This window comes from Chitinophaga skermanii, from assembly GCF_003259335.1.
Taxonomy (GTDB): domain Bacteria; phylum Bacteroidota; class Bacteroidia; order Chitinophagales; family Chitinophagaceae; genus Chitinophaga; species Chitinophaga skermanii.
The window spans coordinates 585,885-701,227 of sequence record NZ_QLLL01000002.1; the positions used below are offsets into that span (position 1 = coordinate 585,885).

96 protein-coding genes and 3 pseudogenes (1 of these 99 only partly in view) are annotated in these 115,343 nt (G+C 41.8%); 22 read left to right on the top strand and 77 right to left on the bottom strand.

Annotated elements, in window-relative coordinates; genetic code table 11:
- The 4 genes from LX64_RS25970 to LX64_RS06535 all read right to left on the bottom strand — a co-directional run.
- The coding region (locus LX64_RS25970; protein ID WP_158538551.1) for a beta strand repeat-containing protein at positions 1-4,903 on the bottom strand (4,903 nt) is incomplete at its 3' end.
- 22 nt (positions 4,904-4,925) lie between these two features.
- Positions 4,926-9,332: a beta strand repeat-containing protein gene (locus LX64_RS06525; RefSeq protein WP_111596801.1), complete on the bottom strand. Its 4,407-nt coding sequence runs from the start codon at positions 9,330-9,332 to the stop codon at positions 4,926-4,928.
- A 309-nt stretch (positions 9,333-9,641) separates the two neighbouring features.
- Positions 9,642-9,872, bottom strand: a complete 231-nt coding sequence (locus LX64_RS06530; RefSeq protein WP_111596802.1) for a hypothetical protein — start codon at positions 9,870-9,872, stop codon at positions 9,642-9,644.
- Positions 9,873-10,399: 527 nt separating this feature from the next.
- On the bottom strand, positions 10,400-10,957 hold the full coding sequence (locus LX64_RS06535; RefSeq protein ID WP_111596803.1) for a hypothetical protein: 558 nt from the start codon (positions 10,955-10,957) through the stop codon (positions 10,400-10,402).
- Positions 10,958-11,329: 372 nt separating this feature from the next.
- Here LX64_RS06535 and LX64_RS06540 point away from each other — a divergent pair, with 372 nt between their 5' ends.
- Entirely contained in the window at positions 11,330-12,151 is an 822-nt protein-coding gene (locus LX64_RS06540) for an alpha/beta fold hydrolase (protein ID WP_111596804.1), read from the top strand.
- A gap of 131 nt (positions 12,152-12,282) precedes the next feature.
- Here the strand turns inward: LX64_RS06540 and LX64_RS06545 are convergent, their stop codons facing one another.
- From LX64_RS06545 to LX64_RS06555, 5 genes are all read right to left on the bottom strand, one after another.
- Positions 12,283-13,041, bottom strand: coding sequence for a DUF2314 domain-containing protein (locus LX64_RS06545; RefSeq protein WP_111596805.1), 759 nt, complete (start codon positions 13,039-13,041; stop codon positions 12,283-12,285).
- Positions 13,042-14,010: 969 nt separating this feature from the next.
- Entirely contained in the window at positions 14,011-14,196 is a 186-nt protein-coding gene (locus tag LX64_RS25810) for a hypothetical protein (RefSeq protein ID WP_148707220.1), read from the bottom strand.
- A gap of 423 nt (positions 14,197-14,619) precedes the next feature.
- A complete protein-coding gene (locus tag LX64_RS25975) occupies positions 14,620-14,769 on the bottom strand; it encodes a hypothetical protein (protein WP_158538552.1) in 150 nt (49 codons plus the stop codon).
- A 37-nt stretch (positions 14,770-14,806) separates the two neighbouring features.
- Positions 14,807-14,965: a hypothetical protein gene (locus LX64_RS25980; RefSeq protein ID WP_158538553.1), complete on the bottom strand. Its 159-nt coding sequence runs from the start codon at positions 14,963-14,965 to the stop codon at positions 14,807-14,809.
- Positions 14,966-15,060: 95 nt separating this feature from the next.
- The gene (locus LX64_RS06555) at positions 15,061-15,612 is read right to left on the bottom strand and encodes an NAD(P)H-dependent oxidoreductase (RefSeq protein ID WP_111597058.1); all 552 of its coding nucleotides are present in this window, start codon (positions 15,610-15,612) and stop codon (positions 15,061-15,063) included.
- 96 nt (positions 15,613-15,708) lie between these two features.
- On the opposite strand from LX64_RS06555, the gene LX64_RS06560 reads away from it, so the two are divergent.
- Together LX64_RS06560 and LX64_RS06565 are read left to right on the top strand one after the other, a co-directional pair.
- Entirely contained in the window at positions 15,709-16,068 is a 360-nt protein-coding gene (locus LX64_RS06560) for a winged helix-turn-helix transcriptional regulator (protein WP_111596807.1), read from the top strand.
- A gap of 9 nt (positions 16,069-16,077) precedes the next feature.
- A complete protein-coding gene (locus LX64_RS06565; RefSeq protein WP_111596808.1) occupies positions 16,078-16,665 on the top strand; it encodes a DUF4303 domain-containing protein in 588 nt (195 codons plus the stop codon).
- 60 nt (positions 16,666-16,725) lie between these two features.
- Here LX64_RS06565 and LX64_RS06570 read toward each other — a convergent pair whose 3' ends face one another.
- The 3 genes from LX64_RS06570 to LX64_RS06580 are packed head-to-tail and all read right to left on the bottom strand — an operon-like array spanning position 16,726 to position 24,082.
- A complete protein-coding gene (locus tag LX64_RS06570; RefSeq protein WP_111596809.1) occupies positions 16,726-18,060 on the bottom strand; it encodes a RagB/SusD family nutrient uptake outer membrane protein in 1,335 nt (444 codons plus the stop codon).
- An 11-nt stretch (positions 18,061-18,071) separates the two neighbouring features.
- Entirely contained in the window at positions 18,072-21,428 is a 3,357-nt protein-coding gene (locus tag LX64_RS06575) for a SusC/RagA family TonB-linked outer membrane protein (protein WP_111596810.1), read from the bottom strand.
- Between the two features lie 29 nt (positions 21,429-21,457).
- Positions 21,458-24,082, bottom strand: coding sequence for a zinc-dependent metalloprotease (locus LX64_RS06580; RefSeq protein WP_211324750.1), 2,625 nt, complete (start codon positions 24,080-24,082; stop codon positions 21,458-21,460).
- A 719-nt stretch (positions 24,083-24,801) separates the two neighbouring features.
- On the opposite strand from LX64_RS06580, the gene LX64_RS06585 reads away from it, so the two are divergent.
- The 10 genes from LX64_RS06585 to LX64_RS06630 all read left to right on the top strand — a co-directional run bounded on the left by LX64_RS06585 (position 24,802) and on the right by LX64_RS06630 (position 34,933).
- On the top strand, positions 24,802-25,506 hold the full coding sequence (locus LX64_RS06585; RefSeq protein ID WP_111596811.1) for a hypothetical protein: 705 nt from the start codon (positions 24,802-24,804) through the stop codon (positions 25,504-25,506).
- Between the two features lie 39 nt (positions 25,507-25,545).
- The gene (locus LX64_RS06590; protein ID WP_111597060.1) at positions 25,546-26,655 is read left to right on the top strand and encodes a hypothetical protein; all 1,110 of its coding nucleotides are present in this window, start codon (positions 25,546-25,548) and stop codon (positions 26,653-26,655) included.
- Positions 26,656-26,700: 45 nt separating this feature from the next.
- A complete protein-coding gene (locus LX64_RS06595) occupies positions 26,701-27,702 on the top strand; it encodes a hypothetical protein (protein ID WP_111596812.1) in 1,002 nt (333 codons plus the stop codon).
- Positions 27,703-28,331: 629 nt separating this feature from the next.
- Positions 28,332-28,709, top strand: coding sequence for a hypothetical protein (locus LX64_RS25985; RefSeq protein ID WP_158538554.1), 378 nt, complete (start codon positions 28,332-28,334; stop codon positions 28,707-28,709).
- Between the two features lie 103 nt (positions 28,710-28,812).
- Positions 28,813-29,529 carry a hypothetical protein gene (locus LX64_RS06605; protein ID WP_111596814.1) on the top strand — a complete coding sequence of 239 codons (717 nt, stop codon included), beginning with the start codon at positions 28,813-28,815 and terminating at the stop codon, positions 29,527-29,529.
- A 3-nt stretch (positions 29,530-29,532) separates the two neighbouring features.
- Positions 29,533-30,282 (top strand): hypothetical protein, encoded by a 750-nt coding sequence (locus LX64_RS06610; RefSeq protein WP_111596815.1) that lies wholly within the window; start codon positions 29,533-29,535, stop codon positions 30,280-30,282.
- 32 nt (positions 30,283-30,314) lie between these two features.
- Entirely contained in the window at positions 30,315-31,103 is a 789-nt protein-coding gene (locus LX64_RS06615; protein ID WP_245952570.1) for an SUMF1/EgtB/PvdO family nonheme iron enzyme, read from the top strand.
- 35 nt (positions 31,104-31,138) lie between these two features.
- A complete protein-coding gene (locus LX64_RS06620) occupies positions 31,139-31,762 on the top strand; it encodes a class I SAM-dependent methyltransferase (protein WP_111596817.1) in 624 nt (207 codons plus the stop codon).
- A gap of 467 nt (positions 31,763-32,229) precedes the next feature.
- Entirely contained in the window at positions 32,230-33,165 is a 936-nt protein-coding gene (locus LX64_RS06625) for a tail fiber domain-containing protein (RefSeq protein ID WP_111596818.1), read from the top strand.
- A 55-nt stretch (positions 33,166-33,220) separates the two neighbouring features.
- Complete coding sequence (locus LX64_RS06630; RefSeq protein WP_158538555.1) at positions 33,221-34,933, top strand: S8 family peptidase; 1,713 nt, start codon at positions 33,221-33,223, stop codon at positions 34,931-34,933.
- Positions 34,934-35,025: 92 nt separating this feature from the next.
- On the opposite strand, the gene LX64_RS06635 is transcribed toward LX64_RS06630, so the two are convergent.
- The 8 genes from LX64_RS06635 to LX64_RS06670 form a co-directional block, all read right to left on the bottom strand.
- A complete protein-coding gene (locus tag LX64_RS06635) occupies positions 35,026-35,862 on the bottom strand; it encodes a lipocalin family protein (RefSeq protein ID WP_111596820.1) in 837 nt (278 codons plus the stop codon).
- A gap of 144 nt (positions 35,863-36,006) precedes the next feature.
- Complete coding sequence (locus LX64_RS06640) at positions 36,007-38,307, bottom strand: S8 family serine peptidase (RefSeq protein WP_111596821.1); 2,301 nt, start codon at positions 38,305-38,307, stop codon at positions 36,007-36,009.
- A gap of 309 nt (positions 38,308-38,616) precedes the next feature.
- Positions 38,617-41,073, bottom strand: a complete 2,457-nt coding sequence (locus LX64_RS06645) for a zinc-dependent metalloprotease (RefSeq protein WP_111596822.1) — start codon at positions 41,071-41,073, stop codon at positions 38,617-38,619.
- A gap of 93 nt (positions 41,074-41,166) precedes the next feature.
- A complete protein-coding gene (locus tag LX64_RS06650; protein WP_111596823.1) occupies positions 41,167-42,600 on the bottom strand; it encodes a RagB/SusD family nutrient uptake outer membrane protein in 1,434 nt (477 codons plus the stop codon).
- A gap of 18 nt (positions 42,601-42,618) precedes the next feature.
- Positions 42,619-46,353: a SusC/RagA family TonB-linked outer membrane protein gene (locus LX64_RS06655; protein WP_111596824.1), complete on the bottom strand. Its 3,735-nt coding sequence runs from the start codon at positions 46,351-46,353 to the stop codon at positions 42,619-42,621.
- 138 nt (positions 46,354-46,491) lie between these two features.
- Positions 46,492-47,667, bottom strand: a complete 1,176-nt coding sequence (locus LX64_RS06660) for a FecR family protein (RefSeq protein WP_158538556.1) — start codon at positions 47,665-47,667, stop codon at positions 46,492-46,494.
- Between the two features lie 73 nt (positions 47,668-47,740).
- Positions 47,741-48,325 (bottom strand): RNA polymerase sigma factor, encoded by a 585-nt coding sequence (locus LX64_RS06665; protein ID WP_111596826.1) that lies wholly within the window; start codon positions 48,323-48,325, stop codon positions 47,741-47,743.
- 294 nt (positions 48,326-48,619) lie between these two features.
- On the bottom strand, positions 48,620-49,390 hold the full coding sequence (locus LX64_RS06670) for a nuclear transport factor 2 family protein (RefSeq protein WP_158538557.1): 771 nt from the start codon (positions 49,388-49,390) through the stop codon (positions 48,620-48,622).
- A 249-nt stretch (positions 49,391-49,639) separates the two neighbouring features.
- On the opposite strand from LX64_RS06670, the gene LX64_RS06675 reads away from it, so the two are divergent.
- Complete coding sequence (locus LX64_RS06675; protein WP_111596828.1) at positions 49,640-50,449, top strand: carbon-nitrogen hydrolase family protein; 810 nt, start codon at positions 49,640-49,642, stop codon at positions 50,447-50,449.
- Between the two features lie 630 nt (positions 50,450-51,079).
- On the opposite strand, the gene LX64_RS06680 is transcribed toward LX64_RS06675, so the two are convergent.
- Positions 51,080-51,895: a hypothetical protein gene (locus LX64_RS06680; protein ID WP_148707221.1), complete on the bottom strand. Its 816-nt coding sequence runs from the start codon at positions 51,893-51,895 to the stop codon at positions 51,080-51,082.
- Positions 51,896-51,993: 98 nt separating this feature from the next.
- Between LX64_RS06680 and LX64_RS06685 the strand changes: the two genes are divergently transcribed.
- The gene (locus LX64_RS06685; protein ID WP_111596830.1) at positions 51,994-52,404 is read left to right on the top strand and encodes an NUDIX hydrolase; all 411 of its coding nucleotides are present in this window, start codon (positions 51,994-51,996) and stop codon (positions 52,402-52,404) included.
- 249 nt (positions 52,405-52,653) lie between these two features.
- Positions 52,654-54,279: a glycosyl hydrolase family 18 protein gene (locus LX64_RS06690; RefSeq protein ID WP_111596831.1), complete on the top strand. Its 1,626-nt coding sequence runs from the start codon at positions 52,654-52,656 to the stop codon at positions 54,277-54,279.
- 177 nt (positions 54,280-54,456) lie between these two features.
- On the opposite strand, the gene LX64_RS06695 is transcribed toward LX64_RS06690, so the two are convergent.
- From LX64_RS06695 to LX64_RS06720, 6 genes are all read right to left on the bottom strand, one after another.
- Positions 54,457-55,617, bottom strand: coding sequence for an FAD-dependent oxidoreductase (locus LX64_RS06695; RefSeq protein ID WP_111596832.1), 1,161 nt, complete (start codon positions 55,615-55,617; stop codon positions 54,457-54,459).
- A gap of 6 nt (positions 55,618-55,623) precedes the next feature.
- Positions 55,624-56,232, bottom strand: coding sequence for a TetR/AcrR family transcriptional regulator (locus LX64_RS06700; RefSeq protein ID WP_111596833.1), 609 nt, complete (start codon positions 56,230-56,232; stop codon positions 55,624-55,626).
- A gap of 430 nt (positions 56,233-56,662) precedes the next feature.
- A complete protein-coding gene (locus LX64_RS06705) occupies positions 56,663-57,568 on the bottom strand; it encodes a FimB/Mfa2 family fimbrial subunit (RefSeq protein ID WP_111596834.1) in 906 nt (301 codons plus the stop codon).
- Positions 57,569-57,904: 336 nt separating this feature from the next.
- Positions 57,905-60,442, bottom strand: a complete 2,538-nt coding sequence (locus LX64_RS06710; RefSeq protein ID WP_111596835.1) for a polynucleotide kinase-phosphatase — start codon at positions 60,440-60,442, stop codon at positions 57,905-57,907.
- A gap of 3 nt (positions 60,443-60,445) precedes the next feature.
- On the bottom strand, positions 60,446-61,825 hold the full coding sequence (locus LX64_RS06715; protein WP_111596836.1) for a 3' terminal RNA ribose 2'-O-methyltransferase Hen1: 1,380 nt from the start codon (positions 61,823-61,825) through the stop codon (positions 60,446-60,448).
- A 298-nt stretch (positions 61,826-62,123) separates the two neighbouring features.
- A complete protein-coding gene (locus LX64_RS06720) occupies positions 62,124-63,446 on the bottom strand; it encodes a hypothetical protein (protein ID WP_111596837.1) in 1,323 nt (440 codons plus the stop codon).
- Between the two features lie 397 nt (positions 63,447-63,843).
- Between LX64_RS06720 and LX64_RS06725 the strand changes: the two genes are divergently transcribed.
- The gene (locus LX64_RS06725) at positions 63,844-64,386 is read left to right on the top strand and encodes a hypothetical protein (RefSeq protein ID WP_111596838.1); all 543 of its coding nucleotides are present in this window, start codon (positions 63,844-63,846) and stop codon (positions 64,384-64,386) included.
- A gap of 125 nt (positions 64,387-64,511) precedes the next feature.
- Positions 64,512-66,050 carry a M20/M25/M40 family metallo-hydrolase gene (locus LX64_RS06730; RefSeq protein ID WP_111596839.1) on the top strand — a complete coding sequence of 513 codons (1,539 nt, stop codon included), beginning with the start codon at positions 64,512-64,514 and terminating at the stop codon, positions 66,048-66,050.
- An 82-nt stretch (positions 66,051-66,132) separates the two neighbouring features.
- Here LX64_RS06730 and LX64_RS06735 read toward each other — a convergent pair whose 3' ends face one another.
- The 4 genes from LX64_RS06735 to LX64_RS06750 all read right to left on the bottom strand — a co-directional run bounded on the left by LX64_RS06735 (position 66,133) and on the right by LX64_RS06750 (position 69,541).
- A complete protein-coding gene (locus tag LX64_RS06735; RefSeq protein ID WP_111596840.1) occupies positions 66,133-67,359 on the bottom strand; it encodes a multiheme c-type cytochrome in 1,227 nt (408 codons plus the stop codon).
- 47 nt (positions 67,360-67,406) lie between these two features.
- Positions 67,407-68,390 (bottom strand): alpha/beta fold hydrolase, encoded by a 984-nt coding sequence (locus LX64_RS06740; RefSeq protein ID WP_111596841.1) that lies wholly within the window; start codon positions 68,388-68,390, stop codon positions 67,407-67,409.
- 127 nt (positions 68,391-68,517) lie between these two features.
- Entirely contained in the window at positions 68,518-68,982 is a 465-nt protein-coding gene (locus LX64_RS06745; protein ID WP_111596842.1) for a hypothetical protein, read from the bottom strand.
- Between the two features lie 4 nt (positions 68,983-68,986).
- Entirely contained in the window at positions 68,987-69,541 is a 555-nt protein-coding gene (locus LX64_RS06750; RefSeq protein ID WP_111596843.1) for a hypothetical protein, read from the bottom strand.
- A gap of 52 nt (positions 69,542-69,593) precedes the next feature.
- Here LX64_RS06750 and LX64_RS06755 point away from each other — a divergent pair, with 52 nt between their 5' ends.
- Entirely contained in the window at positions 69,594-69,812 is a 219-nt protein-coding gene (locus tag LX64_RS06755) for a DUF4287 domain-containing protein (RefSeq protein WP_111596844.1), read from the top strand.
- A 172-nt stretch (positions 69,813-69,984) separates the two neighbouring features.
- On the opposite strand, the gene LX64_RS06760 is transcribed toward LX64_RS06755, so the two are convergent.
- The 12 genes from LX64_RS06760 to LX64_RS06815 all read right to left on the bottom strand — a co-directional run bounded on the left by LX64_RS06760 (position 69,985) and on the right by LX64_RS06815 (position 88,580).
- Positions 69,985-70,446: a class I SAM-dependent methyltransferase gene (locus LX64_RS06760; RefSeq protein WP_111596845.1), complete on the bottom strand. Its 462-nt coding sequence runs from the start codon at positions 70,444-70,446 to the stop codon at positions 69,985-69,987.
- A 6-nt stretch (positions 70,447-70,452) separates the two neighbouring features.
- On the bottom strand, positions 70,453-70,968 hold the full coding sequence (locus LX64_RS06765; RefSeq protein WP_111596846.1) for a hypothetical protein: 516 nt from the start codon (positions 70,966-70,968) through the stop codon (positions 70,453-70,455).
- A 371-nt stretch (positions 70,969-71,339) separates the two neighbouring features.
- Positions 71,340-73,526 carry an IPT/TIG domain-containing protein gene (locus LX64_RS06770; protein ID WP_111596847.1) on the bottom strand — a complete coding sequence of 729 codons (2,187 nt, stop codon included), beginning with the start codon at positions 73,524-73,526 and terminating at the stop codon, positions 71,340-71,342.
- A gap of 10 nt (positions 73,527-73,536) precedes the next feature.
- The gene (locus tag LX64_RS06775; RefSeq protein WP_211324751.1) at positions 73,537-76,818 is read right to left on the bottom strand and encodes a TonB-dependent receptor; all 3,282 of its coding nucleotides are present in this window, start codon (positions 76,816-76,818) and stop codon (positions 73,537-73,539) included.
- 25 nt (positions 76,819-76,843) lie between these two features.
- Entirely contained in the window at positions 76,844-77,830 is a 987-nt protein-coding gene (locus LX64_RS06780) for a fasciclin domain-containing protein (protein WP_111596848.1), read from the bottom strand.
- 27 nt (positions 77,831-77,857) lie between these two features.
- On the bottom strand, positions 77,858-79,102 hold the full coding sequence (locus LX64_RS06785) for a fasciclin domain-containing protein (RefSeq protein ID WP_111596849.1): 1,245 nt from the start codon (positions 79,100-79,102) through the stop codon (positions 77,858-77,860).
- A 5-nt stretch (positions 79,103-79,107) separates the two neighbouring features.
- Entirely contained in the window at positions 79,108-80,193 is a 1,086-nt protein-coding gene (locus LX64_RS06790; RefSeq protein ID WP_111596850.1) for a fasciclin domain-containing protein, read from the bottom strand.
- 20 nt (positions 80,194-80,213) lie between these two features.
- Complete coding sequence (locus LX64_RS06795) at positions 80,214-81,389, bottom strand: hypothetical protein (RefSeq protein WP_211324752.1); 1,176 nt, start codon at positions 81,387-81,389, stop codon at positions 80,214-80,216.
- A gap of 8 nt (positions 81,390-81,397) precedes the next feature.
- Positions 81,398-83,107: a DUF4397 domain-containing protein gene (locus LX64_RS06800; protein ID WP_111596852.1), complete on the bottom strand. Its 1,710-nt coding sequence runs from the start codon at positions 83,105-83,107 to the stop codon at positions 81,398-81,400.
- A 24-nt stretch (positions 83,108-83,131) separates the two neighbouring features.
- On the bottom strand, positions 83,132-86,707 hold the full coding sequence (locus LX64_RS06805; RefSeq protein ID WP_211324753.1) for a TonB-dependent receptor: 3,576 nt from the start codon (positions 86,705-86,707) through the stop codon (positions 83,132-83,134).
- 180 nt (positions 86,708-86,887) lie between these two features.
- The gene (locus LX64_RS06810) at positions 86,888-87,901 is read right to left on the bottom strand and encodes a FecR family protein (RefSeq protein ID WP_111596853.1); all 1,014 of its coding nucleotides are present in this window, start codon (positions 87,899-87,901) and stop codon (positions 86,888-86,890) included.
- Positions 87,902-87,986: 85 nt separating this feature from the next.
- Positions 87,987-88,580: an RNA polymerase sigma-70 factor gene (locus LX64_RS06815; protein WP_111596854.1), complete on the bottom strand. Its 594-nt coding sequence runs from the start codon at positions 88,578-88,580 to the stop codon at positions 87,987-87,989.
- Between the two features lie 614 nt (positions 88,581-89,194).
- Between LX64_RS06815 and LX64_RS06820 the strand changes: the two genes are divergently transcribed.
- Positions 89,195-89,521, top strand: a complete 327-nt coding sequence (locus tag LX64_RS06820; RefSeq protein ID WP_111596855.1) for a hypothetical protein — start codon at positions 89,195-89,197, stop codon at positions 89,519-89,521.
- A gap of 109 nt (positions 89,522-89,630) precedes the next feature.
- Here LX64_RS06820 and LX64_RS06825 read toward each other — a convergent pair whose 3' ends face one another.
- The 12 genes and pseudogenes from LX64_RS06825 to pdxR all read right to left on the bottom strand — a co-directional run bounded on the left by LX64_RS06825 (position 89,631) and on the right by pdxR (position 103,326).
- On the bottom strand, positions 89,631-90,275 hold the full coding sequence (locus LX64_RS06825) for a hypothetical protein (RefSeq protein WP_111596856.1): 645 nt from the start codon (positions 90,273-90,275) through the stop codon (positions 89,631-89,633).
- A 127-nt stretch (positions 90,276-90,402) separates the two neighbouring features.
- Positions 90,403-91,185, bottom strand: coding sequence for a sterol desaturase family protein (locus LX64_RS06830; RefSeq protein WP_111596857.1), 783 nt, complete (start codon positions 91,183-91,185; stop codon positions 90,403-90,405).
- 54 nt (positions 91,186-91,239) lie between these two features.
- The gene (locus LX64_RS26445; RefSeq protein ID WP_394337179.1) at positions 91,240-92,853 is read right to left on the bottom strand and encodes a zinc-dependent metalloprotease; all 1,614 of its coding nucleotides are present in this window, start codon (positions 92,851-92,853) and stop codon (positions 91,240-91,242) included.
- Positions 92,827-93,453: pseudogene (locus tag LX64_RS26450) on the bottom strand (DUF5117 domain-containing protein); the annotation flags it as partial. The gene LX64_RS26445 and the pseudogene LX64_RS26450, both read right to left, overlap by 27 nt.
- Positions 93,442-93,738 (bottom strand): annotated as a pseudogene (locus LX64_RS26455) (DUF5118 domain-containing protein); the annotation flags it as partial. The pseudogenes LX64_RS26450 and LX64_RS26455, both read right to left, overlap by 12 nt.
- Positions 93,739-93,750: 12 nt before the next feature.
- Entirely contained in the window at positions 93,751-94,284 is a 534-nt protein-coding gene (locus LX64_RS06840; protein WP_111596859.1) for a hypothetical protein, read from the bottom strand.
- Between the two features lie 98 nt (positions 94,285-94,382).
- On the bottom strand, positions 94,383-95,852 hold the full coding sequence (locus LX64_RS06845; protein ID WP_111596860.1) for a RagB/SusD family nutrient uptake outer membrane protein: 1,470 nt from the start codon (positions 95,850-95,852) through the stop codon (positions 94,383-94,385).
- An 11-nt stretch (positions 95,853-95,863) separates the two neighbouring features.
- Positions 95,864-99,337 (bottom strand): SusC/RagA family TonB-linked outer membrane protein, encoded by a 3,474-nt coding sequence (locus tag LX64_RS06850; RefSeq protein WP_158538558.1) that lies wholly within the window; start codon positions 99,335-99,337, stop codon positions 95,864-95,866.
- Positions 99,338-99,469: 132 nt separating this feature from the next.
- Complete coding sequence (locus tag LX64_RS06855; RefSeq protein ID WP_111596862.1) at positions 99,470-100,600, bottom strand: FecR family protein; 1,131 nt, start codon at positions 100,598-100,600, stop codon at positions 99,470-99,472.
- Positions 100,601-100,725: 125 nt separating this feature from the next.
- Positions 100,726-101,337 carry an RNA polymerase sigma factor gene (locus tag LX64_RS06860; protein ID WP_111596863.1) on the bottom strand — a complete coding sequence of 204 codons (612 nt, stop codon included), beginning with the start codon at positions 101,335-101,337 and terminating at the stop codon, positions 100,726-100,728.
- A 123-nt stretch (positions 101,338-101,460) separates the two neighbouring features.
- Positions 101,461-101,796: a hypothetical protein gene (locus tag LX64_RS06865; RefSeq protein WP_211324754.1), complete on the bottom strand. Its 336-nt coding sequence runs from the start codon at positions 101,794-101,796 to the stop codon at positions 101,461-101,463.
- A 48-nt stretch (positions 101,797-101,844) separates the two neighbouring features.
- Positions 101,845-103,326 carry a MocR-like pyridoxine biosynthesis transcription factor PdxR gene (pdxR, locus tag LX64_RS06870; RefSeq protein ID WP_158538559.1) on the bottom strand — a complete coding sequence of 494 codons (1,482 nt, stop codon included), beginning with the start codon at positions 103,324-103,326 and terminating at the stop codon, positions 101,845-101,847.
- Positions 103,327-103,432: 106 nt separating this feature from the next.
- Between pdxR and LX64_RS06875 the strand changes: the two genes are divergently transcribed.
- Positions 103,433-104,344: an EamA family transporter gene (locus tag LX64_RS06875; protein ID WP_111596865.1), complete on the top strand. Its 912-nt coding sequence runs from the start codon at positions 103,433-103,435 to the stop codon at positions 104,342-104,344.
- Between the two features lie 61 nt (positions 104,345-104,405).
- On the opposite strand, the gene LX64_RS06880 is transcribed toward LX64_RS06875, so the two are convergent.
- The 13 genes from LX64_RS06880 to LX64_RS06930 all read right to left on the bottom strand — a co-directional run bounded on the left by LX64_RS06880 (position 104,406) and on the right by LX64_RS06930 (position 107,573).
- Positions 104,406-104,603 (bottom strand): class I lanthipeptide, encoded by a 198-nt coding sequence (locus tag LX64_RS06880; protein ID WP_111596866.1) that lies wholly within the window; start codon positions 104,601-104,603, stop codon positions 104,406-104,408.
- Between the two features lie 141 nt (positions 104,604-104,744).
- Positions 104,745-104,912: a class I lanthipeptide gene (locus LX64_RS25990; protein WP_158538560.1), complete on the bottom strand. Its 168-nt coding sequence runs from the start codon at positions 104,910-104,912 to the stop codon at positions 104,745-104,747.
- Between the two features lie 38 nt (positions 104,913-104,950).
- A complete protein-coding gene (locus tag LX64_RS06885) occupies positions 104,951-105,148 on the bottom strand; it encodes a class I lanthipeptide (protein WP_111596867.1) in 198 nt (65 codons plus the stop codon).
- A 19-nt stretch (positions 105,149-105,167) separates the two neighbouring features.
- Positions 105,168-105,374 (bottom strand): class I lanthipeptide, encoded by a 207-nt coding sequence (locus LX64_RS06890; protein WP_111596868.1) that lies wholly within the window; start codon positions 105,372-105,374, stop codon positions 105,168-105,170.
- Positions 105,375-105,379: 5 nt separating this feature from the next.
- Entirely contained in the window at positions 105,380-105,580 is a 201-nt protein-coding gene (locus LX64_RS25815) for a class I lanthipeptide (protein WP_148707222.1), read from the bottom strand.
- A gap of 11 nt (positions 105,581-105,591) precedes the next feature.
- Positions 105,592-105,798 carry a class I lanthipeptide gene (locus LX64_RS26460; RefSeq protein WP_111596869.1) on the bottom strand — a complete coding sequence of 69 codons (207 nt, stop codon included), beginning with the start codon at positions 105,796-105,798 and terminating at the stop codon, positions 105,592-105,594.
- A gap of 26 nt (positions 105,799-105,824) precedes the next feature.
- Entirely contained in the window at positions 105,825-106,007 is a 183-nt protein-coding gene (locus tag LX64_RS06900; RefSeq protein WP_111596870.1) for a class I lanthipeptide, read from the bottom strand.
- Positions 106,008-106,043: 36 nt separating this feature from the next.
- Positions 106,044-106,229 (bottom strand): class I lanthipeptide, encoded by a 186-nt coding sequence (locus LX64_RS06905; protein ID WP_111596871.1) that lies wholly within the window; start codon positions 106,227-106,229, stop codon positions 106,044-106,046.
- Between the two features lie 31 nt (positions 106,230-106,260).
- Complete coding sequence (locus LX64_RS06910; RefSeq protein ID WP_111596872.1) at positions 106,261-106,449, bottom strand: class I lanthipeptide; 189 nt, start codon at positions 106,447-106,449, stop codon at positions 106,261-106,263.
- A 31-nt stretch (positions 106,450-106,480) separates the two neighbouring features.
- A complete protein-coding gene (locus tag LX64_RS06915) occupies positions 106,481-106,669 on the bottom strand; it encodes a class I lanthipeptide (RefSeq protein WP_111596873.1) in 189 nt (62 codons plus the stop codon).
- Between the two features lie 39 nt (positions 106,670-106,708).
- Positions 106,709-106,897, bottom strand: coding sequence for a class I lanthipeptide (locus LX64_RS06920; RefSeq protein ID WP_111596874.1), 189 nt, complete (start codon positions 106,895-106,897; stop codon positions 106,709-106,711).
- A 25-nt stretch (positions 106,898-106,922) separates the two neighbouring features.
- Entirely contained in the window at positions 106,923-107,123 is a 201-nt protein-coding gene (locus LX64_RS06925) for a class I lanthipeptide (RefSeq protein WP_111596875.1), read from the bottom strand.
- Between the two features lie 255 nt (positions 107,124-107,378).
- Positions 107,379-107,573, bottom strand: a complete 195-nt coding sequence (locus LX64_RS06930) for a class I lanthipeptide (RefSeq protein WP_111596876.1) — start codon at positions 107,571-107,573, stop codon at positions 107,379-107,381.
- A 505-nt stretch (positions 107,574-108,078) separates the two neighbouring features.
- Between LX64_RS06930 and LX64_RS06935 the strand changes: the two are divergent.
- Positions 108,079-108,381: pseudogene (locus LX64_RS06935) on the top strand (helix-turn-helix domain-containing protein); the annotation flags it as partial.
- A gap of 56 nt (positions 108,382-108,437) precedes the next feature.
- On the opposite strand, the gene LX64_RS06940 reads toward LX64_RS06935, so the two are convergent.
- From LX64_RS06940 to LX64_RS06980, 9 genes are all read right to left on the bottom strand, one after another.
- On the bottom strand, positions 108,438-108,707 hold the full coding sequence (locus tag LX64_RS06940; protein ID WP_111596878.1) for a hypothetical protein: 270 nt from the start codon (positions 108,705-108,707) through the stop codon (positions 108,438-108,440).
- Positions 108,708-108,723: 16 nt separating this feature from the next.
- The gene (locus LX64_RS06945) at positions 108,724-109,113 is read right to left on the bottom strand and encodes a hypothetical protein (protein ID WP_111596879.1); all 390 of its coding nucleotides are present in this window, start codon (positions 109,111-109,113) and stop codon (positions 108,724-108,726) included.
- Entirely contained in the window at positions 109,089-109,826 is a 738-nt protein-coding gene (locus LX64_RS06950) for an RHS repeat domain-containing protein (protein WP_148707223.1), read from the bottom strand. The genes LX64_RS06945 and LX64_RS06950 overlap by 25 nt, the downstream gene beginning before the upstream one ends.
- Before the next feature lie 552 nt (positions 109,827-110,378).
- Positions 110,379-110,573: a class I lanthipeptide gene (locus tag LX64_RS06955; protein ID WP_148707224.1), complete on the bottom strand. Its 195-nt coding sequence runs from the start codon at positions 110,571-110,573 to the stop codon at positions 110,379-110,381.
- 622 nt (positions 110,574-111,195) lie between these two features.
- The gene (locus LX64_RS26465) at positions 111,196-111,372 is read right to left on the bottom strand and encodes a YrhB domain-containing protein (RefSeq protein WP_211324755.1); all 177 of its coding nucleotides are present in this window, start codon (positions 111,370-111,372) and stop codon (positions 111,196-111,198) included.
- 801 nt (positions 111,373-112,173) lie between these two features.
- On the bottom strand, positions 112,174-112,476 hold the full coding sequence (locus tag LX64_RS06970) for a hypothetical protein (protein WP_148707225.1): 303 nt from the start codon (positions 112,474-112,476) through the stop codon (positions 112,174-112,176).
- 5 nt (positions 112,477-112,481) lie between these two features.
- Positions 112,482-113,945, bottom strand: coding sequence for an RHS repeat domain-containing protein (locus LX64_RS06975; protein ID WP_111596884.1), 1,464 nt, complete (start codon positions 113,943-113,945; stop codon positions 112,482-112,484).
- 315 nt (positions 113,946-114,260) lie between these two features.
- The gene (locus LX64_RS26470) at positions 114,261-114,431 is read right to left on the bottom strand and encodes a class I lanthipeptide (protein ID WP_394337180.1); all 171 of its coding nucleotides are present in this window, start codon (positions 114,429-114,431) and stop codon (positions 114,261-114,263) included.
- A gap of 424 nt (positions 114,432-114,855) precedes the next feature.
- Positions 114,856-115,343: the 3' portion of a hypothetical protein gene (locus LX64_RS06980; RefSeq protein WP_148707226.1), read on the bottom strand. The gene runs 106 nt beyond the window's last position; the window shows 488 of its 594 coding nt (coding positions 107-594); the start codon falls outside the window, past its right edge — the gene reads right to left on this strand; its stop codon occupies positions 114,856-114,858.

The window sequence follows — 115,343 nt, forward strand, 5'->3', positions numbered from 1 at the left end:
TATCTTTCTCGTTTCCACTTACCGATGCACTGTTGTTGTAATCGCCTGTTGGGTTTACAATCGCCGTGATCGTTAATGTATTTGTAACGTTGATGCTTTGTGTTCCAATATTCCAAATACCTGTTGCGGCATCGTAAGTACCAGCTGTTACAGTACTTGATTTATACGTGTAGCCAGATTTCAATTGCTCAGTTACCGTAACACCCGTTGCAGTACTTGGACCAGCGTTCGTTACGTTCACAGTGAACATTACTTCTGAACCTGCATCCGGTGTAGCGTTGTCTATTGTTTTCACGATCGACAATTCTGCTACTGGTACTGGTACAGGGGTTACGCTTGAAGTATTATTGTTTGTTACGATTTCTTTTTCGGTTGCACTGATCGTAGCCGTGTTCGTGTAAATACCCGTTGCATTTACAGTAGCTACAACCGTTAATGTTTCTTCTGCATCTTTCGCTAAAGTACCGATCGTCCATACTCCAGCAGTGTAAGTACCTACGGTTGGTGTAGCGCTTACTAAAGTATAACCTGTTGGTAAGGCATCATTCACTGCCGTGTTTGTTGCATCACTTGGACCGGCATTGGTAGCCTTAATAGTGAAGGTTACGTTCTTGCCTACATCCGGTGTACTGTTATTCACCGTTTTCACCACTGCCACATCTACTAATGGAACGCGGGTTACTGTTACTGAACTTGTGTTGTTCGTAGTAACTGGGTCGTGTTCTGTTGCGCTGATCGTAGCTGTATTTACATAAGTACCACTTGCATTTACAATGGCTTTGATGGTAATCGATGCGGTAGCATCATTCGCCAATGTACCGATTGTCCATACACCTGTAGAAGCGTCGTAGTTACTAGAATTGCTGCTTACGAATGTGAAGCCGCTTGGCAATGCATCGTTTACTACCACGTTCGTAGCTGTACTTACGCCATTATTAGAAGCCGTGAGGGTGAAGTTCACTTCACTACCGGCGTCGGCGGTTGCATGATCTACCGTTTTCACTACTGCTACATCTGCTATTGGGCGAACAGTTGGTGTTGTAATGGTCGACTCATCGTCACTACCATCTGTATCTTTTTCGTTACCTTCCACAACAGCACTATTGCTGTAATCGCCTGTTGGGTTTACAACGGCCGTGATCGTTAATGTATTTGTAATGTTGATGTTCTGTGTTCCAATGTTCCAAATACCTGTAGCAGCATCGTAAGTACCTGCTGTTACAGTACTTGATTTATACGTGTAACCAGATTTCAATTGCTCTGTTACTTTCACTCCCGTTGCCGTGCTTGGACCAGCGTTCGTTACGTTCACAGTGAACACTACCTCTGAACCCGCATCCGGTGTAGCGTTGTCTATTGTTTTCACGATCGACAATTCTGCTACTGGTACTGGTACAGGGGTTACACTTGAAGTATTATTGCTTGTTACGATTTCTTTCTCTGTTGCACTAATTGTAGCTGTGTTAGTGTAAGAACCTGTTGCATTTACAGTAGCTACAATCGTTAATGTTTCTTCTGCATCTTTCGCTAAAGTACCGATCGTCCATACTCCGGCAGTGTATGTACCTGCTGTTGGCGTTGCGCTTACTAAGGAATAACCTGTTGGTAAGGCATCGTTCACTACTGTGTTCGTTGCTGTACTTGGACCTGCATTAGTAGCCTTAATAGTAAAGGTTACGTTCTTGCCAACATCCGGCGTGCTGTTATTCACCGTTTTCACCACTGCCACATCTACTAATGGAACGCGGGTTACTGTTACTGAACTTGTATTGTTCGTAGTAACTGGGTCGTGTTCTGTTGCGGTGATCGTAGCTGTATTTACATAAGTACCACTTGCATTTACAAGCGCTTTGACGGTAATCGATGCGGTAGCATCTTTCGCCAATGTACCAATCGTCCATACACCTGTTGAAACGTCGTAGTTATTAGATGTGCTGCTTACGAATGTAAAGCCGGTTGGCAATACATCATTTACCACCACGTTCGTAGCTGTACTAACACCATGGTTGATGGCAGTTAAGGTGAAGTTTACTTCGCTACCTGCATCTGCTGTTGTACTGTCTACCGTTTTCACAATTTCCAAGTCTGCAATAGGACGTACAACAGGTGTAGTAATAACTGCTTTATTATTAGTGGTATCGCTTTCTTTTTCGTTACCGGAAATGATGGCACTATTGTTATAGTCGCCCGTTGGATTCACTGTAGCAACTATTGTTAATGTTTCTGATGTACCACTCGGTAAACTATTGATCGTCCATATACCCGTGGTAGCATTGTAACTGCTGGCACCCGTGGTTGCCGTATTACCCAGGAAAGTATAACCGCTTAACAAGGTATCTACCACTTTCACTCCTGTTGCATCACTTGGACCATTGTTCGTAGCCGTTAATGTGAAGGTGATCGTAGCACCCGCATCTGGAGTTGCATTGATAATTGTTTTAGTAATAGCTAAGTCGGTTACAGGAACAGGCACAGGCGTAACGCTAGCCGTATCGTTCACCAAGTTGGTTTGTTTCTCGGTGACAAATATTTGTGCTGCGTTTTTATAATCGCCTGTTGGGTTTACGGTGGCATCTACTGTTAATGTAGCCGTTTCACCATTTGTTAATGTACCGATGCTCCATACACCTGCAGTATATGCACCTTTGGATGCTGTGGCGCTTACAAATGTATAACCACTAGGCAATGCATCTTCCACAGATACGACCGTGGCAGTACTAGGCCCGTTATTTGTAGCTGCTATTGTAAATCGTACTGTTGCACCTACGTCGGGAGTTGTATTATTAACCGACTTCTGTACGGCTACATCTACCACTGGCACAACGGTTACACTTACACTGTCTCTATTATTATGCAGTACTGGATCTTTCTCAGTTGCCGAGATCATTGCTTTATTGAGGTATTCGCCCGCAGGTTTTACTGTTGCACGGATCTTCAACTCGGCACTAGCACCACTTTCCAAACTATCAATCGCCCAAATGCCCGTTGTAGCATTGTATGCATTTGTAGGCGTACTACTTACAAAGGTGTAACCAGCAGGAAGCGTATCGGTTACAACAACGTTATGTGCTGTACTTAAGCCATCATTCGTAGCGGTTAATGTAAACACCAATTCGTTACCGGCGTCGATAGTTGTACTATCCACCGTTTTGGAAATCTTCACATCGGCAACAGGAATAACAGCAGTTGGTGCTGCTGAGGCTTTATTATTGGTTACATCGTTGTCTTTCTCGTTACCAGAAACGTAAGCCGTATTAGTATATATACCGCTTGGTTTCACGGTGGCAGGAATGGTTAATGTTACCGATTCACCCACAGACAAGTTACCAATATTCCAAGTACCCGTTGAACGCGTATAAGTACCTTTCGATGGGATCGTTCCCACTACATCATACCCACTCATCAAGGTATCTTTCACGATAACACCTGTTGCATTACTCAAACCATTATTCGTTACTGTTACCACGAAGTTCACATCCGAATTTACTTCCGGTGTAAGGTTATCGATGGTTTTCGTTACTGCAAGGTCTGCCACCGGCACCGGTGTTAAGGTAGAAGATGCCGCGTTATTGGTGGTAGATGATTCTTTTGTTGAGGTAGTAATATCTACCCTATTCATGTATGTACTATTGCCTAATACTTTTGCCACAAAGGTCATGGTTACTTCTTCATCTTTCGCCAATGAGCCAATGCTCCATGTAGTACCGGTATACGTACCTTTCGATACAGTTGCACTCACGAATGTTAAGCCTGCCGGTATCGATTCCGTTACGCTTACATTCTCCGCGGTGCTTAAACCATAATTCTTAGCAGTTATGGTAAAGGTAGCATTATCACCTACATCCGGTGTTGCATTTGTTGTTGTTTTAGACACTGATACATCTGCTACGGGAACAGGTACTACCGAAATACGGCCAGTATCGTTCGTTGCATTGTTATCACCAATGGTACTAGCATTTTTCAAGTAAGCCGTGTTCTCATAATTGCCCGATGCCAGTACTTTCGCACTTATTGTTAAGGTTTTACTAGCACCTGCTGCTAAGTTAGGGATGTACCATTCACCCATCGAGTAAGATGTGCCGGAAGAAGGGTTGTTAGTTACATACTCGTAACCACTTGGTAACACTTCCTGTACCCAGAAAGCATTTACATCACCACCTTCATTTTTAGCGGTAATAGTGAAGGTAACATTTGTACCTACGTCTGGTGTAGCATTATTCACTGTTTTGGTGATGGCAATATCCGGGCGGTTAATAGTTACCGGGGTTGGCGTAGCATCATCAAAAGCAAACCCGTCGCCATCGGCGTCGGGGTCTGTTCCATTGGTTGAAACGTCTATTACTGTACCGTTATCGGTATTACCAAAAGCGGTAGCTGTATTATTGCGTGTACCGAAGTTCAGCCCGGCATTTACATTCACCACTACCGTAATTGTAGCGGTTGCGCCAGCGGCTAAAGTACTGGAAGCTGCATTTAACAATCCCGGCTTAGCTGCTGTACCGTCGAAGTTCGCAACAGTAGTAGCGGCTAGACCATTCGTTGCTGTTATACTCGTAATACTATAGGTAAGCGGTGATGGGAAAGTATTCGTTAATGTATCTCGCACTTGGATACCCGTTAACGCTGCACTACCGTAATTCTTCACACGGAATGTATACGTTACATCGTAGGTACCATTCGATTTCAACCCACTAATAGTGGCCGCTTTCGCTAAGCCAATAGCCGGGAAGTTTACCGTTACGTTCGAGATGTCGGATACCGCGGTGTTGTTCACCGTGGCTGTTCCTTTTGCACCCGTAGTATTCTTATACGGGCCGTATTTCGTTTGCGCGCGAAGGGCGCTTGCTGTGCCAAATACAAGCAGGCATAGCAGTAATATTTTGCTAGGGATAGCGATTTTCATAATGCCAGGTATAAGGGGTTCGCTAGTTTAGATTTACTTTAACAATAACTGTGATCGTAGCAGATGCAGATGCCGCCAAAGTAGCACCACTACTCAATAAATTAACATTCGTTCTTCCGTCGAATGCTGCATTTACCGAGGTGCTTAAAGGACCGGTTGCAGTAACACTCTGAACAGCGAAACTCTTCGCATCTTTAAATACACCGGTCAAATCATCTGTCACCTGTACATCATTCACCTCAATCTTACTGCCCGGGTTACTTACGTTGAAAGTGAAAGTCACATTGTAACTACCATCCGCATTTTGGATAGGTGTACTTGCGCTTTTCGCTACTGCAATTCTACAATCTTCTACTTCTACTGTTGTGTAGGCTGTTGAAGCAGGACAAACACCATTGCTGATCGTCCACATATATTGATAAGTACCCGCCTGCGCGCCATTTAAATTGGCATTATGCTGATTAGGGTTACTGAAAGTTGTTGTTGTAGATGGACCCGATACAAAACTCCATGTACCCGTGCCTTTTGTTGGATTGTTACCATTCAACACAACAGGTGCATATAAACATGCTTGTACAGTACCTGCTGTTGTGGCTGTGGTTGGTTGATCCCATACACGTACGGTTAATGTATCGCTGCTGGTACAACTTCCATTCGTAATCGTCCACCTTACCCTATGCACACCTTCATTCAATCCCAACATACTTGTAAATGGAGTTGTAGGAGAGGTAATTATTGCATTACTTGGATTATCAACCCATGCCCACTCACCTGTTTCAGTGGCATTCGGGTTACTACCGATTAAATTCAAAGCAGCACCACTACCCGTGTTACAAAGGTTCAAATTAGAACCTGCTACATTACCATTGGCTGTAGTAGCCGGCAATGATGTTACCACCACTTGCACATCATCTGTTTTCACTGCGCAACCTGCACCATTCGACACCGTCCAACGGAATACATACGTACCCGGAACCGTATTTAATACCTGGGTGGTAGCTGAATTCGGCATATCAAATGTTGGCGTATTAGGCCCCGATACAAGCGACCATGTACCAATACCTACGGCCGGTTCAACACCTGCCATGAAGATCTTTTGTGTACAGCCGTTTACTTGGTCAACACCTGCATCCGCGTTAGATGGTTCTTTGGTAACCACTACGCGTACTACGTCGCCCGTAACCGAACAGTTACCATTGCGTACCGTCCATTTGAAAATATAAGTACCTACTACCAAACCATTGATGTTCGTGGTAGGACTGGTTGAAGCTGTAAATGTGGGAGCAGTAGAACCCGAAGGGCGAACATCTGTTGTCCATGTACCGGTACCTACAGTTGGGGTAATAGCCGCCATCGTTGCACTACGCGTGGTAGCAGCAGTTGCCAAACACAAAGCTTGATCAGGCCCAGCATCAGCTACAGAAGCCGGTGCACTATTCACCACGGTAATTTCTTTATAAGAAGTGGCGCAGTTCGCTGTTGCAGGAATCGTATAACGGAATACATAAGTACCAGGTGTCATACCGGTTACTACAGCAGCATTATTGGCTGTTCTTGTAATAGTGGAGGAAGGACCAGAAGTTTGTGTCCATGTACCCGTACTGCTTTCATTACCGGTTAAGGTGGTGGTGTTCACATTACACAAGTTTTGGTTACCAGCCGGGATGTCTGCCGATTGGTTCACTGTAACGGTAACAGTAGAAGTACTAGGCGGACAGTTTGGAGAACCTACGGCTGTCCATCTGAACACATACGTACCATATTTTAAAGCACCGATCGCTGCTTGTGGGTTATTGATACCTGTAATAGTTGGTGTGGAAGGACCGCTTACCACGCTCCACGTACCTGTACCATTTGTAATGGTATTCGCATTCAAATTACTTGTTGTTACATCACACACTTCAAAATTAGTACCTGCATTTGCTTGTGTAGGTGGTGTTGCAAATTCAATTTTCACATCACTTGTTTCAGTTGGGCATGCACCATTCGTAATAGTCCAACGGAAAGCATATCTACCATCTGTTACATTGGTAACAGTGGTTGTATTAGAAGAAGGGTTTGTAATGATAATACCACCCGGACCTTCCACTTGCGACCAAGTACCTACACCCACTGTAGGCACATTCCCTGATAAGTTAATCACGGTTTGACCGCACAATGTTTGATTTGTACCGGCCACAGATTTAGAAGTAGCATCCGACACGGTTACTAATACAGTATCGCGTGTTGGGATACAAAGGTTTCTCGACAATACCCACTCAAATACATATGTACCTGGTTGCACAGCCGTTACTGTTGTATTATATAATGAAGGATTTGTAATTGTTCCTGTAGGGCCACTTACTTTCGTCCATGTACCTGCTTCACCATTCGTAGGTTGGTTACCTGCTAAAGTGAAGGTTACACTGTTTCTAGCCAAACACTGGTCGGGGCCCGCTACTGCTTGTTTAGGACCAGCAGTGTTGGAAGTAGTTACTTTTACGGTAGCATTGTTTTGCGCACAAGCGTTGCGAATATTCCATGTAAAAGTGTATTCCCTATTAGCCGTCATACCGTTTACCACAGCACGCGGATCATTTACACTAGAGAAAGTGGGGCCTGTGGGTGAAACACTCCATGTACCGGTTTCATTCAGCACAGGTGTATTTCCTGTTAAGATATAAGGCGTACCGTTACAGATCGTTACATTCTCACCTGCTGCAGCAGCAGTAGGCGTTGTATTCGCTACTACTACTTGTACATCTGATTGCTGGTTAGGACAACCCACGTTACCAGAAATAATCCAACGGAAAGTATATACACCATTGGTTAAACCGGAAATTAAAGTGGTAGGATCTGCTTTATCGGCCATCACCGCTGTATTCGGACCAGCTACTTGCGACCATGTACCTTTACCATTTACCGGTACGTTACCGGCTAAATGGGTTTCATATACATTACATGCTAATACTTGGCGTGTACCTGCGTTAGATGCTGTGGGTGTTTTTGATACTTCAATATACACATCGGCAAAAGCATCGGAACAACCGCCGTTACCATTATTAGTTGTATTGCGAATACGTACTACATATGTACCAGGCACCGTTAAACCGTTCACAGCAATAGGACTGGTAGCATTTGTATAAGCCGTTGTTCCTGTTGAACCACCCAAAGTAGAACCGGCAGGACCGCTAATTAACGACCATTGGCGTTGGTTACCTCCTGTAAATGTAAATGGCACACTCACATTCGTTACATCACAAGCCGCAATAATTGGAGAGCTTGCTGTAACGGTAGGAGGCGTAGTATAGTTAATGGTAACAGTGTTAGAAGAAGCACAACCTGTTACGGAGTTTTGAATTCTATAAGTAAATACACTTGTAGACCCATTCAAACCTGTTACTTCTGTACTAGGTGAATTAGGAGAAGAGATTGTACCTACACCCGAAGTTCTAGTCCATGTAACCACTTCGTTTGTATAAGAAGGTGATACACCTGTTAATACAGTCGACGTTCTACCATCGCAATAAGTTAAAGTACTGGCACCTACGTTGGTTACCGATTGTGTACCTGCCGGTACTGTGATAGTAACTTCTGCAGATCCATTCACACAATTACCTGTAACCGTCCAACGGAACACGTATGTTCCTTCGATTAGGTTAGAGATGCCCGTGTTGTTTTGGTTCTTATTGGCGATTGTTGCTTTGTTTGGACCACTTACCATCGTCCATGTACCAATCTGCCCATTCACACCTGTACCTGCATACGAACCTGCTAAAGTAGCAGATTGCGTAGAAGTGTAACAATTGGAAAGTGATTGGTTAGGACCGGCTGTAACAGGCGATACACCTGCGCCATTGCTAATTACAACGTCGTCGGTAGAAACACAAGAATTGCTTGAACTGGTGATGGTCCAACGCAAAGTGGTGTTGCCGGCATTCGTGGTACTAACCGTGATAGGTAATTCGTTTTTGTTCCTGTTACCAGATGTGAAGGATACACTGTTGCCGCTAACCGTTGTCCAAGTACCGGTTTCACCGGCTGCTACTGCATTCCCAAAAACGGTTGCAGCAGAAGGACATACGATCATATCCGGGCCGGCATTGGCCGTTGTTAACCGGTGCGTCGTATATACAACTTCATCAAAAATTAAGGAACCGTCCACACATTTCGAAGACAATCTAAACCGGTAAGTGTTACCTGGCGAATAGCCTGTAACGGCGGTGTTTAAACTGGTAGGGCTCGTAATTGTAACTGTTGGGCCACCTACTTGCGACCATACAGGAGCCTCGGCCACAAGGCCGCTCGAAGTGCCAGCCAAAGTAAACGGCTGGTTGGGACATACGGAGGTAGCTACACCTGCGTTGATGGTACAGTTTTGTCCATTTGCATTCAGTGCTCCTAATATTAGCACAAATACTAATATTAGTAAGCGAAATCTTACTGTCATTACTAGTGGGGATAGGGATACTATGAAAAACTTAATATGAATCTGTTACAAATGTATAATTAATCCTATATCTATAATACTTTATTTATGAGTTTTACAGAATATTTTTTTATAAAACTATTTAATTTATTGTTTTACAATTATTTAAACAGTAAGGAGTGTTAACAAAAAATTATTACTAGATAGGAAAGATGACAGGGCTGTTTAATTGAATTATACTTTCATAGGGGTTTTGTAAACAGTTTGTGAAGAAACTATATTGCTATCATAAAAAAGACGCTCTTAACATGAGCGTCTTTTTTATGTTGATTACATCCTAACTACAATTCTTTTACCACTATCAATTTCTCCTTCCCTAACCTGCTCATTTTCCGCCAACTGTACACCTATGCTACGTAATACTTGGCTAGAACGGAAAATGGTTTCGCCCGTTACAGCATCTATGGAAACTACAGCACCAATGGAAACATAAAATGTGGAAGAAGAAAAATTATCATCTCTCTTAATAGTGGTCAACAACAATAATGCTGAGCGCCCCATAAGTAATCGATGATAATATGAACAGGTGTTGCTGCATGAAATTCTTTTACAGCGGCAATGAAGTCCTCTTTAGATAGCTTAGTGGAATAAGCACATCGGCGCCCCCGATTGTGTGTTTCTACCTGTAGTGATTATTTTATTGGTGCCATAATGTTTGGCTATTTGTACGGCTATCCTTCCTGTTATGCCCGTAGCGCCATTCACTAATCCTACGTCTCTTTTTTCTCTTTTACCAAGAAATCGAAATCCCATGGCAGAACCTGCTACCCCATGGGGTAATGCTACCGCAATGGAATTATATTAAAAACTGGAACGCTACTTCCTTCCCTGGTTATTATCACATGCCCTTACGCATCCTTTACTAACTACAAACAGTTTCTTCGGCACATCACCTTCTCCAACAACACTGTTTTCGCAGGTACATTCATCAATGTGAACTTACTACTAAAGTGTTCGAATGCACTTCATCTTGCGACAATATGGTTTGCAAGGTTTCACACATTTGGTTCATCTGAAGTTTGCATAAACTATTCGGAATATCCCGCGCTCTTCTTTTGTATGATGGCTAAATAATTTTTAACTTCTATCGTAGACTGTAAACTATCTCCTATTGAAAACTCGATAAAGTGTAATTCAAAAAAACGGATCAAGGTGCCTACTGTTTCATCTAGCTCGTTCCATAATACATCACTTTGAATGGTCATTATTACATTATCTATTATCAACTGGTACACAAAACCATCTTTAATGGAATTTGTTTGCATTACAATACGAATACAATCTCGTTTATGTACAAATCGTTGCGGTCGTCCATTCACAATAAACAAATGACCACCTCGTTTTTCAATCACCACATCTTGTGTACCCTTTCTCAGCCCCATATTAAGCATCACTAAAAAAAACAATATCCCGATTCCCGCTTTTGAATAAAGATCGAATTGCCATTTTCCTTTACTTGATAATAGTATACTGAAAGCTATTAATACAATCAACAGTATTATTACATAGGTAATAATACTTGTATAATGTTTAGTTGCTGTATCCTTAAACACCCATAACTCATCAGTGGCTGTTATACTATACATGTCTACTGCCCTCCTTTGTTTAATTATTGATGGTGAATGAGACGATTTCAAACATTGTTACTTCACGCCTTTTACCAAATATTGGCTATACAGAAACATACAATATATTTCTTCATATATAAAACCTTTCTCTTATTGCTATGTAAAGCGCATATGAATTCTCTATTTCTTCGAACCACTTCTTCTTTCTCGTTGTTACAATAGTCCAAGCTAGCCAAGAATTGTACACAAGCTTAAAAGCGACTTAAAAGACATGTCCTTATAAAGCCTTGCGTTGTACTTGTACGTACTAGGTCATTGTACATTCAGCAATACACCTTTACTTGGTGCTGGAGAATTCTTTTACACTTATTCATTCAAAATTTTAATCCAATGGGTACAATTAAAGTTCAAGACGGCACAGAAATTTATTACAAAGATTGGGGTACTGGTCAACCCATCGTTTTCCATCATGGCTGGCCTTTGTCTGGCGATGATTGGGACGCGCAAATGATGTTCTTTTTAGACCAAGGCTATAGAGTAATTGCGCACGATCGTCGCGGCCACGGTAGATCTACGCAAGTAGCTACTGGCCATGATATGGACACATACGCGGCAGACTTATTTGAATTAGTGAAAGCGTTGGATTTGAAAGACGCGATCCATATTGGTCACTCTACAGGTGGCGGTGAAGTTATCCGTTACGTAGCAAAATTCGGTAAAGGTCGTGTTGCCAAAGCCGTATTGGTGAGTGCCGTTACACCCATTATGGTTCAAAAAGATTCGAACCCGAACGGCGTACCGAAATCAGTATTTGATGAAATTCGTTTGAATACAGCTACCAACCGCGCACAATACTTCAAAGATTTCCCAGAAGCATTTTATGGTTATAACCGCCCAGGTGCAAAAGCTTCTCAAGGTGTACGCGATAATTGGTGGAGACAAGGCATGATGGGCGCCATTAAAGCACACTACGATTGTATTGGTGTTTTCTCTGAAACAGATTTCACAGAAGATTTGAAAAGCGTAGACATTCCTGTACTCGTTTTACACGGTGAAGATGATCAAATTGTACCATTCGAAATTTCCGGCAAACAAGCTGTGAAGTTGGTAAAAAATGGTAAACTCATCTCTTATCCAGGCTTCCCACATGGTATGCCTACTACCGAAGCCGCGACTATCAATAAAGACATCTTAGAATTCATTCGTTCATAATGCATGATTGATTGTTTGTTTATACAAAAGGGCGCCATTACTCGTGTAATAGCGCCCTTTTGGTTGATTGCATTATTTCTCAATTACTTCGGTAATACATATGGCATACTTGGAATTGCTGAAGCAGGTGATTACTTTTCAAGCAACGGAATGATATGTTCCCAATTCAGTTGTTTTGCATAATCGAGCGCGGTTTTTCCGGAACGAGTAGTGGCTTGCAAATCGGCTCCTGCTGTTACCATGGCTTCTACAGAAGTTTTATTCCCGGCGATGGTTTCACGGTGTAAGAGGTTAGCGCCAAAATCGTCGGTACTGGTTAGCTCGTTGGGATATTGTTGGATGAATTCAACGAACTTTTCCCGCATATTGATGCTCATGGGATGTTCGATTAACACATTGGGATCATCTTTTTGGCCACGGGCTACAAAAATTTCATGGTGGTCACCAAAATCAATCCCCCATGCATCATCATGTTCTGATCGATCGGCTGCTTCCATGAGGGAGCGCATGTATTGGATGGTATAACCGCCGTAGCTCTTCCCTTCTGTTGTAAACAACCAATCGCACAAGCGATCTAATGGCACTGTTACATAATCTCCATTTTGTATGTTCGTTAATTCATTGGGTTGATTAACGATAACACCGCTAATTTCGTCGCCATTAAAATCAATTTCATTCATCCATATATATTCCACCACGGGTTCGTCACGACCCGGCAATGACTGTGAGAAAGCTATTTTCACACAAGCCAAATCCAATGCCGGTACAATACGACGGTATTCCCAGGAACATTCACGCCAGAAGTATTTGAAAGTTGATTGTGCTTTCGTAAAAGCAGCCAGCATATTGGGGTCGGTTCCGCTGGCGAAGAAAATAGGTTGCTCGCTCATAAGTTCATAGTTTCGTTGCCCCTAATGCAACAAAAGTTGTGCCCAGGATGGTGCGTACAAAGTACAACTTCTTCCTTACCTACACGTTCCCAAACGTTTACTAGTATTTTGCCAAGGTTATGCCCACACTTCACCGGGATTCCACCCAGTTCCTACCGGGTACTCTCCGACTCTCCACCGACTCTCCACCGAGAGTCGCCCAGTATTTGTAAAGGTTTAGTAAGCCTTTTGCCGACACTTCTCCGACATTTTGGGGTGTTTTCCCAGTATTTCCAGGGGTTCAGTAAGCCTTTTGTCGACATCAATCAGCCGAAACCCTTGATTTTACTCGATTTTTTAATTGTAGTTCCCATCGCAGTGATGGCAAAAAGCGGCATTTTCCGGCACAAACCGGCATTTTCCGGCAGAAAGCGGCATAAACCGGCATAAACCGGTCATTTCCGGCATAAACCGGTTAAAAGCGGCATATACCGGCACGATGCTTTTTTGTTGCAAGGAAGGGGTGTAAATTGAGGATGTAATTACAAGCATGCAACGTTGTACGTTCTTTGATTTATGGGAATTAAAAAAGCGAAACGATCCATGTTCCGACTTTTAACAAGGTAAAATTGGGGGATACCTTGTGTTCATTCCAATGAATGGTAACATGGCTAGTACAAAGCCAATATGCGTAGCACGCATAACATTTCTTACACCATCAATTCTTCTATAAAAAAAGTCGCTCATAAAGAGCGACTTTCCTTCAAACCATCTAAAATGATTAAATAGGCTCCACAGTTTTACAATACAAACCATGCGAACCTTCTAACAATCCGCATATACATATTAAACGTGGGCAGCTAGCTGGATCACAGCTTTCTACGAAATAATCGCATTTTAGGTTGAATGATTGTCCACCACGCAATTGGCGTAGCTGGACTCTTGACAATGTTCTTCCAAGCATACTGTACAATTGATAGGTGAAATAGATTACAGTGGATCTACTGTTTTGCAATACAATTGCCCGGTATCTGCCATTTTACCACAAAAGCAATCAAATGGCGGGCAACTTAAATTATTACAGCGAGCCACGTAGTAATCGCATTGAATGCCACGGTACGATTGGCCGCCGGAAACGCTGCGCATTTGGATACGTGATAGTATTTTGCCTAGCATAATGTTTAATTGATGAGATGAATACTATAGTACTTTAATACAATACCATTGGTGCGTATCTGCCATCAACCCACAAAAACATTCCGCAGGAGGACAAATAACATCATTACACTCGCGCACATACATATTGCATTTAGCAGCGCTGTAAGCGTATCCACCGGAAACATGGCGTAATTGTACACGTGATAATGTTTTTCCTAACATAAAGGATCATTTTTAGATGAAGATATTGTTTAGGAAGATGGATACTAGCCAATACAAAGAAGGGCTAAATCATCACAAAGGCACCACATTGGGCAATCGTTACAAGAATCGATAATAAATGGGCAAGGTCTTGCGGCAGCATTGCCACCCGCAATATTACGCATTGCAAAACGGGAAAGTTGTTTACCTAACATGTGTTCAAGATTTTAGGATGAAGAATTAAGCCCAACAGTCAAGCGTAGCGGTATCACATTTGCACCACCAAGGGCATTCGCTACAATCGAATAAAATGTAAGCGCAAGGCTCTGCTTTGGCTTTACCACCAGCGATGTTGCGTAATTCAGTACGGGAAAGTTGTTTACCTAGCATAGGAATTGTGTTTTAGAGTGAAGAATAATGAGTAAGATTAACCAATACATTTTAGTGCGAATTCGTCGCAAAGACAATACATCCAAGGACATTCGCCGCAATCGTTGATAATATGCGGGCAATTACCTTCGGTGGACTTACCGCCATTAATTTGTTGCATCATGATTCTGTTCAGCGTTTTTCCAAGTGTCTGCATATGCGATATATTTAATAGTGAGGAAATACGTAAATGACTCTGCATGACACTAAAATTAATAGCAGCATATGCGATATACCCGCAGTAAATTGTTATTATGATGAATGGTGGCCTTCCTGCAAGCCGTCTAAAAATTGCAGGTAAGGCGCTACACTCTCTTCCACCCACTCTGCCGAAGGGTTTAATTCTACCCCGTAATGCACGAAAATGCCTTTATATTGGGCACGTACGTAATCAAAGGTGAGTTCAAAAGGCGTTGTAAGCGTTTCCATAGAATACTTGTATTTACCAGTTGTACTGTACTCATGCTCATCAATCCCGGCAGAAATTGCCAAAGCAATTTTCTTCCCCGCTAATTTGTACCCACTTTTACTCCCATAAGCCCAACCGTAGGTCAATACCTCGTCGAGCCATTTTTTCAATAATGGCGGGCTATTAAACCAATAAAAAGGGAATTGGAACACAATGGTATCATAGGCTTCTACAAGTTGTTGTTCAAAGGCCACGTCTATCATTTCCGAGGGGTATTTATCGTGTAGCATATGTACGTCGTATTTTGACGGATGTTGTTGTAATACTTCGATCCAGCGTTTATTAACAGCAGATGTATGCAAGTTGGGATGTACCACAATAATCAATGTTTTCATGTTCATTCGTTTTTTCTTCCAATGCAAAACTATCTCCACTTCCCTACTTTTCGTACATTAGCAACCGAATGTACGGTACTATAAAAAAGGTAAGTAATGAGTAAAATCAAGGTTTCCTCAACGAATTACGCCAATAAACAATTACTCAACGAAGAATGTAATGAAGTATACGCGGCGAACATCATCGGTGGGCAATGGTCGCTGGCCATTTGTTGCGCATTAATTAACGGGAAAATGCGCTTTGGTGAATTGCGCAAAATCCTGCCTACCATTACCGAAAGAATGCTTACCCTGCAATTACGCAGGTTGGAAGACAATGGCATTCTAAAACGAACAGTATATGCCGAAGTACCTCCCAGGGTTGAGTACGAATTAACAGGCATCGGTCAACAACTGGAGCCCATCATCCGCGCACTCGAAACTTGGGGCCAAGCACACAAAAACCTCCATCTCTAAAATATTAGTATGACAGCACAAGCTTATTTCGCTTCACAAGCATATGCCGACCTAAAATTGGCCATAGAACAAATACCGGCAGCCGACCTGCCAGGTATATACGCATTATCACTCTATTACTACGCTCAAGATGATGAAGCCCGTTATCCCATGCTTGTACTAGGTTACAACACCTTGCAACAGGTAGAGGCTCAAACGCCTAAAGCCTCCAGCGAAACTGAAGCCAAATGGAATTATGCTTTCTGGTTACAAAATCAATTAACCACTGTTGGTGGCGAGAATGATGGCGCACTGTCCACCTGGTTCGAATCTAGCGAATACTATTATTCAATAGAAGATGAAGCAGCAGCCGAAGAAGATGATGCATTATTCGATCAACTGGTAGAAAAAGCTAATGGCTTCAACGATGCCTTTATCGATATTACCATCCAACTGGTACAACAGTTATTTTCAGAACAAGTAATTGCCACCAAGTTTGGTCAAAATATACCGGTAATTATCCACGAGTTGGAATATTACGATAAGCCATTACAATGGACGGCAACGGCCAACCCTCCCGGCTTAGCCGATGAATTTATAGAGGTTTACAAACAATAAGGCATAAAAAAATCCTCTCATACGAGAGGATTTTTTCTTTGTTAAATTTAGCGCTCCTACCTAATCATTCAATAGGGGGTTATTTACAATCGCATCTTTCGGGATACGGATTGTATATCTTGGATCGCCCGCCGTTAAAGTATACGTAGTTGTCTTTAACTGGTGAACGATTTGAGGCTGTGTTGTTCTACGAAGATCGAACCAACGGTGCCCTTCGAACGACAATTCACGGGCTCTTTCTTCATAGATTTCTGTTAACAACGTGGTGGCTGTCATACCTGCCATACGTATTTCTTCCGTAGCATAGAAAGCCGGTGTTAAACGGTTCTTTTTCAAGGTATTTAAGTAAGTACGCGCGCTGGTTGCATCATTTAAATGTGCTGCCGCTTCTGCTGCGATTAAATACATTTCACTCACCCTGAAGGATTGGCGGAAATTGTTATTCGCTTTTACTTTTAATACCGTGTTGTTGCCATTTTTGTCTTTCGCGTAGAAGATTTTCACACGTAAGTCGCCAACCGCGTCATATTTATTCATCAACTGTTCTGAAGCAAACAATACGCGCTCCATATCAAAGTTGTAGATCATTTCAAATGCCATGATCGTTTCTACTGAATTGTAGCGGGTAGGTAAATCAGTTGTTTTATTGAAATCTACCAAGGTGTTTTTCGCTTCCAACACTTTCTTCGCGTAAGCTAAGGCTTTATCGTACTGTTGTAAATACAAGTATACACGTGCCGCCATCGCGTTCGCCGCTGTCACAGAGAACTTGTAAGAAGAAGCTGTTTCGAAAGAAGCCACGTTCACTAAGGATAAACCTTTCTCCAAATCAAGCACTACTTGATCATATACTTCTTTCACTGTATTACGGCCCGATACTTTTTCCATATCGATAGCTGTAGATAAAGGTACAGCCTTATCGGTTGCTGCTGTAGCGGGGTTATAGGCTTTACCATATAGGTTTACCAAGTTGAAATGGTAGTAAGCACGCAACAAATAAGCTTCACCGAGTAATTGGTTTTTCTCGCTCGTATTACCTGTAGTAGCTTTTGGTACCGCTTCAATCAAATGATTCGCATAGAATAGGCCTTGGTACTTTAACTGCCAGTTATGGGTAATAGAGTTTGCATTGCCATTTTCGTCCCAAGTATAGTGGTTACGTACACGGTCAACGTTAAATGAACTGGCTTCATTCACCTTCACCTCATCACTTCTAAATGAAGCAATGCCCTTATCGTAATCGCCGAGGGAGTAAGCTTTGTTGATCTCAGCCTTCAACTCCGGCAAAGTTTGCGGAATTACTTGCCCAACCGGGGTGATATCTAAATATTTATTACAAGCAGTGCCGAATAACATCACAGCGATGCTTGCTGTATATAATAATTTCTTTGACATATCAATTTGTATTAGAAGTTGACATTAAGACCGATAGTATATGTTTTCGGGATCGGCTGTGCATATGGATTACCCATTGTTTCTGGATCCAAGAAACCGTCGTAATTACCTGCAAACACGAATGGATTACGTGCTTCGGCTGTAATACGCAAACCTTTCAAACGAAGCATTCTTGCCATTTCCGGTGTTAAAGAATAACCCAAGGTGATGTTACGTACACGTACATAGCCACCATCTTTCACCCATAAACCCAAGTTGTTGAAATCGGCAATTTTTTGGTTAAACCATCTACCGAGCAAACGCACCTCGGGATCAACATCATCGTTATTACCAATTAACATAGGGTATTTTCCTGTTGGGTTTTCAGCAGAGAATCTATCCAAAATGGCCTTGTTCGTATTCATACCGCGGTTATACTCAATTGGGTTATAGTACGGTTGAATACGTACCTTCTGTCCTAAGTTGAACATTAACCCAACTGCTAAGTCAAACTGCTTGTAACGGAAGTTATTAGTGATACCGCCTGTATACAATGGATCTCCAGAACCCATGTAAGTGTACAAGCCACGGAGTTGCTGCGCTGTTAAGTTGCTGTAAGGATATTGACCTTCCAAGCCCGGGATACCGGCAAAATCGTCCTGCAATTGCAATAAATCTAACATTGAGATTTTCTTGCCTTCGTGCATCACCATGATCATACCCTTATCGCTTAAACCGGCATATTCGTAACCGAAGATGGCGTTCACTGGGTAACCTTCGCGGGAAGGCATATCTGCGTTCGCATGCAAGGTTTCACGGAGCACTTCGTTCTTATTGTAAGAGAAGTTAAAGTCGGTGGTCCAACGGAAATCTTTGCGGCTGATGTTTCTTGTACTGATACTTACTTCCACACCACTGTTCTTCATTTCAGCCCAGTTCATGCTCATCATGGGGAAACCTGTTTCCAATGGTAATACACGTTGGTTAATGAGGTCTTTACCATGACGGGTGTAGTAATCAACTGTCACATTCACCGCGCTTTTGAACACCGCGAAATCGATGCCGATATTGCTGTTCGTGGTTTTTTCCCATCTTAATTTAGCGTTAGGAGGGGTGGTTACTTCGATCACATCTACCCTATCGCCCGGCAAAATGGATTCTTTGCCGAAAGAGCCCATCACGAATGGAGAAGTAGATTTATCGATATTACCTTGTAAACCATAAGAAGCACGGAGGTTCAACATGTTCAAGAAGTCAACATCACGTAAGAAGTTTTCTTCTTTCACACGCCACAAACCGCTCACCGACCATAACGGCAAGTATTTGTACTTGGGATCTACACCGAATAAATCGGAGCCATCGAAACGTAAGCTACCGCCAATGGTGTATTTGTTATTATACGTATAAGAAGCCGTACCAAAGAAAGAAGCGAAGGCGTTCTCGCGGTAAATGTTTTTATCGCGGAACAAGGTTTTCATCTCATTATCATTCTGGTACAACGGCGCCGTTGTTGTTAATGTTTGTGGATCGTAACCATAGCCTACTTTCGTGAAGCCATCCATTTTAATTCTTCTCAATTCATTACCCACCAACACGTTAAAGTCGTGCTTTTTATTGATCGCGAAGTTGTATTCCGCCATCGTTTTAAGGGTATACTGTAAAAGACTGCTTTGTGTATTGTTGATTACACCACCTTTAGGCAAGTACGTAGATTTCGTACCTGTATTAGGGTCTAAACGCATGGCTACATCCGCTAATTGGCGAACATAGTAGGTGTTCTCTAGTGCAATCGCTTCATTCGCATTGTTTTCACTTTGAATACCGAGCTGTGAACTAAGGTGTAAGCCTTTAATTACTTCGTAATCCAATTTGAAGTTGGTGTTAATAGCCGTTGTTTTGCTTTTGTTGCGGGTATTTCGTTGCTCTTCGAGGATGTTGAAGTTGAGGATATTTTCGTCGCCCAAGATATTGCGGTCGTATACATAATCGCCGTTGGCATCGGTTACTTGCGTGTATGGGTTAGCCCTGCGGGAATAGAAAGTAGGGGTCACATTACCGCTCGCATTGCTCAAATAAGATTGTTGTGTACGTTGGTTTGCAAACATGTTCGCCGAGAACTTCACTTTCTTCGACAAGTCGAAATCTGTTTTCAAGGTAATGTTATAACGGTCGGCACCGGTACCACGGGTAGCGCCTTGCTCGTCGTAATAACCACCACTGAAGTAGTAAGCCGATTTATCGCCACCGCCGCTTACGCTAACGGAATGTTCTTGGGTGAAAGCGTTTTGGAATAACAAACTATTCCAATCTGTATTTATACCACGCAAAGCGTTGATTTCATTACGCGCATTTGCATTAATACCGTTGAAACCCAAACTGCTTAAATCACCAGGAGAAACATTGTACTTCTGCAAAATGCGAGAAATATCACCGTAATCCGAACGGTAATCATAGTTTGAACTATATAAGTCAAGCTCCAAGTTTACTTTTTCGTCGCTGTTCAATAAATCCAAACGACTTAAACTTGGACGTTTTGTAAAGGTGAAGTTGTTACGGTAGTTCACAGAGATTTTATCGCCTTTCTTACCCGATTTAGTGGTTACTACAATCACACCATTCGCTGCACGTGCACCGTAAATAGCGGTCGCTGCCGCATCTTTCAACACGGTAATGCTTTCGATATCGGCAGGGCTGTAACCTGCAATAGACGAGTTAAACAATTGATCCACATCCTTACCATTCATATCAGGCAAGTTGGTGCCTTCAATTGGTAAACCATCTACCACCCATAATGGGTCTTGTGTACCTTGCAACGACGAAGTACCGCGGATACGGATCTTCGGCGCCTGGCCCGGTGCACCCGAAATATTGGTAACAGCCACCCCTGCTAGCTGGCCTTGCAACATTTGGTCGACACTCATAGTACCCGCGATATTGATTTTATCCATCGTGATTTTATCAGTAGCGCCGGTTGACTTGCTTTTACGAATGGTTTGATAACCGGTAAATACGAATTCGTTGAGGTTTTTACCCGATACGCTTAAATTCACGTTGTAGTGATTGCTATTGGTAAGTACAATCACGGTAGATTCGTAGCCGATGTAGCTTACTGCGAGTTGTTTGATAGCCGGCTCATTCGGGATTTTCAATGTGAATTCACCCTTTTCGTTCGTGATAGCCCCAATGCTGATATTGTTAATCACGTTGGCTTCGCCGGTAGCGGTGCCGATGGTTTTATTGTCTACATACACCGAAACACCCACAAGGGCTTCTTTCGATGTAGCATCCACTATCTTACCTGTAATAGTACGCTGGTTGTCTTGTGCATATACCGGGGATATACCTAGTACACACACCAAGCACAAAAGCGCTACGCGTAATAGTTTCATGTTCGATTAAGATTTGTTGGCAGGAATTATTAATTAATAGCTAAAACTTGTTTGATACGTAAAATGATATCGCTGTAATGATCGGCCGTAGCCCTGTCGGCGATATTCTTCTTTGCTTGCAATAATTGAAGGATGCGGTTTAACTCGCCACGTTTAGCACTTACGGCATCAGAAACCCTGTTCACAGCAAAGTACATCATGTTCCTAGAAGCATTACTTGCCGCAGTTTTTGCCGGTTGCTCGTGTAAGCAGAATGGCTCGATGGCAGCAAAACCAACTTCCGGCATTACCTTCTTCTGGTCGGCCCGTACTACTGATTTATCGATACTAACGATGAGCGCATCTACAAAACCTTTTTGGCTGTTTCTTTCATAAATATCCAAAGGTTGATTCCGCATGGTTTTCGCAAACATACCTTTGTGCATGTCTTCCATGAGATCAGTTACAGTGTATGCAGCTTTGCCGTTGGCAGCTTCGTTTTCGAGCATGCGTGAAAGACGCTCGTCGCGAAGTAAGTCGTAGAAGAAGTACGATTGAAGGCTTTTGGCATATACCAAGCTGCCGTATTCGATACTACCGATAGGACTTTCCTTAACGGGGTAACTTTTCTTATAGATATCGTTTTTAAACAACCATGATGGTGTATTAAAAACTTCGTCGAGTAAATATTTAACAGCAGCGGCTTGTTTCTCTTTGGGCACGTGCTCGTAGCTGTTTTGGCGCTGGCCATATACAGTGGGAGTAATGTAAATACCACCTACATTGGCCAGTACATGGTAGCCATATTGGTTCCATTGACCAATAGCGCTGTTTAACATTTTACCGGCTTCTTCGTAGTTAGCGCCTTCCTCTTTCGTCCATTCCAAGATCTGTGGTACAATACGTTTTAAGTTCATTAAACCATAGCGGCTGGCTTTTACAGCATCGTTACCCAAGTCTTCGCTTTGAGAGCGGGGATCGTTGGCATCGCGCACATCTTGTTGTTCGCCGAAATAGTATAAAGGATCGTTTTCATGTTCGCGTAAGCGTTTATTTAAAGTAGGTAGTTCTGCATGCGGACCTTCATTACCCATATAGCGGTAAGCCCAATCAATAGCGAATTGATCGTATACGCCAATAGCAGGTGTTATTTGTGTTACCTGGTCGCCGGGTTGTGCTACGTAATTAAAACGCGCATAATCCATAATAGAAGGCGCTGTACCACCCATGCGGCTGGTAAATGCGGGCGAGCGTAAAGAATCTACATCGAAAGCATAAGAGCTACCCATGTTATGTTGTAAGCCGAGGGTATGCCCTACTTCGTGGCTCGATACGAAACGAATAGCATGCCCCATTAACGAGTCGCTGAATTGGTTACCACGAGCGCGTGGATCGATAGCAGCTGTTTGAATTCGAATCCAATCGTGCAATACGCCCATTACATTGTGCCACCAAATAATATCCGCCTCAATAATTTCACCGGAACGAGGATCTACCACCGAGGGGCCCATAGCGTTAGCTTTGGCTGAAGCAGCGTAGGTAACCACTGAATAACGTACGTCATCTGGATCGAAATCCGGGTCATTTGTAGGTACATCTTTCGCTACAATAGCATTTTTGAAACCTGCCGCTTCGAAAGCTTTCTGCCAGTCTTCAATACCTGCTTTTATGTAACTACGCCATTTTGGAGGCGTGCTAGGATCGATGTAATAAACGATTTGTTTGGCGGGTTCTACGAGTTCTCCTGCACGGTAGCGTTGCATATCTTCCGGCTTGGGTTCTAAGCGCCAGCGCGTTACCAATTCACGTTCTTCCAGCTTGTGCTGGTCGTCATTAAAGTACCATCGCGGCGTAGTGAAAAATCCGACACGGCGATCGGCGAACCTAGCCTGCATTGGTTTTTCACTAAGCAACACGAGGTTGGTAGTGGTTTCTATGGATATTTCAACACCCGTGATTTTAGCCGTCCATTCCGACTTTGCCACGATGTTGTTGGTAAATGATTTAATATCTACAATGCGCGATAAATCGCGGATAGGCGAGCTGCTCATCCCCAGTTCATCGAACACGTTATTAATTGAATTATTGGAGCCATCGAAGATCTTCGACACGTTTACAACGAGTGCAGAAGAGTCTTTGCTATATGTTTCAATTTTGAAGTAATCGATCACCGAAGGCATAAAGTTATCGGCAACAGATTGAGCGATAGCGTTGTTAGCAGGCACCGACACCACAGGGTTTAGTTTGCGTAGGAAAACCTTTTGCAAAACAGTATCGCGTTCAAAGGCGATCACCATGTTTTGGTAGTTCATGCCTTTGTTTACACCCGCATCATTCAATTTCTCAGGAACTTTCGACAGTTTATTTACTACGAGCAATTCCCTGCCGAGCATGCTTAGCGGGATTTCGAAGTAGAAGTCGTTCTTTACTTTATGCACCGTGAATAAGCCTTTCTTCGTGATGGCAGCACTGGTAATCACTTCGCTATAGGGCTTAAGACCTTGCGGGTTGGGCTTCTTCTTGGCAGTTGTATCGACTGCTACCACGGGTTGTTTTTTACCAAAAATTCTCCATGGGTGTTTTTTAGCCTGCGCCTGTACCGAACCATGAAGGCAAGGCATAGCCAGGGCTACGCATGGCAGTAGCCATAACAGTTTCCTCAAACTTGTTTGCATAGTGTGTAATTGACGTAATAATAAACTGGGACAAACGTTCGCAGAAAAGCGTAACTCCCGGCACGCAGACCGGTAATGGATGGCATACTTTATCAGAAATAGGCGTAATAAAAGTTGAGTGCAATGTGTTTCATTACAATCGCATACATGTTTCCTTTTTACTTGTAGGTGTACTCTATATCTTCATCATAAGCGCGGCAAATATACACAAAACGTGTTATTGCCAAAAAGTCGTCGATAGAAATCCTAACGAAATGTGAAAACTCATTTCACCAAACACTGTATAGTATTAGTTTTCGTACGATAAAAAAAATTATCAACATGCAGCAAAAAGGTTTTAGCAATTAATGTTTTTTTAACCTCAAAATGCGCATATATGAAAATTGATGAACGGTTTTTTACACTGAAGGATTTACAATATGACATATTAGTGTGATGAATAGTTAGGATTAATTTTTATTTAGAAGAAAATTTTCGTGGGAATAGCGCGCGGGATTGGATCGGCAGTGTATTCAAAATGACAGGAAGAGCCATGGAAAAATGGCAGGATGGCGGGTCAAAAAATGACATGCCGATAGTTGTCAAATTGTCGAGTTCTTTACCGGGCTGTAAAAACGGGAAATGAGTGAATGGGGACTGCGCTGTTGAAAAAAAATTAAAGCTGGAACGGGATTTGCAGTTATTAATTCATTATTTTTAGCGTAACATAATTAGTATTCATGAACGAGGAAAAAGAAAAAAACTCATTCGGGATCTTACACAGCTTGAAAAAGCTCATCTTTGAAGACAGCCCTATACAGGAAACAGCCACTACCCCGGCCCCGCAAGCCGATTCAGTTCCACCGCCTATTCCATCTAGCGCAGCTACAAAGAACCCGCCAGTAAACCTAGCTAATAACATCAGCAACACACCTGCCACAGATGTAAAGCAAATGAAAGTAAAGGTGCTCGAAATGCTCGAAAAACTCAACGAGCCGGGTGTCGATTTCTTTGAAGTATGGAACGCAGCCGCAGAAATGGGCGGCGTTACCGAATCAAATCTCCGTGCCGCTTTCACTTCATTAAAGTACGTTGATAAAACGTTGACGAAAGAAAAACTGCAAACCACCGGGCAGCGTTATGCAACGGAATTACGCAGCGTTATCGAAAAAGAAACAAGCCTTAAACAACAGCAAAAACAGCAAATTGAACAAGGCCTAGTGAACGAAAAAGCAAACCTAACAAGCGAAATCGCACAACTGGAAAAGGAAATCGAAGCACTGCGCAGCAACCTGCAACAGAAACAACAAGCATTGCAACAGATCCACAGCAAGTATGCACCACAATTGCAAGACATCGATCAAAAAATCGCTGTTGGCAACGCGGCTGTTACAGAAGTGGTAACCGACATCCAGAAAGCTTTACTACTCATCAACAACCTTTAACACAAATACGTGCTTAATATCACTCAATCTATGCAACCTATGGCCAACACTCCACAACAGGTTAATATCCCAGCAGAATTGAAGAGCCAGCTCCCAATTTTCCAGGTGATTGGCGACCACTTGCCGCAACAATTACAAACGCCGGCAGCAAAGAAAACTATTGCAGCGATTTTCTTCTGGGCAGGCATACTCGGCGGCGCCTTCTTGTTTTACAAGTACTTGCCTATGATGCTAGAATTCGCCGGCAAAAGTATTTTGCTTGTTGTGTTCAGTATCATCCTGATCGTATTGCTTATGCTGGCACCCCGGATTATCCAAGTGCTTCACAGGCTTGGCAACACGCTCTTATTCAAAGGCGAAAAAGCAATCATCCGTAGCAATCCTATCGAAACATTACAAATGCTTTCCCGCGATGCTAGGGATACGCTCAAAAGAGTAAAAGACAAAATCGCGAATGTTGATGGTGTACGTATCGACATGGTATCTAGCGCCGAAGCAGCACAAAAAACCGCGGAAGAAAAATATACCCTTGCCAAACGTTTTACCGTAGAAGCGGCTAACTTGGAAGAAAAAAGCGGCAAAATGGCTGCTGAAAACAACCAAGAGAAAGCCAATGAATACAGTCGTGATGCGAAAGAAACACGTACCAAAGCATTTTTATTGGGTAAAGAAGGGGAAGCTGAAGAGCACAATGCCCGCAGCTACGTGCAATATGCGAACCAGTTCGCGAAAGTATTAGAAGTGCTGAAAGACAACGAAAGTGCTGCGCGCATTTATGTTAGCACGCTCGATAGCTCTATTTCCATCATTGCAAAGAAATTAGAAGCTACACAGAAAATGAAAAATGCAACGGAAGGCTTGGCTGAAGTATTCAACATTAAAGATGGTTGGGTATTCCAAGAAGCCATGAACGCAGCAACCGGCGCTATCAGTCAAAACATTGCTTCTATCCGTTCTAACCTCGACTTCCTCGATCAAAACAACAACATTACCGTTGGTGGCGCGCCATCACAAAACGAGTTGGAAGAATTCATTCGTAAGGTAGACGAACGTAACTTGAAAATGTTAAACGTGGCAAAAATGTCGAACTCTTATTACGAAATGAAACCGGAAGAGAAAGTAGACAAAGGCTTCTCTTTACTCGACTAACCTAACAAACAATAACACACAACTATTTCAAATACTATCAACAACATGGCACAAACATCCACTTGGTCAAGATTACGTTGGCCGATTAAAGCCTTTATCATCGCGTTACCTATTATCGCGATCGCCTATTTTGTCATTAACATGGGCGCTAACGATGCAGAAGCGAACATTGCAGCAAAAACAACAGATTCTATCACCGTAAAAGATACCGGCAGCAGCAGTGCTAAAGCCAAAGGCAGCAGAAGAACCTTTAACTACGAACCTGTTAAACCGGTAGACGGTGAAATGAAGGGTGTTGTAGAAGTAGGCGCATCTGGCTTTAACTCTTTCGTGATTAACATCGATAAAGATAAAAACTGGGAAATTGTTACAAAAGACTTCGGTAAGTCATTTGCTTACGAAGGCATGGCTACTACTGAAGACATCCGTATTGGTTTAAAAAACTACATCGGCGCTATGTTCGACAAAGGTGTTCGTTCTAAAAACGTACACTTCGTCATTAGCTCTGGTGCTCAAAAAGAACCTAAAACAACCACCATTGCTTCAGAATTGAAGAAAATGGGGTACGTAGTGAACCTCGTAACAGCAGAACAAGAAGGTAAATTAGCCTTGAAAAGCGTTTTACCGAAAGCTTATGCCGACAACTCTTACGTAGTGGATATCGGTTCTGGTAACACTAAGATCTCTTGGATGGAAGGTGAAAACGTGAAATCAGTAGAAGGTCCGGGTGCTAAATACTATGAGAAAGACTTGAAAGACGAAGCGGTATATGCTACCATCAAATCTTTAGCAGAGAAAATCCCAGCGAATAAACGCGAAGTATGTTTCATTATTGGTGGTGTTCCATTCGAATTAGCCAAAGAAATCCGCGAAGGCGAAGAACGCTTCACTGTATTGAATGATCCATCGGAATACAAATCCGACAAGATCAAAACCAAATGTGGTTTGAATATCTACAAAGCGATCAAAGATGCTACGAATTGCGATACCTATGTATTCGATTGGGATGCAAACTTTACAATTGGTTTCTTATTAGGTTTGAAATAAACCTAGTTCGACTGATATTTATTAGGAACCCCGGCTTAGCTGGGGTTTCTTTTTACTGTAAATAACCTAACGTATGTATAAAATTGTACTACTAATTGCTTGTTGTATGCTCCAACACGCACCGGTAATCAGTGTATTGACGACAGGTGCATTCCTGCAACGCATGACAATATCCAGCGTATTATAGATATTGCCATGGCCTATTATCAACAGAAAATGAATGTAAAGAACGTGGCCATTAACGATTAATCAACAAAAAATTACTCCCTATGCTTAGATACACTATACTCTTATTTACCCTATTTTTTTGTAATTCTATAGCGGCACAAGACAGTTCATTTAAGGCGACAATACCGTCCAATAGTTCCTACCTTGGGTATTATATTATGGAAATAACCCCTCCCAAGTTAGATAGTGCCATAAAACGTGTAAAAAAGATAGTGCCTGAAACACAAGAAGCAGCTACTTCCACTAACTTACTTTCTAAGCAACAAATTAACCACTTACATGAAGAAGAAAAGTTCCTGTACTACCTATATTACGGTGACCATCTTGCCCAATTTTGCAGTTTAACAATTTACTCAGTGCATTACAATACAGCTATATGGGGAAGGCTACCGCGACTAGACATGTCAAGATTATGGAGTGATGAACAAATTGCATATTTCCAGCAGCATCGTGATAGCGCTATACAATACTTGCAAGCATTATTACCTACCTCCTATTTTGGTCATAATGCGCAGAAATTGACAATTTTACTACAAGCGAATGAGCTTATTCCTACCATTATTGAGCGGTATCATGTAACAAAATCAAAAGAACTGCTAAGTATTACATTACAATTGATGCTCCAACATAATTTCCTTCAGCAAGTAGCACCAAAGCTATACAAAACATTGTACGAAAATGAATCCATCACGCGCCCTAACTACCTTGTATACAACGACAAAAATGTCCAACAGGTAATAACCCTAGCAAGGCAATTTTACACCAACTACCCCAAATAACTAGTAAAAAGAGTGGCTCAAATTATAACTTCCTTATTTTTACACCCTAAGTGATGTTGAGTAGTGATAGAATTTGCATCTTGAAACGTTAAATGTAAAACACATGCGCAGTATTTTACTTCTCATAGCGTTAGTTTGTTACACGCGTGTTTTCACGCAAGACCTCCCAGTAGAGCAATTGGAAACCTACCGTCATAGGCAATTAGTACCGGCTATTGGTCAACATCAATTACAGGCATTATACCCCGTGGCACCTTCTACGCATCCCAGTGAAAGGGCTACAATAGCTAACGAAGTATATGAGCAATTAAACCTACAAGAGAAGTTTACATATCATCTCACCTACCGCGAAGCGTTTAAAGCTAATTGTAGTTACCCGTATGACTTGGGCAATCCTAATAAGCGTATCTATGCGCACTTACAAGGTTTTATCAATGAATATGATTGGAGTGATAAGCAACATGATTTTTTTAAAGAGAATAGGGATAGCTGTGTGAAATACTTAGTTGCCGAATATAACTTGCAAGGTTACTGGGGATTGAATTGTAAAAAATTGGTGGTAGAATTGGGCGCTTTGGAGTTAATACCGGTTCTTTTAGCCGGGTATGAAAAGCAACCAGGAGATCATGATTATTTAACGGCTTGCTTAGAGTTAATGAACAGTAGTGGCTTTTTGAAGAAATGGGATGTTGATTTATATACAACCCTCTATAATGATCAACCATTTAAAAGCTCCATTTCATATACCACAAGGAACGAGCAAAGGATTGTACAACTAGCGAAGAATTATTACGAATTGACGATTAAAAATGTAAAATAAAAGATGAAACAATTAATCATGCTTTTGTGCATATGCGCTACATTGCAAGTACATGCACAGGAATTCGATGAGTTTAAACCTGCATCCAAAGAAAGCCAAGCTTACCATGCTTACCGACTTAAAGTAACCACCCCACCCTACGAATTAGCTACCGTAAAAGCATTGATCGCTAAAATTGAAACACGCGATAACGACAATGGCGATTATGAAGCTATTGGCGAATTACCGGCTGATATCTACAATAAACTCAGCTTACGAGCTAAGTTTACCTACAACATGATTAACCCCGAGTATTACGCCCAGAATTGCGATATTCCTATGCCCATTCAAGATGAGCATAAGAAAATATTCGGCGCCCTACTATCGGCCTACCCGGAACAATACTGGAGCAAACGACAAGTTGCCTTCTTTAAAGACAACAAAGACTCCGTTATGTCCATCATGAAAGAATCCATTCTGCGCAGTAAACGCATTGGTGTCAATTATAAAGAAGCCATTGTAGATATGAATGCTGTGGAGATGATTCCTTTCCTACAAGAGTTTTACCTTATCGACAAGAAAGATCATGATATATTGACCATTTTCTTGTTGCTCATGAAAGAAAACAAATACGAACCTTTATTGAAATCAGCTACCTACAAAAAGCTTTACAGCGATCAATCGATTTACAATGCTTACATTGATTATAATGCAGCGAACGAAGCGTTGATTTTAGAGCGGGTAAACGACTTCTATAAAAACTATAAACGCTAATGCGGTTTAGTTGTATATATATACTTTGCTTCTTGTGCTATACTTTCAATGCTATAGCACAAGATACTTTAGCATTCACTACCGTTCCTGCCGGCAAGTACCAAGTTGGACGAGCTAATTACCCCGCAAATCCCAAGCGCACTATTGCCCTTCACTCGTACGAGATTTCTACTACCGAAATTACCAATGCTCAATTCGCAGAATTTGTAGCAGCTACTGGCTATGTAACCTTAGCTGAAAAACATCATAATGCCATGGTATTCGAACCCGGGCTAGCAGAGTTCCGTTGGATACAAGACACTACAGCATATTGGCGTTACCCGAATGGCATTACGCGTGGTGGCATTGAACATAAACAACAACATCCAGTTACAACTATCAGCTATAAAGATGCCCAGGCTTATTGTCAATGGGCCGGGTACCGTTTACCTACTGTAGATGAATGGGAAGTAGCTGCCAATGCAGGAAAGAATACAACATACTTCTGGGGCAACCAGGATAAAAAGATCGGTGAATATGCCAATATATGGCATGGGCGTGATCATTTAGTGGCAGATTCCAGTGATGGTTTTATGTATACTTCGCCGGTGAAATCGTTCAAACCAAATCCTTGGGGTTTGTATGATGTATATGGGAATGTATTTGAATTGTGTGAAGGGAAAGCACCGTATGATAGGCCCGAAAGCAAGTCGGTACATGCCCGCGGAGGATCTTGGTGGTGCAGTAAACATTCTTGTAGTTTCTTTAATTCCATCGACATAGGTGCATCGAGCCCGTTTGCGAGTTTCAGCAATGTGGGGTTTAGGGTGGTGAAGAAATAAGCCGTAATTTCGGACTTCACTAAACCGTTCAAAGAATGGATCAAAATTGGTTGAATAAATGGAATGAACGCTATGAAAACGACGACTATGCATACGGTTTACAACCCAATGAATATCTCGCCGAACAATTAGCGAAATGGCCTGTAGGGAAAATATTATTCCCGGCAGAAGGTGAAGGCAGAAATGCTGTATTTGCTGCGCAATTGGGATGGGAAGTATCCGCTTTCGATATTAGCCAAGCAGGGCAACAGAAAGCACAAGCACTTGCAGCTGCGAAAAATGTACACATCGATTACCAAGTGGGAGAACTGCAGCACCTGGATTATGCGCCCAACTCGTTCGATGCCATAGCCTTAATCTTTGCCCATTTCCCGGCATCGATAAAATCTAGCTTGCATAAAATGCTTGTCACGTTGTTGAAACCTGGCGGCATTGTCATCTTCGAAGCATTCAGTAAAAATCATTTGGCTTACCTTGAAAAAGACGAAAAAGTAGGTGGTCCGAAAGACATTGCATCCCTATTCTCTATCGAAGAAATCCAAGCCGATTTCAAAAACTTCACATTCGATATTCTCCAAGAAGCCATTATCACACTCCGCGAAGGCACCTTCCATAATGGCCAAGGCGCAGTGATTCGCTTCATTGCACGGAAAAATTAATTTCCCGGGTCGCTTATAAAGCAACAAGTCGCAATATATCTGCAGTGCAGCTTGTTATCAAATTATTACGACAACATTGCAAGCTATTTGTAACTAATTCTTTATAAGCGGTTTCCTTTTTGATCCAAAAAAAATTACGAAAAAACTATCACTCTGAATTGCAATTTCAATTCAATGTTCCTACATTTACTTTACAATGGCAGCAGTAGCATGTTGCTTTATTATTTGGATTTAACCCGTAATGCCTTGCAGAGATTGAGTTTTAGTTAACCTATGTACTTACATTCTTCCTTTTAAAAGAATAATTGTTACCCGTAAGTGCGTAATACTGTTTTATTGTACTAGTTGGCAATCCTACTTAATCCAAAGACCCAAACCCATTTTAATAATTCCTGTGCGCGCAGTTATTATACTGATTCCTATTATTCAACAAATTCATGAACCCTTCATCTTAAAACCCTACAAGCATGAAAAAACTATTACTACTTTGCCTCTTGGCAAGCTGTTTTTCTATTGCCCATGCCCAATTGAAATACCGCGCAGATGGCCGCTTAACCCTCGGTCCCGTTAACCCAATTGGTGCCTACACAACCAATATCAATGGTTGGGGCCATTACTTTTCCGGTGATTATTATGGCACGCCTACTTACTTTAAAATTTGTTTAGGTGTACCCTCTCCAAGGATTTCCGGTTCTGGCGACCAAGTAGTTTTCTACGACTCAGACAACAGTACTTTCAACAGCATCCAAGTACAAAACGTGTATAATTATTCTGATCGTAACGCGAAAGCAAACATTCTCCCATTGAACACCAGCTTAGATAAATTACTGAGCTTAAATCCTGTTTCATACAATTGGAAAGGCAATGGTGGCAATAATCTTCGCAAAGCGAAAGACGGTAACGACATGAAAGATGTTGGCTTTATTGCGCAAGAAGTAGAACAAGTGTTACCAGAAGCTGTTATTGTAGATGAAAATGGTAACCGCCTATTGAACTACACAGCCATCGTTTCTTTATTAACCAAATCGGTGCAAGAATTAGCAGTACAAGTAGATTCTATGAAAAAAGAAATCGAAACATTACGCGCCGAAAAAGCCACTAAAGGCGCACAAACGTTTGTTTCATTAAAAGATAAAACAAATGGTGCTGCGCTAATGCAAAATTCTCCCAATCCATTCAACAACCAAGCTAAGATTAGTTACGACGTACCCAAAATCACCATAGGTGCTATGATCTGCGTATACGATTTACAAGGTAAATTGTTAGCACAAAGAAACATTCCAGCCGCAGGTAAAGGCGAAGTAACCATCGGTTCTTCTGAATTAACGGCAGGCATCTATATGTATTCACTCATCGTTGATAACAAAATTGTAGATACGAAACGCATGGTTATTACAAAATAACAATGCTCGATCTATCAATTTATATCTTATCAACGAACGCATAAAACATAACATGATGAAAAAGTTTCTTGTCGTACTATTAATGTTTGTTTCAGCGCTAGCCCAAGCCCAATCCGATTATTATTGGTATAAGGGAAAGAAAATCTCGATCACGCCCAGCAAAAATCTCGTATATATTTCTGCACCCGATAGCACGCAATTAACGGCGAGTAAGTTGGGTACCAACCTATCTTTCGCCCGCGAAAAATTCAAAGGTGCTCCGCAGAAATACAACGACAATGCCTGGAAGATCGTAGAAATTAAAAGCGGCTCTTTACCTGTAGATGCTACATCATTACAAAAAGCATCTCCAGCAGCGCAAATTCATATTGCACCTGTATTTGGCAACGACACTATGCCCATTGCCACTACAGAATTCTTCTATGTGCAATTAAAATCAGAAAATGATCTCCCTGTTCTAAAAGCACAAGCAGAGAAACTAGGTACCGAAATTCTTACACAAGTGCCTTACATGCCCACCTGGTATAAACTAAAAGCGCCTTTAGGCAGCAATGGTTTAACGATGGCAAATACGTTCTACGAAACGAACTTATTCGCAGAAATCGACCCAGGTTTCATGTTTCACTTTAAAAATAACGCCTGCCCTACCGATCCAAGTTTTGTAAACCAATGGGGGCTACGTAATACAAGCTTCGCCGGTATTGATGTGAACGCATGTAATGCATGGGATCTTACACTAGGTGCCGGGGTTACAGTGGCCATCCTCGATCAAGGGGTAGATGCCGCGCATCCAGAGTTTGCAGCAAACTACAGTCCTCTTTCTTGGAATGCAATGACAGGCTCTAGTCCTTCCGTAGTGTATGGTAATCATGGTACCCATGTAGGTGGTATTGTTGGCGCCAACCAAAACAACTACATGGGTTCTGGCGTAGCACCTGCTGCCACGATTTTATCAGTAAGTCATAGTTTGGGCTTAGGTGTGAATACGTCGCAACAATTAGCGTCGGGTATTAACTACGCTTGGCAGAACGGTGCGGCTGTTATCAATAACTCTTGGGGCGATCAAGGGGGGGCATACTATTTCCAATTGCAAAGTGCAATGCTGGATAATGCCATTGCCAGTGCGATTGCAAATGGTAGAGGTGGATTAGGAACTGTTGTCATTTTTGCGGCCGGCAACTTCAATGGTCCTATGGATTACCCTGCCAATAGTAATGCCAATATCTTAACCGTAGGTTCTATTGCCAATAATGGTACCCGCTCTAGCTTTTCTTCCTTCGGAACGGGTTTAGATGTGGTGGCGCCCGGTTCTAATATCTGGTCAACTTTACCTAGTAATGGTGAAGGGTCGATGAGTGGAACTTCTATGGCAGCGCCCATGGTAGCAGGTGTAGCCGCTTTGGTTATTGCTGTATCGCCGAACTTAACCGGTTTACAAGTACGCAATGCCATCGAATCAACAGCGAAAAAAGTAGGCGGCTATACGTATACACCCGGTAGCCCGAATGGCTCGTGGAACAACCAAATGGGATATGGCTTAGTAGATGCTGTGGCAGCCATTGGTGTAGGAGCTGGTTGCGGGGTGAATCCTGTTACTACTTACAACAGTGTAACTGTAACAAGCAATACCACCATTACAGGTTGCTTTATTCATTCATCCAATGTAACGGTAGCAGCCGGTAAATTACACTTGAATGCTTCACGGATGGTAACCATTACGCCAACGTTTACCGTGAATGCCGGTCAAGAGCTCCAATTAGGCAATTAACCCAACCCTTTGCGTGCAGCTATATGTTTCGCAAATATAAAACCCCAGGTCTGCTTGCAGGCCTGGGGTTTGTACTATAGAGCTTACTATGATTAGAATTGTTGCGCTAATTGAGAGAAGCCGGCAGCATGGAATTTAAACTTGTTCGTTGTATTCGGCCAAGCAATATTCGCATGATCGAATACATAATTGATAGTATCCGTTGCATGTTTACAATCTTCTTCATCGTAGAAGGTATCTTTCCATCCTTGTTTCAAGTCTTCATATGGTTCAACCGCGAAACCATTCCCATAAATCTTCACTACACTAGGCGTACTTCTCACATCCAAAGTTTGAATATCATTATCAATAGCCCAGTTGAAATACAACACGTAATATTGAAAGTGATTTTTTAGTTTCTTAGCAATCTCTTTAGGTGATTGTTTTTGCTTTGGCGTAATCCGCCACTCGTTATTCTCTTTGCTGAATGCATTGGCGAATTTCGTTTTGAAGTGATTATCATATCCTTCAAACTCATACGCTATTTCCAAAGCAGGCTCCATCTTCATTTGCAGCTTCATGCCTTTGTCTTTCATCTCAAGTATGGAAAACACGGTTGTTTTCTTCTCCTGGCTCGTAAGGGTAATATCCTTGCCTTTTAGTTGCCAAGTACCATACTCGAAATGGCGACTGTACATGGTATAAGTACCATCTTCTTCCAAATTTAAAAAACTAGCGGGAGAAAAATTCTTATTGTTCTCGGCCAAATACCCGGGTAAAATCCCTTCGGTGATTTTTCTTGCTTCGGCCATAGTTTTAGCCTCTTCTCCTTTTAAAATGGGTTCAACGTTTACAAAAAACCACACTTTGCTTACATCGGAAGTTTTGTAACCACAGCTTGAGAACATGGCAAGTGCCATTACTAGCAATAAATAGTTTTTCAGTTTCATAGGTTCGGTTTAGTTAGATTAAACAATTTTCAAATGTATTAAATAAAACTAGCACATCAAATATTGATAGCACGGTAGTATGGGTTAAATAAAAAGTCGCCTCTACAAAGTAGAGACGACTTGCAATTCACTAGTTAATATAGATTAGTGTCGAACGATGACTTGACGTTCAGAGCGTTCGCCATTTTGGAAAATGTGTAAATAATAGGTACCATCTGGCAGCGAACTTACATTGAAAGACACACGTTTATCGCCTTTCGTACTAGCCGTACGCAAGAGGAAACCTTTACCATCGTACAACTTCGCTTCGAAATCGACTTGTTTGGCGGAAGTTGTTTTGGCAGTGGAAGCAGGATCGGTGGTACCGAGATCCTCGATATTCAACTGGGTGTTGGCAGGATTGGGGTACGCCGTAATATTAGCCATGCGCATGCCAGAAGGACAAATGGTATAAATAAGTGTACCACTGTAAAGCGATGGATAACCACAAGCATCTGTGAACTTAACGTTCACATAGCCACCACCATTAGCCACAGTTGCATAGGTATTTAAGCTATTCGGGCTATAGAAATTGTACGTACCAGAGCTACTTGGATCGGGCTGCCATGAAATGTTACTTACAGCACTACTACCTACCGGTGTAGCTTGCAAATACCATTGTGTGTAACTTCCCGCACAATACTGTTGTGAAGCGGAAACAATAGCCGTTGTTCCCATTGTTACATATTTAGACAATGTATATTGCCCGCCATTAATACTAACACTTACTTGGCCATATCCTTTTGTACTTACAGACACAACCGCAGGGTTACCTGTTGGCGTAATTGAAGCACCCGAGTTGGTTTGCGACCATGCAAATGTGGCACCTGGAGGTGCATTATTCACTGTATATAAAGCCGTTGTAGTACAGAATTGATCAGGACCAGTAATAGTAGGCTGACTTAATTTCACGGCGTTATAGGCATTTAAACGCCCCACACCGAAGCTAGTTGTATTGCCCATATTCGTAGCACCAGAAAGAATAGCGCTTTTTACTTGTGCTTCCGTTAACCAAGGACTTGCAGATAAAATCAACGCAGCTACCCCAGAAACTTGCGGGCAAGCAGCAGAAGTACCACCGAAAGTACTAGTATAATTGCCGCTATAGTAGCCATTCGTTCCCATACGATCCAGCGTATAAACATCACCCAAGTTATTCGTATTACCCGTTGGTGCAACAATCATTGGATTGTTAGGGCTATATCCCCAACGATTCCCATATTTATCAATAGCCCCCACAGAAATAACACCATTCACGTTAGCTGGATAAGAAACATTAGAGGCTGAACCATTCGCGAAGTTGCCGGCTGAAAATACAACAATACAACCGAGCCCACCACGGCCTTGGGTTCTTGCATTGTTGATAGCGGTAGTAATTGCATCCGAAGGTGCACCACCTCCCCAAGAACAGCTTAATACTGCAGCATTACCTTGTGCGGGGTCCCATGCCCAGTTGATACTAGTAGCAATATCAAATGCAGAAGCAGCTGTATTGTTAATACCATTAAAAATATTCACGGGTACAATGATAGCATTGGATGCAATACCGGCCACACCGAGGTTGTTATCGCGGGTAGCACCTATAATACCGGCACAAGCCTCACCATGACCCGCACTTGCAGATGCTGGTGCTCCTGTACCAAAGCCACCGGCAGAATAACCTGCTACAACGCGGTTACCTAAATCCTCATGCGCTTCTACCCCATCATCAATTACTGCCACACGCACTGCATTAGGGAAAGAAAAGTTGCTGATAGCTAATGTGTAATCAATATCAATATTGGCCGTACCGCCTGTTTGGGCGTAATTATCCAAGTAATATTGATTGTTGTAATTCGGATCATTTGTTTCAACTTTGAAGTCGCTGTAAAAATCCGGGTGGCTCCATTTTACAAGACCACTTTCGTAAAGCTTATTAGCAATAGGCAACACTTGTTTCAAGCTTGACGGCGTTAATACAACTGTTTGGTAAGCACCCTGTGTTTGTTGAACGCTGCCTAAATTTTCCTTCGCGATGAAGTTTTCTACATCTGCAATAGATTTACCATCTGCCAATTGGTACAATACCGTACCTGTTAATACAAATGGTGCTTTGCCATTTTTGTGCGCATAAATAATTTCACTGTTACCCAATGTTTTAGCCACGGCCGCAAGGTCGCGCTTAGCATTGAACTTCACCGTAACATTTGTCGCGTTTACTTGGCGATACGCTGCATCTTTATCTGCAGCAGATAATTTCATACGGTTCACGGCAGAACTTAAGTCGGCCGCGCTTTTTGACTTGATAATAACGGTCGTGGAATCCGTGGTTAACGCGTGTTTAACGCCCGACGACCAGTAATACTGTTGCGCATACGCAAACAAGCTCCCTCCGAGCAGGAAGGCAGTTAGTAGAACTTTTTTCATCTGTGTGGATTTTGGGTTTACATATTATTTATGTAAGGGTTTAAATAATGAAAACGTGGAAATGGGTTGCCGCAAAAACTCAATTCGCCTCCTCTACATTCTTAAGGCGCACATGTGATGGGATAAATATATAAGAATTCGTTTTAAATATTTTCTAAAAAATTCAACATTATTATACTTCATTGATAATTAAATGATTGATAGAACAATTATATGCTTCACAGTAATATCATGGCATAAAAAAAGGCCTTATAATGAATTATAAGGCCGTGTAATAATCGTTAAACTTTCAATCTTCACTGTTTCCACTTATTTGGAATCGCTCTTTAAGATGCGATCTATTTCTTTGATCATAGCTGCATTGTGCAATTGGTTCAATGCATTCGCTGCAGGAGAAGCTTGTATTTGGCGTTTCAAGGCTAATAAATGCTCCTGCACATATATACGCGCATCGCTACGTTCCGCATTGGTTAACATTTTACCGGCATCAATAGATACAGGCTTGTAAATCATGGCTATTCTTTCCAAGTACATTTTTTGGATATTACGGCGGTAAGCATCTAGTACTTTATCGCCTGTAAATTTCTGCCATGCCGCTTTCTTTACATCCAACAAGTATTCCGTAACCGTATACGCTTTCGGATCTTGTAGGTTGATTTGCATCACATTGTACAACATACCCGGGCTTAACAAAGTATTTAATACGTTGTTTTGCACGTTGCCAATTTCCTCGAAAGGAAATACGCGTAGTTTGTTTGTTATATTTTCTGGATACAACCACAAAGGCGGGTTCATTAAATTTCGTCCCACATAATCAATGGCTTCTTGCATTCTTTCTTTTGGAACCGGTGTATATACTGCACCATTCTGCTCCTGGCTTTTGAAAGTGATGTAAGTACCATTGATGTTAGTTAATACGTGGTACAAGTAGCGTGAGTATTGACCAGTAGTGGCTTTATACATGCGTTTTAGGTTATCGTACAAGTCGCCTTCTTCTTTCGTCCATTCCAATAAGTTTGACATCACGCGTTGTAGGTTCAACAACCCATAATCACTCGCTTTCACAGAGTTATCACCTAAATCCTCCGTCTGGCTACGCGGATCACCATTCTTGCCTTCACCACCAAACCACAAACGCGGGTTAGCATTTAAACTATCTACAATCCATTTATTGAGCACCTTCTTGTCTTCGAATTCATCATTCGTATTAAAAATGTTCTTGTAGCCCCATTGAATAGCCCACTTATCATAAGCGCCAATTCTTGGGTACAATCCATCCTTTCCAATTTTATCTTCCGGCTGGGCCACGTAGTTGAAACGAGCATAATCCATGATTGATACAGTATGACCATTGGCCTCTACCCATTTCTTATCACGTAATTTCTCCACCGGTGTTTGACTAGATGCACCCATATTATGACGCAAACCAAGTGTATGACCAATTTCATGGGAAGAAACAAACCGGATCAACTCTCCCATCAATTCATCATCAAACTCCATCTTCCTAGCACGCGCATCATTCGGGCCTACTTGTACCATGTACCAATCATGTACGAGCTTCATTACATTATGATACCAACCCACATGACTTTCAATAATTTCGCCACTCCTTGGATCTGAAATACGTGGACCATAAGCATTCGGAATTTCCGATGCGAAATAACGAATCACCGAGAAACGTGCATCTTCCATACTCATCGTAGTATCTTCCGATGGCCATGCTTTCGCTACAATCGCATTTTTAAATCCGGCTTGCTCAAAAGCCTTCTGCCAATCGTTTACACCCGCCATTAAATATGGGCGCCACTTTGCCGGTGTAGCAGGATCGATATAGTATACAATTTGCTTTTTAGGTTCTACTAACTCACCTCGCTTGTATTTCTCAATATCTTCTTCTTTGGGTTCTAAACGGTAACGCTGAATAATACCGTAGGTATTGGTTTGTTGTGAATTATCATCGAACAATACGAAGTTGTTCGCGAAGTACCCCACTCGTTCGTCGAATAATCTTTTACGCATCGGTACTTTAGGCAACAATACAAGCGACGTATTCAATTCCAACGACACAACACCACTAGCGGCACTAGCAGCTAAACCTGGATTAGAAGAAGTATATGTTTTAAGGGAACGAATTTCTATGTTGATAGGGAAGGTTTTGATGCTTGTAATGAAACTTCTATCATCTGCTAAGCCACCTAACTTCTTCTCTGTTTTTATGTCTTGGGCAATGGTTACAACAGCATTCTCCTTCTTGAAGAAATCTGTTACATCTATTACCACGTTGCCGTTTGCAGGGTTGATAGTTTTAATATCGAAAGCCGCGGCAATAGGTCGTACAGTTGTATTTTGAATAGCTTTATAAATGGCTTGGTTTTCATCTTTAGCACGCGAACGCACAACATTTACGCGTAAAAAAATCTTTCCTTGAATGCCTTTCTCGAAATAAATGGTTTGTTCATTTGCCTTTTCACCACCGTACATTTGCCCCCCTTCCGGCGTGGCAACATAACGGGTTACAGCAAGAATATCCCTATTCATCAGCGAATCCGGGATTTCGAAATAGTATTTATTGTCTACGAAATGTACGAAGAACATCCCGCTCTTCGTAGTTGTACTTGGTGTAATTACTTTATCATACGCCTGCATCTTGTCTTTGCTAGGTGCCGCAGTTGTTGTTTCTTTCTCAGCAGGTTTCGAGCTGTCTTTTTGCTGCGCCGAAGCATGTAAGGCGGTCAACATCGACAGGGCAATGATTTCTTTTTTCATGAATATTGAATTGTTGGCAATATTTTGAACATAGGTTTCCTAAACACCGTGCAACTTTTGGCTGCACGGTGCAAATATGATAAGTATTAAAGCTTACCAGGGAACTGATTCCCCGCTGTTAACGGTGAGTGTAAGGTTCTTCTTCAACACATCCTGCGCAAATGGTAAGATGTATAATTTTGAATTCGGTGGTAATGTGTAGGTTTGCTGTGGAACAGTGGTACGTACAAGCGGGAATTTACGTACAATTGTTTTCGCATACTCCGGCTCGGTATTAAATCTCCTCAAATCCCAGAAACGGTTAAAACCAAATAACAATTCCTTTCTACGCTCCGCAATAATAATACGCACTACATCTTCTTTCGTTCCAGGCACCTCCAGTTTAGCTTCCGTAGCATTGGTAATACGTTTCGAACGCAACATATTAACGATATCCATCGCTCCTTGTAAGTTGCCTTCACGTGCTAAGCACTCCGCCAACATCAAATGTACTTCTGGTGTTTTCAATCCTACTGTAGGGTAAAAGAAGTTCGTAAACTTCACATTCCAATAAGCAGTACCACTGCCAATATCTAAGAAGGAAGCATTCGTAGCATTGAAGAACAAATTATAACGCGCATCATTTTTACCAAATAATTGCACCAATTCTGGACTAATAATACAAGTATAACCGAAGTTCAATTCGTTACGACCTGTCATATAATGGTAGCTCAAATTCTCGGGATTTACACCGGCAGGGATCAATACTTTACTAGGGCCACCTTGGGTAGTGTAAGTTACCAAGTCAAACACCTCGCTATTCAAAGCCAATGCTTGTTGTGCGGCGGCCTTTGCTTTATCCCATTCCTTCTTAAACAAATGCACCTTTGCTTTAAATGCATACGCAAATACTAAACTCGGGTGGTATACATCTTTCGGTGTTTTCTGTAAGAACGGAATCGACTCGTCGAGGTCTTTCTCAATAAACTGGTACACTTGCTCTACCGATGCCTTAGAAGGTTGCGCTTCCAGGTCGTATTTATCCATCATGCAAATACCGCCATCGGTTGCTGCTGTAGCTTTATTGTAATGCTTGGCAAAGGAATTCAACAAAATGAAGTGGTCGTAGGCACGTAATACACGCGCCTCGGCTTTAGCCAATGCTTTCATATTATCGTCGCCCTTGCTATTATCTACCAATGAAACAATCATGTTCCAACGGTTGATGTACTCGTATGTACGGTTGTACAGGGTAGAGCTAGTCATATAATTCACCCTGCTTTCTGTAGAATCGAAGGTGAAATTGATAATATCCATACTCTTGTTCACACCTATTACGTACGATTCACGAATCCATTGGTCGTCGCTTAAGTACTGGAAGTTATTGATGGGGTAAGCGCGGTTGGGATAGCTTACCATGTTGTAGAAGTCTTCCGTTTTCTCTACTACCATTTCACCTTTCGGTGTAAGGTCGAGGTATTTTTTACAGCTGCTCGCAGTGAATATACTAGCGGCTAAGAGTGTATATTTTAAGAAGTTGTTGTTCATTTTCTTTCCATTGTAACATTAAAAACTAAGTGCTGCGCCTACTAAGAATGATCTTGGAATTGGCAAGCTGCGTGTAACGCTGTTCAAGCTGGCTGCTTCTGGATCTAATCCTTCTTTATTAGCCGTCCACAACCACAAGTTGTTGGCTTGCGCGGTAAGACGCAATTGTTTTGCGTGGAGGAACTTCAATACATTATTGTTGACTGTATAAGAAAGCGAAACGTTTCTCAATCGTACCGATGATGCATCGAGGATGTTGATATCGGAATAACGATAATAAGAAGAAACCGACGACACCGAAGAAAGGAAGCTGCTTGGATAATCGATTTCTAAACGCGGCGCATCTGCCGTTGCTCCATCTTTCCAACGGTTTGTAATTTCTTTTGTATTCTGTGTTACACCCGATAAATCCATTACGTCTTTACGCATCTTGTGCCCCGCATAGAAAGCAAACAAGGCGTTCAATTGGAAACCTTTGTAATAAATGCTCTGTTGGAAAGAACCCGATATTTTAGGGATCATCGTGCCCATCAAGCGAATGGCTGAAGGGTTATTCACTTGCTTCATGGAAGTAGGGTTACCATCTTTATCGAACGTGATATTAGGTTCACCATTTTCATCCAATACATACGGGTAACCATTTGTCATACCACCATATTGATAAGCATACAAAGCATTGTACGGTGTATTATCGAAGAAATAGAAGGTGGGAGAACTGATGATATTGTATGCACTTGTCGTTAAACTGTTCACTTTCTCAATTCTATTCTTGTTATAGGCAAACACGATGGTAGACCCTACACGCAAATCCTTCTTCCTAATATATTCACCCGATAAGTTCACTTCAATCCCCTTGTTACTCATTTCACCGTTGTTCAAGCTAATTTTGGTAGAACCCACAGTAGGATCCAAATCCGTTTGAACAATCAAATCAGTACTGTACTTGCGGTAATAATCGATTGTACCACGAATACGACCATCATACAAGGTAACATCAACACCCAAGTTCGCTGTTGCTGTTTTCTCCCAACGCAATTTAGGATTCGGTAACCTCGTTAAATCGATGTATTGTAAATCGGTGAATAAGTTATCTGATTTAATTTTCGCTGTAATGAAAGGTGAGGAAGACTGGTCAACGTTCCCATTTACACCATACGTTGCACGCACCTTTAAGAAATCGACCATCGGGAATGCTTGCATGAACGGCTCACTTGTTACGTTCCAACCCGCACCTAACGACCATAAAGGCCTGTAACGGTACTTAGGATCAACCCCAAATAAATCGGCTTGGTCCATACGAATACTTCCGGTTAAGTTATATTTCCCTTCGTAGGTGTAACCAAAGTTGGCGTAACTTGATACATACCGGTGTAAAGATTCTGTTTGTGTTTTGCTAGGCGTATATCCCAATGTAGTATTGCCATACAAATAACTATCAATACCCGACTCGTTCAAGGTGGCCCAATCCGTTACTACAGAAGTAAGCGTAACTGGGTTATAACCATAACGCAAAGAAGTAATGCTGCGCGGTGCTTTCGACTCACGCATTTCAAAACCACCAATGGCAGTAATATCATGTGTTTTACCGTTAATGCGGAAGGTATTATCGTAATCTAATTGATGACGGAACGTATAGTTATTCGCTCTTGATTCCGATTGGTAAAAGCGATCACCCGCAGGCACATAACGCGTATACTTATTCGTTGCACTGCTATAGCTACTCATACCGTTATACAAGTAGCGCATTTTGTAAGACGCTTCTTCATTGTAAGTTTCTGTACGGTTGGACCCCATTTCGTACTGAAACTTCATATTATATCGCAAACCCGGTAATAGCTTTACTTGCATATCGGTGAAAGCACGTAAACGCAATACATCCGTTTTCGTTTTGCCGTAGTTGAGTTCGTCTAAAACATTAAATGTAATAGGTTTGAAGTTACCATTTGCTTTCAAGGCTTCCGCCACCACGCTATTCATGGCACCCGAAGAGGAGAAACCATCTGATAAGTTCACGTAATCACGGTATACTCTTTTCCCGCTTGCATCAACAATTGGTGTATACAGTTCAAACTTTGAAAAATCTTCGTAACTGTTATCTGTAGAAACGCTACGATTGTACGCAGTATTGGTTCCCACGGTTACACTCAACCATTTCTTCACATTGTAAGTAGATTTCATGTACAAGGTGAAGTTGTTGGATGTATTGTTAATTACATCCCCTTGTTCTGTATCATAGTTCAAAGAGAGGTAAGTATTGTTTTTATCCGTGGCTGTACTAAGTGCTAGGTTATAACGCTTGCGTACATTATTTTGGTTAACGTATTTTTTATACTGATCGATGTAATTGATATTTCTCCACTGGTCGAGCGTATTAGCTACCTGGTCGGCCGACAATTTGCCTTCTGCTTGGTTGCGATACAACGCATACAAAGGTGAATAATAACGAATAGGACCCGCACCTAAGCTACCATAGTACTTGAAGAAATCGGCATCAGTAGCGTATTTACTCCTTTGGTACTTATACACATCCGTTTCATAATCAATCATATCACCCGTGGAAGCATAATTCATGGCATCATAATTAGGCTTCTCCGTAACGAAGTAATCTACGTTTGCACTCAACGTTGTTTCACCACGTTTACCTTGCTTGGTGGTTAATACAATTACCCCATTCGCTGCCCTTGCACCATAAATGGAAGCTGCTGCCGCATCTTTCAATACAGTGATCGATTCAATATCGTAGGGGTTGATTTGATCTAAACTACCTTCCGTAATTAATCCATCAATAACTAATAAAGGCTGTGTGCCAATACCAAGCGAATAAGTACTAATACCGCGAATCATCGGTTTTCCTTGGAATAAGCTAAAGCCGGCAACCTTTCCTTCAATAGCACCCGATAAGTTCGCGTTAATATGTTGGTTAATTTGTTCGTTACTCAATTTCGTAGCGGCCGCTGTAGAACGTTCTTTCGATACATTTTGGAAACCGGTGTTCATAATAGAAATCTCTTCCAATGCACGTACCGATAATTCCAATTTAATATAAACATGTAAAGAACCATCTTCCTTCATTACAGGCATTACACCTTTAACGGCTGATGAACGCTTGCAACAATCGGCAACGCTTACCAATACCGGTCTGAAACCTAATGAACTAATCTCTAATTCAGCATTCGGTGCTACGTTCTTTAATATAAAATAACCGCGTTCATCGGTGGTAGTACCCACCGTTTCGCCTTTTACCCTAATAGCAACACCCGGCACAGCTCGCCCATCATCACCGGTAATATTACCCGATACCACGGGCACCACTTGTTGCTCCATGGTGGGCAAAGGAATATTAGCTGCTGTAACTGTTTTCTTGATGAAAATGGTTTTGCCTTCAATGGTAAACCCAAGCGGCTGCCCTTTTAAAATCTCCGACAAAAACGCTTGCAGCGGCATTTTATGCGCGGCTATACTAACAGGCGCTAGGCTAGTTAGCTGGTCGGGGTTATACAACACTACATACCCCGTTTGCTGTTTAATAACAGGAAATATTTTGCTCAACGGCACTTTTTCGGCCGAATAATTCACCGTTTGTGAAATCCCGTTTGCAGTGATATGCAAACAAAAAGCTAGCATAAAAAAGGCATAAAGACGTACCACGCGCATAATTTTGGTTGTAACCCGGTTCCTTGCAGCGCCTGCCGAAGTACTCGCCGTTTGACATAGTGCATAGCGAGCCCGGTTACTAAAAGTGTAAAAAAACATACTTTTGTAACGGTTTTTGGTTGAGTAATAAATGACCTACAGTTGTTATTATGAGATTACCAGGAACTGCCGCCGGGTGTGTTGCCGCACGCCCGGTTTTTATTTTTACCTGTAACCCCGGAAATTCTTATATCCTATTTATTGTCGTACTATTAATTTCCTTCCTTCAATTGTTATATCCAATCCCATCGCGCTTAATCCCTTCACCACCTGGTCGAAACTCAAATCGCGCTGCATCTCCCCTTCAAATACGGCGGTGGGCTGGCCATTTGGATATACCACTTCCACATCGTACCAGCGGGCAATTTGCTTCAGCACTTCCGTTACCGGTGTGCGGTGCTTGAACATAAATGTGCCATTCTTCCAAGCCAGCACTTCGTCGATATCCACGGCCTTCACTTCAATACCTTGCTGGTTATCTACTACAACTGCTTGTTCTCCCGGCTTAATCAAAGTAGCTTTGTTACCTGCAAACACTTTCACGCTTCCTTCTGCCAGCGTAGCTTTCACACTATTATCGTTCTCGTAGGTTTGAATATTAAAATGGGTACCCAAAACTTCTATGTAAACATTTTTACGCGTTATTACCCTAAACGGCATGCGTTGCTGCGAACCCGGCATCGTCAATTTTGCTACCTCGAAATACGCTTCCCCTTGCACGTTTACTACGCGACCTTGGGTATCGAATTTTGTAGGCACAAGCAATGTGGAAGCCGCGTTTAACCATGCTTTTGTACCGTCGGGTAATACTAATTGTATCTGCCTGCCTTTCGGGGTACTCACCGTGGTAAACGTATTCGGATCACCGGCCTCATTCGGCATAAACACTAATTGACCGTTTTTCTTTACGATAGTTTGCCCATTTTGTGCCGCCACGGTGCCGTTGGCTGCAGAATCTAGGGAAACCTGCGAGCCGTCGGCTAACGTGAGAATAGCACCGTCTTTCCCCGGCACAACTTGCGCAACCGTAACGGTTGGCGCTTTTACGGGATGTTGACGGTTGATGTAATACATCGTTCCTACGGTGAGTAATAAAGCAATGCTCGCCGCTGTCAACCAAATACGGCGTAGTGGCATTACTTTTTTCGTAGGTCTATGTAAAATATGTGCAGCGCCCTTCTCTAATTCACTTTCGCTGATATGCGCGGTGATATTAGATTCAGCAGCCATTTTAGTCAAAATATCTATCACAATGGGTCGAAGTTCTGCTTGCAACAACAAAGTCTCCAGCTCGGTAGATTCTTCTGCCGTGGCGGTTCCTTCGCTATAGCGCGCAAGTAAATACTCCATACGATGGATGTCGGTATGCATCATGCAATGAATTAGGTGTATAATAAGAGTAACGATGGAGTGAAACGGAAGGACTATTCCCCCCTCAAAAAAAATTTTACCCCAGGATAGTAAGCAAGATTTTGTTGGCATTATGTATGAAGCTTCGCACGGCTTTGAGGGCGGTCACCATTTGGTTTTTCACGGTATTGGTAGAAATGCCTAGTTGTTCGGCAATTTCTTGGTGACTCTTGCCTTCTATGCGCGACATTCGGAAAATTAACTGTCGTTGTGCCGGTAATTGCCGGATGGCTTCATCTAAAAGACCTTTTTGTTGCCATTCATCGATATGGTCGGCAACATTATTGGAAGCATGGTGGTTAGCTTGAAATTGGATGAGGAGTTCGTGTAGTTTGGATTCGCTGGCTGCTTTCCTAATGGCGTCGTAGGCTAAGTTAGCAGCTACCCGGAATAACCAAGGCGCAGAATATCCTTTATCGGCTAACATTTCGCGGTGTTCCCATAAGCGCGTAAATGTTTCCTGTAAAATCTCTTCTGTAATAATGGCCGACTTGGTAATCGACACAACAAAACCGTATAACTTAGGGTAATAATAATAGTATACATCCTTAAAAGCTTCCTGCTCTCCCGCAGCAATCTGCTGGAAAAGCCCTACTTCATTATATAAAGGAGATACCGCCATACACCGAACATTCCGAACAAAAATATTACAAATTCAAATTTTTCTCCCCAATTATTTGACAAATTGATTGTTTTTTGCCCAAAAACTACCAGGATAACTGAACGCTGGGTTAACATATAAGATATTTTCTACGTAGGTTTCACTGTTTTGTGGTCAACTGTTGAAGATAGACCGGCTTTAGTGGCGTCGCACACTTCAACGCTCGTTCTTTATGAACCGTAGGTAATATATCGCCCAATACCTCGTGCTCATAAGCACCCACTTAAATATATAAGGATGGATTAGCCGCAAATCCTATTTCACTTTCAACATTTCTTCCACGATCTTTTCATCCTCGCGCACAATCAATTTATCCTTCACAAACTCGAACGTAAGATCTCGTTCAGCAGCAAAGAATTGATGAGACGCCATCGGGTAAATGTCGAATGTTTTACCATTCATGATAAAAGTAAGTTTCCCTTTTTGCACCTTTGCTTCCAAAGAGGTGCTAGGCCCTTTGTAGGTTCCTTCGAAACGTTTAACAGCGGCCGCGGATAAACTGATCTCTTTGTACTTCGCATGAAAATCGGCAGGACCATGATCATAACTGAGTACACGTTTCATCTTCCACTGGCCATTATCCAACACCCATAAGTGTGTGAACCGGGCTTGGCCATCTAATCGAGATGTACCTTTCTCCAAGATGAAGAATACATGCTCACCTGTAATAATGGCGCCATACACTTGCCCATTGCTCTTCATGGGATACACTTTTACAGTACCTGGCACAGCTTCTCTACGCAAGCGAAAATCTTTTTCCGTGTTACATAAATTGTTCTTAAAAGTGGTTACTTCTTCTTTTGAACCCAGCGTAATACCTCCTTTATCGTGGTAAAACTCTAAATCATCCGTGAAGAAAGTAGCAAACTTAGCAATATCGCATTCGTTATAAGATTTCCAGAATGCACTATCGAGTTGCAGGATCTTTTGTTGGATGTCTTGAGCGTCATTTTGTTGTGCATTTGTAGGGGAAATCCCAACCAATAGCAGTAAAAAAACCACGCAGCATCTTTGCAATATTTTCATATATGGGCGATTTACAAGAAAGATACAACATTGCATATTTAAAAATTTCAATCAATGCACTTCTTTATCAACATCAAAAACCAAATACCTTCAAACCCAATGCAGTATTACATTACAGCAACGCAACAATTTTTTATTTTTAGAAATACCTATAGGTAAACTTTTCAAAAAACAGTTGCATACACCTGTATCTAGCGCACGCATATAAGGGTAAATCTTTAACTTGCCATCACCTTAAAAGCTCGATGTATGAAAATAGCTATTGCCTCGCCACCTTTGCCTAGTACTATTAAAGAAGGATTATATTGGCTCGATAAACTTGTTGCTGAAGCTGCTGAACAAGCTGCTCGTATTGTGTGCTTTCCAGAATCATTTATTCCAGGCTATCCCTTACCGAACCATCCACCGGTAACAGAAAGGAATCAACCGGCCCTGCAAGCAGCATTAGATCATGCGGCAGCAACAGCCGCGAAGTACCAAATGGGTATTATACTACCCATGGATTGGTTTGAAGGCGATTCATTACTAAACGTGGCATTCGTTATTGCACCGGATGGTAGTGTATTAGGCTACCAAGCCAAAACACAACTCGATCCAACTGAAGAAGTTATTTGGAAAGCAGGTACTGCACACCGCGTATTTACGATAGATGAATTAACTTTTGGCATCACCATTTGCCACGAAGGTTTCCGCTACCCCGAATCGGTTAGATGGCCGGCACGCCGTGGTGCACAAGTAGTTTTCCATCCTCATTGCACAGGCAGTAATGTCGACGAAGCCGAGATGCTAACAGAATGGGGCGCAATATCAAACCCCTACTACGAAAAAGCGATGATGATGCGATCAATGGAAAATACCATCTTTTTCGCCAGTGCTAATTACGCAATGCGTTATCCCGAATCGGCCAGCTCCCTCATCGCACCGAATGGAACTTGCTTAGCGCATGCACCTTACGGCGAACCGGGGGTGTTCGTATACGACATTAACTTAGCGGAAGCAACAGGCTTACTGGCGAAACGCTACAAACCGGCAAACTTTGCAGAAGAAGCGGTAATATAATTAGGTCTTACAACCGCTACGTCATATTGACACTTTGCGTATGTTTCTACCTATAATATCAAATATTAAAACCATGTTTTGAAACGTTGATGGGTATTATCTTTCAATGTTCTTCAATGTATGTGCTAATATATTTTAAAGGGTTTGAAGCTTGTTACATATATAGGAGATATACCTGGGTAGTATATTTTAGGCTGTATTTTAAGCTGGTATTGAGAAGAGATATATTTTGATATATAGGAGTTATATTTTTTCCGCTAGAACGCCTTGCTGGCTTGGATATAAGCCCAAAACCACTAATATTCTTGCCTCAAACGCAATGCTGCAAAGCATTTGCAAGGTTTTTGAAAATAAGGCCACTTAATTGACTTCAAGTAGGCGATAAGGTCATGCCTAGGAAAAGACAATTCGGGTGCAAATTAAAGGCTAAAAACAGGGTAAATGTGGATGTTTTTAGCCAAGGTTTACCCAATCATAAAACCACCCGGTTGTTATAGTGTAAATGTGCTCATCAACAAACACATTGACAAGTTGTCACCTTGTCGTTCCTTCTTCAATATAAAAAATAAAACCACCCATTCTATGCAAAAAGGGTGGTTTTATGATGCCCATTCATAAGCAATATTACATTTACTTCTGCTGTTGCGCTTCCAATATCTTATGCCAAGCTTCAATTGTAATAACATTCAATTCATCCTTCTCACAATCCCAAATAGATACAAACGAAGGCGATACAACAAAATGTTGCTTCCAACCGGCATACCGGGCATATAACATCAAAGTGCAGATATCGGTAGCCGTTATATATTTATCCGACTCGTTGGTATCGGTATGCAATGAAGCCGCAACGGGTTGTTTATCATCGTATTTTATGGGTACAGCCTGTTTATGCAGTTTTGTAAGGGACTTTATGTGGGTTTTATCATCGAACAACAACAGGTAATCGTTCCCAAACAATACGATATTAGGCTCTTTGGGGCCACTTAGTACGTATACTTTGTGCTTCCCTTCATGTACTAAAGGCACAAAATTAAGGCTGGTATTGGGCAAAAGGTGAACCGAAGTATCTTGTTTTACTTGCTCGAAAGCGGCTTTACGTAGTTTATAATATACAAGCTCTTCGGCCGTGAATTCCCGTGTTTCAGTGTTGGTAATTGCTTCTTGGAGTTGATAGGTACTATCGAATGATATGGTAATGAGTACTTTCGGTTGAGCATCTTTCGAGTAAAACACGCAACTGTACCAATTGCCGGATGGGTACGAAAAATACCCCCCTAAACTCTTCAGCGCACCCGGGAACTTCTCCCGCACTACATCTGTACCATACCACGATGTCATTTCACTCTTATATAATAATAAACCATCTAGCTGGTTTTCAGCTAAAGTGCCTTGCGCTTTAACGAAGAAGGGTGCACATAGCCATAAAATCATATAGAATACTCGCATAGTTGACATTTTTCATGAATGCTGATGTTCTTTTCTATATATATCCATAATCGTACCTATAATTCTATTAGAAATATTGTTTGTAATTTGCCCACGAGATGCAAATAGAACAACTATATACTGCCGGCTTAATTGCTGTGAAGGATAAAAAACTATTACTAGCCTTTAGTAATAATAAGAATGCTTGGTACCTACCGGGTGGTAAAATCGACCCCAGTGAACCTGCCTCGCTAGCCCTCCAACGTGAAATTGAAGAAGAACTAAATGTACAACTCGACCCATCTCAACTCACCTACTATTGTCATATTACCGCACCCGCATATGGCGAAGAGGGGCATATTATCATGGAACAATCCTGCTTCCTCTACAATATTGAAGGCGAAATTCGTCCAAGTAACGAGATTGGTGCCGTCCAATACTTCGATTTAGCCACCTATTTACAAGAACCGGCCCAAGTGATCGGTGTATTAAAAGTATTCGAATTGCTCAAAAACGACCAACTCTTATAATAGCTGCCATCATTTCGCACGCCCCAACTTTTCTTGTATAATAATTGACATATCAATTATATATACATATCGCCTACCCGTACTTTTAAGCTATATATAAAACGTAGTTCACACACTTACACCACTTTAAGCAAGAAATATTGGCCTTGTAGTGGTAATGTAGGGGTGCCATTCCGCAATAAATACTACACCAAACGGTATTTTTGAACCGATTCATAATATTTATTCCACACCCAAAACTGTTCCCGCATGAAACGATTTTTTAACCTCTTTTTATTTTTCCTGTTGATTGCAACAACTGTTTCGGCACAATTCCGCGTGGTAGGTTATATGCCATCGTGGGCAGGTAGCGTTGGAGCCGTTCAGTACAGTAAATTAACCCACATCAATTACGCGTTTTTGTTACCCACAGCAACCGGTGGCCTGCAAGCCATCGAAAACCCTTCTAAACTCCAAAGTCTTGTTTCCACAGCGCACGCCAATAATGTAAAGGTGCTGATCTCTGTTGGTGGCTGGAATAATGGAGATGATAGCGGGTTTGAATCCCTCGCGGCTAATGCCACTTACCGCAACAACTTTGTTAACAACATGATTAATTTCGTCAACACGTACAATCTCGACGGCGTTGATATCGATTGGGAGTACCCCGATGCGGGCGCTTCTGCCAACAACTACATTACGCTTATGACCCAGTTAAGCACCGAAATGCATAACCGGGGCAAATTATTAACCGGCGCTGTAGTCGGTACAAATGGTGGTAGTATTTTAAGCAGTGCTTTTGCATTGGTAGATTTTTATACGCTCATGGCCTATGACTTCAACAGTTACGACCACTCAACATATGCTAATGCCACTTCTTCCGTAAACTACTGGTTAGGTCGTGGCTTACCAAAATCGAAACTCGTGTTAGGTGTACCATTTTATGGTCGCCCTACTTGGGAATCCTTCGCACAATTAATTGCACGTGGTGCTAATCCTTATAACGATATTTTCAGCGGTGTAGGCTACAACGGTATCACTACCATCAAAGCCAAAACCAATTTAGCATTCGACCAAGGAAGCGGCATTATGATCTGGGAACTCTCCCAGGATGCTACAGGTGTTAACTCCTTGCTTACCGCTATCAACGAAGTGGTTATTCAACGCACGGGTAACCCTAATCCAGGTACAGGTGCTCCTATAGGTTCTGTGATTACTTTACGCGGCAATAACAATTTGTACGTAAGCGGTGAAAATGGCACAATTGCCATGACTTGCAACCGTACAGCTCCTCAAACTTGGGAACAATTTTCAGTACTCGATGCAGGCGGTGGCAAAATTGCTTTGCGCAGCATGGCTAAATATGTCTCTTCAGAAAACGGCGCCAACCCGATCACTGCAAACCGAACCAGCATACAAGACTGGGAGAAATTCACATGGGTAAACAACAGCAACGGGACGATCTCCCTATTATGCAACAACGGCGGTTATATTAGCTCTGAGAACGGCGCGGCGCCCATGAGCTCATGGCGTACAGCGAAAGGCACATGGGAATCATTCAATTACAGCGTAGTCGGACCGGTTGCCAATGCACGTAGTGTAGGTCCTGCAACCGGCGAGATCGCTAAAACGGTGGAAAAAGACGATGCTCCCGATTTAAACGTCTATCCTAACCCCATCCAACCGAACAGTACGTTTTCTGTAACATTGAAAAATTACAACCCGGCGTCACCTGTAAGTGTCAACTTGGTGAACATCAACAAACGAGTACTATTTATCCAGCATCCGAATGCGAAAACGTTCACTGTAAGCACTAGCAACGTTGCAAATGGTATATACTTCCTCGAAGTATTACATAACAACAAACGCTTGGTGAAGAAAGTGATCGTACAATAATCCATTCATTCTCCACGCAAAAAGAGGGCGCGCTTCCACACGGCGTTGCCCTTTTTGCTTTTTAATACCTCGTGCCATTAATAAAAAAAGTCCCACGCTAGCAGGACTTTTATATTGATAATGAATTTATTTTATTGATTGTTAGTAACCGGCTGCCATTCAATCTTGTTAATCCATTTATTCTTCCCTTCGATCACCTGAAAAAAGCGCTACTAGATGCTCTAATGCACCTTCACTATGCAAAGCACGAGTTTGCTCCATTGTCATTTCAGCTACGGCCGAGGCTCTTTTGCGCATATTGGTTTCATAATGTGCGATTGCTTCTTGGGAAGAATGAAAAGATGGATGGGTAAATGCATCGGCTAACTCCAAAGCATCGAGCATGGCCATGTTTACGCCTTCACCGGCATATGGGGGCATTAAATGAGCGGCATCGCCCACGATGGTAAGATTCGACTGGGCATCCCACACTTGGTCGAACGGCATGCAATATTGAGGACGTACAGTTAGCGGGTATTTCGCTTGTTCGAATAATGGCCACCAGGTTGCTCCCCATGCAGCAAAATCTTCCTTGAACCAAGCCAGGGCACTGTCTTTATTAGAGAAATCCCAATTGAAAGCTGTGCTCCAATCTGCAGGGGTATTAGCACCCGTGTAAAACACTAAACTGCCATCTCCTTTGGTACTTAAAATCAAGCTCTTACTATTACCCATCACGAATACCTTTCCTCCACCGGTTAATTTCCATAGTTCCGGTACGGCCTCAGCCGCATTATATACACTACCTTCTACAATCGTAACACCGGCATAAAATGGTTTGATATCCGTAAGTAGTGCACGTGTTTTGGAATTGGCGCCATCTGCTCCAATTACGATATCGGCGTACACATCGCTGCCATTATAAAAATAGAGATGCCAACCTGTACCTTCCGGCGACATGGATTTCACTTGGGCATTCCATTGTACTGTGCCGGGTTGTAATGAAGCCAACAAGATTTTACGTAAAGGGCCCCGATCGATTTCTGGGCGATCAAAGCCTTTTTCTGCTGCTTCATTTTCTGCGAATACGATATCGCCTTGGTTATTGGCAACATGGGTTTTATCGGCGCCGGGTCTATAGTTCTCTTTGAATGCATCCATAAGGCCGGCTGCTTCCAAGGCTTTTAAACCCGAGTCATCATGTAAATCTAATGTAGCACCTTGTACGCGTACATGTTCGTGTTCATCACGTTCATAGACTTTTACTTGTAAGCCGCGCATTTGTAATAAGCGTGCTAAGGTAAGGCCACCAGGGCCGCCGCCAATAATGGCAATTGATTTGTTGAGCAATGATTGCATGGTTATTTATTTAATGGTTGTTAACAAGGCGCCTTGGGCAACTGCCTGGCAGCATTCTTTTAAAATCTTACTTGTAATTAATTGTTTGGGCCTGTCCATATACTCGAAATATTCATTCACTAAGTCCATCAAAGGAGCAAATAATAAGGCCCTATACACCCCTATTGGAAATGGCTTGATTCTTTTAGCCTTGATATGAAATTGTAAAAAGTTGTGGATGGGCTTAAAAAACATCCCTTCTTCAATTTGATGTTCTTGGTACGACTTATTCAATAATGGCGACGATTTCCCGTATTGCATCAAAGCAAAGGCTTCGCGGCGTTCTTTGAAGAAAGCGAAAGCATTGGTCCATATAAGCTGTATCCCTCTTTCAAAATCCAAATCTTCTTTAAATCCATGCAGAATGGCGTGTTCATATGCGCCAATCACTTCCTCGATATATAATTTGATTAACAGGTCGTCTTTATCGGTGTATTTCAAATAGATAGTACGCGGGGAGATATTCGCTTCCTTCGCTAACTTCTGCATACTTAGGTTTTCAAGACCTTCTTCTGCTATGATTTTCAAGGCTATATCCTTGATAGCTTGCTCTTTTTGGGTATTCTTCGGTCGCATTGCATTCTTTATTTCAATACAAAAGTAAGTAAACGTTTGTTTACTTATGAATATTCACCATTACATTTACAAGACTTTAACAATTCCCTGGTAAAACTCCTTGGTTATATAATGGCCACTTTATTGGGAAGTTGATAGGTAGATTTAACCATTATTATCTCGAGAGAAACCGCTTCGATAAATAATAAACGAAAGGCAGTTCAGACAATACCTCGCATCGTCTCCTATTTATGCCACCATCCTCTAAAACATTTACCCGATGCAAATAATTTCATCAGCACTTATACTAACATTCATTTCATGAATACTTCTAATCGATAACACCCATATATCAATGCCAAATAAACAATACAGTTTATGACATAAAAAAACCCAGTGCAAGTAAATTACTCGCACTGGGTATTCATACTTATAGGGCTTAAGTTGGCAATTATTTTTGTTTGAATGGCACAAAAATTTCGCCATTCCAAGCATCATTAACGCGTACTACAAAGTTGCCATTATTCAAACGACCTTCTACAATTGTACGTTTATTGCGTTCGCATCTAACATTGTGAATTTGCTTTACTGTAGTTTGCGCAGTATACAAATTCGTTTGCTCGATGTTAATAGTGAATGCACGCGCAGTATTCAGCATAAAGTCGCCGAAATAACCGGTAGGTAATCTTCTCAATTTTTTAATGATACTATCGCTAGAAGCAAATGATGGGTAATCATAGGCAAAATAATATCCCGCCGATTCTGCATCTACCGTTACAGTCGTTGTTATCATTGGATCATAATTAACAGCATCTAAAATGCGAACTTCCAAGCTACCGTTTAATCTTTCTAAAGTAACGGTATCAATCGTAACACGACCAGTAGTGGTTACATCAACAACTAGTTTCTTATAGAACAAACTAGGTAAAGGTAAAGAGTCTAATCCCGGGAAATGCAAGCCACTATTAGCATAGTTGAAATCATACATTTGACCAATGTTGATCTCACCTAATAAATTCTCAGGAGAAGCAATAAGAATTACATTATAACGACCTGGGTACAAGGTATCGAATACCTCACCAAAATTAGGATCAGCAGCCGAAGTAATCCTGTAAGAAGCTACGTGTTGTGTATTATCATCGTACGCTAAATAATACAAGTGGTTTACATTGCCACCAACATCTTGGCGGGCTTGGACATTATTGTCTACTTTTTGCGTAAATCCCGTTACGCCAATATGTACAGGTACCTTTGACTGTGCAGTTACAACACGCGGTGTAGTATGTTCTTTTCTGCAAGCAACAATAAGGATACATAACGCTAGGACAATAGCGCCGGGCACAAACAACTTTTTCATGGTTTTTTCTTAGTTGATAAATTTGTTTAAATGTGAAATAAAAACATGATTCGCTCCTCTACAAAGCGCAGGTAACAAAACAGAAATTGCATAGTGATCGGGTTAACGTTTTGTCATTTTTATTAAAAGCTTTATGAGGAATTAAGCGGACACAAATGTACAACAAAAAATCCAATTTGCTAATTTTTTTAGCATTATTTTGAAGATAATTTCTGCTTTGCATACAGGCTTACTTTCCCACCGAAAAATAATTATAAAGGCTGCATAGACTTTACAAAAACGACTACTCGCCTTATAAAACCCAATACAGCCTTATCTTACAACAAACAATCTGCTTTACAACCTAGGATCCACCGGCTCACTTTCAAGCGCCAATATCGCCGTTACGCATTGGTGCACACTTGTTAACCGCTCGCCCGCAACAAAACGCTCTAATGCCTCTACGCCTAACGAGAATTCGCGTAAGGCTAAGCCACGTTTGGTATTCAATCCGCGTTGTTTCAAGCGCTCCAATTGAGCGGCTTCCGTGTACCCCAATCCATATATTATTCGCAAGTATTCTATACCCCGTATTTTAATGGCCGGTTGCACTAAGCCACGCTCGCCCCTGTGTATAAACTGCATAGGTTTTACAACCATGCCTTCACCTCCGGCTGCAGTTAGTGCTAACCACCATTCCGTTGCTATGGCTTCACTGGCAGGGTCGGCAAAATCAACGATTTTATAGGCTGTTGCTTGCATTACGTTCCCTTCTCCACCACAGTATTTTTGCAATGTTTCCATATGCCAAACGTGGTCTTTGTCGAAATACGTTTGCTTTTCCGTTGCCAATAAATGGAACGGCGCTAATGTATAATCTGCTAACGATTGTACTTCCCAGCAATAACGACCGTATGCTTCCACGAATTGATTGGCCATGCTTTCCCGCGCTGTGAATGTTGCTTGTAATTGCTCGATCCCCGGGATATCTTTCACGTTAGATAATACCTTATTAACTGCATGCAAAGCGTTTTTAGCTGCACTACCCGTTCCTGCGTATTGGTGTTGAATCAATCCTTGCGCTTTCGCACTCCATGGCATTAATTCGGCATCCAAACACACCCATTCTGTATGAAATTCATCCCAAAAACCCCGCTCTGTTAATACCCCGGCAATATTGCGAATAAACGCTTGCTCTAATGCTTCATCTCCGAAAAATGCCCGGCCTGTTCTTGTATAACACACCCCCATTTTTCCATCTCCCACACCAAATTTAGCTTCCGCAGCCGCCACATCTTTACAAACAATTACCACGGCTCGGGAACCCATATGCTTCTCTTCGCAAATCACTTTCTCAATTCCATGCTCTTTATAATAGCTGAAGGCCTCCGTTGGATACTCTAAATAGCCAGGCAAGCTACTCGTTTCCGCGGGCGACATAGTAGGCGGTAAATAAATCAACCATTTAGGATCAATACCAAAAAGACTCATCGTTTCAAACCCCGCCGCAACATTTCCCTCGCGTATGGTAATTGTATCCATTAAACGAGATGAGATCAATTGTTTTCCCAACACGGTATCTATATCCAACAAAGCATCATGCTCGTGTTGCATACTAACCGCCGGTTTCTCTATGGGACGTTTTGATACCGCGTAAGTAGCTAATGCATTTACTTGTACAATTTCCTTACTTGGGTAACGTAATGCGGTTAATTTATGCCCGAATACACAGCCGGTATCAATATCAATGGTATTGTTGAACCATTGTGGTTCGTAGATAGGTGTATGGCCAAATACAACCATTGCCTTTCCTTTGTAGTTAGTAGCCCAGTTTAAACGAACAGGTAACCCAAATTCATCTACTTCTCCATTGGTTTCACCGTACATGCAATAATCGCGGATACCTGCCGATGCCCTTCCGATCATGGAGGCTCGTATACCGGCGTGCGCAATTACCAATCTACCTTCATCCAACACGTAGTGACTCGCCATTTCAAATATGAATTTCTCCACCTTGTGCTTGAACTCCGCCGATTCGGCCTCCATTTCTTTCACCGTACATTCCAAGCCATTTTTCACCTCCACTTTCTTACCATTTAACCAACGCATTAACTTATTGTCGTGGTTACCCACCACCGTTAAAGCTTGACCAGCTTCTACCGCATTCATCACAAAGCGTAAAACCCCTGCACTATTCGGTCCACGATCTACCAAATCGCCCACGAACAAGAGCGTACGACCATTGTTCTCCATTAAGCAGTAATTCGCTTTATCGATCTTATAGTCCAATTTCTCTAACAATAAGCACAATTCATCGTAGCACCCGTGCACATCGCCGATAATATCGAAGGGGCCAGTTATGTCACTTCTATCGGTGAACATTCGTTCCCGGAATACCCGTTGAATATTATCTACTTGCTCTTGGTTTCGGTATTCAAAAACGCGTTTGAATCCTTCTTCTTTTAAGTTTCTCCCAGCACGTTTCACCAACGTAACAAAGTTGGCTATAATTTCGAAAGGTATATTCCTATCTGCACGTTCCCTATTCCGTTCAGCACATATTTTCAGTGGTAAGTTCAACACAATGGCAACAGGCATTACATAGTATTTCTTCGCTAAAGCAACCAGTTTCGCCCGGTCTTCTATACGAGCACTCGTAGCATCTACTACGGTGAGTAAGCCTCTACGCAAACGCGTTTCTACCATAAAATGCAATAACTCGAAGGCATCTTTCGTTGCATCCATGTTGTTCTCGTCGTCGCTTACCATAGCACGACAAGCATCACTGCTGATGATTTCTGTATCTTTAAATAATCTTCTCGCCAAGGTACTTTTGCCGGCGCTAGAAGCGCCTATAAGCACAACAAGTGAGAGTTTTGGTATTTTAATGTCCATTGTTTAAATTTTTGTAAAGTGCACTAATTGTGAAGGTGCTCCATATACCTCGTGCGCATCACCCAAATCACTGATCACAAATTTGTATGGATATGTAGTCGCTACCTTTTCACACCATGCTGCAAACGCTGCACGTGTCCACTCAAAACGGTGATCAGTATGCCGCATTTTCGAATTGTCTTCTGTGAACGTATTATTCCAATCTTTGTTAGGTGTAGTAATGAATATATGCGGTGTTTGTAAGTACCCGAATAAGTTCTTTTCCAATGCCTGTAAACGATGCTCCTCCAAGTGTTCGATTACTTCCACCAAAGCGGCTGCATCATATCCCAATAAGCGTTCATCTTTATACAATACAGAACCTTGTGCCAGTGTAATACGCCCTAATTCTTCTTCCGACAACCGGTTGAATTTCAAGCGACGTTTCGCGTAATTCAGTACATGCAAAGAAATATCTATACCCAAGATGCGGGTAAACTGGCGCTTCTCGAGCAACAAACGAAGCAACTTCCCTTCACCACAACCCAGATCAAGCACAGCGCTTGCTTCCGTAGCCAGTAGTGCATCACGCACAGTTGCTAAACGTTGATCATGTAAGTTGGGTTGACACGCATCTTTCTTGCCACTTTCTTCGTTCACCAACGCCTCCTCTTCTTTCACATCCAAGGCACTATTGGCTTCCTTCAATAATGTACTCCTGTACCGTAAATATCTTTTAACGATCAATTCTTGAAAGGGATGTTGCTCTAACCAACCTTCTCCTTTTGCCAATAACTTCTCCACCTCGTCCTCATTGACGAAATAGTGCTTCACATTGTCCATCACGGGAATAAGCACGTATAGGTGCGACAATAATTGTTGCACGGTAATATGATGTTGTAATTCCACTGTATAGTAATGACTATCGCCCCACTCCGGGAAATTCTCGTCTAGCTTGTATTGTGTAGCCTTAACCGTATATCCCAATGGCTCGAACAAGTTTTGCAACAGTTCAACACCACCACGAATGGGTACAACCGACAATGCCACGGTTAAGTCCATAGGCATTGCTACGAGTTCGGGTTTATCCTTACACTTACCATTCACAGCGGAAGTAAAAGCTTTTGTAATGGCAGTACTCATCAAGGATGAAACAACATAAGGGCGATCGTTAACATATTGCTCTAAGGCAAAGCTGCCGCCACCTTTGTGGTCGCGTACAAGGGAAACCGGGTCAATATCCAGCAATAGGTTACAGGTACATACTTCTTCGGTGGCTGCCGAATAGAAGATATGCGCTATGCCGCTTTTGATGTTAACAGATTGTAGTTTCGCGGGATGCTTATGCAAGAGGAAACCTAAATCCGTAGCCGGTTTACGGGTGTTTGTAATGCTTAGTAACATAAAATTTTGTTTCGAATGCACGAATCGTGCGTAAAGGTAAATGGGTACTACTCAGCCTATTTGCGTAGGAAAAAATAATTAACCGGGGAGGAAACCGGTTGCTGTTTATGTAGTACTTGCTGTTGCATTGTTAGGTTATTAAAATCGAGGCACAAAAGTAATGCGAGTTTTCATATTTCAAAATAATTTATCGAAACAATTTTAAATGATGCGGGTTACTTTATTGTTTCAAAGCATCGTTTATATTACCAATGGCGACTTCTATTGTTTCTCTAGAAGTCGCCATTGCACAAATTATTTAATAAGATGGAATAGTATTTATGTCAACAAAATTTCTAATACCGCCCCAATACATATCTAGGCCTGATCTTGTAACATATGCTTCAATACATTTTGCGGTGGCGTCTGGTAAAAATACCAAACCTAAATCTTGTCCCCATCGTATATCCATGACACTATAAAAGGTATATACAGCACCCGACTCGCGTAGGGCTTCGTTTATTTTCCTGATAAAATCAATCTCAATCCAGTCAGTCATGGAGGAAAAGGAAAAGCTTTTCACTACTTTATTTATGCTAAACTGAATGTCGTAGGTAATCGTACTAGGTATTTCATGTCGCTCATTGATCTCTATCATTTCAACCGACATTTTATCAGCGGCTATGTTGCGCATGGCTTCAAATAAATCCAAGTAATCTTCTTTACAAACAAAACCTTCATGGTCGCCTATATAGAAATTGTTTGCACCTACCATTTCTCTTAGGAACTCCATAAATCCTCGCGGTTCAATTATTTCCGGTATTACAGGCCGCTTGGGAGCTTCTTTTTTTTCAACTTCCCCTGTCATAGCGTCTACGAATATGATGGCTTTTTGGGAATTATACGTTTTAAAATACCATGTAAGACTTTGTGTATATGCAGGAAAATCTACGCCATTTACAGTTGCTATTTGCCTCGCGTTTCTATATCCAATTGTATGGGTGGGATAAACATCATAGTCTATCTCACCAATTAGTTGTCCATCCTCTGTATAATAGCTTGCTAATCCCACTTTTATACCACCAGTTTCGGAATATGCAGCCGTTAATTGCCCTTGTAAGCTAAACTCTTTTACTTGTTTATTCCTTTCCGCATCGCTTTCCACTACTTTATATAGTTGGCCATCTACAGTATAAAACCGCTCGCCATATTGGCCATCTTTCTCTGAATAATAATAGTAATTTTTAACTTGGCATGATTCATCCAATTTCACTTCTAATCTTTCAGTACCACACACCCATCTTTGTGTAAACCGTTCTTTTCCAATATTCTCCTCCAAATAAGTAAGCGTAAAATTCAATTGTTCCTGTTCTAATTGCTTAACTAAAGGAGGAATAAAATTCTTGAACTTTTGATAATAAGATGTGGGAGCAAGTTGATCTATATGAATTATGTTCAGTCCATACTCGATGAGAAGGTCACTCGTTAAACGTACATCAATTTTAAATTGAGTACTTTCCCAAGTTTGATAATAGTAAGTCCCCTCGTCTCCATCAGTAGTACAATGATCGGTTAATACCAAGTTAGTTTCACTAAACTTAGGGAGGTTAAGTAGATTAGGCTTGTATTCAGCTAGGTTCATAGGTGTTATTCTTTCCAGTAATTATACCCTTTATTTTGAATAAGAAGAAGTTTTATAAGCATTTTATATCCTATTTTATTATGGGGGCAACCCTACAGAATTCAACAATACTTTATGTGCCTTTTCCCACTGCGGTCGCAATACATCCCTATCCCCCTAAGTTTGTTTTACTGCCACTAAATTGCTAGTAACCCGTGTTGTTTTTGTAACCAAATTCTATTTGTGCATGGAAGACATATTACAATGTTATGGACCACATGAGATTGCAATGGATTCACCTTACATTATATACTTGAATGCGCCACCTAAAAGGTAGCCTTCTTTATTCCACACGCCGTAAAGCCTGTACTACGGCCATTCTAATTATCCTTTTCATTCATTATCTAAACTTCACAGTATGAAGCAATCTGTTTTTCTGTCGTTTGCACTAGCCCTCATTGTAGCGGCTTTTGTTTTTGCTTTACCTAAACCTGTAACGGCGTCTGTCGACAAGGTTATTAAGCGTGAAACTCCTGTAAAAATTTACTTGGAGGAAAAAGGTAAAGAATACTATCGTCAACTTGGGTTTACACCAGTTTCTCCTATTAGCGGTGGTTTCGAATCAGGTATCGGCCCCGAAGAACCGGTGATTGTTGGTCCTTGGCCTGTGCCTATCCGCGGTATTATCTGCGATGGCATGACTTTGGCACAATTACAAGCCGATTTAGCTGCCCGCTGGGAAAGGTTCAAAACTACCCGTCGTTATGCAGAATTATTACGCATTGCGAATGAAACCTGTGAACCACAACCCGTTGTCATTTCCAATTGCGGCCTTTCGAGAGTTTACTTTGTACAACCTACACGTTTCTGCGGTTCTATTGATCCGTACATCCCCGGCATTGATCCATTCCAACCCGGCATTCAGCCATTAACAGGCACTTTGCTCGATCCTAAGTTCTAATCTTCTTACAAAGAACGCCTTCTCTACAAGGCGTTCTTTGCTTTACAGCCATAGCAAAGGGTTCCGAACAATTGCGACAGCGATGTGTTAATACAGTATCCGTTCAGCAATTAAACAGGTAGCTTATGAAGAAATTAGTGCTTGGCTTGTTACTACTACTGGTAGTCCTTGTCATTGTTATTGTTGTCAAAACTTTCCTCTACCCTTTTACACCCATTCAAAAAACTACGGCCCAAGAGGAACAAATCCCTATCTCGGCCATTTCTATTCAACGGTTTGCCGGTGGTATTAAAATACCTACTGTTTCAACGGTTGATTCCGCGGCGTTTAATTATGCTCCGTTCGATTCTTTCCGTATTTATTTACAAGATGCCTACCCTCAAATTTTCGAGAAACTGGAATTCTATACCATTAATACCCATGGCTTAGTATTTCACTGGAAAGGCAAACAATCTACGGTAAAACCTATCCTGTTTTTATCGCATTACGACGTGGTGCCTCCCGGTGAATATAACCCAGCAGATACAGCAGCTCCACACCTTTTTCAACCGGAAGATAAGTTTGCAGGCCCTATCACTGAAATACAGGATGCTTGGGATTATTACCCATTCTCCGGCAATGTAAAAGATGGCCGTATTTATGGTCGTGGTACCTTGGATATGAAGAACATGTTGTTTGCTATTTTAGAAGCTACCGATAAATTGCTCACGGCTAACTTTACACCCGACCGCGATATTTACTTTGCCTTTGGCTTTGATGAAGAAGTAGGTGGCACTGAAGGGGCTTTAAAAATCGCGGAAGATTTTAAACAGAAAAACATCACGTTCGATGCCGTATACGATGAAGGCGGCATTATTTCTACAAAAGGTAGTTTAAGTGGAATTAACGCTTCTGTGGCCTTAATTGGCTGTGCTGAAAAAGGCTTCTGGTCGGCCCGGGTACGGGTAAAAGGTTTGGGTGGACACTCTTCCATGCCACCACTACATTCTGCGATGGGTAAAGCCGCCATAATTATGACCCGCTTGGAAGAACATCAAATGAAACCGATGGTCATCCCAATTATCGAACAATTCTTTAAAAACATTGGCGGCACCATGAGCTTTACGAGCAAAATGGCCATCGCCAACCAATGGATATTACAACCCGTTTTACTGAATACCTTATCTAAAAACCACAGCACCAACGCACTGATTCGTACTACCACCGCCCTTACCCAAATGAAAGGCAGCGATGCATCGAATGTGCTGGCGCCTGTAGTAGAGTTCGTGGTGAATTTCCGCATATTACCCGGCAACACCGTAGCCGATGTACGCCAACATTTAGCTGATGCCTGCAAAGGGTTTGATGTAGAAATTGAGGATGTAAGACCAGCAAGAGAAGCGTCGAATGTATCGCCCATCAATTCACAAGGATATGCTGTAATGAATCGCACGATTAATAAGCTCTTCCCCGGTGTGGTAGTTACGCCTTACTTAACAATTGGTGGAACAGATGCTTATAAGTATGAAATCGTTAGCGACCATGTATACCGCTTCATGCCCATTGCCATTAACAACTTCGAACAACAAACAATTCATAACAACAATGAATATATCAGTATACAAAACTTCAGTCGTATGATTCGCTATTTCGAATTGATGATGAAGGAATATGACACGAAATAAAATACTTGGCACAACAATTACTACAATACAAAAAAGGCTTCTACAAGGTAGAGGCCTTTTTTATGCTATAAATAAGTTGATATTATTTTCCATTCGGCAATTTCGCCATTATCTTTTGCGCTGGGTCTTTATACACAGCGATCAAATGCGTTCGAATCATATCGGGTGTTGCAGTAGAATCGGAGCCAGACAATAAGGTAATGGCATTAGAAGCCTGCAAAGGCATATGGCAATCGATGCATTTTTCGACCAGCATTTCTTTACCGAGATGCTTTTGGGTGCATTCGTTATGGGATGTTTCGTTATGACAGGTCATACACCTTGTTGCAAATACAGCTAGGTTATCACGTTCTTTCACATGGGGATTATGACAGGTTGTACAATTCATTGTTTGTACACTGCTTTGGAAACACTTACTAGCAGCCAGCAATTGCATTTGATTCCCGTGCACATCCAAATCCGCTACGTTCTTACGCATTGGCGGAATAGGCATTAAGAAATCTGCCAACGCATCGCCAGGTTTAAATTCAAAGGCTGGGCGCTGCATAGGTTTTAAACCACTATGACAAAGGGCGCACATGTCCAGCTTTTGCATATTCGTAAGTTGGTCAATTTTAGTCATGAAATGCGCTGTGCGCTCGTTGGGATTGGATTGATGGAAAGCCACGTGTTCGGCGCCCGGCCCATGGCAACGTTGACAATCAATCCCCCCCATCATCACACCTTTTTCAAACAATTCCAACTCTTGCATACCTTGTCGTTCCTTTCCCTGCACCCCCACCATGCTACTATGACAGCCAAAGCAAGTACTAGGAATCATCCGGTCGAACATAGGATGATCTGCCGGGAAACCTGGGCTATTAGCCCACTGGTTGGTAGTAACGAAATATGAAATGGGCAATTGGAAGTATTTCCCATCTTGCCAGTATAAAAAGGTTTGTGCTTTACGCCCGGAACCCACGGCAATGGCGAACTCTTTTTTGTCTTTTACCACCCCGTTTTGCTTCCAAACTTGGTATAATTGTTCTCCTTCCTTTTCCATCACCACATCATCGCCATTGGCGAAATGAAAAATATTACCAGGAGTTGTAAATGGCCCCAGTACAGTAGTTGGATTTGCAATATGAGAAGTAGCGTAATGTGCAGTAGATAGGTAACCATCGTATACCGCTTGGTGACAATTCCGGCAGCTCGTATTTTCCGCGAAAACAGGGCCTCTCGGGTCGGCGGGTTTAGAGCCGATACAGCGCGATAAAATCACAATGCAGCATACAATACAAGCGAACACTAAAATCGATCGTTTTTTCATAATCGTGGACGGATAGGTTTCAAATATACAAATCCAGTGGGATAAACCTAACGCTTTACAATTTCTTCAACAGCCGATACTATTAATCCCGGCTCGCTAATTTGTACCATATGCCCACTATTCGAAGCTTTCACCAGCTTGCTATTACGCGAAAGTTGTAATAAATCCGTTTGTAATACTTCCCATAAATTCGAAAATTCTGCTTGTACCGATGTATCGCCCAAGCCTGCATAGCGCGTTGGCGAGGTACCCATAATAACCGTTAATGGCAGATCATTGAAGGAAGTATATTGCTCGGCATCCGCGAAGTTGGCATTTACTGCTTCACTTTCTTCAAATGTTTTATCGATTGATTTATAGAAATAGGTTTTCTGCTGTGCATGGAAAGGGTGCGACATGGGAATCTCCGGGGAGAAAGGCATAAAAGAAAACATTATTCTGTAAATACCCGTAGCCACCAACAATTTCACCATGGCCGGGGAAGGTGCTTGAACAGCACGCAACATCTTTTCTGTAGAGCGCTTGAATTGTTGCGGGTGACTACAATCTACAAACACCACGCCGCAGATATCCTCTTTATGTTCCGTAATAAATGGTCGCAAATAAATTCCACCCATCGAATGCGTAACAACAATATAAGGTTTCGGGCAGTTTGTTTTCTCTAAGAGTAAGAAAAGTTCGTCGGAAATGGTTTGATTATCGACCGGTAAATTAGACGCTTCACTTAAGAAAAGCCCGCTCCGATCGTACGATAAAGTAGTGGCTTGCTTTGATAGCCGGTCTTGGATTTCCTTCCAAATGGTATGATCGCCCCCTAAACCCGATTCAAACACAATGGTAAAAGGGCCCTCTCCTTTTTTTACGTAATGTACTTGGTGACTATTTACATCTGCATACGTTAATTGTTGGTCTTCTAACTTACGTTCCAATTGCCAGCGTACAATTTGTTCGTAGGTAACACTCACCAGTAACAGTACAGCCAGCGAAATACCGAGCCATTTGAGGGATTTTAACAAAATACGTCCGAACATCCGGGATAAATTTTCAAAAGGGAGTGAATTGAATGGTTGAATTTAGGGGTATTCGGTGAATAAAAAATAGGTGTCAAAATTTATTTTCATACGGGGCAACATACAATACAAGCAAGCCGGGCCTCCCTTACAGTTCTTCTTGCTTTTCGTCCTTCTTTTCCTTCCCAAACATTATTTTCCGCAGTTGGTTAAAACCATTGGTAAACTTTCCGTGCTTACGTACAATTGGCAAACTAAGTACCGCTAACAAGGAAATAGCTGCCGATGTACCCAAAGCGCCACCATACCCATTAAAAAAGCGGCTCGCATTCAAGTACACTAAGCAGAAAATAAGTCCCGCAAACCCAATCATCGCGTAGTTCGACAATACCTTCTTACTCACCATCCCAATAAACGACGATCCAATAAATACAATGGGAATATTCTTCGCGAGGTAAACTGGCAATAATCCCACGCACAAATGACACAAGCTAGCCACCACTAACGACAGTAATGCCGACGATCTTACCGGCCCTTGCTTCATGTGTTCGTTGATATAAAAAGTGAGCGTAGCGCCTACAATACTCACCAGTAATAGTATGAAAGTATGCATCCCCTTAGATTAAAAAGAATAAATATGAAGTAATAACCACCCCTGCAAACGCCAATGTGCCTAGTTTACCACCTACCCCCGAGAACAAACTCTTCGACAATACCAGCAGGATACCGGTAAACACACTCGCTGCCAATATAAACATGAAACTAGAAGCCACATTGGGGCTACTCATGCCTATAAACGCCCCACAGTACACAGCCGGTGGCAATTGTTGTAAGTAATGCGACTCTTTATTGATATTCGGCAGAAAGGAAGCAATGGTACCCACAATACCCGCCGCCATTACAGGCCCCAGGTGTACGTGGTTATTAAGGTAGTAGGAAGAAAGGGCGCCTACGGGAATCCATAAAGCCACCAGTATATGTTCATATAAGTGATCTTCATGATGCAAAGGCACCTTTATGTAGGTAACCAATAACAAGCAGGATAACACGATAATAAAGGCGGAGATAACAATGGAGTTCGTATTCTCGGCCAGTATCGCGAGTAAAAAAAGTGCTTGAATGATCACTAAAAAAACGACGAAAATATATCTAAAGATGGTCTTCCAATTCATTGTTTTCGGTAAATTGGGCGCAAAGTTACACTCATCCTAGAAAATAAACCATATGTCGTTCCAAGCTTACTTAGACAATATTGAGAAAAACACGGGTAAAACCATTGCTGCGCTTGTAAAACAAGCGGAACAAAAAAAATTAGCCGTTGAGGGGAAATTGGCCCCCGGGGTGAAAGCCGGAGATATTGTAAGCTGGTTAAAAACCGAGTACAAGCTAGGTCATGGCCACGCCATGGGCTTTTACGCCTATTTAACGGGCAAAAGGGCTTAAAAAGCTATTTCTGGGCTACAATGATCAAATCTGTTACAATTTCGTCGCCTTTGCCGGGATATTGTATGCGGTGGGCATCGATGATGTTAAACCCTGCCGCTTTGAAATAACCGGTTAAATAGCCGTATTCGTGGGCATGAACGAATAATTGGTTACCGCTGGGCGAGGTTTTTCAACCACTTTTCTCGTAATCGTCTTCCATGGTGCTTACATATACAGCTCCGCCGGGCGGTAATACGCTGTATGCTTCATGGATGAATTTTTCGGCTTCCTCTTTGGTGAAATAAGGCAACCCAAAGCCGCAAAGTATACCGTTAAACTGCTGGTCGATACCACTCAAATCTCTTGCATCGCGCAGCTCGAAGCGTGCTTCCGGGTTATGGGCCCGGGCAAATGCCAGCATTGTTTCCGACAAATCGGTGCCTAGTAGTTCCAAACCGGGTACATGGGTTAAAAGGTACTTGGATAAATTGCCAGGACCGCAAGCTAATTCTAGCACTTTGGGATGATCCATGGGCAATAAGCTGCAAAAGAGATCGAGGCCTAGTTTGTACTTGCTTACATCCGAGAATTTCTCATCGTACACTTGAGCTACTTCACTGAAAATTTTAACGGCTTGGGCAGTTTTATCCATGTGGTATTAGCGTGCTTGGGATTTGAATTGCTCCAACACAATAGCAATTTCGTAATAATTTCCGTGATACGCGAGGTTAATCTTCCTACGAATGCCACCAGTTTCGAATATGATAAGATAAATTCCTCCATGTTTATCTTCCATGATACCCGTTTCCAAAACATCTCCCCATCCAATCAATGTTTTGTTAACTTGTATTCCATTAGCATCGAAACGTAAACGATCAAACAAAGTACGATCAAAATATTGCCCAAATAAAATAATCAACAATACGATCATTACATACACGATCCCTCCTTTTCCATTTCCTTGCTTAAAGTCTAAGTAGATTATTACTAACACGAAAATACAAGCTACGAGTGAAAGTATACCGCGTACCGAAACACCTGCTGGTAAAGCTTTTGAAGTCCACGAAGTGTTGAATGTAGGATGCAATAGGTCGTACGTAGTTGTATACTTTTTGATTTTTTCTTCTTGTTTGAATTTGACCATGTGCGCTTGGGCAGTTTTCGTTACCGGCATAGGTTAATGGATTTCTAATAAAATAATCATTTCAGCTGGATGTTAGCATCTTCCATTGACAAACCAGCTATTTTCAAAGGCACCTCCAAGTCTTTCAAAGGGGCGTTAAAGTCTTTTAAAGGCAGGTTAAAGGCATTTCAAAGGGTTTTCAAAGGGAAGTTAAAGGCTTTTCAAAGGGAAGTCAAAGGCTCGGCATATTATTTAGCGCAGTAGGATCAAGCGGCGTTCAATCGTTAGAAATTACTAACTGGTTGAAAAGCAGGATATATAACAAAAAGCATATATCCTAGTGTAAGCTGGCACAAAAAACCCGTCCCTAGGAAAGAGACGGGTATTACGTATACTGCTGTTACAGGATTTTTATATACAAACTACTGTAGGAAAATCTTTCTAACGGCCCTGTTATTTCCATCCACTACATAAATATTACCATCTTTATCAAGGGCAATATCATTCGGGTTCCACCAACGAGCATTTTCAAATGCACCATCTTGATAGCCTCTTGTAGAGCTTACTTTTAACACGGTCGACATTTCTTGCTTATTGATATCCATTCTACGGATAGCGAAGTTATTTCTATCCATAATCAAGATCGTTCCATCTGCTGCACGTACCATACCACTTACGCCGTATGATACTTTCGCGATGTTAAACGGCCCATCAACAAAACCAGGCTCAGACGAACCAATGAAATCGTACCTAATGTTACCGGAAATAGGTGCTATTCCAATATATGCTTCATAATCATCACCGGTAACATATAAGTTACACAAGTTGTCTAATACAGGACGGCTATTATCCGATGCAGTGCGATTATAGGCACGAACCGTATTACCAGAAGGCAATATTTTCAATACACCGGCATATGTTTGCGTGAGGTATAAATTATTATCCTTATCAACCATAATTCTTCCCGGGTTCGACGACATACCTGTACGCAAGGTACTTACTATCCCACCCGGCGTTATCATACGAATGTTATTCCCATTCCCCACTTCAGAAACATACAAGTTATCTTGCGCATCAATACAAATACCATTCAACTGTACGAATCGTGATTCAGCCACAGGACCATTCACATAACCCATCTGCCCCGGTGCACCGGCATACAATGAAAAACTACCGGTTGGCGTAATCTTATAAATACAACTCGTTCTGTTAGCCGTAACAAATACGTTACCCTTACTATCCACTACCAAAGCATCTAAATCAGCAGGTAAAGAGGTAGTAGGTCCACCCGCTAAAGTCATAATACCTGCACGTAAGAACCTCGATGGTGCAAAGGCTTCTAATGTAGCACGTTTCACTTTTAACGCACCTGACGTTAGATCCGAAGGTGCCACTACGACCAACATGTTCTCCGTTGCACTTTCAATCACTGCTTTCGATCCATTGAAAGTAACTTCATTCTCCGCAGGGTTTGTACTAAAACCAACACCTGTAATCGTCACCTTTGTACCGGCTAAGCCCATGGACGGTACCGCACTCACAATACCCAGGTTCTGTTCCTTAATTTCTGGTCCTTGTACCAATTGATCGTTCACGGATAATTGAAGTTTACCTGTTCCTATACCGGCAGGAATAGACAATACGAGTTTGTTACTTGTAGCCGATTTAACAGGGAAAGCGATATTATTAATCTTCACTACGTTCTCATCTGCTGTTGTAGAGAAGTTCAAACCGGTGATGGTCATTTCTTGGCCCGCAGGGCCAGATAACGGCGTTACGCCATCGATGGTGGGCGGGGGAACTTTTGTAAAGGTAGGACCCGGTGTTCTTTGTCCTCCTACTGTTACAGAAAGCGGACCTGTAGTAACTTCTACCGGCACAGTAACTACCAACTCGGTTAAACTAGCAGCTACCACGGTAGCAGGGCGACCATTAAACTCCACAAAGTTCTTCGCAGGATCGGCATCGAAACCATCGCCTTTAATCACTACGCGGGTACCACCGGCACCCGTAATAGGCTTCATAGTATTCACGGCTTGGAACTTGAAGATATCGCCAGTAGATGATTTACCATCCACCTTCACCACGATAGCACCAGAACCGGCACCTTCAGGTACTTCTGCTACTAATAAAGTATCTGACACACTTACCACGGTAGCAGGTTTACCATTCAAGGTAACTTCTGCCGGGCTTTTCAAGCTACTGAAACCCGCACCGCTAATACGCACGTGCATACCGGCAGGACCATTTTTCGGTGCGAAGCTTGTTAATGATAAAGCTTGGTAAGTGTAATTGCCAATGTTAATTGTTTTACTGTTGGCTGCGTATACCACCTGGCCGGTTTTACCTTCTTGTGGCGCACGTACAACCAATACAGAATCATTTTGCGCAACAACAACAGCATCCGTTCCTTCAAAAGAAACTTTGCCTTCGGCAGAGAAACCTGTACCCTTAATAGTAACTAAAGTACCCCCACTCCCACTATTCGGGAAATAGTTGGTAACCGTTAAAGGAGTTTCCGCTTTCTTGTCGTTCTTTTTACATGATACTAAGCTACAAGAGCCTAGTATCATGATGAAACCAAATATATAACGCGAGATATTTTGCATGTCAATGATTTTAGAAAGTATAACGCAATCCGAGTTGTACCTGGTAACGAGAACCGAAGTAATCGATCGTGTATGGTTTACCTGGATCAGTGAAAGTGTAAACAGGATTATTATTTGGATTTTGTTCGGATGGGAATAATGTTGGTGTTAAACCCACGCTCGCTGTAGAGTTGAAAGTATTGGGCGAGAAATACTGGCGGCCCCATGCACCGTTCAACATATTGCTTACATTGATGATATCGGCAGTGAACGTGAAGTAGTTATTCTTCAAAGCTGGGAAATGGAACTCTTGCGCGAAATGCAAATCGGCTTGCATGTTCCAAGGTGTTCTACCCATATTTCTTTCGGTGAATTTACCACGGCGCGTACTTAAGTAGTCGTTCGCATCTACATAAGCGTTGAAGGCGGCTGCTTGTGTTTCCTTGGTTACAGTGGCACCATTTACTGTACGATCTTGGAAGAAATTCACCGCGTCTTCACGGGTAGGAATATACGCCAAGCTCACTTGTTGTGGTAAGCCTTGGATGCTATTACTCATGATACCATACGTAAATGGTGAACCCGATTGTGCACTAGCAAACACGCTTACTGTAGTAGCCAATACTTTATTCCATACTTTCTTGTAACTAGCGTTCAATACGATACGATGACGAATATCGAAGTTTGAATACGACAACGCAGGGTTGTTCGGGTTCAAGGCTTGGTTCAACTGCCAGTTCGATTCCATGGAGTTACGGATACCATTGTACATATCTTTACTTTCACCAAAGGTGTAAGCACCCGATACATACCAACCGTTCATGAAGGTACGGTTAATAGAACCCGTTACGCTGTAACGGTAACCTTTCTTCGTATTGCTCAACAAATAAGCATTCGAGAACATAGGGTTAATGGTACCCGGGTAAATCGGTTGCTCACGGTGCTTATCGTATGCATAATAACGTGGGTTATCGGTGATGTTGATTTGTTGAAAGGCAACATCTTTCAAGCTTTTCGTTACTATACCTTCTACTGTTAATTTCCAGTTGTTCTTCGTGGTATAATCTACACCCAAGCTAGCACGGAATACTTGTGGCATCACGAAGTTGTTATCGATTAAATCCACTTGTGTTTTACCCGCGTTCGGGTTGTTTACAGGGGTACCTGTTTTTTCGATAAAGCCGGCTATACCATTCGGGTTAGGCTGCATAGGATCTGCGCCTGCCGGGAAAGGTTTTTGATCGGCACGTTGATCGTAAGAACCGTAGTTAACGCCGTTGTTGTAGTAGGCATATGCTAACCAAGCAAACGGAATTCTACCGGTAAATAAACCTGCACCACCACGTAAAATCAAGCTTTGGTTTTTGAGTACATCGTAGCGTACACCAATTCTTGGAGAGATTTGTACTTTGTTCAAGTAACCATTGTTGAGGCGGCTAATGGGAGTATACGTGTATGTAGTACCGAAATAAGGGTCTGCTACGGCTTCGTTTAATCGCTCGCTCATTTGTGGTTTGCTAGGCAAGTGGGTGTAATCGGCACGGATACCGGGCGTAACTTTTAAGTAATCGTTTACTTGGATTTCATCTTGTACATATACACTGTACATGTTTACATCGAACTTAGCGCCCGGGTTTTGCAAGATGTAATCGCGGGTATTGTTCGTATAGTTGTAGGAACCACGTACTCTATAGGGTACGTTATTTAAATAGTCTTCAATGCTGTTATAATCAATTCTACCGTTCCAGCTATTCACAAACCCGTAATCGATATGGTACAACTCGTTGTGCGTACCATATAAGAAGGTGTGATTGCCTTTACTGAAGGTTAAGTTATTCGTGATTTCAATCGTTCTTTGCTTCATGTTGAAGATCGACGCTTCACGGTCGGTACCCAAGTAAATGGTTGTACCAGGTGTGCGACCCATAATTTGTACCTGTGATAAAGTAGGATCGCTTAATGGATCGCGGTAGTCGTGTACGGTGCTGTAACCTAGTACAAAGCTGTTGGTAACACGGTTGTTGAAACGGCTTTTTAATTCTGCTACCGTGCTGCTTTGGTTGTTCGTTTGTTTGAACGCCATGCTGCTGAAACGGAAATCTTGCTGGTCGCGGTCCATATGCGTAGCATTCGAACGAATGGTATTGTTGCGGATGCTTAACTGGTGACGATCGTTGATGTTCCAATCCAAACGGTTGAAGAACTTCACAGATTTCGCGTTGGTATTGTACCTGTCTGCTGTACCTGGATCGAAAATGTTACCATAACGAGACACGCTGGCATTCCTAATGGCTTCCGCATCTTTCTCGCTCAAAATATGCGCCGTTTCTTGGCTACCGGCTATCAATTGCGCAGGATCTGTGCGGCGTGTGATTTCTTCGTTCGTAAAGAAGAACAATTTGTTCTTAATGATAGGGAAACCCAAACGAACACCTGCTTGGTAATCTTCAAACGCTTGATCCATCTTACCCAAAGAACCTACTTTGTCTTTCCCAATTAAGCTGGCATTTCTACCAAAACCATATACCGATCCACTTAACGTATTCGTACCACTGCGTGTAACGGCGTTGATAGAACCACCAGTAAAGTTACCGATCTTCACATCGAACGGCGCTAAATACACTTGCATGTCTTCAATCGCGTCTAACGATACAGGGTTGGTGCGGGTGCTGCTACCGGGTTGACCAGATGTACCGCTTTGACCGCCACTTGACGGGCTAAACCCAATGGCGTCATTATTAATCGCACCATCGATGGTAACGTTGTTGTAACGGAAGCTAGAGCCGCCGAAACTATTGTCTTTATTACCTTGTGGTACCATCCGTGTAATATCTTGGATACTGCGATTCACAGTAGGCATATTGTTTAACTGTGTACGCGAGATATTTTGTCCTGCCCCGTAGTTATTAGCTTTAGGACCACGTTTATCCGCTTTCACCTCGATACCTGCTAATTGTTTACTTTGATCTTGTAGGAGAAGATTGAGTAATTGGGGTTCGCCTAGTTTCACCGTAACACCTTCTACTTGTGCCGTGGCTAAACCCATCATGCTGGCAGTTACGGTGTATGGTCCACCAATTCTCAATCCTAATAATCTATAACGACCTTTTTCATCTGTAATCACCGGGTATTTCGTGCCCGATGGTGTGTGCACGGCAATGACCGTAGCGCCGGGTAAAGCTTCACCCTTTGCATCTTGCACTTTACCGGTTAAACCGCCACCTGTTTCCTGTGCCGATGCTACGAATGGTAGCATCATGAACAGCATGCATATCATGCGCAGGCAGTGATTTTTATAAGTTTGCATCTTCATGTTCGTGAGTTATGAAAAGAATGATTTACTGCGTGATTTTTAATACTTGGTCAACGATATGGATAACGCCGTTACCCGTATTAATATCTCTACGCGTCACGTTTACTGGTGAAGTATTACCTGTACCTAACAACGTAATACCTTTGTAAGCACCCGGCGAAGCGGGGTCTGGCACGAAGGTTATTTTTACGGAATTACCGTCGATCATACCTTGTGTAGAACCTACAGTATTGCTGGCACTTAAGAAGTAATCGTTGATAAATCGGCGATCCGCTACAATGTTGTACCGAACGATGTTCGCCAACGTGGTAGGATTAGCTGCATTAATAGCTTGTACAGTTGGATACCCCATCGCTATCATTGCCGTGTTGTTAGGCGCATATACTGTAAATGGACCTTTCCCCGCTAATTCTTTATCTAAACCACTACGCACTAAAGCCTGTGAGAAGAGGGTGAGGCTAGTTTCGCCGGCAACACCATCTACTACTGTATTATGTGCATAGGGTTCCAATACGCGGTCTAACACCTCGATAATACCGTTTGATGCCGGTACTTGGTTGGTTAACACGCGGCTACCGTTTACCGTAACTGTTGTATCACCATTTTTCACCCAACGCGTAACGAATAGTTTGCCACCGCTCATGGATTGTACCTCTTGGTTGAACAAGAAAGGCAACTTGTTCAGTTCATATCTACCTTGTAAAACATGATACCCAGCCAGTTTAAATATCAATTGGTAGTCGGCGGAAAGAATGGCCTTATTATCCAGGTAGCCGGCGGATTGAAACGCTGCATCTGAAGGTGCCAGCACCGTATAAGGCCCCTTTCCGTACAAACTTTCGAGCAAGTTGCTTCTTGTTGCAGTTACGTTAAAAAGGGATAAGTTAAAGTTGTCGGCAATAATTTGCGGAATGCGGTTATTGTCGATGTTTTGTGTATTATCATCTTTCTCACAGCTCGTCGTCATGCCCATTACGGCAGCGAGTACAAGAAAATATTTATGCTTCTTCATACAATTCTAATTGAGACGGTGTGATGATTAATGTAATTGAAAACCCGGTGGAACAAGAATATTATCAATACCTTGGATAGGACCTTGCAGCGTCATGATGTTCGGTTCAGTAATCACGGCTTTTACATTCTTATCTTTCTTTAAGCTCACCGTGGTTTTACCATTGGCATCGGTAGAAAAATCGAATGGTATTATACGAGCAGGCGCATCCATATTCTTCACGTTCAAGATGTAGCTATTAATACCCGGCTGCACTAAATCGTTCGAGAACAATGTGGAAGAGGTAAATCCACCAATACCCCAACCGCCTGTGTTTTGCAAGTACATTGAACCATACAAAGCATAGTTAAGCATTGAATCTGTTGCAAATCCATTGAATATTTCAAATGTATCCCAGTCGAGGTAAGGCATTGTGCGTAAATCACGGTTCTTCAGATCATCCACTGTTTGAAAACCATTGGCTTTTAAAGCCGCGTTGGTGGGAATAAATGCACCAAATCGCCCCACTACGCCATTAACCGCCATCATAGGATTCCAATAAGAACGTTCGTAAATATCGAAGGTTATTTCCGACCAATAGGCTTTATTGTATGCTAACAACTCGCCTATCATATCGAAGCGAGGGTCTGTTTCCAATACTTCCATCATGGTTTTGGTCGGATAGCGATTCATTTTATTGATCGTATACACGAAACCGTTTTTACCGTAAATAGGTGCCACCATGTTACCTGTGGCCCAACCGTTTACAATAATGTTTCCTTGTAAGAAACCGAGGTATTGTTTATAGGTATAAGTTTCGTAGCGTGAAACGTTCGTATTGACCGGGTTAATTTGTTCTAGATAATTTTTGTTCTGTAACAAAGTCATGTACCGCGTTGTATACGTAATGCTTTTTAACTCCTCTTCAGAAATATCAGTCGCAATTGTTTGGTATTGTATTAATGAATCCATGCTTGCTTGTGAAGCGGCATCGATTACAGCATCTGTATACCCCATGGCGCGCATTGCTTCATCTGTTGGCATTAATATCGTGAAGCGGGCTTTATTGGTTTGCGACTCGAAGAAATTCACCATCGAGCTTTTCTGCATGGCTTTCGCGAACAGTTTATTATTGGAAGCTAATACCATTTCGTGTATGAAATGAGTAGCCGTATCGCTAAAGGGCACTTTATCGCCGTGCGGTGGTGGTGTAAACTCTTCTTTTCTACATGCTGAAAAAACCGTCAACATCACCATGGCACCTAATACAACTTTATATAGGTTTGTTTTCATGTGGTTTATCTTTTAGCTTGTGATGGCAATACGATAACAGTTTCGATCTTGTGGAGGATACCGTTATCCGTTAAGAAATCGTAGTTAGCAGGTATACCATCACTGAAGTTTTTCACTTCTTCATAAGGGTATTGCAAAGCTGTTCTGATCGTGATGTACATCGTAGTAGGTAACCCGGTGTATGTATTGGTTTGCACGTACATGGAGAAAGACCAAGTATCGGATGGATCAATCAATACCGTTATACCATTCACACCGGTAATAGTTCTGAATACACTGAAATCATTCACGAAGTAGCGGTTACCTTGCATGAGGTATACCCCAAATAAGCGGGTACCATAATACTCGTTTGTATTCATCGCGTTCACAAATGCTTCTGTCATACCTGCTTTTTCGAATACTGCATTTGTAGGCGCTAGAATTGTAAATGGCTTCAACCCTTTCAACTTATCCCAGTAACCAAACTTCTTAAAGCCTGCCACCAATATGCTGAGTTCTGGCTTATCGGCAAGAAATGCTTGCATATCGCCCGGTGTATACTTCATCACTTTATCAGTAACATACAAGTTGCCATTCAACACGGTTACATCTTTCTTTATTGCCAACGAACCATTGAAATAAATTTCTTTCCTGTTTTTCGTTGGGTCTATTTCTTGGCCAGGGGAATAACTACCGTTCGACACATACAATTGGCGATCATCGTACAAGGTTGCATAACGAACATCAACACCATTAGCCGGGATATCATCTGTCATTAACCTACGGGTAATCACATGATACTGTACAATATGCTTAGCAGAGTCTTCGCTGATAGTAGCTACTTTATCTTTCGTTAAACCGATTTCGGTAAAAGCCTTATCGTTCGGTGCAATGAAAGTATAGGGTCCTGCACCATTCAATTCGTCTTTCATCCCGCTTTTATCAATCAATGCAGAGAAGATGGTGAGGTCGTAGTTGTTTTTTATGAAATCGGCACCTGGTCGATAGTTCAGGTTCACTGGGCGCGTGGTAATATCATCATGCTTGCAAGCGCTTGCGCCACAAAGCAACATGCTCACCAGGCCGATATATACAATATTCAAATGTTTCATACATCAAATTTTTTCTCCTACTAGTAAATTGGCGGTGGATATTTACGTTGTACAGTTGTGAGATAAGCATTCCCATTCACAATCTCGATCGTATTCACGGTAGCAAATGAACGCGGGTTATCGCGACCAGAATGAATGTTAACAATCATGTTGGGTAATAACAATGTACCTGGATCGGAAAGCGGCTTCACGGGATCGGTACTATTACACGACAACATCGCGTACTGTCCATCCGGGTCGTACCCCAATGAACCGTAAGGGTTATTGTTTGGATCTATACCAGGATACAACAGCGTAATACGTTGCCAAACGGTAGTAGAAATACCATTACTCTTAGCATCCGCGAATACCGGAACAGGATGGTAGCTTGCTACGCTGCTATTGTTGGCATCGCGTACCATATTCTTCAAAAGTTTGAATTTGTAGCCTGCTACCGTGTTGAAGGTACCTTGTTCACAGATAGACATCCACACGTTCATATTATCCCGGATACCGTATTGCAAATAGCCCGATGAATATTGGTTCTTCTTCAAATTATTATCGGCACTCCAAAAGCCATTTGCACTATAGTTGTAGAAGTTTACATAGAGCATGGAATCGGATAACGACAATTTGTGGAAGTTTTCTTGGCGTAAAATGATCCCGTTTTTCTTCGAGATAAAGTCGCGTTGTAAAACATGTAAAGTATATACTTCGCGTACCCCTAACTCTATAGTAGTATCAACTACCACTGTTTTCTTTAACCTATCTTCCAAATTGAAGAACGGGATGCTGTTTTTAGGACGGATATAAAACACAACACGGTGTTTCCCCGCTGGCACCTGCGCCCAACTCGATAAATCGAAACCGTTTAATACAGGGCCTACTAGTACGTTTTCTTTACCTGGATATTCCGGGTTGTTAATGCTTGTACTAGCACCGATATGTGAAGGATAAGGCGGTGCGTATGGTTCACGTTGATCCAAGAAATCGCCTTTAATAGCAGCACTTGTTGGAATACCGTCGGCGCCAATTACGGGGTCGATCAACATGCACATAAATGGCTGTTCTTCGTCCTTGTTTTCCAAACCTATTTTTAGGTTCAGGTCATTGAAAACCCGCAAGTAAGCAGGGTTTTCAATTTCTGTATAGTCTACCTTGCTACAAGCTGTTGCTCCCAAGAGCAGGCCGGCCAGCAAAAGTTGATGTAGTTTCATACTAATCATTACTTCGAGTGTTTTACAATAATCATTTTTGCACTTTCCTTTCCTGCTCCTTGCAATTTGCCGATGAGCGCTACCGTGTAAATACCTGGTTCTTGGTTAGGCAAGCCACGCGTGTAGGCAGCTTTACGCGCTATAAAATCGGTGCTTTTCAGCGGGGCGATTTGTGATAACCAAGTACCTGGGAATACACCCGGCTTAGAGTTGTATACCAATACTTGGTATGGATCTTCTCCTACACTGCTATTAGAATAAGGATGATCGGTAGTAACGAAACCCGGTGTTAAATACTTAGAAGCATTGTTCGTAGAAGCAGGTTGACCGTTATCGTATGTGAAGCTGGCGTATGGAATATCATTACAGAAGTTCAACCAACGTTTTTGGAACGGGTAACTGTACTGCCTGCGTGTATATGAACCATCTTGCCCATTACCCCCACCTACATATACGCCTCCATCCATTGTGTTTTGCACAAGTGAAAAAGTAACGTCGCCGGTGGCCGTTTTATACACCCACACCGTGTAGTTCATGTTAGCAGGCAGTGGCAGTGTTTTTGTCGTTAAAGATTTGCCTGCTGCATCTTGTACATCAATCTTGGTTTGACCGTATACAAACTGCGAATATTCACTTACTTGGCTATATTCCAAGTTGCCTACTGTTGTATTATTCACCTTCACTGTCACTTTATCCAAGCCGGTTGCCGCGTTTACTGCTTGTATATGCGAGTAGGTTGTATTCTCTGGCTCGCTTGCATCGGCAATAATCTTGAAACCATTCTGCCACATGGAAGAAGTTTCGCCCGGGTTACCCACGTAGTAAGGTGTTGTGAAATTGTCTAAGCTTACCGCGATCGTATAAATACCACCCGGTTGGAAGGTTTTCAACGGGGCGAAAGTTAAGTGGGTAGACACGGTATGCGGAATACCTTGGGCACCTTTTGTAATAGTAGATGTGGCCGGGTCGATTACATCGGCAAATTCGCCACTTGGTGGGTTTAATGCCGATACTTCCGTACCTGCCGGTGTTAGTACCTTAAATTGGTAGGTTCCGTAAGGCACTTCAATGTACTGTGAATATTGACCAGGTGCGATATTGGATGTTTTTTCGCTTAACAAAGTACCATCCGCTAATGCCAAGCTCAATGGTTTTACCAATGGTTCTGCATCTCCAGGACGTGGATATTGCAAGGCCATGTTCACCAAGCGAATTTTGAAATAGCCTGGTTTCGTAGGCGCTGTTACATCACGCGGTACTTCTATTACCCTTGGTAATGCACCGGTTTGGTAAGCATCGCCTCGTAAAATATAGTAGTCGATTGGTGTGTTGTATTTCTCTTGTGCAACGAACGTTAAAGGATCGTTCACGGCTTGGTAGCCTACGTTTTCCAATTTCACATTTGCTTTACCTTGGTTCATAAAGCTTTTAGGAATAAAGAAAGTAGCGCCTAAAGAACCGCCGTTCGGGAAATATTTCGTGCCTGGGGGTTTGATAACTACCCCGGGAATAGGTGTACCAATAAAATAACTGGTAAGGGTATCATTGTTAAGAATCAACTGGTTTACACCACCCAAGTTCACGATCCTCGTCGTAGAATTACTACGCATATCATCCACTTGGCGATTGTCGTAGAAGAAATCATATTTCTCCTTCTTACACGCTATAAAGCAGCATGATAAGAACATCGCCCCCGTTATGAAGTATGAATATTTCATCTTGCTATGTTTAATATTTATGGCCTAGAAGAGTTTATAAGTAAAGCCCATCATAATCTCTGCACCACGTTTATAACTCCTGTTCAAGTAGCGGTTACCGTACCAAACACCGCCTGTACCCGGGTTAGCATATACTGTTTCGATAGCTGGGTTTAAGATGTTTTTCGCGTAGCCTTTGAACAATAAGCGTTTGCTTAATTGCTGAGAGAAGATGATATCTAACATGGGAACGGGGCGTGTATACAAATCGGGTTCACCCGTTAAGTTGATTTGTACTAAACGTTCGCCTACCATGTTGAAGGTGGCCGTAATATCGGTCCCTAATTTCGGGCTCTTATAGTTCAACCAAGCATTGATAGAGAACGGTGCTTGTTCGAACAAAGGACTGTTCGTGGGCGTATGCCTGTCGAGCGATTTGTTAGCGTCGTATCTTTCTTTCGTTTTTTTGATGTTTGATTGTGCTAACAACAAGTTCGTACCTACGAAGAAGTTCTTCATGGAAGGAACGAAATTGCCGATGTTCTTCACGAACTCTAACTCCATACCCCATACTGTACCCGTATTCGGATCGTTTTGGAACTGGATCGTTGGATACTCTGGGTACTTCGCGGCCAAACCGGCAGTTTTCAAGCTGAATACTTTTACCAACTGGTTGTTGATGCGCTTACCGAATAAGGAAGCAGAAATTACTTCCCCTGCATTCGGGAACCACTCCCAACGGAAATCGATGTTCTCGGTATGTTGATTCACCAATTTCGGGTTACCTACTACCAAGCCCATTTGGAAAGCATCAAATTCAAACACGTTCGTTAACTCGCGCAATTCTGGGCGTGCTAAGGTGGTATTATAAGCCAAACGGAAGTTCATGTTCTCTTTGTAGGTGTACGTCATGTTTACCGCGTAATAAGGCTTATACCCTGTTTTGTAAGTAGTGTGCGGGTTGATGTTTACCACCGGCACGGCTACGCCGCCTTGGCCTGGTGTGGTTAAGGAAGGATCTAAATAAACGTTAGCAGTATCTACGGTAGATTGAATATTTGTTTTCTCGAAACGTACACCACCTGCCATACGCAAGTTTTCTAACAGCTTCACATCCATCATCGCGTAAAACGCATTCGTTTCAAAGAAACCTTTGTAGTTGTTAGGCGATTTTTGGCTATTGTATAAGAACCCACCTACACTGTTTGCACCTTCACCTGTTGAGCCGGAAGTAGGACGAATACCAATAACGCTAGGCCCCACCAAACGATCGAGGTTGCCTTCTACCTCGTACAAGGTAACGGCACCATTCGTAGAGAAGTTTGAACCTGGCAAGAACATCATATTCTCCCTAAAGTTTCTATCACGGTTCAAATAGTTGACACCTGTTTTAAAGATTTGCTTTAGTCCTAACATCTTGAAAGGAATACTCACATCTGCTTTATAGTTATAGTTCGTTTCATCCAAATTCCTCCATCTCCTACCGTTCGGTTCTGCTTGGATAATACCGTAGGTACCATAACCATTGACGTACCCCGAGTTCAAAGCATACAAATGCTCGGTATACACATAGCTACCTGCACCCCCATCTGTACCTACACCCGGTTTCCAATAGTGGCTACCACTGCGTGGGCGGTAATCGGTTAAGGTAACGAAACGGAAGTCGGGATCATTTTGCATGGAAGTAGAAGACGCCAAGTTGTAACTTAAACTAGGAGAATATTCACCTGCTAAGAACTTATGTTCACCTTGTAAATTGAAGGTGTTCAACTTACGTTGTGTTTGTTTCAATGAATAGATATAGGACGCTACTTCACCCGGTAAACCAGTGTATTGGTATTGACCATACATGTTTACAGCTTGTGCTTCTGCGCCCCAGCTGCCTAAATATTGTACACTAATTTCATGGCGAGGACTGAACTGGTAAGTTACACCTCCCAAAGCGCCATAGTTCAACGTTTGCGTGCCTGTGTTCTCTTTATAGGTTTGATATTTACCCATGAAGAGGTTATTGGGCGTGATATAGTTAGGAATGTTACGCGGGCTGTACACATCAGGATTACCAGTAATAACGCCTTGATAAATACTGTACTGGGTAAGATTGCCACCATACACATCTGTTGAACGTGAATAATAGTTAGCACCGGCAATTACACCGATTTTATGTTTTTTGAACACAGGGAAGCTGTTACCGTAAGTAACCGAGTACAACTGGTTCATGGGTGCATTCTTGTACTGGGTAGTCATTACCGGGTCGAAACTGTGCATAATGTTATTAATGCGGTTGGCTTCTTGCTTCATGGCGAGGTCGCCATTACTGTTGGCAATGAGTTGTTGAATTTGAGAAAGCCCCCCTGGGTATTGTGTAGAAAGGTGCAAGAAATCTTTCGTAAGGTTCTTGTCTTTTACTTTTGTACCGAAAAAGCCCAAATCGCTATTATAAAAACTGTTTACTTTACCACCCATACCGATATTGGAATTAAAGCCCGTTTGTGCAATAATTTCCAAAGTTGCTTTTGCCGGTACCGATTTCGTTTTCAATTCAACGATACCTGCCGCAGCATCTGCCGGTTTATCGGGGGTTACAGTTTTATAGATCGTGATGTTATCGAGTAAAGAAGCCGGTACAAGATCCAAAGGAATGGTACTTCTATCGGGATCGGAAGAAGCTAAACGGGCACCGTTCAACTGGCCAATTACAGAACGATCGCCTAAACCACGGATCGCAACATATTTATCGTCGGTTACGGTTACGCCGCTTACGCGTTGTAAGGCTTGCGTGGTAGTAATAGAAGCGGTACGTTCGATATGTTGTGCAGAAATAGCATCTTGTACAACGGCCGAGTTTTTACGTTCTTGTAAAACGGTGATCTCGGTATTTGTTTTACGACGCGCCTCTACAGTTACACCACTTAATTGTTTGCTGGAAGAAGAAAGCAACACGATCATGCTGTTATTCGCGGCTGTTACTTTGATTTCTTTATTGTCGTAACCCATGTATGCAAATACAAGGGTAGCGCCTTCTCCTGGTATCTCGATTGAAAACAAGCCGTTCATATCGGTTGTGCCGCCTTTCTGCGTGCCTTTGATACGGATAGAAACGCCGGGTAATGCTTCCTTGTTTTTAGCATCTAACACTTTACCCGCGATTTTAATCGGCACGGGTTTTTCGGCGATAACCACGTAACCATCTACCAATTTGTACTGCAAGTTGGTGTTGATGAAAACCTTGTGCAACGCATCCTTAACAGAAATTTCACTTTCGTGCAAGGTGATGCTTTTACGTTCCTTCATCAATACATCTTCCGGCAATAAAAAGCGGATACCGCTCAATTTTTCAATACGGAGAATGCTTTCTTTGATAGAAGTGTTTTCTAGCTGGAGATTTACTTTCAAGTGAAGGTCCTGGCTCTTTGCGTTAGATGCGAATAGCATGCTAAGGCAAGTGAGTTGAACAACCAAAATGATAAAAGAGCATCTCATTAGGAAATAAATTTTGGAATGCTTAGGTGTAATAGAACGTGTAAGCCATCGCCCTATAACTAACCAAGCATTCGCAAGGTTTACGGGGATGTGCTCCACGGTAAATCCTAAAGGATCATTTTTTAATCCTTTTTTCATACTTTTGAATGTTACTGGTTAACCCGGCCCCGCCGGGAATTCGGTACAATTGATTTTTTCTACCGCCTGTTCTGTCGTCGAAAACTTACAGGCCTAAGAAATTTCTGAGAACGTTCCTGTTAGCAGTGCAATGCTGCAGGAACGTTTTTCTTTTTTACGATTTCATAAGGTATTCCTACATTAGTAAATGGTGATCGATTGTTGTTTAATTGTGTATTGAAAATTATTTCCAGCTGCCAACAACTTCAATGTTCTTTCCAATGGTGCACTGGCGAATAAAGTAACCGTTAAGCGCTTGTTGGCCTTCGCTTTATTGTTAATAGTAATATCTACGTTGTACCAGCGTTCCAGCTCTTTGGTGATATCGCTTAATGTGCTATTATTAAAGGCTAAGCGGGCTTTGGTCCATTCTTCCACATCTTTCACATCCACTTCTGTCCATACTGTTTTCATTTCATTCTCATCGTACGCCAATTGCTTCCCTGCTGTTAGGATGCCTAATGACACTACCTGGCCATTATCTTCTTTGTCTACCCGTACTTTACCGGTAGCCACCGCTACTTCAACCGGAATATCTTTAAAGGCTTTAATTCTAAAGCTGGTACCCAATACCTCCGTCATTACCTTGCCAGTTCTTACAATAAAGGGCTTAGCGGGATCTTCTTTCACATCAAAAAACGCCTCCCCTTCCAGTATTACTTCTCGTTTACCGGCAGCAAAATCTTCCGGGTATTGGAGGGTCGACTGGTTGCCTAAATGCACGACAGAACCATCGGTTAATGTAATAATTGCGCGTTGCCCCTTCGGGTTGGTTTTCTCTAGCATAGCCAAGCTTTCTACCGCTTGGTGTACATTTTTACGCAAGCCATATTTAATGCCCGATACGCCTGCAATTACTGCCACCACGATGGCCACCTTTTGCCAAATAGCCATGCGCCTAACTTTCCCGCCATCCTGGGGTAAAGCTTTTAAGCGTGCATGCATACGTTTCTTCCACGTTTCTTCATCCAACACGTAACCTGTTTTACCCGCGGCTTCTTCCATATCGGTCGTCATATGGCCTTCCATGATGCTAGCCAACAACTGTTCGCTGCCTTCCTGCTGTAAGAATAGTTCTACAGCAGCGCGCTCTTCGAGCGTGCAACGGCGATCTAAATATTTTTGAATAAGTGCGCTATTGATGATTATTGCCATGACATTCGTAAGCAGATAATGAATGCTTACAAATTATATAGGCCAGAAAAGACGGGGAAGGGCTAATCGATTTTCAGCGTTAATATTAACTTAACATACAAAAGAAAAATACAGTGGAAATGTCTACGTAATCTTTCAAATGATCTTTAAAATGAGAGAGCGAAGCTTTAATATGATTCTTCACGGTGAACAGGGAAAGGTTCATTTCCTTCGCTATTTCTGCGTGCGATAATTGTTCGTGGCGTGAAAGGGTGTATACTTTTTTGCGTTGTTCGCTGAGCTCGTCAAGGGTTTCTTCGTATACGGCATAGAGTTCGCTTTCGTGTACGCGGCCATCGGCATTGTAAGAACCGGCGAGCGTGGTTTGCATAATTTCGTCGAGCGAAACGGTGGTCACGGGTTTGCGGGTGAGTACTTTAATAACAGCGTGCTTGATGGCTTTAAAAACGTAGGGGGCAAATGGTATATTAGGATCGATTTGTTTCCGCTTCTCCCAAGTATACACCATTACATCCATCATAATTTCCTCTGCCACTGCATGATCGCCTAAATATTTAAAGGCATAATGGTAAAGCTTCTTCGCATATCTTTCAAATAACACGTCGAACGCTTTCGTATTGCCTTCGCTACAGGCGCGCAACAAAAATTCATCTGGTTGTCCGTGTAAATGTAATGCCATATAAAACCCCAATTTTTCCCAGGCAAACTTACCAGCAAATCTGCGTTGCACATATTATGTTAATATTAAGTTTGATAAATGAGTAGTGATACAGGTGAGTATATTAATTAATTGTTACGAAAATGCCGGCCACGTATGCGACCGGCATGATAACCATTTACAAAAAGCATATGCCGTTATTCCAAATACTTTTGGACAACCGGGTAACGGGTATTCATCAATGGAGATGACTGCGGGTTGTAAATGAAGGAAACAGTGTAAACATTCACATGATGAGTAAAATTTTTCTTTCACGTAGTCGCCAACTACGCACAATTATGTTACATCAATTATTTATGTGCTAATTATTTAAATGAAAATACTACCAGTTCAATTTGTGATCTTGAAGCAAAATTATAACAGGTGACTGCAACAACTTTGCAGTTGTTTAAGTTTTTTGTTAAACTCATTAACAAAACGCTGTTGGCTAGTTGAGCGCTTATCTACTTCCCACCCCCGAAAAAGCAGGATAAGCTGCCACTTTGCTTGCAGGCGAATAGCCCCTACTTACCTAGCTATCAAAGAACTTACAGCACTGTTTGCATGTAATTACACCCTGAAATTAGGAAGCCTGTTTGAATGAAAAAAATGCCGTGCCGGAAAATGCCGCTTTTAACCGCTTTATGCCGGAAATGACCGCTTTATGCCGCTTTATGCCGGAAAGTGCCGAAAAGTGCCGGTTTCTGCCGGAAAATGCCGGTTTTTGCCGCTTTACAGTGGGTGATTTTTGGAAAAATACCGATCTCAACTTGGGAGAAGGTCGACTGAACCCTAGTAAATACAAGGTGCATGTCGGAGAAATGTCGACAAAAGGCTTACTTCACCCTTATAAACACTGGGGGTTTGTCGGTGAAATGTCGGTGAAGAGTCGGAGATGTGTCGGTGGGGTGTCGAAACGATAAGGGTAACCAATGAAGTTTGCCTGCAGGAAACATTAGTAAGCTTGGGTTGAGCAAAAAAAGAGGATGCACAAATTGTACATCCCCTTACATTGTGTGTATTTACTGCTTATCAATTTTTCTTTAGTTCAAAGTTTCGCCATTCGCCGTCGGAGTTATTTCCAACCCATAGCGCAATACGTTTTCCTCCCCTTTGTTGGAGTAATGTTACTTTTAAGCTGGCTGTTTTGCTGTGATTGATGTACACAGTGGCACCTGTTTCCGTTACTACAATGTCTACGTGTACCCAATCAGTTGCGTTCGGTACAGGTGTTACCGCATTTTCATACACGTTCGGGAATTTCTCGCGGAGTGGTTCCCAATCATTTTCCGGTAGCGAAATGTACTGTACTGCGCGTAACCTTCGAATAGGTTCAGCAGCGTTAAAATTAAACGGGCGTAAATAAATGGCATCATAAGTAGTATCGTTGATACCTTGGAAAGCTACGCCAACAAAACTCTTTTGTTGTACATCTCTTCCCTTCACATCAAAACTAATGGTGCCGGTTGTAAATACTTGGTCTTTTAACCAAGCCAAACCTCCGCCGGGTTGTTCGTTTAGGCGGAAAATTGGTTCATTGCCATTGTTGACAATACTGGGTTCGCGGTTGACAATTTCCAGCTGTTTCGCTTCGTACGATTTTAGTAGGCTGATCTTCTGCGCGGAGGAGAGGTGCGTCACAAGACAGAACAAGCATACAGCAAGGATTCTTTTCATGTAAAGAACTATTTATGAGAGTGAAAAATACGCTGCATCATTTCTCTTCAACTTATCTACTACTCGAATCATTCTTCAACAAAATAAAACATCCCATTAAAAAATTATGTTAAAAAAAGAGAAGCCTTTACAGCTTCTCCTTTTTATGACCAAAACGTTTTGCTTGTAACCGGTCGTACTGTTCTACATAGCTGGGATGTTCTGTTTTCATCCACCGATCCCACCAACGAAAATAAAGGCCATAATTACCTTTAAACTTTTGATGGTGTAAGTTGTGAAAGGTAGACGTATTCAACACGTGGAACAACCACGATTTGCGAAAACCTTTTGGCATAATCTCGTACCCCAAATGGCCATACACGTTAATCAAAAGCGACGATAACGCGAACAACGTAATCGACAACGGGTGCATGGGCATCACGAAAACTATGACCAATATTACCCATCCTTCTGCAATGGCTTCTAACACATGGAAGGAATAAGCTGTAAAAGGTGAAGGATTCGTGGAACGATGATGTACAAGGTGCGTAAGGTTGAACAGCTTCTTGTGGTGTAATACGCGGTGCATCCAATAGAAATAAGTATCGTGCACGATTAATGCTAAGAATACGCTTAGCGGGATGTACCAAATTGGAAAATCGTTGTAATGCGTATAAATCATTGTATATGGCCTCACCCAACCCGAGAAAGCGAGCAGGGCCGTTGCAGCCAAACATATACTGGAAATGGATGAGTGTAAAACTTCGCGTAGAAAATCCGCTTTGCCGGCTTGCTTTACTTGTATTTTGTTATTCGCAAAGCGGTGGGCAAATATTTTATAAAACAAAACAAAGGCCACCCCGGCAATTACGAAATACCGCAAGAGTGTAAAACCCGTTTCTGTAAAAATTTGCAAGAAGAATTCGTACATATGATTTGTTTTAAAAGTTCAGTCTCTACGATGTAGAGACTGAACACACAACAACTATGGCTTCGCTTCCAAAACCTTTTTAATACGATCCAACAAATCTTCCAAGTGGATCTTCGTGAGGTTATCTTTTGCCAATGGCAACGCTTGTTCAATTTCTTGTTTCACTTGCTTCATATCAGCTTTTGCCAAAGAGTACACATCGGTTTCTGTATTCACCGGGATGTTCGACAACAACACATTTTGCAAGCTACCGATGTAAGATTTCTGTAGGTTGCGACGGTAAATATCTTTCACTTCTCCATTTTTCAAATCGCGCCAAATCATGCCATGTGCTATATTTATATACTCTTCGATGTTGATGGCTTTGCCTTTGAACTGTTCGCCATTTGCTAAAATCGTATTCATTGTACCTATGTCGAGCATGGCGTTCATGCCTTTGATTTGGATATCGTATACAAAGCTTTCAAAATTCGGCACCGATGTTTTATTTACAATGGCTTTATTAACCAGCCAAGTAGGTGTTGTAAACAACTGCTCGTCTAAAAATGCCAATGCTTCGCGTACTTTTTCTTTCGGGCTTGGTTCGAACATATCGCCTCCATTACTTTCGGCACGTGGTGTTGTATAGAAACCATCGATGTTGCGGAACACATGGGTAATGTAACGAGTGAACTGGCGTTCTACTTCGCGGTGAATTTCCCGCATAAAGGTGTAATCCCCGTTTTCTTCCTTCGTCCACTCTTCGAGGTTAGCCATAATGCGTTGCAAGTTCTTAATACCGTATGCATTTGCTTTCATGCTATTGTCGCCTAAGTCCTCTGTTTGAGCGCGTGGATCATTTTGCCTTGATTCACCATCACCAAACCATAAGCGGCTATTGTTAGCAAGGCGGTTTGTAACAAGCTGGAAGTTTTTCTTTTTATTGGTCACGTAATCATCCGTGCTGAATTTATACCCCCATTCGATTGCCCATTTATCGTACTCGCCTATGCCTGGGAATAATAATTCGCGCGGGATGTTATCTTCTGGTTGCGCTACGTAATTGAAACGTGCATAGTCCATAATACTGCTAGTATGGCCGTATTTCGCTAAGTATTGTTTATTACGCAGGCTGTCTACAGGTGTTCTGCTACTTGCACCAAAGTTGTGTAATAAACCGAGTGTATGCCCCACTTCGTGGCTCGACACGAAACGGATTAATTGTCCCATTAACTTTTCATCAAACACCGGTTTACGAGCAGCGGGGTCGAGTGGTGCGGCTTGGATGAAATACCAGTTACGTAATAACTTCATCACGTTGTGGTACCAACCAATATGTGTTTGTAATATTTCACCTGAACGAGGATCGTACACAACCGGTCCATAGGCGTTCATAGCCTCTGAAGGTAGATAGCGTATAAAGGAATAACGGGCATCGTTGATGTAATAATCTACGCTGTCTTCATTCGGCCATTCTTTACCAACAATAGCGTTTTTAAAGCCTGCTTGTTCGAAAGCCTTCTGCCAATCGTTCACACCGGCAATCAAATAAGGGCGCCATTGTTTCGGTGTAGCGGGATCAATGTAAATAACAATTTGTTTGGCAGGTTCTACTAGTACGCCTTTCTTGTACTTTTCTACATCACCGGGTTTAGGTTCTAAACGCCAGCGACGAATAAACGTGCGCATTTCCATGGCTTGTTGTTGATCGGCGAAATGCATACTCATATCGGCAAAATACCCTACGCGTATATCTTGTGCACGTTGTGCCATAGGCACTTCCGGCAATAGAATAAAAGATGTATTGGTACTAATAGTGGTAGGCATTTGCACATTCAAACCTACTGCTTGAATACCCCGGCTGGCAGATGTTTTCACCATGCGTATTTCTACGTTCATCGGGAATGTTTGTACCGACTCTACAAGGAAATCGCGGAAATTACGATTATCGAGTACCTTACCCATTTGTTCGTTTGTGATTTCGTTGAACAAGTTACCGGCATTACCACCCGTACGCATGTATTGCGAAATATCGATTACATAAGCGCTGCTATCGGGGCTATATGCTTTAATGGGGAATACTTGTAAGATGGCGTCGGAGTAAGAAGATTTTACGGTTCTGTAAATCTTGTCGCTCTTATCAGCTGTACCAATTACTAGTACATTGATTAATCGAATACTGGAGTCGATGTCCGACTTCTCCCAACGTACCGTTTGGTTGTTCAACTCTTCACCGCTATACACACCAGATCCACCAATACCGTTCACCAGGCGACTTACTACTTGCATATCGCGACCTAAAATCTGCTTTGGGAGTTCGAAGTAGAAAGTATCGGCATGTTGGTGAACGGTGAATAAACCTTTCCTTGTAGTGAAGTCTGGGCTTATCACTTCTTTGTATGGTTTAATCAATTTCCTGGGATCTGGTGCGGGCGGTGTAGGCTTTTTGGCCGTGTCGGCAACCATTGATTTAGGCAGCAAGCTTACCGGGATGGGAATATTCGGTACTTGTGCTGCGGCATACAGGTGGAAGGAGAGTAAAATACTGGATATATAAATGATCTTTTTCTTCATGTTGAATGCGTGCTATTGTTGTTGAAAAGTGATTTTTAAACCCGGGGCAGCTTGTAGCTTCTCTACATACGCGGCTGCTCTGCCGGCTGAAAGGTTATCCCACAGCACAATAATGGGCGCTGTTTGACCGGTTACATCGCGTACTTGGATATGGCTTTTTTTATCGCCTCCATTACGAATGCCTCTAAAATCTGCCACAACACCCTCCTTCCCTTGTTGCTGTAAGTAGGCAATAGCCGAACCTGCTAATGGCTCGTACAATTTCGCTGCTGCTAAAGCCAGCGAGTCAACGGCAGGATCGTGTAAGGATATTAAGAAGAAGGCTTTCCCATCGATGGTGGTATCGGAGTAAGAGAAAAAGCCTTCCGGCACTTCGGTACGGGAATTATCCTCTTGCAAACCATAACTATATTTGCCTTCCCATGTGGGCGATACAATGTAACCCGGCAGTTTTTTCCGCTTGGGCCTATCGCTCATGCCCGCACAACTTGCCAGTAAGGTGGCCAGCAATGCGCAGCCCAGCACTTGCAAACTTGTTTTTCTCATATCTATTGATTTGTTTTTTTGTTTCGGTTGGAACAAAGCATCCCCATTACGCTGTATACACAGCGTTGCGGTGGGGAATGCTTTGTAAAGTTGAATGGTTAGTAGCCCTTGTTCTGTTTTAGGTTTGGATTAGTTAATATTTCTGAAGCAGGAACTGGGTACAAGAGCTGGTCGTCGCCCTTCCAAGGTTGCTTGAGGGGAATTTTAGATAATACAGCTGTGGCTTGGTTGGTTCTACGGAGGTCGAGCCAACGATGCCCTTCACCAAATAACTCCACTTGGCGTTCATGCATAATCAATGCCACCACCTCGTCATTACTTACACTTGCAGCAGCAGGTGTAGTAAGGCCGGCACGCGCACGAATAGGCGCCAGCATCGACAACGCTCCTTCTTTATCATTTGTGCCTAGCAGTAACGCTTCGGCACGAATGAGATATTGTTCACTTAACCGGGCCTGCATATAATACTCTTGGATATCGCCCGATGGAACAGATAGCGGTATGGTAACTTTATACTTTAGGTTGTACCAATAGTGTTGACCGAGGTAGGAGGTTTCGCCTACCCAATGTTGCTTTCTTGCATCGTTGGGTTCGAAGGTATCATGTAAACCACCGGATAAGGCTACTAATAACAAGCCCCCAGCATTGGGTGTAGTAGATACCACTTCGGGTACGGCATTATTTTGGCCGGCCAAAGCATTGGTTTGTTTCAATTGCCAAATAGCATCGGTACTATTTTTCAAAAACACATCATTCAAATTACCCGATAAATTGTAGAATGCTTTTTCAGCGATTACCTCGCCTGCATATTGGGCAGCCTTTGCGTACTCCTTCTTGTACAAATACAAACGTGCTAACAATGCTTTCGCGGCGAATTTATTAGGACGTATTCTTTCTTTGGTAGGAGAATTATATTGAACATCCAGCAAGTTTTCTGCTTGTAACAAATCTTGTTCAATTTGTTGGTATACTTGCTGCATGGGTGTTCTAGGCATAGAACGCGTAACGTTGAAGTTGGTCGTAAGCACCAAGGGCACATCTCCAAAAACGTTCAACAATTGAAAATGAGCATATGCTCTTAAGAAATAAGCCTCACCGTTCAATCGTGTGCGTGTAGCAGCTGTTAACTTGGAAGATTTGGATGCAGCAATTCCTTCTAAAATAGCATTGGTACCATTAATACATACATAAGCACTTTCCCAAATAACCATTGCTGTTGAGGAACCAAGTTCCTGCGATACCTTGTTTTGGTTGTAAGGATAATAATTCCCCAACAATGCAGGGTCACCCGTATATTCATCGGCCGACAAACCGGTAATAACGTTATACATACCGGCAGCAAATCCTTGTTGAATACCACTGGTGGCCCAATTCTGGTTGACGCCATTTATAAGGCGTGAATACACACCATCCATCGCTGCTTCGGCCTGTTCATTATAATTAAAAACCTTTTCACCGGTGATGCTCGATTTAGGTTCATCTATTTCTAGTAATTTCTTACAACCGGTGTGCAACATCATCCACACCCCTAAGCTAAATAATATACAGTAACGATAATAACTTTTCATACACCTTGCTTTTAGAATTGAAGATTAATGCCCGCTGTGAATGATTTCGCCGGCGGCAATGCTGTCATCGATGTAATTTCTGGGTCGATGCCGTTGTAATTCGTTAATACGAACATGTTTTGCAATTGCACAAATAGGCGGCAACTTTTCAACTTCGTTTGTTTCATCAAACTACCTGGCATTTTATAACCGATCGCTACGTTATTCAACCGCACAAACTTCGTATCAAAATAATATCCATCCGACACCCTGAAGTTGGCATACATGGGTTGTTCGGTAGCATGATATTTCGCATACTTCTTTATATCGCCCTCTTTCTCCCAAACATTGCCCACCATTTCAGCCGGTAAATTATTACCCGCCCCGGCTGTATTCATAGGGAAATAGGCATTTACTTGGTATTGGCGACGGTAATTAAATGCTACATGCATATCCCAATTTTTCCATGTAACACTGCTACCAAAGCCACCGGAATACTTCGGCGATAAATCGATTGAACTAATGCGATCATCGGCACCTGTACCGGCCGGAATGCTTTGATCGATTGTAAGCAGGTTTTTATCTTTAAGTTGGAAGGAATATTCACCTGTTTTGGGATCTACACCTGTGTACTTTAATAAATACAATTCATTCAACGACTTGCCAATTTTGAGTTTTGCATAGTATGGAGAATTCTCAAACCCAGGGTACGCCAATAATTTATTCGTATTAAAATTGATGTTGAAGTAGGCCGACCAACGGAATTGATCACGGTCCATCAATGTTGCATTCACTAATACATCAAAACCCTTGTTCTCGATATTAGCAGGCCAGTTGGCTACCACCGAATTGAAACCGGTATAGATGCCTGTTGGAAAACTAGTTAATTGGTTATTGCAACGTTCGTTATAGTAAATGAAATCGGCACTTAATTTATCCTGCAAGAAACCCAATGACAATGCAGCTTCAAACTTCTTATTCACTTGCCAGCGGTAGTTAGGATTCACGGCCAATAAGTTCACCAACGGCGTTTTAGTATCGTAAGGATATAGTTGGTACGAACCTACCGTGCTTGTCCATTGCGATAAGTATTTATAATCGCCCACGTTATCACTACCCGTTAAACCATAGCTACTCCTTAATTTAATCATCGAAATAGCTTTGGGTAAAAAGCTTTTCACCCACGGTTCTTCTGTAGCAATCCAAGCCAAACCCACAGAGCCAAAATTCCCGAATTGATTGTCTTTACCAAAACGTGAAGACCCATCACGGCGACCATTCAAGTTCAGGAAATACTTATTGTCGTAATCATAAGAAATACGACCAAACATCGCGGCATACTTGTACTGGCCAAATACCGGGGTAGCCATTTGCATTTGTGCCATGTTAACCGATTCAATAAAATCGTCGGAACTAAAGCCCATACCAATTGTATTGATACCCTTTGTAACATTCGATTGGTACGAAGCGCCGAATAATACTTGCAGGTTACTTTTCCCGAAATACCGGCGGTAGGTTATTTGTGGTTCAATCACCACGTTTGTAATATTAGTATAACCCGTCATGGCCATCCCAGTTGGGTTATATAAAGGGTTCTGCGCCCGCATTGGGAAGCCGTAGAAGTGATCGGTATTAAAAGAATTGTAGCCTATATTGGCCTTAACGTTCAAGCCTTTCATTAAGTTATAATCGGCCGTCATATCTGCTTTCAAGAATACAGTGCGTGCTTCCGACATCATTTCCAAGGTGTAGAAAGGGAAAGATGTTTGATTAATAGAAGCCGGCCATGCAGCGAAGTTCAACGCACCAACTTCATTATAAATACTGGGCGCATTAGGTGCGTAGTTAACGGCATCGGGATTAGGGCGTGAATCTGTTTTCGTTAAAGAATAGTTCACCCCCATGTTCATTCTAAACTTATTATTATACGAGGTATGGTTCACATTCATCGCTACACCGGCTCGTTCGTTGGCACCTTTAGCAGAAAGAATATCTACCTCTTTGCTGTATTGCCCGCTTACACGGAATTGTGCAATTTGGTTACCGCCTGTAAAGGCCACATTTGCTTGGGTGGATTTGCCCCTGTTACCATATAATTCCTTTTGCCAATTAACATTCCTCGTAGAGTCCCACATCATTAAATCGGGGGCATTGTCGGCATTGGGAGTCATACCGTCGTTCGCGAAAGCTTGTTTACGCATCTGTAAGAAATCTTGCGTCGACATCATTTTCATATAACGCGTTACCGTTCTCATCCCAGTTTGAATATTAGCCGTAAAGCCGGAACCGCTTTTTAAGTTGGCGCGTTTTGTTGTAATAAGAATAACACCACTGGCACCACGCGACCCGTAAATAGCTGTAGCATCGGCATCTTTCAATACTTCAATACTTTCAATTTCTGTAGGGTCGAGGCTAAAAAATGGACTTTGGCCTCCACCTACGCCACCAAAACCAGCTTGTAAAACACCGGCCGAACCCGATTGGTAATTGGCCCCGGATAATTCGAGCGTTGTAATGGGCACACCATCGATAATATACAGGGGGTCGCTTACAAAGGCATCGCTAATGGTTTTACGGCCACGCAATTCTACCCGCATAGTACCGCTGGAATAACCCGTGGTAGGCGTAATAACTAAACCGGGTACTTTACCTTGCAGGGCCATTAATGGGTTCATTACATTTTGGCGGGCAATTTCTTCACCCGTTACCTTTGCAATGTTACCAGTAGAACTGCGCTTTGTGGTAGTACCGTACCCTTGAATAATTACTTGGTCGAGTTGATTCTTCGTATCTGCTAATTGGAAGAAGTATTCCTTATCCTCTGTAATAGTTGCTTCTTTGGTAATGCAACCTATATATGACACCACCAACACATCACCCACCTTAACATTCTTCAACACAAAAGCACCTTTCGTATCGGTAAGTGCACCAAGTTTTGTGCCTTTTACTTGCACAGAAGCATAAGGTAAAGGTTCGTTACGCGTGTTGTATATGCGCCCTGTTATTTCAAAACCTTGTTCCACTGTTGTTGCAGCAGGTTCAGCAACAACTTTATTACTGGGAATGGGTGTTTTAGAATGAATGAAAATCGTTTTCCCATCGATATGGTATGTAAGCGGTTGTGCTTCGAATACTTTATCGAGGAAATTATGCAGCGGCATTTTATCGGCTTGAATGCTGATAGTTTTCGCGTGTTGGAACAATTCATTGTTGCCAAATACGGCGAAGCCGGTTTGTTGTTTGATGGCGGTAAATACTTGCTGTAGGGGGATATTTTTCCCACTAAACGTAACAGTTTGTGCAAAACCGTTGGCGCTCACTTGTAAAAAAGCTACCAGCAATAAAATAAATGTCATTCTCATGGCCATTACAATAAAAGAGTGCTTCCGGCGAAAACTCGCTACTGCACACGATGTTTTCGCCCACATGATCCTGGTTGCGGTTCGAGGCTTGCTTATTTTCGTAATAGGCATAGCCATCCTGAACCAATCAGCAGTTTTTTGCATACATTGCATTGGTTTGGTTGATAAAATTTGCTTCTCGAGTAAATAAATCGGTCATACTATTCACCGGTAATGCTTCGACCCATTACCGGTTTTTTGATGCCTTGCATTGAACATTATTGCATAAATACTTGCTTACGGATATACAATTAATTTTTTGCCGTTTTCTATTCTGAAATGAACACCTGCACCTTCTAAGCCTTGTAATAAACCTTTCAAGCTTACATCTCTACTAATTTCACCGTAGAACTGGATATTCGGGATGCCCTTTTCATACACTACTTCTATATCGTACCAACGCGCTAGTTGCTGCATGGCTTCCGGTAAGGAGAGGCCGTTGAAATTGAAATAGCCGTTTTTCCATGCTACCACTTTATCGATGTTCACTTGTTCTACGAGGCGAATGTTCGAGCGGTTAATGGCTGCTTGCTGGCCGGGTTTCAGTACAATGCTTTCTTTCGTAGCAGTAGATACTTTCACCGCACCATTTACCAAGGTGGTACGCATGATGCCATCATCTTTAAAGGTGTTTACGTTAAAGGCCGTACCCAGTACTTCTATGAGCCCGTCGGAAGATTGTACTTTAAATGGTTGCTGGGAATTTTGTGCTACTTCAAAGTACACTTCACCACTTACGTCGACCTGCCTATACGTTTTTTGGAACGAAGTAGGGTAAGTTATCCTACTGGCCGCGTTCAACCATACTTTTGTACCATCGGGTAATACCAGTGAAAACTGTTTCCCTTTGGGGGTGGTGATGGTATTATATACCACTTCGCCCGCCTGGGCATCAACCGGTGTGTACAATAATTGGCCGCTATTCATCGATACGACTGAACCATTTTGCGATGTAATAACACCATTCCCGGCACTGTCGAGCACAATTTGTTGCTGGTTGCTTAATGTAAGAATGGCACCTGTAGAACCTGCTTGTACGTCATTTTCTGCTGTTGTAATTGTTGGGGAGGATGAAGGATTGGATGAATTATAATACAGCAGGCCTACACTTATTAATAACGTGATAACAGCCGCGGCGGCCAATCGCCAATATACTGGCCGGATACGCGAAACCTTGCTAGGGGCATGACCAAGAATGGCGTTCAAACGAGCTTCCAGCCGTAGCTTGGTAGCTTCGTCGAGTTCATTATTGGGCAGAGGAGCATCCAGTTCCTCCATGATCATGTCTGCTACTTGGGGTTCCGCATCACCGGTTGTCAACCATAATAACAATTCATCCACCTCGCTTGGTGAACAATCATTATCCATGAGTTTGCGATATAAATAGGCGTATCGATTCGTTGGCTCCACGGTTCCTTTTTTTTGAAGACGAATGAAAGAAGCCTACCGGGGGGGTAGGCATAAAAATATTTTTTATTGGGCAGTAAAATTGTTTACGACAATGAATGATGGATAATATAAATCATCATTAAACCAATAGAAATATCTACGTGCTGCAACAAGTAGGTGCGTACAGATAAATTGGCTTTTACGAAGTATTCTTTCACGGTATGTACCGAAATTCCTAGGATTTCTGCGGCTTCTTTGTACGTTTTTCCTTCCAAGCGGCACAGTTCAAACACTTTCCGTTGTTGTGGCGATAGCGCTGTTAAGGCATTCGACAATAAGGCTTGGCTATCTTTTAGGTTGAAGATTTCTTCGATGTGGTGGTAGTTTTCGGTGGCTACTTGTTTAAAGTGGTTGAGGAGCGTTTGATCGCGTTGGAGCTTGCGGTAGAAGTCCATTACCATGTTGTACCCCATCCGGTATAAATACCCTTTAAAGTCGCTATTGATTTGTAGGCTTTCGCGCTTCTGCCAGATTTTAGCGAATAGATCTTGCAACAATTCTTCTGCCAGCAATTCATCCTTCACCATTTTCAAGAAGTTCTTATACAACGCGCCGCTATACCGCCAATACAAGGTGGTAAATGCTTGCTCGTTGCCCGCAGATACTTGCTGCAAAAGCGTTTCGTCGTTAATATACGCGGAATCCTCTCCTACCATGTGCGCGTTTAAAAATTGGTTGCTGTCCCGCAATATTACCTAAAACAAAGATTGCTTGTATACGCTAAGGGCGTAAAATTGATTAGCGGCAATAAAAAACCACCCGGGGAAGGGTGGCTCGAATTATTTGAATAAGAACGCTAGAATGTCTTTGGCTAGGTCGTCGTTCTTTTTATTTTTATCTTTCTTGCCGTTGTCTTTGCTTTTACCGTTTGGTACACCGGGGAAGCTATCTACAAACTTAATGGTAAAGTCGGCGAAGGAGTCGACAAACTGGATTTTAAAATCTGGGAAGCTGTCGACATACTTCCATTTACCCGGTTTATCGGGGAAGCTGCTAACGATTTGTACGTGAAGATCGGCAAAGCTATCCACTCGTTTTACTTTGTAATCGGGGAAGCTATCTACGATTTTTATTTTACCGTAAATGCGGGATACGTCTACGCGCTTTTTACTCATATTTGTAGGTTAAATTGATGAAGAATGCGTATTCAATATACTAAATAATCATAATAAGACATCCTTGATTTTTAGTACGGCCTTCTCCATTACTTTAGATGTAAGCCCTGTAAACCCAATTAAGAAAGCATGTTCATCTTTATGCATCAAAGCAAAATCATCTAAGGGGCGCAGCATAACACCCGATCCATGGAGGTGCTTCTTGATCTTTTGTAGATCCTTCTTCTGCACTATTCGCAACACGAAATGCATACCGGCATCATTGGCATGAATCTCTACCCGGTCGCCTAAGTGCTTTGTAAATAAGTCGATCAACTCATCTTGATGCTTTTTATACAAGATGCGCATCTTCCGTAAATGGCGGGCGAAATGCCCTTGTTCTATAAAAGCAGCTAATACTGCTTGCTCTATAACGGGCGATTGGCGGTCGGTAACCGCTTTTATTTTTGTTAGCTCGTGGGCCATTTCTTTATGGGGCATAACTACGTACCCGATACGGAGTGCGGGGAAGAGTACTTTACTGAAGGTACCAATGTACACTACGTGGCCTTGGGTATCTAAACCTTTCAGCGCAGGGAATGGGCGGCCGTTATACCGGAATTCCGAATCATAATCATCTTCAATAATCAGCATCCCCTTCTTTTCGGCGTGGCGTAGTAGCTTCATTCTTTCCAATAAAGGCATTGTAATACCCAGTGGGAATTGATGAGAAGGTGTTACGTAAGCTAACTTCGCTTCGGGGTAATGCTCTACGGCATATTGAATATCTAAGCCATTTTCGCTAATAGGCACGGGGCATATCTTACCACCAAAGCGCAGCATGGCGGCTTTCACACTGGAGTAACCTGGATCTTCCATCCAACATTCCATGCCGGGTTGCATAAACAGCTCCATGCATAAATGGAGTCCTTGCCGGGAACCGTTCACAATCACCACTTGGCTGGCGTCACATTGAATAGAGCGGTTAATGCGAAGATGGCTGGCAATAGCAGCGCGTAAGGGCTCGTAGCCTTGTCCACTATCATACCCTAAATGGTATCGATGAATTTCCTTGTAGACATTGCTAGTTAAGCGCGACCAGGTATCGAATGGGAAATATTCTAGGCTGGGCAAAGCAATTCGGAAGGGTTGAAAAGGTTCGTAGTCCGTATCAAACTCGATATACTTTTCCCAAGGACGTACATTGATCTTAGGTTGAAACTGTTTTGTAACCGTAGGCGTAGTGAGTGTATCCCTGTTTTTCTTGGGTACCAATTCATCGCCCTGCTCGCATACATAGGTGCCGGCACCGGTTTTACTATTGAAATACCCTTCCAAGCACAATTGTTCATAGGCGAGGTTGACAGTATTCCTGGAGACTTGTAAATCCTTGGCCAACGCCCGTGATGCCGGTAAGCGATCGCCTAGTTTTAGCATACCGTTCAGCACGCCATCGCGGAGTTGCTCGTATAGTTGCATATAGAGGGGCTTCGATAAGGAAGAACGTAACTTAATAAACGTTAAAGCAATATCTGGCGTTGTTTTCGGCATAATAATAATGGCACCACACAATTTTACATAATGGCTCTTTTGTAGATACCAATATAAAGGTACATTTGTTACCCAATTCGGACAAAATTTATAACGGAACATTCACATGCATCCACAACAACAGCGTTGGAAAGGATTTATGTACGCCCTGGTAGCAGCATTTCTGTGGGGTGTATCGGGCACTTGTTGCCAATTCTTATTTGAGCAAAGAGGTATTAGTCCAGAGTGGCTGGTAACGGTCCGAATGTTAAGTGCGGGTTTGTTGTTGTTGATGATTGGGTTCGTGAAACGCGAACCATGCTTATGGAATACTTGGCGCGAGAAGCGCGATGCCGTTCAGCTATTGATATTTGGTGTGTTTGGGATGATGGCAGTTCAATATACGTACTTCATCACCATTAAACACAGCAATGCTGCTACAGCTACGGTTTTGCAATATATCGGGCCGGTATTCATTACCCTCTACTTGGCAATGCGTAATCGTCGTTGGCCGAGAGTTGTAGAATTTATAGCTGTGTTGCTCGCTGTTGTGGGTACATTTTTACTCGTTACCCACGGCAGCTTCAACACTTTATCGATTTCCCCGCTTGCTTTGGGTTTGGGCATACTAGCAGCCGTGGCGCTTGCTTTCTATACTTTGCAGCCTGTACAGTTAATTCATAAGTTCAAAGCTTACATCATTATTGGTTGGGGTATGTTGATTGGCGGCGTGGTATTCAGCTTTGTGCAGCATCCCTGGGATGTAAGTGGTACATGGGATGTATATGCTTACGGGGCTACCTTATTTATCATTCTCTTCGCTACATTATTAGCATTCTATTTATTCATGACGGCCGTTCGGTTAATTGGTCCGCAAACGAGTAGTTTACTGGCTTCAGCAGAACCGCTGGCGGCGACAGTAATCGGCGTATTGTGGTTGAGTACGCCTTTTGGGTGGATCGATTGGTTGGGAACAGGCTTCATTTTACTCACGATCTATTTGCTCACGCTATCTAAACCGGCTACTACTGCCCATTAAAAAAACACAACCGGCGATGAAACCGGTTGTGCAGCAAAATTGGAAATATCTCCTACATCGATTACCAAATCTGGCAACAAGCTTGGTTAGGTCTTGGTTTTGTAGCCAAGCACATAGAAGTCATTGTTTCAGTGGTTGTGCAAAGAATAGTACCAGAAATACCGCCGTTAACAGCGCCTTGTTGTGCAGGCGTAAGTTCAGCAACAGTAGATTTTGACAAGTTCAATTTTTTGCTCAATGCAAGTTTTTTCTTTTTCATAATAAACAATTTGTGGATTCAATAAAATGGCACTCCTACTCTGTACAAACAATGCCGAGGAGTGTTTTTCCGGCATGCAAGTATCCGTTGCGCAGCGAATATTTTACATGTTGATCATCCTACAATTGTTTACAAATGCCATCAATCTGCGGGCTTCGTTTCGCAAGGCAACCAGCGTGTTTGGCATTGAGGAATCTGCAAAGTTGCAGGCTCACCACCTTTTACGGAGAATTGTTGTGCCTTGTTTAAATCGGCCACCACAGTTTTTTCAAAACTGAGCTTACTTAAATTGATTTTTTTCTTTTTCATGAGGATGCTAGTTATAAGTGAAAGAATAAAAAGCGCTATTATAATGTACCTGCCAAGCAAGGCACGCAATGCATTTGCGTGTATGGGATCGTTTGACAAGTTTCGTAGTACGTTTCGCAGCGTGTACCGAAAGTGGCAATACCACCTTGAACATTCGCTTGTTCAGATTTATTTAAATCGGCTACTACTGTTTTTTCGAAACTTAATTTGCGTAAGGCTAATTTCTTCTTTTTCATGTTGATGAATTTGAAAGTATTAAACAGTTAACGTGTTTGTGTTACAGCGCACACAGTAATCTTTTTCTGTATACGGCGTAGATTCACAAGTTTGGTAATATGTTTGGCAACGAGATTGAATGGTATCAACCCCACCTTTCACATTACCTTGCTGGGTAACGCTCAATTGTGCTACCACCGACTTTTCGAAGCTGAGCTTTTGGAGCGTTAATTTCTTCTTTTTCATGCTACTTAATTTGCGCCTGTATTGCAACGCACGCAGAAATCTTCTGTGAAAGGATACGATTCGCATGTTTGGTAATACGTTGTTCTACACAACGAGTTTACAGTTGCGGCGCCACCTTTTAGATCAGACTGCTGAATTGGGTTCAACTGGGCAATGACAGATTTTTCGAAGTTGAGTTTTGAAAGCTGAATCTTTTTCTTTTTCATATAGAAGCGATTTAGAGCGTTTTAGTAAGCGGATCAAGACAAATCTTGCAGTACATATCGGTCACGGGTACCGTTTCACACGACTGCATCCAAGTATGACAGTCGGTTATCGTTACCAATGTTCCGCCCTGTAGCTTGGCTTGATCCTGCGTGCTTAAAAGAGCCACCACCGTTTTTTCGAAACTGAGTTTGGATAGTTGCAGTTTTCTCTTTTTCATAATGAAAAATTATAGCGATGACCAGGTTAGCACAAGATGCACATCATTTGCGTATAGGGAATTGTTTCGCAGCTGGCTGCTCTTGTGTAACAACGACCATTGATGGTATCGAGTCCACCTTTAACTTGTTGTTGGTCTGATGGATTCAAAATGGCCAATGTTGCCTTTTCAAAGTTCAATTTTGCTAATTGGAGTTTTTTCTTCTTCATGTTTGTTCAGATTTGGGTTGTGATAGAATGTTTTTTTTAACAGAATACGCAAGCTTCTTCTGTGTAAGGGAATGTGTTACAAGTTTCAACACGAGTAGCACAACGTGTACCGTTGATGGTATCGATACCACCTTTTACTTGTTGAAGTTCAGTCACGTTTAAAACAGCCACTACAGACTTGTCGAAGTTGAGTTTTGCTAATGTTACTTTTTTCTTTTTCATTGAAACTATAGGTTTATAGGTGAGAAGGGGATCAATCGGCACAGAAAGCACATTGGCGTTTGGTGTATGGAATGGTTACACAAGTAATAGGTTCTGTTGCGCAACCGGTTCCATTGGTAGCAGCTCCTCCAACAACATTGCCAGATTGCTGTGTACTTAACACTGCGACAGTGTTTTTATCGAAGTTCAGTTTCGATAATTGAATCTTTTTCTTTTTCATACAATTGCGTTTACTAGTTTGATAGATGGGGTTAATCGATACACTTCCTGCAATTCATTTGCGTATATGGAATTGTTTGGCAAGTAACGGGTTGTGTGGCACACAACGTATTATTGGTAGCGGCGCCACCAAGTAATGCCGTCATTTCTTGTTCGTTCAACACGGCAACCACATTCTTATCGAATGTTAACTTCGCGAGTTGTAATTTTTTCTTTTTCATACAAAAGCGTATTTGTGGGATGAGGAATTATAGAAGCGATCAATCAGGGCATTTTACGCAAGTCATTTGCGTGTAGGGCCTAGTTTCGCAAGTTTCGGCGCGTGTTAAGCAAGCAGCTAAGTTGGTAACCGCTCCACCTAATAACTGGCTTAGCTCGGTTACATTCAATGTGGCGACTACATTCTTCTCGATGGGTAACTTCGAGAGTTGGAGTTTTTTCTTTTTCATGCTGTAAAGTTTAGGATAGAAGGAATCAAGGTTCAGTTGGGCTTGCGCAGAATACACACAAACGTTCTGTGTAATGGATCGTCTGGCAAGTTTGTGGCTCTGTTTGACAGCGGGTAGTCATAGTAGCAGCCCCTCCAACAATGGCGTCTTGCGCTTGTTGGTTCAGCACAGCAATCACCGCTTTATCGAAGTTGAGCTTCGATAACTGGAGTTTTTTCTTTTTCATGTAAAGTGGGTTTAAGATGAAAGTACATTTACGCTAAACAGAAATAATAACGGTGACCTGTATATGGGATCATTTCGCAATTAAATGCGCTTGTAGCACCTACTGTTTGCAAAGTACCCGGTTCACCGCCTTTTAGATATTGTTGTATATATTGATAGAACTGCAAGAACGCTTTTGTCGAAATTGAGCTTCGACAAAAGCAGTTTCTTTTTCTTCATGCAATTGCGCTTTAGCATGTGGACGTGGAACGATTACTTACACAGCGCATTTGAAGCACTTATACTGTGTATAAGGCACTGATTCGCAAGTTTGGTAATAAGTAATACAAACACTTCCGTGCGTATCACCAGAAGTTCCGCCGTGGAGTTCGCTTTGTTGTGCTTTGCTGAGCACAGCAACGATAGATTTTTCGAAACTGAGTTTCGCAAGGGAAAGTTTTCTTTTTTTCATATGTGAGCGTTTAGAAAGCCTTTGGGCTGGGTTTTCGGCGTGTTTTGTATGGAATAGCTACCAATTAGAATCTCTGCGTAAAAACCTTGGGAGCAATTGGTTAACTAAATATTCGCTGTAATATGGGGGTTTATGCTGCAATGGGGTGACAGTGGGGATAAATGGTTTAGCATTTATGGTTGAGAATAGAAATGTAACAAATTAGGAAGGGGTAGTATATACTAAAAATGCTCCACCTTTTTAATAAGTCAAAATATATTAACTGTCCTTAACACGAATGATACTAGCATACTTTTCTAAAACACCGATCCTAAAATTTATTCATATTAATATAGTAAAAACACCATATCACAGAATCTATTCTTGTCTTACTCCCTTAAAAGGAACTATCCAGAAACAGAAATACTGAATTTCTATTACATTTTTGCAATACATTCGTTATTAAGGGTGTTTTTAAACCTTATAAGATACAAAACATGGTTGCTTTAGGTAAAAATTAAGAAAAGCCCTGGGCTTTCAACAACAGGAACTGGCTAAAAAACTGAGAGCGGCGCATACTGTTATTGACCGATATGAGCATGATGAGATGCTTCCTTTTATTGATGCTGTGAGAAAACTGGCGGATGCCCTGGATACAACTGTTGGCTTTTTGCTCGGTGAGGCGAACGATACCAACATACTTAAAGATCCTAAAATGATGAAGCGCCATAATGAGATTAATGACCTTCCCGATAAAGATAAAGAGTTCGTTTACTCTATCCTGGATGTTTTCCTTGCTAAATCTAAATTACAAGCTATATTAAAATGATAAAACCCGGTCGTCGACCGGGTTTTATCATTTTGTATTTACAATAACTTATACTTTTAATCGTCATTTCCATCATAGTATAGGTATTCCAAAGTCTGAATAGCTATTTCCGCAATTTCTTCTTGAGGGAATAATTGCAATTCTCCCATTATATCTTCAGATTCTTCCAAAGGAATATCAAACCCTTGATATAGTGTAATTGCCGCCTCTGTTGGTGTAGCCCCCTTTTCCTTTAATTTCAATAAAAGGTCTTGTTTTGTTAAAGCCGCAATATTAAGCGTTACTAAATATTCATAAAACTCTTTTATTCTTGGATGTATATTCATAAAGTATTATCAAAATTTATTTCGGTTTCTGATCCTTTTTTAAGTTTAAATTAATTTCTCTAGGTTTACTATTGGGAAGTTCCGAACCTTCCGGTCTTACCCGTTCAAATTTTATTTTACCTTGCTCAAAGCCATCTTTTTTTAATAAACTTTCAAATTCAGATAATAGATCCCTAAAGATAGCTGGACCAACTGCTCCCTGTGCCCTTGTTGTATTGAAGCCATCTTCAGCATATATCCCTACTTTAGATAACTCAATGCTTTTTCCTTTCACTTTAAAGTCTGCATCAAAAATAACCTTTTGATCATTTTTCATAAAGAAGCCATCTATTTTCCCCATCTTAACATCAACTAAAAGCTCCCCAGTTCCTTCTAATATCTTTATGGTACCTCCTTTAGCAAACAAACCTGCTTTTTCTTCAGGGAAAAGAGCATTACAGCTTCAAACCCTAAAGCGCCAACAGCTTCACCATCTCCATGAGCAGCCTTATCTATTAATTCTACATATTCTTTTACTATTGCTACCCCTGTCTTAACTGAAGTCATAATTTGACGCTCCAGTTGTCCGTTTCCTATATTAGGATCTGCAATAGTAGTTCGACCAAAGTCCCTATCAGAAAAGAACTCTTTAAGCACACTAGGAATATTCTGCAAATTCTCTACACTTTCTTTTGCTCGTTGAATTGCTCCTTTTGCTACATCTTTACTAAACTTCTTTAACGCAGTAGTTCCAAAAATTTTCTTCTCTAAAAATTCTGCCATGAACCATTCAAACTCTCGACCATCAAGGTCGATACCTGCTATTGGATTGTTTCCCGCAAACTGAAATGGTGTTAAATCAGGATATTTTTTCTGTAACGGATCTACAGATAAGAACTTACCTATCCGTGGGTCATATATACGCATGCCGTAGTCTATCTGATTCCCTTCACCCTTCACATCATTATCATTCTCCTTCCCATTAAACCCATAACGATAATTACTAGCAAATTTACGACCTGGCATTATCATTCCAAAAGGATAATAATCTTGAATGTTTTTTAACTCAGCCAAGTCATGGGTCATTGGAGAACCTTGTGGTAGAGCCTTATTCGAGATAACAACTAAGACATTTCCCAAATGGTTTCATAATTCATACAGTTTTAGCCCATCAGTACTCCAAACCGTGCTACTATTTATTGAAGCTGACATCAACAAAGAAGGTGTCCACATCCCCAATCTTGTACTACCATATAAATGTTGTTCGTTCCAATATATACTAGATGGTTCAGTTGGCCTATTACCGTAAACAGCTAGCGTATTACCTTGAGCATCTTTCACATACCAAGTTTTTACATATGCGCCATCCTTATAATAGCGCTTATACACTCGATTCCCTAAATTATCATAAAAATATTCAATAGTTGCTTGGTCTGAAAGTACAATTTAAGATGAAAGTATATTTACACGCAGCAGTAATAACAAACAGTGGCCTGTATACTGTTAAGTTTTGCAGGTACCTGCGTAGCACCTACTGGCTATTCAGCACCAGGCACACCACCTTTTTACATTTTTGCAGCTACTATTGAAAGCATCGTACAGTTGTAAAGTCGAAGTATCGCTTCGATCAATGCAACATTCCTTTCAACCTACAATTGCGTTTTTAACGTGAAGCTGCAATAACATCTTTACTTACACAGCGCATTTAAAGCATTTGAACTGCGTGTAAGGCACTGATTCGCAAGTTTGGTAGTACGTAATACAAACACTGCCGTGTGTATCACCAGAAGTTCCGCCGTGGAGTTCGCTTTGTTGGGCTTTATTGAGCACAGCAACAACTGATTTTTCGAAACTGAGTTTCGCAAGGGTGAGCTTCCTTTTTTTCATATGTAAGCGTTTAGAAAGCCTGGATTGGTTTTTCGGCATGTTGTGTATGGAATAGCTACCAATTAGAATCTCTGCGTAAAAACCTTGGTGTGCAATTGGTTAACTAAATAATAGCTACCAATTAGAATCTCTGCGTAAAAACCTTGGCGTGCAATTGGTTAACTAAATATTCGCTGTAATATGGGGGTTTATGCTGCAATGGGGTGGCAGTGGGGATAAGTGGTTGGGGGAATGCTAAATCATAAATACCAAAATTCAATTGGTTTTGAATCGGTATATGTAACTATGGCTAATTTCAAAAATTTCCCCTCTGAAAACTTTAAACAATATCCTTTATTTTACTTGTTATTTAAATATCATATACCCAATCTAAACTTTTAATAGTCTCGTCAAGTGCTCTTATACTTGTAACTGCAGCGGATAACAATGATAAATCCCAAAAAATAGTATCTATTCCAAACCTTCGCCGATAAGCTTCGATAAATTGAACAACTTGAAGACGAAGACAGGCAAGCACTGTACCAGATTATCGACGTTATGCCTACTAAGTTTAAGGATTTCATTCAGAAAGATTATGCTGGATTAAAGCACTTGAGAATCTTTCAAATATTTTTCAATATTCTTAAGTAGAATATGCTGTCCCAGTAATCGTTAATCTACCATTACAATTATCGATAATGATTGGGCTATTTCCACCTAGCATCTTCATCATATCTCCTGATTCAATAAATTCTTTAGATTGATAGAAAAACGTCCAGCCCAATTCAAATTCAATCGTTTCATCATCAAGTATTATCAAATTAATCTTACTTTTCTCTGATTACTCAATTAAAAATTGACTTGTAATTCCTTTAGCATCTATTAGTGACAACATAATCTTATTCCTTTCAATTGTATTGTGAAACCATAGTTGTTTATATTCACCCTCTTTCATGAGAGTATTAGGATTCATTACTCGACTACCTTTCGTCCGCTGAAAATCCAAAAACATAACAACTCCATTTTGCTTTACAACATTGAAATTATGCCCTAAATTGCCAAGCCCCTTATAACCCAGAACAACACCGTACTTCCATCCTTCATATTTTACATTTGGTCTATTATTGATTTGGGAGAATTATGAATATCCATTGTTTTTGTATTAAACCAATTCAAAAAGATAGCTAAAAAAGTAGGAGTACATGGTGCCGTCATTAGGAGATATGAACAGGATGAGGTAAACCATCCATTGAGATTGCAGCTAATATTGTGGCTGCGCTGGGAATTTCTTTGGACTACCTGGTTGGTAATACCGACTTACTTCTGGATCAGACCATCCTGAAGCGGATTATGGATACTCAAAACTAAATGACCAGAATAAAACGGATGCTTTTAAACTTCTAGATATGTTTCTACATGAAGCTAAAGCTAGACATGCTTACAAATAATAATGAACTAAAAGGACTTAATCTTTGAACTAGGGTTAAAAGATTAAGTCCTTTTAACTGTTAAATTATCTGAAGGATCAAACTAAAAAATCATTAATAAATTGAATAGTATATTCAACCTAAAATTCGGGACACTGCGAATAAATATTCTCATATCCCTCCGTAAAATTAATTCACAAGGCATATTTCATTTTAAGCTTGCCTATTTCATCAATTATATACTTTCTAGCATCATCAATATCCATTTTACCTACATCCGGAAAGTTATGTGATTTTGCATCGAAGTATTCTTCAACAAAATCAATAAATTCCCTATTAGGCAATGCTTCTTCGATGAACCTATCAATTTCGTGCATTGTTTCTGAATCCATGTAAAAGTCCGGGGATTTAACTAAATACCCATAATTATGATGGTCATTTTTCAATGCATTCTCCAAAGCATTTAAATAAACTTTAAAAAAAAATCGCTCATCCATTTTTTTTACCATTTTCTTTGACCCAATCGGTCTACTTCCAAGGGTCTATGATATCTCAAACTATTTCCCTTCCCTGTATGATAATGTGGTAAAGGAATTTCAAACTTTCTTGCTATACGAGGAATTGTTAGTTTACGTTCTTTAGCCGAAGCGCGGTCCAAAGTATGAAAATCAAATCGCGGTTTAGATCCATAATCAGTGCCCTTAGATATGGAAAATCCATTTACTCGTCCATTTTTATTCCTAAGTAGTTTTATGCCAATACCTTCTTCAAAACCTCCTCCTGAAATATGTAACCCGTTAAATTGCCCATTCTTCTGATTATAGATACGTTCGACCTTTAACGCAGGAGTATTTTTGATCATGGATATTTGAGCAGCCCAACTTATTCCAACCTCAAGTGCAACATCCGATAATAAATCGCTCCCATCTTCATAACTTGTCACCGCTCTAGCTCTACTACTATAATAGTTAACTCTAGCTAAAGGATTAAACATGAAGCTTATTGAACTTGGATCTATTCCAGAAGTGTTAACTGCGTATGATGTTTTGAATGCATTAAAAGCCTCAGCATTTGCTTCATTTCTCAACCTATTTGTAATACTGATCGGAACTGCAACCGTACCATCAGCATTAGATCCATAAATGCCTCTGGCGAAATTATCGTTATATGCACGTAATTTACCTATATAAATATCATTACCTACCTGATCAACAGTAGCGGCTCCACCTGCATTATTATAGTATTCTTTGAAGTCAGGAGTCGAATTACCAAGATTAAGTTCAATAGTTTTCCAACGGTGATCTCCTAGATATTCCCATTTGCCATCTTTGTTTCCTACCTTAGTCCCAATTACATATGTTTCATTTCCTCCTTTGCAAGTTGGGCAGTCACCATTAGGATCATTAAGTATGATTGGCTTATTGTCGAATACCGAATAGGGGCTTAAATCGGAAAATACAACAGGGTCAACATTCCATCTCCTTCCTATCCTACTATCATATTCCCAGAACTGAGCAGTGTAATTGTTCTCTCCTACCTCTGTCGATTTCTCTTGCCCATTAAACCCATAACGATAATTATTAGCAAATTTACGACCTGGCATCATCATTCCAAAAGGATAATAATCTTGAACGCTTTTTAACTCAGCCAAGTTATGGGTCATTGGAGAACCTTGTGGTAAAGCCTTATTCGAGATAACAACTAAGACATTTCCCAAATGGTTAGATAATTCATAAAGTTTTAGCCCATCAGTACTCCAAACCGTGCTACTATTTATTGAAGCTGACATCAACAAAGAAGGTGTCCACATCCCCAATCTTGTACTACCATATAAATGTTGTTCGTTCCAATATATACTAGATGGTTCCGTTGGTTTATTACCGTAAACAGCTAGCGTATTACCTTGAGCATCTTTTACATACCAAGTTTTTGTATATACGCCATCCTTATAATAGCACTTATACACTCTATTCCCCGAATTATCATAAAAATAATCAATAGTTGCTTGGTTTGCAAGTACAATTTAAGATGAAAGTATATTTACACGCAGCAGTAATAACAAACAGTGGCCTGTATACTGTAAAGTTTTGCAAGTACCTTCGTAGCACCTACTGGCTATTCAGCACCAGGCACACCTCCTTTTTACATTTTGCAGCTACAATTGAAAGCATCGTACAGTTGTAAAGTCGAAGTATCGCTTCGATCAATGCAACATTCCTTTCAACCTACAATGGCGTTTTTAACGTGTGGCTGCAATAGCACCATTACTTAAACAGCGCATTTAAAGCATTTGAAACTGCGTATAAGGAACTGATTCGCAAGTTTGGTAGTACGAAATACAAACACTGCCGTGTGTACCACCAGAAGTTCCGCCGTGGAGTTCGCTTTGTTGGGCTTTATTGAGCACAGCAACAACTGATTTTTCGAAACTGAGTTTCGCAAGGGTCTTTATTTCATATGTAAGCGTTTAGAAAGCCTGGATTGGGTTTTCGGCGTGTTGTGTATGGAATAGCTACCAATTAGAATCTCTGCGTAAAAACTTTGGCGTGCAATTGGTTAACTAAATATTCGCTGTAATATGGGGAATTATGCTGCAAAGCGTGACAGTGTAGATGAGGGGTTTGAGGGAAAGCTTATGATCGAAATACTTTGACATTACAAGTAGCTTACTCAAACTCTATGACGTTATCAATATAACGAAAGCTTAAAACAAAAAAATATTGCTTAAGCTTTCGTTATATTGATAATACTAGATGGTACTGTTACATATTCATCTAACTTAATAACATAAAATTAAACTTACAACCTCTTACGAGGTTTGGCATCGTATAGCACTAATAATATCTAATACCTTTTTAAAATAAAACTCTAATTTACTATAATCTCCAAATCCTAGCTGGGAAATTTAAATTCAGGAAACAATTAGCACTAGCCTTCATTTCTTCTTTAAACTCCTTAATTTTCCATTCCAATGCTTCTTGATTTGGGAATTTAGTTTCTGTCCAATTCAACTGGTTACCGCGTTTAGTAAAATGATATAAACTTAAGCCATTTAAAACTTTAAAAGTAATATATAATTCAGTTTGTATTAAATAACACATACTACCATCATTCCAAAAGTAAAATTTAACCAATCCCACTTCGTCACCACCATCGTCTAGGGCCGGACTTTCTAACATCATTGGAATTGAATCTTTATAGGCTAACTTAATTTTCATACCATTAGATTGCCGTTCCACTATTAAGTAGCTTCCAGTATCAGCAGCCAACATCCTTGCGTACATTGCTTCTGGAAATGTCATCGTATCAGTCCTCTCTTTATTAATAATGTCATTTGAATGCAAGCTACTGTCCTTAACTTGGA

Bases quoted from the DNA above. Each gene is read 5' to 3' on its own strand.
- LX64_RS06525 (WP_111596801.1), bottom strand. From the start codon at position 9,332: ATGACAGTAAGATTTCGCTTACTAATATTAGTATTTGTGCTAATATTA.
- LX64_RS06530 (WP_111596802.1), bottom strand. From the start codon at position 9,872: ATGGGGCGCTCAGCATTATTGTTGTTGACCACTATTAAGAGAGATGAT.
- LX64_RS06535 (WP_111596803.1), bottom strand. From the start codon at position 10,957: ATGTATAGTATAACAGCCACTGATGAGTTATGGGTGTTTAAGGATACA.
- LX64_RS06540 (WP_111596804.1), top strand. From the start codon at position 11,330: ATGGGTACAATTAAAGTTCAAGACGGCACAGAAATTTATTACAAAGAT.
- LX64_RS06545 (WP_111596805.1), bottom strand. From the start codon at position 13,041: ATGAGCGAGCAACCTATTTTCTTCGCCAGCGGAACCGACCCCAATATG.
- LX64_RS25810 (WP_148707220.1), bottom strand. From the start codon at position 14,196: ATGCTAGGCAAAATACTATCACGTATCCAAATGCGCAGCGTTTCCGGC.
- LX64_RS25975 (WP_158538552.1), bottom strand. From the start codon at position 14,769: ATGCTAGGTAAACAACTTTCCCGTACTGAATTACGCAACATCGCTGGT.
- LX64_RS25980 (WP_158538553.1), bottom strand. From the start codon at position 14,965: ATGCAGACACTTGGAAAAACGCTGAACAGAATCATGATGCAACAAATT.
- LX64_RS06555 (WP_111597058.1), bottom strand. From the start codon at position 15,612: ATGAAAACATTGATTATTGTGGTACATCCCAACTTGCATACATCTGCT.
- LX64_RS06560 (WP_111596807.1), top strand. From the start codon at position 15,709: ATGAGTAAAATCAAGGTTTCCTCAACGAATTACGCCAATAAACAATTA.
- LX64_RS06565 (WP_111596808.1), top strand. From the start codon at position 16,078: ATGACAGCACAAGCTTATTTCGCTTCACAAGCATATGCCGACCTAAAA.
- LX64_RS06570 (WP_111596809.1), bottom strand. From the start codon at position 18,060: ATGTCAAAGAAATTATTATATACAGCAAGCATCGCTGTGATGTTATTC.
- LX64_RS06575 (WP_111596810.1), bottom strand. From the start codon at position 21,428: ATGAAACTATTACGCGTAGCGCTTTTGTGCTTGGTGTGTGTACTAGGT.
- LX64_RS06580 (WP_211324750.1), bottom strand. From the start codon at position 24,082: ATGCAAACAAGTTTGAGGAAACTGTTATGGCTACTGCCATGCGTAGCC.
- LX64_RS06585 (WP_111596811.1), top strand. From the start codon at position 24,802: ATGAACGAGGAAAAAGAAAAAAACTCATTCGGGATCTTACACAGCTTG.
- LX64_RS06590 (WP_111597060.1), top strand. From the start codon at position 25,546: ATGGCCAACACTCCACAACAGGTTAATATCCCAGCAGAATTGAAGAGC.
- LX64_RS06595 (WP_111596812.1), top strand. From the start codon at position 26,701: ATGGCACAAACATCCACTTGGTCAAGATTACGTTGGCCGATTAAAGCC.
- LX64_RS25985 (WP_158538554.1), top strand. From the start codon at position 28,332: ATGTCAAGATTATGGAGTGATGAACAAATTGCATATTTCCAGCAGCAT.
- LX64_RS06605 (WP_111596814.1), top strand. From the start codon at position 28,813: ATGCGCAGTATTTTACTTCTCATAGCGTTAGTTTGTTACACGCGTGTT.
- LX64_RS06610 (WP_111596815.1), top strand. From the start codon at position 29,533: ATGAAACAATTAATCATGCTTTTGTGCATATGCGCTACATTGCAAGTA.
- LX64_RS06620 (WP_111596817.1), top strand. From the start codon at position 31,139: ATGGATCAAAATTGGTTGAATAAATGGAATGAACGCTATGAAAACGAC.
- LX64_RS06625 (WP_111596818.1), top strand. From the start codon at position 32,230: ATGAAAAAACTATTACTACTTTGCCTCTTGGCAAGCTGTTTTTCTATT.
- LX64_RS06630 (WP_158538555.1), top strand. From the start codon at position 33,221: ATGAAAAAGTTTCTTGTCGTACTATTAATGTTTGTTTCAGCGCTAGCC.
- LX64_RS06635 (WP_111596820.1), bottom strand. From the start codon at position 35,862: ATGAAACTGAAAAACTATTTATTGCTAGTAATGGCACTTGCCATGTTC.
- LX64_RS06640 (WP_111596821.1), bottom strand. From the start codon at position 38,307: ATGAAAAAAGTTCTACTAACTGCCTTCCTGCTCGGAGGGAGCTTGTTT.
- LX64_RS06645 (WP_111596822.1), bottom strand. From the start codon at position 41,073: ATGAAAAAAGAAATCATTGCCCTGTCGATGTTGACCGCCTTACATGCT.
- LX64_RS06650 (WP_111596823.1), bottom strand. From the start codon at position 42,600: ATGAACAACAACTTCTTAAAATATACACTCTTAGCCGCTAGTATATTC.
- LX64_RS06655 (WP_111596824.1), bottom strand. From the start codon at position 46,353: ATGTTTTTTTACACTTTTAGTAACCGGGCTCGCTATGCACTATGTCAA.
- LX64_RS06660 (WP_158538556.1), bottom strand. From the start codon at position 47,667: ATGATGCATACCGACATCCATCGTATGGAGTATTTACTTGCGCGCTAT.
- LX64_RS06665 (WP_111596826.1), bottom strand. From the start codon at position 48,325: ATGGCGGTATCTCCTTTATATAATGAAGTAGGGCTTTTCCAGCAGATT.
- LX64_RS06670 (WP_158538557.1), bottom strand. From the start codon at position 49,390: ATGAAAATATTGCAAAGATGCTGCGTGGTTTTTTTACTGCTATTGGTT.
- LX64_RS06675 (WP_111596828.1), top strand. From the start codon at position 49,640: ATGAAAATAGCTATTGCCTCGCCACCTTTGCCTAGTACTATTAAAGAA.
- LX64_RS06680 (WP_148707221.1), bottom strand. From the start codon at position 51,895: ATGCGAGTATTCTATATGATTTTATGGCTATGTGCACCCTTCTTCGTT.
- LX64_RS06685 (WP_111596830.1), top strand. From the start codon at position 51,994: ATGCAAATAGAACAACTATATACTGCCGGCTTAATTGCTGTGAAGGAT.
- LX64_RS06690 (WP_111596831.1), top strand. From the start codon at position 52,654: ATGAAACGATTTTTTAACCTCTTTTTATTTTTCCTGTTGATTGCAACA.
- LX64_RS06695 (WP_111596832.1), bottom strand. From the start codon at position 55,617: ATGCAATCATTGCTCAACAAATCAATTGCCATTATTGGCGGCGGCCCT.
- LX64_RS06700 (WP_111596833.1), bottom strand. From the start codon at position 56,232: ATGCGACCGAAGAATACCCAAAAAGAGCAAGCTATCAAGGATATAGCC.
- LX64_RS06705 (WP_111596834.1), bottom strand. From the start codon at position 57,568: ATGAAAAAGTTGTTTGTGCCCGGCGCTATTGTCCTAGCGTTATGTATC.
- LX64_RS06710 (WP_111596835.1), bottom strand. From the start codon at position 60,442: ATGGACATTAAAATACCAAAACTCTCACTTGTTGTGCTTATAGGCGCT.
- LX64_RS06715 (WP_111596836.1), bottom strand. From the start codon at position 61,825: ATGTTACTAAGCATTACAAACACCCGTAAACCGGCTACGGATTTAGGT.
- LX64_RS06720 (WP_111596837.1), bottom strand. From the start codon at position 63,446: ATGAACCTAGCTGAATACAAGCCTAATCTACTTAACCTCCCTAAGTTT.
- LX64_RS06725 (WP_111596838.1), top strand. From the start codon at position 63,844: ATGAAGCAATCTGTTTTTCTGTCGTTTGCACTAGCCCTCATTGTAGCG.
- LX64_RS06730 (WP_111596839.1), top strand. From the start codon at position 64,512: ATGAAGAAATTAGTGCTTGGCTTGTTACTACTACTGGTAGTCCTTGTC.
- LX64_RS06735 (WP_111596840.1), bottom strand. From the start codon at position 67,359: ATGAAAAAACGATCGATTTTAGTGTTCGCTTGTATTGTATGCTGCATT.
- LX64_RS06740 (WP_111596841.1), bottom strand. From the start codon at position 68,390: ATGTTCGGACGTATTTTGTTAAAATCCCTCAAATGGCTCGGTATTTCG.
- LX64_RS06745 (WP_111596842.1), bottom strand. From the start codon at position 68,982: ATGCATACTTTCATACTATTACTGGTGAGTATTGTAGGCGCTACGCTC.
- LX64_RS06750 (WP_111596843.1), bottom strand. From the start codon at position 69,541: ATGAATTGGAAGACCATCTTTAGATATATTTTCGTCGTTTTTTTAGTG.
- LX64_RS06755 (WP_111596844.1), top strand. From the start codon at position 69,594: ATGTCGTTCCAAGCTTACTTAGACAATATTGAGAAAAACACGGGTAAA.
- LX64_RS06760 (WP_111596845.1), bottom strand. From the start codon at position 70,446: ATGGATAAAACTGCCCAAGCCGTTAAAATTTTCAGTGAAGTAGCTCAA.
- LX64_RS06765 (WP_111596846.1), bottom strand. From the start codon at position 70,968: ATGCCGGTAACGAAAACTGCCCAAGCGCACATGGTCAAATTCAAACAA.
- LX64_RS06770 (WP_111596847.1), bottom strand. From the start codon at position 73,526: ATGCAAAATATCTCGCGTTATATATTTGGTTTCATCATGATACTAGGC.
- LX64_RS06775 (WP_211324751.1), bottom strand. From the start codon at position 76,818: ATGAAGATGCAAACTTATAAAAATCACTGCCTGCGCATGATATGCATG.
- LX64_RS06780 (WP_111596848.1), bottom strand. From the start codon at position 77,830: ATGAAGAAGCATAAATATTTTCTTGTACTCGCTGCCGTAATGGGCATG.
- LX64_RS06785 (WP_111596849.1), bottom strand. From the start codon at position 79,102: ATGAAAACAAACCTATATAAAGTTGTATTAGGTGCCATGGTGATGTTG.
- LX64_RS06790 (WP_111596850.1), bottom strand. From the start codon at position 80,193: ATGAAACATTTGAATATTGTATATATCGGCCTGGTGAGCATGTTGCTT.
- LX64_RS06795 (WP_211324752.1), bottom strand. From the start codon at position 81,389: ATGAAACTACATCAACTTTTGCTGGCCGGCCTGCTCTTGGGAGCAACA.
- LX64_RS06800 (WP_111596852.1), bottom strand. From the start codon at position 83,107: ATGAAATATTCATACTTCATAACGGGGGCGATGTTCTTATCATGCTGC.
- LX64_RS06805 (WP_211324753.1), bottom strand. From the start codon at position 86,707: ATGAAAAAAGGATTAAAAAATGATCCTTTAGGATTTACCGTGGAGCAC.
- LX64_RS06810 (WP_111596853.1), bottom strand. From the start codon at position 87,901: ATGGCAATAATCATCAATAGCGCACTTATTCAAAAATATTTAGATCGC.
- LX64_RS06815 (WP_111596854.1), bottom strand. From the start codon at position 88,580: ATGGCATTACATTTACACGGACAACCAGATGAATTTTTGTTGCGCGCC.
- LX64_RS06825 (WP_111596856.1), bottom strand. From the start codon at position 90,275: ATGAAAAGAATCCTTGCTGTATGCTTGTTCTGTCTTGTGACGCACCTC.
- LX64_RS06830 (WP_111596857.1), bottom strand. From the start codon at position 91,185: ATGTACGAATTCTTCTTGCAAATTTTTACAGAAACGGGTTTTACACTC.
- LX64_RS26445 (WP_394337179.1), bottom strand. From the start codon at position 92,853: ATGCGCACGTTTATTCGTCGCTGGCGTTTAGAACCTAAACCCGGTGAT.
- LX64_RS06840 (WP_111596859.1), bottom strand. From the start codon at position 94,284: ATGAGAAAAACAAGTTTGCAAGTGCTGGGCTGCGCATTGCTGGCCACC.
- LX64_RS06845 (WP_111596860.1), bottom strand. From the start codon at position 95,852: ATGAAAAGTTATTATCGTTACTGTATATTATTTAGCTTAGGGGTGTGG.
- LX64_RS06850 (WP_158538558.1), bottom strand. From the start codon at position 99,337: ATGCAAAAAACTGCTGATTGGTTCAGGATGGCTATGCCTATTACGAAA.
- LX64_RS06855 (WP_111596862.1), bottom strand. From the start codon at position 100,600: ATGGATAATGATTGTTCACCAAGCGAGGTGGATGAATTGTTATTATGG.
- LX64_RS06860 (WP_111596863.1), bottom strand. From the start codon at position 101,337: ATGGTAGGAGAGGATTCCGCGTATATTAACGACGAAACGCTTTTGCAG.
- LX64_RS06865 (WP_211324754.1), bottom strand. From the start codon at position 101,796: ATGAGTAAAAAGCGCGTAGACGTATCCCGCATTTACGGTAAAATAAAA.
- pdxR (WP_158538559.1), bottom strand. From the start codon at position 103,326: ATGCCGAAAACAACGCCAGATATTGCTTTAACGTTTATTAAGTTACGT.
- LX64_RS06875 (WP_111596865.1), top strand. From the start codon at position 103,433: ATGCATCCACAACAACAGCGTTGGAAAGGATTTATGTACGCCCTGGTA.
- LX64_RS06880 (WP_111596866.1), bottom strand. From the start codon at position 104,603: ATGAAAAAGAAAAAACTTGCATTGAGCAAAAAATTGAACTTGTCAAAA.
- LX64_RS25990 (WP_158538560.1), bottom strand. From the start codon at position 104,912: ATGAAAAAGAAAAAAATCAATTTAAGTAAGCTCAGTTTTGAAAAAACT.
- LX64_RS06885 (WP_111596867.1), bottom strand. From the start codon at position 105,148: ATGAAAAAGAAGAAATTAGCCTTACGCAAATTAAGTTTCGAAAAAACA.
- LX64_RS06890 (WP_111596868.1), bottom strand. From the start codon at position 105,374: ATGAAAAAGAAGAAATTAACGCTCCAAAAGCTCAGCTTCGAAAAGTCG.
- LX64_RS25815 (WP_148707222.1), bottom strand. From the start codon at position 105,580: ATGAAAAAGAAAAAGATTCAGCTTTCAAAACTCAACTTCGAAAAATCT.
- LX64_RS26460 (WP_111596869.1), bottom strand. From the start codon at position 105,798: ATGAAAAAGAGAAAACTGCAACTATCCAAACTCAGTTTCGAAAAAACG.
- LX64_RS06900 (WP_111596870.1), bottom strand. From the start codon at position 106,007: ATGAAGAAGAAAAAACTCCAATTAGCAAAATTGAACTTTGAAAAGGCA.
- LX64_RS06905 (WP_111596871.1), bottom strand. From the start codon at position 106,229: ATGAAAAAGAAAAAAGTAACATTAGCAAAACTCAACTTCGACAAGTCT.
- LX64_RS06910 (WP_111596872.1), bottom strand. From the start codon at position 106,449: ATGAAAAAGAAAAAGATTCAATTATCGAAACTGAACTTCGATAAAAAC.
- LX64_RS06915 (WP_111596873.1), bottom strand. From the start codon at position 106,669: ATGAAAAAGAAAAAATTACAACTCGCGAAGTTAACATTCGATAAGAAT.
- LX64_RS06920 (WP_111596874.1), bottom strand. From the start codon at position 106,897: ATGAAAAAGAAAAAACTCCAACTCTCGAAGTTACCCATCGAGAAGAAT.
- LX64_RS06925 (WP_111596875.1), bottom strand. From the start codon at position 107,123: ATGAAAAAGAAAAAACTCCAGTTATCGAAGCTCAACTTCGATAAAGCG.
- LX64_RS06930 (WP_111596876.1), bottom strand. From the start codon at position 107,573: ATGAAAAAAAGAAAACTTTCCCTTGCGAAACTCAGTTTCGAAAAATCT.
- LX64_RS06940 (WP_111596878.1), bottom strand. From the start codon at position 108,707: ATGAATATACATCCAAGAATAAAAGAGTTTTATGAATATTTAGTAACG.
- LX64_RS06955 (WP_148707224.1), bottom strand. From the start codon at position 110,573: ATGAAAAAAAGGAAGCTCACCCTTGCGAAACTCAGTTTCGAAAAATCA.
- LX64_RS06970 (WP_148707225.1), bottom strand. From the start codon at position 112,476: ATGGATGAGCGATTTTTTTTTAAAGTTTATTTAAATGCTTTGGAGAAT.